The 109,959-nt window shown below is 68.6% G+C and carries 114 protein-coding genes and 1 tRNA gene (1 of these 115 cut by a window edge); 64 read left to right on the top strand and 51 right to left on the bottom strand.

Going from position 1 to position 109,959, the window contains the following annotated elements; genetic code table 11:
* The 7 genes from ACFSVL_RS02540 to ACFSVL_RS02510 all read right to left on the bottom strand — a co-directional run.
* On the bottom strand, positions 1-1,513 hold the 5' portion of the coding sequence (locus ACFSVL_RS02540) for a S1C family serine protease (protein ID WP_378300001.1). It extends 134 nt beyond the left edge of the window; only the first 1,513 of its 1,647 coding nucleotides appear in the window; its start codon is at positions 1,511-1,513; its stop codon lies off the left edge, out of view.
* A gap of 79 nt (positions 1,514-1,592) precedes the next feature.
* Positions 1,593-2,663, bottom strand: coding sequence for a galactose-1-phosphate uridylyltransferase (gene galT, locus ACFSVL_RS02535; RefSeq protein ID WP_378299999.1), 1,071 nt, complete (start codon positions 2,661-2,663; stop codon positions 1,593-1,595).
* Entirely contained in the window at positions 2,660-3,460 is an 801-nt protein-coding gene (locus ACFSVL_RS02530; RefSeq protein WP_106961260.1) for a DeoR/GlpR family DNA-binding transcription regulator, read from the bottom strand. Before ACFSVL_RS02530 ends, galT begins: the two co-directional genes overlap by 4 nt.
* A 120-nt stretch (positions 3,461-3,580) precedes the next feature.
* On the bottom strand, positions 3,581-5,020 hold the full coding sequence (locus tag ACFSVL_RS02525) for a sensor histidine kinase (protein ID WP_378299997.1): 1,440 nt from the start codon (positions 5,018-5,020) through the stop codon (positions 3,581-3,583).
* The gene (locus tag ACFSVL_RS02520) at positions 5,017-5,709 is read right to left on the bottom strand and encodes a response regulator transcription factor (protein ID WP_344280848.1); all 693 of its coding nucleotides are present in this window, start codon (positions 5,707-5,709) and stop codon (positions 5,017-5,019) included. The genes ACFSVL_RS02525 and ACFSVL_RS02520 overlap by 4 nt, the downstream gene beginning before the upstream one ends.
* Before the next feature lie 128 nt (positions 5,710-5,837).
* Positions 5,838-6,458, bottom strand: a complete 621-nt coding sequence (locus ACFSVL_RS02515; RefSeq protein WP_378299994.1) for a trimeric intracellular cation channel family protein — start codon at positions 6,456-6,458, stop codon at positions 5,838-5,840.
* Positions 6,459-6,467: 9 nt separating this feature from the next.
* Positions 6,468-7,121 carry a response regulator gene (locus ACFSVL_RS02510; protein ID WP_378299992.1) on the bottom strand — a complete coding sequence of 218 codons (654 nt, stop codon included), beginning with the start codon at positions 7,119-7,121 and terminating at the stop codon, positions 6,468-6,470.
* Positions 7,122-7,446: 325 nt separating this feature from the next.
* Here ACFSVL_RS02510 and ACFSVL_RS02505 point away from each other — a divergent pair, with 325 nt between their 5' ends.
* On the top strand, positions 7,447-8,055 hold the full coding sequence (locus ACFSVL_RS02505; protein ID WP_378299990.1) for a hypothetical protein: 609 nt from the start codon (positions 7,447-7,449) through the stop codon (positions 8,053-8,055).
* A gap of 61 nt (positions 8,056-8,116) precedes the next feature.
* Here ACFSVL_RS02505 and ACFSVL_RS02500 read toward each other — a convergent pair whose 3' ends face one another.
* Complete coding sequence (locus ACFSVL_RS02500; RefSeq protein ID WP_378299988.1) at positions 8,117-9,250, bottom strand: glycosyltransferase; 1,134 nt, start codon at positions 9,248-9,250, stop codon at positions 8,117-8,119.
* Positions 9,251-9,481: 231 nt separating this feature from the next.
* Here ACFSVL_RS02500 and ACFSVL_RS02495 point away from each other — a divergent pair, with 231 nt between their 5' ends.
* Positions 9,482-9,619, top strand: coding sequence for a MerR family transcriptional regulator (locus ACFSVL_RS02495; protein WP_378299986.1), 138 nt, complete (start codon positions 9,482-9,484; stop codon positions 9,617-9,619).
* Positions 9,555-10,109, top strand: a complete 555-nt coding sequence (locus ACFSVL_RS02490) for a hypothetical protein (RefSeq protein WP_378299984.1) — start codon at positions 9,555-9,557, stop codon at positions 10,107-10,109. Before ACFSVL_RS02495 ends, ACFSVL_RS02490 begins: the two co-directional genes overlap by 65 nt.
* Here ACFSVL_RS02490 and ACFSVL_RS02485 read toward each other — a convergent pair.
* Positions 10,052-10,660: a TetR/AcrR family transcriptional regulator gene (locus ACFSVL_RS02485; RefSeq protein WP_378299982.1), complete on the bottom strand. Its 609-nt coding sequence runs from the start codon at positions 10,658-10,660 to the stop codon at positions 10,052-10,054. The genes ACFSVL_RS02490 and ACFSVL_RS02485 overlap by 58 nt on opposite strands.
* A gap of 68 nt (positions 10,661-10,728) precedes the next feature.
* On the opposite strand from ACFSVL_RS02485, the gene ACFSVL_RS02480 reads away from it, so the two are divergent.
* Both ACFSVL_RS02480 and ACFSVL_RS02475 read left to right on the top strand, forming a co-directional pair.
* Positions 10,729-11,646: an alpha/beta hydrolase gene (locus ACFSVL_RS02480; protein ID WP_378299980.1), complete on the top strand. Its 918-nt coding sequence runs from the start codon at positions 10,729-10,731 to the stop codon at positions 11,644-11,646.
* A 62-nt stretch (positions 11,647-11,708) separates the two neighbouring features.
* Positions 11,709-11,930: a hypothetical protein gene (locus ACFSVL_RS02475; RefSeq protein WP_378299978.1), complete on the top strand. Its 222-nt coding sequence runs from the start codon at positions 11,709-11,711 to the stop codon at positions 11,928-11,930.
* A gap of 91 nt (positions 11,931-12,021) precedes the next feature.
* Here the strand turns inward: ACFSVL_RS02475 and ACFSVL_RS02470 are convergent, their stop codons facing one another.
* On the bottom strand, positions 12,022-12,702 hold the full coding sequence (locus ACFSVL_RS02470) for a GntR family transcriptional regulator (RefSeq protein ID WP_378299976.1): 681 nt from the start codon (positions 12,700-12,702) through the stop codon (positions 12,022-12,024).
* A 109-nt stretch (positions 12,703-12,811) separates the two neighbouring features.
* Between ACFSVL_RS02470 and ACFSVL_RS02465 the strand changes: the two genes are divergently transcribed.
* From ACFSVL_RS02465 to ACFSVL_RS02430, 8 genes are all read left to right on the top strand, one after another.
* Positions 12,812-13,660 (top strand): fumarylacetoacetate hydrolase family protein, encoded by an 849-nt coding sequence (locus tag ACFSVL_RS02465; protein ID WP_378299974.1) that lies wholly within the window; start codon positions 12,812-12,814, stop codon positions 13,658-13,660.
* 13 nt (positions 13,661-13,673) lie between these two features.
* On the top strand, positions 13,674-14,597 hold the full coding sequence (locus ACFSVL_RS02460) for a VOC family protein (protein WP_378299972.1): 924 nt from the start codon (positions 13,674-13,676) through the stop codon (positions 14,595-14,597).
* 31 nt (positions 14,598-14,628) lie between these two features.
* Entirely contained in the window at positions 14,629-15,582 is a 954-nt protein-coding gene (locus tag ACFSVL_RS02455) for an amidohydrolase family protein (RefSeq protein WP_378299970.1), read from the top strand.
* A gap of 5 nt (positions 15,583-15,587) precedes the next feature.
* Positions 15,588-16,793 carry an MFS transporter gene (locus ACFSVL_RS02450; RefSeq protein ID WP_378300383.1) on the top strand — a complete coding sequence of 402 codons (1,206 nt, stop codon included), beginning with the start codon at positions 15,588-15,590 and terminating at the stop codon, positions 16,791-16,793.
* Between the two features lie 15 nt (positions 16,794-16,808).
* Entirely contained in the window at positions 16,809-18,272 is a 1,464-nt protein-coding gene (locus ACFSVL_RS02445; RefSeq protein WP_378299968.1) for a bifunctional 3-(3-hydroxy-phenyl)propionate/3-hydroxycinnamic acid hydroxylase, read from the top strand.
* Complete coding sequence (locus ACFSVL_RS02440; RefSeq protein ID WP_378299966.1) at positions 18,269-19,087, top strand: SMP-30/gluconolactonase/LRE family protein; 819 nt, start codon at positions 18,269-18,271, stop codon at positions 19,085-19,087. The genes ACFSVL_RS02445 and ACFSVL_RS02440 overlap by 4 nt, the downstream gene beginning before the upstream one ends.
* A complete protein-coding gene (locus tag ACFSVL_RS02435; protein ID WP_378299964.1) occupies positions 19,084-21,081 on the top strand; it encodes an acetoacetate--CoA ligase in 1,998 nt (665 codons plus the stop codon). The genes ACFSVL_RS02440 and ACFSVL_RS02435 overlap by 4 nt, the downstream gene beginning before the upstream one ends.
* Before the next feature lie 199 nt (positions 21,082-21,280).
* Positions 21,281-21,910 carry a TetR/AcrR family transcriptional regulator gene (locus ACFSVL_RS02430; RefSeq protein ID WP_378299962.1) on the top strand — a complete coding sequence of 210 codons (630 nt, stop codon included), beginning with the start codon at positions 21,281-21,283 and terminating at the stop codon, positions 21,908-21,910.
* On the opposite strand, the gene ACFSVL_RS02425 is transcribed toward ACFSVL_RS02430, so the two are convergent.
* On the bottom strand, positions 21,831-22,454 hold the full coding sequence (locus tag ACFSVL_RS02425) for a TetR/AcrR family transcriptional regulator (RefSeq protein WP_378299960.1): 624 nt from the start codon (positions 22,452-22,454) through the stop codon (positions 21,831-21,833). The genes ACFSVL_RS02430 and ACFSVL_RS02425 overlap by 80 nt on opposite strands.
* Before the next feature lie 81 nt (positions 22,455-22,535).
* Here ACFSVL_RS02425 and ACFSVL_RS02420 point away from each other — a divergent pair, with 81 nt between their 5' ends.
* Positions 22,536-23,618, top strand: a complete 1,083-nt coding sequence (locus tag ACFSVL_RS02420) for an FAD-dependent oxidoreductase (RefSeq protein ID WP_378299958.1) — start codon at positions 22,536-22,538, stop codon at positions 23,616-23,618.
* A complete protein-coding gene (locus ACFSVL_RS02415) occupies positions 23,615-24,244 on the top strand; it encodes a DUF3159 domain-containing protein (protein WP_378299956.1) in 630 nt (209 codons plus the stop codon). The genes ACFSVL_RS02420 and ACFSVL_RS02415 overlap by 4 nt, the downstream gene beginning before the upstream one ends.
* 258 nt (positions 24,245-24,502) lie before the next feature.
* On the opposite strand, the gene ACFSVL_RS02410 is transcribed toward ACFSVL_RS02415, so the two are convergent.
* Complete coding sequence (locus tag ACFSVL_RS02410; RefSeq protein WP_378299955.1) at positions 24,503-24,889, bottom strand: hypothetical protein; 387 nt, start codon at positions 24,887-24,889, stop codon at positions 24,503-24,505.
* A 113-nt stretch (positions 24,890-25,002) separates the two neighbouring features.
* Between ACFSVL_RS02410 and ACFSVL_RS02405 the strand changes: the two genes are divergently transcribed.
* Positions 25,003-25,314 carry a hypothetical protein gene (locus tag ACFSVL_RS02405; protein ID WP_378299953.1) on the top strand — a complete coding sequence of 104 codons (312 nt, stop codon included), beginning with the start codon at positions 25,003-25,005 and terminating at the stop codon, positions 25,312-25,314.
* Between the two features lies 1 nt (position 25,315).
* Positions 25,316-25,555: a hypothetical protein gene (locus tag ACFSVL_RS02400; protein ID WP_378299951.1), complete on the top strand. Its 240-nt coding sequence runs from the start codon at positions 25,316-25,318 to the stop codon at positions 25,553-25,555.
* A gap of 265 nt (positions 25,556-25,820) precedes the next feature.
* Here the strand turns inward: ACFSVL_RS02400 and ACFSVL_RS02395 are convergent.
* A tRNA-Arg gene (locus ACFSVL_RS02395) sits at positions 25,821-25,893 on the bottom strand.
* 16 nt (positions 25,894-25,909) lie between these two features.
* Positions 25,910-26,542 carry a TetR/AcrR family transcriptional regulator gene (locus tag ACFSVL_RS02390; RefSeq protein WP_378299949.1) on the bottom strand — a complete coding sequence of 211 codons (633 nt, stop codon included), beginning with the start codon at positions 26,540-26,542 and terminating at the stop codon, positions 25,910-25,912.
* A gap of 23 nt (positions 26,543-26,565) precedes the next feature.
* On the opposite strand from ACFSVL_RS02390, the gene wzt reads away from it, so the two are divergent.
* Positions 26,566-27,384 (top strand): galactan export ABC transporter ATP-binding subunit Wzt/RfbE, encoded by an 819-nt coding sequence (gene wzt, locus ACFSVL_RS02385; protein WP_449224360.1) that lies wholly within the window; start codon positions 26,566-26,568, stop codon positions 27,382-27,384.
* On the opposite strand, the gene ACFSVL_RS02380 is transcribed toward wzt, so the two are convergent.
* Both ACFSVL_RS02380 and ACFSVL_RS02375 read right to left on the bottom strand, forming a co-directional pair.
* Positions 27,356-28,210 carry an SDR family oxidoreductase gene (locus ACFSVL_RS02380; protein ID WP_378299946.1) on the bottom strand — a complete coding sequence of 285 codons (855 nt, stop codon included), beginning with the start codon at positions 28,208-28,210 and terminating at the stop codon, positions 27,356-27,358. The genes wzt and ACFSVL_RS02380 overlap by 29 nt on opposite strands.
* Positions 28,211-28,250: 40 nt before the next feature.
* Positions 28,251-28,763, bottom strand: coding sequence for a pyridoxamine 5'-phosphate oxidase family protein (locus ACFSVL_RS02375; protein WP_378299945.1), 513 nt, complete (start codon positions 28,761-28,763; stop codon positions 28,251-28,253).
* Positions 28,764-29,090: 327 nt separating this feature from the next.
* Between ACFSVL_RS02375 and ACFSVL_RS02370 the strand changes: the two genes are divergently transcribed.
* The 3 genes from ACFSVL_RS02370 to ftsW all read left to right on the top strand — a co-directional run bounded on the left by ACFSVL_RS02370 (position 29,091) and on the right by ftsW (position 32,521).
* The gene (locus ACFSVL_RS02370; protein WP_378299943.1) at positions 29,091-29,855 is read left to right on the top strand and encodes a divalent metal cation transporter; all 765 of its coding nucleotides are present in this window, start codon (positions 29,091-29,093) and stop codon (positions 29,853-29,855) included.
* Positions 29,852-31,093, top strand: a complete 1,242-nt coding sequence (locus ACFSVL_RS02365) for an LCP family protein (protein ID WP_378299941.1) — start codon at positions 29,852-29,854, stop codon at positions 31,091-31,093. The genes ACFSVL_RS02370 and ACFSVL_RS02365 overlap by 4 nt, the downstream gene beginning before the upstream one ends.
* Positions 31,094-31,204: 111 nt before the next feature.
* Positions 31,205-32,521, top strand: a complete 1,317-nt coding sequence (gene ftsW, locus ACFSVL_RS02360; RefSeq protein ID WP_378299940.1) for a putative lipid II flippase FtsW — start codon at positions 31,205-31,207, stop codon at positions 32,519-32,521.
* 93 nt (positions 32,522-32,614) lie between these two features.
* On the opposite strand, the gene ACFSVL_RS02355 is transcribed toward ftsW, so the two are convergent.
* Entirely contained in the window at positions 32,615-33,769 is a 1,155-nt protein-coding gene (locus tag ACFSVL_RS02355; RefSeq protein WP_378299938.1) for an AAA family ATPase, read from the bottom strand.
* Positions 33,763-34,725, bottom strand: a complete 963-nt coding sequence (locus tag ACFSVL_RS02350) for an RNA polymerase subunit sigma-70 (RefSeq protein WP_378299936.1) — start codon at positions 34,723-34,725, stop codon at positions 33,763-33,765. The genes ACFSVL_RS02355 and ACFSVL_RS02350 overlap by 7 nt, the downstream gene beginning before the upstream one ends.
* A 67-nt stretch (positions 34,726-34,792) precedes the next feature.
* On the opposite strand from ACFSVL_RS02350, the gene ACFSVL_RS02345 reads away from it, so the two are divergent.
* A complete protein-coding gene (locus ACFSVL_RS02345; RefSeq protein WP_378299934.1) occupies positions 34,793-35,353 on the top strand; it encodes a TIGR03086 family metal-binding protein in 561 nt (186 codons plus the stop codon).
* Here ACFSVL_RS02345 and ACFSVL_RS02340 read toward each other — a convergent pair.
* Together ACFSVL_RS02340 and ACFSVL_RS02335 are read right to left on the bottom strand one after the other, a co-directional pair.
* On the bottom strand, positions 35,350-36,333 hold the full coding sequence (locus tag ACFSVL_RS02340) for a methyltransferase (RefSeq protein WP_449224359.1): 984 nt from the start codon (positions 36,331-36,333) through the stop codon (positions 35,350-35,352). The genes ACFSVL_RS02345 and ACFSVL_RS02340 overlap by 4 nt on opposite strands.
* Positions 36,326-37,198, bottom strand: a complete 873-nt coding sequence (locus tag ACFSVL_RS02335) for an NAD(P)H-binding protein (RefSeq protein WP_378299932.1) — start codon at positions 37,196-37,198, stop codon at positions 36,326-36,328. Before ACFSVL_RS02335 ends, ACFSVL_RS02340 begins: the two co-directional genes overlap by 8 nt.
* A gap of 80 nt (positions 37,199-37,278) precedes the next feature.
* On the opposite strand from ACFSVL_RS02335, the gene ACFSVL_RS02330 reads away from it, so the two are divergent.
* Positions 37,279-38,163 (top strand): AraC family transcriptional regulator, encoded by an 885-nt coding sequence (locus ACFSVL_RS02330; RefSeq protein ID WP_378299930.1) that lies wholly within the window; start codon positions 37,279-37,281, stop codon positions 38,161-38,163.
* On the opposite strand, the gene ACFSVL_RS02325 is transcribed toward ACFSVL_RS02330, so the two are convergent.
* On the bottom strand, positions 38,145-38,645 hold the full coding sequence (locus tag ACFSVL_RS02325) for a cupin domain-containing protein (RefSeq protein ID WP_378299928.1): 501 nt from the start codon (positions 38,643-38,645) through the stop codon (positions 38,145-38,147). The two genes, ACFSVL_RS02330 and ACFSVL_RS02325, sit on opposite strands and share 19 nt — an antisense overlap.
* A gap of 126 nt (positions 38,646-38,771) precedes the next feature.
* Here ACFSVL_RS02325 and ACFSVL_RS02320 point away from each other — a divergent pair, with 126 nt between their 5' ends.
* Together ACFSVL_RS02320 and ACFSVL_RS02315 are read left to right on the top strand one after the other, a co-directional pair.
* Entirely contained in the window at positions 38,772-39,410 is a 639-nt protein-coding gene (locus ACFSVL_RS02320) for a TetR/AcrR family transcriptional regulator (RefSeq protein WP_378299926.1), read from the top strand.
* A 55-nt stretch (positions 39,411-39,465) separates the two neighbouring features.
* Positions 39,466-40,140, top strand: a complete 675-nt coding sequence (locus ACFSVL_RS02315) for a TetR/AcrR family transcriptional regulator (protein ID WP_378299924.1) — start codon at positions 39,466-39,468, stop codon at positions 40,138-40,140.
* Here ACFSVL_RS02315 and ACFSVL_RS02310 read toward each other — a convergent pair whose 3' ends face one another.
* Both ACFSVL_RS02310 and ACFSVL_RS02305 read right to left on the bottom strand, forming a co-directional pair.
* A complete protein-coding gene (locus tag ACFSVL_RS02310) occupies positions 40,141-41,454 on the bottom strand; it encodes an MFS transporter (RefSeq protein WP_378299922.1) in 1,314 nt (437 codons plus the stop codon).
* Between the two features lie 32 nt (positions 41,455-41,486).
* Complete coding sequence (locus ACFSVL_RS02305) at positions 41,487-42,491, bottom strand: hypothetical protein (RefSeq protein ID WP_378299921.1); 1,005 nt, start codon at positions 42,489-42,491, stop codon at positions 41,487-41,489.
* A 98-nt stretch (positions 42,492-42,589) separates the two neighbouring features.
* Here ACFSVL_RS02305 and ACFSVL_RS02300 point away from each other — a divergent pair, with 98 nt between their 5' ends.
* The 3 genes from ACFSVL_RS02300 to ACFSVL_RS02290 all read left to right on the top strand — a co-directional run bounded on the left by ACFSVL_RS02300 (position 42,590) and on the right by ACFSVL_RS02290 (position 44,963).
* A complete protein-coding gene (locus tag ACFSVL_RS02300; RefSeq protein WP_378299919.1) occupies positions 42,590-43,192 on the top strand; it encodes a TetR/AcrR family transcriptional regulator in 603 nt (200 codons plus the stop codon).
* A gap of 106 nt (positions 43,193-43,298) precedes the next feature.
* Positions 43,299-44,477 (top strand): cytochrome P450, encoded by a 1,179-nt coding sequence (locus ACFSVL_RS02295; RefSeq protein ID WP_378299917.1) that lies wholly within the window; start codon positions 43,299-43,301, stop codon positions 44,475-44,477.
* Positions 44,478-44,579: 102 nt separating this feature from the next.
* The gene (locus tag ACFSVL_RS02290; RefSeq protein ID WP_378300379.1) at positions 44,580-44,963 is read left to right on the top strand and encodes a hypothetical protein; all 384 of its coding nucleotides are present in this window, start codon (positions 44,580-44,582) and stop codon (positions 44,961-44,963) included.
* 4 nt (positions 44,964-44,967) lie between these two features.
* Here the strand turns inward: ACFSVL_RS02290 and ACFSVL_RS02285 are convergent, their stop codons facing one another.
* Together ACFSVL_RS02285 and ACFSVL_RS02280 are read right to left on the bottom strand one after the other, a co-directional pair.
* The gene (locus tag ACFSVL_RS02285) at positions 44,968-45,924 is read right to left on the bottom strand and encodes an MBL fold metallo-hydrolase (protein ID WP_378299915.1); all 957 of its coding nucleotides are present in this window, start codon (positions 45,922-45,924) and stop codon (positions 44,968-44,970) included.
* Positions 45,925-45,927: 3 nt separating this feature from the next.
* On the bottom strand, positions 45,928-46,923 hold the full coding sequence (locus tag ACFSVL_RS02280) for a fumarylacetoacetate hydrolase family protein (protein WP_378299913.1): 996 nt from the start codon (positions 46,921-46,923) through the stop codon (positions 45,928-45,930).
* A gap of 133 nt (positions 46,924-47,056) precedes the next feature.
* On the opposite strand from ACFSVL_RS02280, the gene ACFSVL_RS02275 reads away from it, so the two are divergent.
* Complete coding sequence (locus ACFSVL_RS02275) at positions 47,057-47,656, top strand: TetR/AcrR family transcriptional regulator (RefSeq protein WP_378299911.1); 600 nt, start codon at positions 47,057-47,059, stop codon at positions 47,654-47,656.
* Positions 47,657-47,918: 262 nt separating this feature from the next.
* On the opposite strand, the gene ACFSVL_RS02270 is transcribed toward ACFSVL_RS02275, so the two are convergent.
* From ACFSVL_RS02270 to ACFSVL_RS02245, 6 genes are read right to left on the bottom strand one after another with little or no spacing between them, the layout of a single operon-like run.
* Positions 47,919-48,794: a hypothetical protein gene (locus ACFSVL_RS02270; protein WP_378299909.1), complete on the bottom strand. Its 876-nt coding sequence runs from the start codon at positions 48,792-48,794 to the stop codon at positions 47,919-47,921.
* 2 nt (positions 48,795-48,796) lie between these two features.
* A complete protein-coding gene (locus ACFSVL_RS02265) occupies positions 48,797-50,278 on the bottom strand; it encodes a CoA transferase (RefSeq protein ID WP_378299908.1) in 1,482 nt (493 codons plus the stop codon).
* Positions 50,275-51,132 carry a 3-hydroxyacyl-CoA dehydrogenase NAD-binding domain-containing protein gene (locus tag ACFSVL_RS02260; protein ID WP_378299906.1) on the bottom strand — a complete coding sequence of 286 codons (858 nt, stop codon included), beginning with the start codon at positions 51,130-51,132 and terminating at the stop codon, positions 50,275-50,277. Before ACFSVL_RS02260 ends, ACFSVL_RS02265 begins: the two co-directional genes overlap by 4 nt.
* A 14-nt stretch (positions 51,133-51,146) precedes the next feature.
* Entirely contained in the window at positions 51,147-52,310 is a 1,164-nt protein-coding gene (locus ACFSVL_RS02255; protein ID WP_378299904.1) for an acyl-CoA dehydrogenase family protein, read from the bottom strand.
* Between the two features lie 13 nt (positions 52,311-52,323).
* Positions 52,324-53,496 carry an acyl-CoA dehydrogenase family protein gene (locus ACFSVL_RS02250; RefSeq protein WP_378299902.1) on the bottom strand — a complete coding sequence of 391 codons (1,173 nt, stop codon included), beginning with the start codon at positions 53,494-53,496 and terminating at the stop codon, positions 52,324-52,326.
* Between the two features lie 3 nt (positions 53,497-53,499).
* Positions 53,500-54,666: a CaiB/BaiF CoA transferase family protein gene (locus ACFSVL_RS02245; RefSeq protein WP_378299901.1), complete on the bottom strand. Its 1,167-nt coding sequence runs from the start codon at positions 54,664-54,666 to the stop codon at positions 53,500-53,502.
* Positions 54,667-54,796: 130 nt separating this feature from the next.
* On the opposite strand from ACFSVL_RS02245, the gene ACFSVL_RS02240 reads away from it, so the two are divergent.
* From ACFSVL_RS02240 to ACFSVL_RS02190, 11 genes are all read left to right on the top strand, one after another.
* Complete coding sequence (locus tag ACFSVL_RS02240; RefSeq protein WP_378299899.1) at positions 54,797-55,663, top strand: LysR family transcriptional regulator; 867 nt, start codon at positions 54,797-54,799, stop codon at positions 55,661-55,663.
* A gap of 54 nt (positions 55,664-55,717) precedes the next feature.
* Entirely contained in the window at positions 55,718-56,944 is a 1,227-nt protein-coding gene (locus tag ACFSVL_RS02235; RefSeq protein WP_378299898.1) for a TIGR02679 family protein, read from the top strand.
* Between the two features lie 372 nt (positions 56,945-57,316).
* Positions 57,317-58,855, top strand: a complete 1,539-nt coding sequence (locus ACFSVL_RS02230; RefSeq protein WP_378299896.1) for a TIGR02677 family protein — start codon at positions 57,317-57,319, stop codon at positions 58,853-58,855.
* On the top strand, positions 58,852-60,093 hold the full coding sequence (locus tag ACFSVL_RS02225) for a TIGR02678 family protein (RefSeq protein ID WP_378299895.1): 1,242 nt from the start codon (positions 58,852-58,854) through the stop codon (positions 60,091-60,093). The genes ACFSVL_RS02230 and ACFSVL_RS02225 overlap by 4 nt, the downstream gene beginning before the upstream one ends.
* Complete coding sequence (locus tag ACFSVL_RS02220) at positions 60,090-64,142, top strand: TIGR02680 family protein (protein ID WP_378299893.1); 4,053 nt, start codon at positions 60,090-60,092, stop codon at positions 64,140-64,142. The genes ACFSVL_RS02225 and ACFSVL_RS02220 overlap by 4 nt, the downstream gene beginning before the upstream one ends.
* Before the next feature lie 603 nt (positions 64,143-64,745).
* A complete protein-coding gene (locus ACFSVL_RS02215; protein ID WP_378299891.1) occupies positions 64,746-66,146 on the top strand; it encodes a fatty acid desaturase in 1,401 nt (466 codons plus the stop codon).
* Positions 66,146-66,337, top strand: a complete 192-nt coding sequence (locus tag ACFSVL_RS02210; RefSeq protein ID WP_378299890.1) for a ferredoxin — start codon at positions 66,146-66,148, stop codon at positions 66,335-66,337. Before ACFSVL_RS02215 ends, ACFSVL_RS02210 begins: the two co-directional genes overlap by 1 nt.
* Positions 66,334-67,536: an NAD(P)/FAD-dependent oxidoreductase gene (locus ACFSVL_RS02205; RefSeq protein WP_378299888.1), complete on the top strand. Its 1,203-nt coding sequence runs from the start codon at positions 66,334-66,336 to the stop codon at positions 67,534-67,536. The genes ACFSVL_RS02210 and ACFSVL_RS02205 overlap by 4 nt, the downstream gene beginning before the upstream one ends.
* A 1-nt stretch (position 67,537) precedes the next feature.
* Positions 67,538-68,161 carry a TetR/AcrR family transcriptional regulator gene (locus tag ACFSVL_RS02200; RefSeq protein WP_378299886.1) on the top strand — a complete coding sequence of 208 codons (624 nt, stop codon included), beginning with the start codon at positions 67,538-67,540 and terminating at the stop codon, positions 68,159-68,161.
* Positions 68,162-68,203: 42 nt separating this feature from the next.
* The gene (locus ACFSVL_RS02195; RefSeq protein WP_378299884.1) at positions 68,204-68,932 is read left to right on the top strand and encodes an SAM-dependent methyltransferase; all 729 of its coding nucleotides are present in this window, start codon (positions 68,204-68,206) and stop codon (positions 68,930-68,932) included.
* A 59-nt stretch (positions 68,933-68,991) separates the two neighbouring features.
* Positions 68,992-69,387 (top strand): VOC family protein, encoded by a 396-nt coding sequence (locus ACFSVL_RS02190; RefSeq protein ID WP_378299882.1) that lies wholly within the window; start codon positions 68,992-68,994, stop codon positions 69,385-69,387.
* A gap of 382 nt (positions 69,388-69,769) precedes the next feature.
* On the opposite strand, the gene ACFSVL_RS02185 is transcribed toward ACFSVL_RS02190, so the two are convergent.
* The gene (locus ACFSVL_RS02185) at positions 69,770-70,486 is read right to left on the bottom strand and encodes a CDP-alcohol phosphatidyltransferase family protein (RefSeq protein ID WP_378299880.1); all 717 of its coding nucleotides are present in this window, start codon (positions 70,484-70,486) and stop codon (positions 69,770-69,772) included.
* Between the two features lie 33 nt (positions 70,487-70,519).
* On the opposite strand from ACFSVL_RS02185, the gene ACFSVL_RS02180 reads away from it, so the two are divergent.
* From ACFSVL_RS02180 to ACFSVL_RS02170, 3 genes are read left to right on the top strand one after another with little or no spacing between them, the layout of a single operon-like run.
* The gene (locus tag ACFSVL_RS02180) at positions 70,520-71,494 is read left to right on the top strand and encodes a zinc-dependent alcohol dehydrogenase (RefSeq protein ID WP_378299879.1); all 975 of its coding nucleotides are present in this window, start codon (positions 70,520-70,522) and stop codon (positions 71,492-71,494) included.
* Positions 71,495-71,506: 12 nt separating this feature from the next.
* A complete protein-coding gene (locus ACFSVL_RS02175; RefSeq protein WP_378299877.1) occupies positions 71,507-71,905 on the top strand; it encodes a 6-pyruvoyl trahydropterin synthase family protein in 399 nt (132 codons plus the stop codon).
* Complete coding sequence (locus ACFSVL_RS02170; protein WP_378299875.1) at positions 71,902-72,639, top strand: class I SAM-dependent methyltransferase; 738 nt, start codon at positions 71,902-71,904, stop codon at positions 72,637-72,639. The genes ACFSVL_RS02175 and ACFSVL_RS02170 overlap by 4 nt, the downstream gene beginning before the upstream one ends.
* Here the strand turns inward: ACFSVL_RS02170 and ACFSVL_RS02165 are convergent.
* The 5 genes from ACFSVL_RS02165 to ACFSVL_RS02145 all read right to left on the bottom strand — a co-directional run bounded on the left by ACFSVL_RS02165 (position 72,622) and on the right by ACFSVL_RS02145 (position 76,709).
* On the bottom strand, positions 72,622-73,587 hold the full coding sequence (locus tag ACFSVL_RS02165; protein WP_378299873.1) for a DNA polymerase domain-containing protein: 966 nt from the start codon (positions 73,585-73,587) through the stop codon (positions 72,622-72,624). The genes ACFSVL_RS02170 and ACFSVL_RS02165 overlap by 18 nt on opposite strands.
* Before the next feature lie 39 nt (positions 73,588-73,626).
* Positions 73,627-74,406 carry an oxygenase MpaB family protein gene (locus ACFSVL_RS02160; protein WP_378299871.1) on the bottom strand — a complete coding sequence of 260 codons (780 nt, stop codon included), beginning with the start codon at positions 74,404-74,406 and terminating at the stop codon, positions 73,627-73,629.
* Positions 74,407-74,448: 42 nt separating this feature from the next.
* Positions 74,449-75,354, bottom strand: a complete 906-nt coding sequence (locus ACFSVL_RS02155) for a cytochrome P450 (protein ID WP_378299869.1) — start codon at positions 75,352-75,354, stop codon at positions 74,449-74,451.
* Between the two features lie 214 nt (positions 75,355-75,568).
* On the bottom strand, positions 75,569-75,646 hold the full coding sequence (locus ACFSVL_RS02150; protein WP_369333442.1) for a tryptorubin family RiPP precursor: 78 nt from the start codon (positions 75,644-75,646) through the stop codon (positions 75,569-75,571).
* A gap of 187 nt (positions 75,647-75,833) precedes the next feature.
* Positions 75,834-76,709 (bottom strand): LysR family transcriptional regulator, encoded by an 876-nt coding sequence (locus ACFSVL_RS02145; RefSeq protein ID WP_378299867.1) that lies wholly within the window; start codon positions 76,707-76,709, stop codon positions 75,834-75,836.
* A gap of 70 nt (positions 76,710-76,779) precedes the next feature.
* Between ACFSVL_RS02145 and ACFSVL_RS02140 the strand changes: the two genes are divergently transcribed.
* Positions 76,780-77,922 (top strand): FAD-binding oxidoreductase, encoded by a 1,143-nt coding sequence (locus ACFSVL_RS02140; RefSeq protein WP_378299865.1) that lies wholly within the window; start codon positions 76,780-76,782, stop codon positions 77,920-77,922.
* 1 nt (position 77,923) lies between these two features.
* Here the strand turns inward: ACFSVL_RS02140 and ACFSVL_RS02135 are convergent, their stop codons facing one another.
* A complete protein-coding gene (locus tag ACFSVL_RS02135) occupies positions 77,924-78,328 on the bottom strand; it encodes a nitroreductase family deazaflavin-dependent oxidoreductase (RefSeq protein WP_378299863.1) in 405 nt (134 codons plus the stop codon).
* Between the two features lie 88 nt (positions 78,329-78,416).
* Between ACFSVL_RS02135 and ACFSVL_RS02130 the strand changes: the two genes are divergently transcribed.
* The gene (locus ACFSVL_RS02130; protein ID WP_378299861.1) at positions 78,417-78,866 is read left to right on the top strand and encodes a MarR family winged helix-turn-helix transcriptional regulator; all 450 of its coding nucleotides are present in this window, start codon (positions 78,417-78,419) and stop codon (positions 78,864-78,866) included.
* A 32-nt stretch (positions 78,867-78,898) separates the two neighbouring features.
* On the opposite strand, the gene ACFSVL_RS02125 is transcribed toward ACFSVL_RS02130, so the two are convergent.
* The gene (locus ACFSVL_RS02125; RefSeq protein WP_378299859.1) at positions 78,899-79,570 is read right to left on the bottom strand and encodes a GNAT family N-acetyltransferase; all 672 of its coding nucleotides are present in this window, start codon (positions 79,568-79,570) and stop codon (positions 78,899-78,901) included.
* Positions 79,571-79,644: 74 nt separating this feature from the next.
* On the opposite strand from ACFSVL_RS02125, the gene ACFSVL_RS02120 reads away from it, so the two are divergent.
* Positions 79,645-80,493 (top strand): PaaX family transcriptional regulator, encoded by an 849-nt coding sequence (locus tag ACFSVL_RS02120; RefSeq protein ID WP_378299857.1) that lies wholly within the window; start codon positions 79,645-79,647, stop codon positions 80,491-80,493.
* Here the strand turns inward: ACFSVL_RS02120 and ACFSVL_RS02115 are convergent.
* Positions 80,483-80,875, bottom strand: coding sequence for a RidA family protein (locus tag ACFSVL_RS02115; protein ID WP_378299855.1), 393 nt, complete (start codon positions 80,873-80,875; stop codon positions 80,483-80,485). The two genes, ACFSVL_RS02120 and ACFSVL_RS02115, sit on opposite strands and share 11 nt — an antisense overlap.
* A 67-nt stretch (positions 80,876-80,942) precedes the next feature.
* Between ACFSVL_RS02115 and ACFSVL_RS02110 the strand changes: the two genes are divergently transcribed.
* Entirely contained in the window at positions 80,943-83,291 is a 2,349-nt protein-coding gene (locus tag ACFSVL_RS02110; protein ID WP_378299853.1) for a bifunctional salicylyl-CoA 5-hydroxylase/oxidoreductase, read from the top strand.
* Positions 83,291-84,436, top strand: coding sequence for an acyl-CoA dehydrogenase family protein (locus ACFSVL_RS02105; RefSeq protein WP_378299851.1), 1,146 nt, complete (start codon positions 83,291-83,293; stop codon positions 84,434-84,436). The genes ACFSVL_RS02110 and ACFSVL_RS02105 overlap by 1 nt, the downstream gene beginning before the upstream one ends.
* Positions 84,437-84,527: 91 nt before the next feature.
* Here the strand turns inward: ACFSVL_RS02105 and ACFSVL_RS02100 are convergent, their stop codons facing one another.
* Positions 84,528-85,256, bottom strand: coding sequence for a DUF2306 domain-containing protein (locus tag ACFSVL_RS02100; protein WP_378299849.1), 729 nt, complete (start codon positions 85,254-85,256; stop codon positions 84,528-84,530).
* 269 nt (positions 85,257-85,525) lie between these two features.
* Between ACFSVL_RS02100 and ACFSVL_RS02095 the strand changes: the two genes are divergently transcribed.
* Complete coding sequence (locus tag ACFSVL_RS02095) at positions 85,526-86,743, top strand: family 16 glycosylhydrolase (protein WP_378299847.1); 1,218 nt, start codon at positions 85,526-85,528, stop codon at positions 86,741-86,743.
* Positions 86,744-87,031: 288 nt separating this feature from the next.
* Here the strand turns inward: ACFSVL_RS02095 and ACFSVL_RS02090 are convergent, their stop codons facing one another.
* Positions 87,032-87,709: a GntR family transcriptional regulator gene (locus tag ACFSVL_RS02090; protein ID WP_378300378.1), complete on the bottom strand. Its 678-nt coding sequence runs from the start codon at positions 87,707-87,709 to the stop codon at positions 87,032-87,034.
* A 147-nt stretch (positions 87,710-87,856) separates the two neighbouring features.
* Here ACFSVL_RS02090 and ACFSVL_RS02085 point away from each other — a divergent pair, with 147 nt between their 5' ends.
* Genes ACFSVL_RS02085 through ACFSVL_RS02065 form a run of 5 tightly spaced genes read left to right on the top strand, consistent with a single transcriptional unit; the run spans position 87,857 to position 92,162 of the window.
* Positions 87,857-89,122 carry an MFS transporter gene (locus tag ACFSVL_RS02085; protein ID WP_378299845.1) on the top strand — a complete coding sequence of 422 codons (1,266 nt, stop codon included), beginning with the start codon at positions 87,857-87,859 and terminating at the stop codon, positions 89,120-89,122.
* Positions 89,119-89,943 (top strand): putative hydro-lyase, encoded by an 825-nt coding sequence (locus ACFSVL_RS02080; protein ID WP_378299843.1) that lies wholly within the window; start codon positions 89,119-89,121, stop codon positions 89,941-89,943. The genes ACFSVL_RS02085 and ACFSVL_RS02080 overlap by 4 nt, the downstream gene beginning before the upstream one ends.
* Before the next feature lies 1 nt (position 89,944).
* Positions 89,945-90,694, top strand: coding sequence for a LamB/YcsF family protein (locus tag ACFSVL_RS02075; RefSeq protein WP_378299841.1), 750 nt, complete (start codon positions 89,945-89,947; stop codon positions 90,692-90,694).
* Positions 90,691-91,296, top strand: coding sequence for a 5-oxoprolinase subunit B family protein (locus ACFSVL_RS02070; RefSeq protein ID WP_378299839.1), 606 nt, complete (start codon positions 90,691-90,693; stop codon positions 91,294-91,296). Before ACFSVL_RS02075 ends, ACFSVL_RS02070 begins: the two co-directional genes overlap by 4 nt.
* The gene (locus ACFSVL_RS02065) at positions 91,293-92,162 is read left to right on the top strand and encodes a 5-oxoprolinase subunit C family protein (protein ID WP_378299837.1); all 870 of its coding nucleotides are present in this window, start codon (positions 91,293-91,295) and stop codon (positions 92,160-92,162) included. The genes ACFSVL_RS02070 and ACFSVL_RS02065 overlap by 4 nt, the downstream gene beginning before the upstream one ends.
* On the opposite strand, the gene ACFSVL_RS02060 is transcribed toward ACFSVL_RS02065, so the two are convergent.
* From ACFSVL_RS02060 to ACFSVL_RS02035, 6 genes are all read right to left on the bottom strand, one after another.
* Positions 92,137-92,763: an alpha-ketoglutarate-dependent dioxygenase AlkB family protein gene (locus ACFSVL_RS02060; protein WP_449224362.1), complete on the bottom strand. Its 627-nt coding sequence runs from the start codon at positions 92,761-92,763 to the stop codon at positions 92,137-92,139. The genes ACFSVL_RS02065 and ACFSVL_RS02060 overlap by 26 nt on opposite strands.
* 173 nt (positions 92,764-92,936) lie before the next feature.
* On the bottom strand, positions 92,937-93,992 hold the full coding sequence (locus ACFSVL_RS02055; RefSeq protein WP_378299833.1) for an alcohol dehydrogenase catalytic domain-containing protein: 1,056 nt from the start codon (positions 93,990-93,992) through the stop codon (positions 92,937-92,939).
* Between the two features lie 255 nt (positions 93,993-94,247).
* Complete coding sequence (locus ACFSVL_RS02050; protein ID WP_378299831.1) at positions 94,248-94,598, bottom strand: transcriptional regulator; 351 nt, start codon at positions 94,596-94,598, stop codon at positions 94,248-94,250.
* Positions 94,599-94,670: 72 nt separating this feature from the next.
* Positions 94,671-95,489 (bottom strand): LLM class flavin-dependent oxidoreductase, encoded by an 819-nt coding sequence (locus tag ACFSVL_RS02045; protein WP_378299830.1) that lies wholly within the window; start codon positions 95,487-95,489, stop codon positions 94,671-94,673.
* A gap of 81 nt (positions 95,490-95,570) precedes the next feature.
* Positions 95,571-96,254, bottom strand: a complete 684-nt coding sequence (locus tag ACFSVL_RS02040) for a metal-dependent transcriptional regulator (RefSeq protein WP_378299828.1) — start codon at positions 96,252-96,254, stop codon at positions 95,571-95,573.
* 352 nt (positions 96,255-96,606) lie between these two features.
* Positions 96,607-97,047 carry a GNAT family N-acetyltransferase gene (locus ACFSVL_RS02035; protein ID WP_378299826.1) on the bottom strand — a complete coding sequence of 147 codons (441 nt, stop codon included), beginning with the start codon at positions 97,045-97,047 and terminating at the stop codon, positions 96,607-96,609.
* A gap of 59 nt (positions 97,048-97,106) precedes the next feature.
* Between ACFSVL_RS02035 and ACFSVL_RS02030 the strand changes: the two genes are divergently transcribed.
* Positions 97,107-97,421 (top strand): hypothetical protein, encoded by a 315-nt coding sequence (locus ACFSVL_RS02030; RefSeq protein ID WP_378299825.1) that lies wholly within the window; start codon positions 97,107-97,109, stop codon positions 97,419-97,421.
* A gap of 253 nt (positions 97,422-97,674) precedes the next feature.
* Here the strand turns inward: ACFSVL_RS02030 and ACFSVL_RS02025 are convergent, their stop codons facing one another.
* On the bottom strand, positions 97,675-99,252 hold the full coding sequence (locus ACFSVL_RS02025; RefSeq protein WP_378299823.1) for an amidohydrolase: 1,578 nt from the start codon (positions 99,250-99,252) through the stop codon (positions 97,675-97,677).
* 46 nt (positions 99,253-99,298) lie between these two features.
* Here ACFSVL_RS02025 and ACFSVL_RS02020 point away from each other — a divergent pair, with 46 nt between their 5' ends.
* The 5 genes from ACFSVL_RS02020 (at position 99,299) to ACFSVL_RS02000 (ending at position 103,403) form a co-directional block, all read left to right on the top strand.
* Positions 99,299-100,042, top strand: a complete 744-nt coding sequence (locus ACFSVL_RS02020) for an enoyl-CoA hydratase/isomerase family protein (RefSeq protein WP_378299821.1) — start codon at positions 99,299-99,301, stop codon at positions 100,040-100,042.
* Entirely contained in the window at positions 100,039-101,574 is a 1,536-nt protein-coding gene (locus ACFSVL_RS02015) for an ATP-dependent acyl-CoA ligase (protein ID WP_378299819.1), read from the top strand. Before ACFSVL_RS02020 ends, ACFSVL_RS02015 begins: the two co-directional genes overlap by 4 nt.
* Positions 101,571-102,218 carry a TetR/AcrR family transcriptional regulator gene (locus tag ACFSVL_RS02010; RefSeq protein ID WP_378299817.1) on the top strand — a complete coding sequence of 216 codons (648 nt, stop codon included), beginning with the start codon at positions 101,571-101,573 and terminating at the stop codon, positions 102,216-102,218. Before ACFSVL_RS02015 ends, ACFSVL_RS02010 begins: the two co-directional genes overlap by 4 nt.
* A gap of 46 nt (positions 102,219-102,264) precedes the next feature.
* Entirely contained in the window at positions 102,265-102,585 is a 321-nt protein-coding gene (locus ACFSVL_RS02005) for a hypothetical protein (RefSeq protein ID WP_378299815.1), read from the top strand.
* Between the two features lie 128 nt (positions 102,586-102,713).
* On the top strand, positions 102,714-103,403 hold the full coding sequence (locus ACFSVL_RS02000) for a 4'-phosphopantetheinyl transferase family protein (RefSeq protein ID WP_378299813.1): 690 nt from the start codon (positions 102,714-102,716) through the stop codon (positions 103,401-103,403).
* 48 nt (positions 103,404-103,451) lie between these two features.
* Here the strand turns inward: ACFSVL_RS02000 and ACFSVL_RS01995 are convergent, their stop codons facing one another.
* Positions 103,452-104,618 carry an isochorismate synthase gene (locus ACFSVL_RS01995; protein ID WP_378299811.1) on the bottom strand — a complete coding sequence of 389 codons (1,167 nt, stop codon included), beginning with the start codon at positions 104,616-104,618 and terminating at the stop codon, positions 103,452-103,454.
* A 94-nt stretch (positions 104,619-104,712) separates the two neighbouring features.
* Positions 104,713-105,024, bottom strand: coding sequence for an integration host factor, actinobacterial type (gene mihF, locus ACFSVL_RS01990; protein WP_020664542.1), 312 nt, complete (start codon positions 105,022-105,024; stop codon positions 104,713-104,715).
* Between the two features lie 460 nt (positions 105,025-105,484).
* Between mihF and ACFSVL_RS01985 the strand changes: the two genes are divergently transcribed.
* The 4 genes from ACFSVL_RS01985 to ACFSVL_RS01970 all read left to right on the top strand — a co-directional run.
* Positions 105,485-107,113, top strand: a complete 1,629-nt coding sequence (locus ACFSVL_RS01985; RefSeq protein ID WP_378299809.1) for a long-chain fatty acid--CoA ligase — start codon at positions 105,485-105,487, stop codon at positions 107,111-107,113.
* 99 nt (positions 107,114-107,212) lie between these two features.
* Complete coding sequence (locus ACFSVL_RS01980; protein WP_378299807.1) at positions 107,213-108,517, top strand: ABC transporter substrate-binding protein; 1,305 nt, start codon at positions 107,213-107,215, stop codon at positions 108,515-108,517.
* Complete coding sequence (locus ACFSVL_RS01975) at positions 108,514-109,425, top strand: carbohydrate ABC transporter permease (RefSeq protein WP_378299805.1); 912 nt, start codon at positions 108,514-108,516, stop codon at positions 109,423-109,425. The genes ACFSVL_RS01980 and ACFSVL_RS01975 overlap by 4 nt, the downstream gene beginning before the upstream one ends.
* On the top strand, positions 109,422-109,959 hold a 538-nt coding region (locus ACFSVL_RS01970), incomplete at its 3' end, for a carbohydrate ABC transporter permease (RefSeq protein WP_378299803.1). The genes ACFSVL_RS01975 and ACFSVL_RS01970, both read left to right, overlap by 4 nt.

The following is a 109,959-nucleotide window of genomic DNA, read 5'->3' as shown; positions in this document are numbered from 1 at the left end:
GGTCGTCGATCTTGGTCACCACGTCGCCGGACTTCAGGCCGGCCTTCTCCGCCGGGCTGCCCGGCGTGATGTCGCCGAGCTGGGCACCGCCCTGGGGCGCGTCGGTGACCTTCGCGCCGATGAACGTCTGCGTCGCGTGCCCGGTCTTGATGATGTCCTGCGCGGTGCGGCGCGCCTGGTCGATCGGGATGGCGAACCCGATGCCGACGTTGCCGCCCTCGGACCCGCTGCCCTGGCCGCGTCCCGAGTTCGGGCTGTAGATGGCCGAGTTGATGCCGATGACCTGGCCGCTCATGTTCGACAGCGGACCGCCCGAGTTGCCGGGGTTGATCGCCGCGTCGGTCTGGATCGCGTCCATCACCGTGGTCTGGTCGGTCTCGTCGCCGCCCGCCTGCACCGGGCGGTGCAGCGAGCTGACGATGCCCGAGGTGACCGTGCCGGTCAGCTCGTACGGCGAGCCGATGGCCACCACCTGCTGGCCGACCCGCAGGTCGTCGGACCGGCCCAGCTCGACCGGCGTGAGGTTGCTGACGCCGGACACCTTGACCACGGCGATGTCCGTGGTCGGGTCCCGGCCGACGACCTTCGCCGCGGCCTTCTTGCCGTCCTGGAACACGGCCTGGATCTGGCCGCCGTTCGCGGCGACCTGGACGACGTGGTTGTTCGTGAGGATGTAGCCGTCGCTGCTGAGCACGAAGCCGGAGCCCTCGCCCGCCGCGGTACGGCCGGAGACCTGCAGCTCGACCACGCTCGGCGAGAGCTTCTGCGCCACCGATTCGACCGAGCCGGCGGGCGCGTTGCCGGTCTGCTGCGCGGGTTTCGGCGCGTCGAGCGCGCTCACCGACGAACCGGACCCGCCGGTGAGGTACCCGACGGTTCCGCCCGCCACGCCGCCGATCACGAGCGAGATGGCGGCGACGCTCGCGAGGAGCTTGCCCGCCGTGCCCTTCTTCTCGCGCTGCGCGGGAACGCTGTACACCGAGGTTCCCGGTGCGCCGTAAGGATTGGCCGGGGCTCCGGCGGGCGGAGTCTGCGTCCCGCCGGGGTACTGGCTGCCGTACGGCTGGCCCGCAGTGGGCTGCTGAGCGCCCGGGATCGGGCCGCTCTGGGGAGCACCAGCCGCGCCTTGGGCTGACCACGGATTCGGCGCGCCACCAGCCGGAGCAGCGCCGTACGGCGTCTCGCCGGACGGGGCAGCCCCGTAGGCACCGTACTGACCCGCAGGCGCTCCGTACGCGCCGGAAGCGTCGCCGCTCGGCGCACCGGAGCCGGGCATCCCCGCCGAGCCCTCAGCGGCCGAACCGTACGCGGCGGTCGCGCCAGTCGCGTTCGAAGCCGGCTGACCCGCGTCGCCGCCCGCCGAGGCCGGCGTGGGCTGGTTCGCGGGCTGAGCCGGTTGCGCCGGTTGAGCCGGGGGCTGCTGCCAGGCCGCCTGGCCTTCGGCGCCCGGCTGGGCACCCGGGTCCTGGCGACCCGCCGCGGAGTCGGGCACGTGGGGGTCGTTCTCGGTCATGTCCTCACCTAAGCGGCTGGGCCTGAGAGGTTCCTGAGTCGAACCTGTGTTTCGTAGATGAGTATGCCGCGAGTTCCGGTCAGCCTGCCGAACGAAGCCGCTCCGCGATCTGTTCCGGCGTGGCGTCGTTGATCCAGACCGCCATGCCCGACTCGGAGCCGGCCAGGTACTTCAGCTTGTCCTTGGCCCGCAGCACCGAGAACAGTTCCAGGTGCAGCCACGACAGCTCCCGGTCCCGCCGCACCGGAGCCTGGTGCCAGCCCGCGATGTAGGGCAGCGGCCGGTCGTACAGCGCGTCGCACCGGCGGAGCACGTCCAGGTACACGCGGGAAAAGTCGTCGCGCTCGGCGTCGGTGAGCGACGGGAGATCCGGCGTCTGCCGGTGCGGAACGATCTGGATGTGCACCGGCCAGCGCGCGGCCGGCGGCACGAAAGCCGTCCAGTGCTCGCCGGTGGCGATCACGCGCTCGCCGGATTTCTGTTCCGCCGCCAGGACGTCGCCGAGCACCGAACCGCCGTGTTCGCGCGCGACCGCCAGCATCCGCTCGGTTTTCGGCGTGACGAACGGGTAGCCGTAGATCTGGCCGTGCGGATGCGAGAGCGTGACGCCGATTTCCTCGCCGCGGTTCTCGAACGGGAAGACCTGTTCCACGCCAGGCGTCTGCGCGAGCGCGGCGGTGCGGTCGGCCCAGGCGTCCACCACGAGCCGCACCTGTTCCGGCGTCAGCCGGGAAAACGCGCCGTCGTGGTCGCTGGTGAAGCACACGACCTCGCAGCGTCCCAAGCCCGGCGCGGTCGGCACCAGACCCAATCCGTCCACAGTGGACGGTTCGCCGGTGGCCTGCTGCGAGAACGACGGGAACCGGTTCTCGAACACGACGACGTCGTAGTCGGCTTCGGGAATCTCGCTCGGCTTACCCGGACGGGTCGGGCAGAGCGGGCAGAGGTCTGCGGGCGGCTTGTACGTGCGGGTCTGGCGGTGCGCCGCCATCGCGACCCATTCGCCGGTCAGCGGGTCGCGGCGGATCTCCGAGGCCGCCGCGACCGGCGGCAGGTCCCGGGTGTCCTCGGCGAGCCGTTCGCAGTCGTCGGAGTGGTCGAAATAGATGATCTCCCGGCCGTCGGCCAGGTGCCGCACAGTGCGTTTCACGCTTCTTCTGCCTCGAGGTTCTCCGCCGTTTCGGCGATCATGAGTTCTCCGACCCGTTCCGCGAGGTCTTCCCGCGCACGGTCGTCCAGTCCGTCGTCGGTCACCACGACCTGCGCTTCTTCCAGGTCCGCGATCGTGGAAATGCCGACCGTGCCCCACTTCGTGTGGTCGGCGAGCACCACCAGCCGCCGTCCGGCCTCCACCAGCGCGCGGTCCGTTTCGCTTTCGGTGAGGTTCGGGGTGGTGAACCCGGGCCCCACCGCCATCCCGTGCACGCCGAGGAACACCAGGTCGAGGTGCAGCGTGCGCAGGCTCTGCACGGCGACCGGGCCGACCAGCGCGTCCGACGGGGTCCGCACCCCGCCGGTCAGGACCACCGTGCGGTCCGGCTGGCCCGCGTTGCGCAGCACGTCGGCGACCTGGATCGAGTTGGTGACGATGGTGAGGCCTTCGACGCCGTCGAGCGCGTGCGCGAGCGTCCAGGTGGTGGTGCCCGCGGAGAGGCCGATCGCGGTGCCCGGTTTGACGAGGGTGGCCGCCAGTTCGGCGATCGCTTCCTTCTGCGCGCGCTGCCGCACCGACTTCGCCTCAAAGCCCGGCTCGTCGGTGCTCTTGCCGACCAGCGACGTCGCGCCGCCGTAGACCTTCTCCACCAGGCCCCGGCCCGCGAGCACGTCGAGGTCACGGCGGACCGTCATGTCGGAAACGCCGAGCCTCGCGACGAGGTCACTGACCCGGACCGCACCGGTCCGGCGTGCTTCCTCGAGGATCACCGCCTGTCGCTGCCGCGCGAGCACCGCCACTCCCCAAGCACACCCATCAACTACACAAAATCCTACACGATTCAACATCAGGTGTGCGCGACGTGCAGATCGAGCGTCCCCCTGCCGGGCGACGGCCAAGCGTGGCAGATCGGATCAGGCGACCGGCGCCCCCGGTAGCCGGACGGTGAGCAGGGCACCGCCCTCGGGTGCCCGGTTGGCGTAAACCGTGCCACCGTGCCGTTCCGCGGCGTGCTGCACGATCGCCAGCCCGAGGCCGGATCCGGGCAGGGTGCGCGCCTCCGACGAGCGGTAGAAACGGTCGAACACCTTGGGCAAGTCTTCCTCGGCGATGCCCGGTCCGGAGTCCGCGACCTCCACCACCGCGGTGCCGTCGCCGAGCGGACGCAGCGTGACCCGCACCCGCGAACCCTGCGGCGAGAACTTCACCGCATTGTCCAGCAGGTTCAGCACCGCCCGCTCGAGCGAACTGTTGTCGCCGGTGAGCACCCACGGCTGCAGAGCGACCTCGAACTCGATCTCGCCCGCCCGCCGGCGCGCCCGGTCCAGCGCGCGCTCGACCACGTCCATCAGGTCGACGCGTTCGGCCTGCTCGCGCGGTTCGTCCTGGCGCGCCAGCTCCACGAGGTCGCCGATGAGCTGGGTGAGTTCGTCGAGCTGGCCGCGGATGTCGGCCTCGATGTCGGCGCGGTCCTCGTCCGGCAGCGACGGCGCGCCCGGACGGCTCGCCGACAGCAGGAGTTCCAGGTTGGTGCGCATGGAGGTGAGCGGCGTGCGCAGCTCGTGCCCGGCGTCGGCGACCAGCTGCCGCTGCCGTTCCTGCGAGTCCGCGACCGTGCCGAGCATGATGTTGAAGCTGTGCGTGAGCCGGGCGAGTTCGTCGTCGCCGCTCACCGGGATCGGACGCAGGTCACCGGTCGCGGCCACCCGCTCGGCGGCCGACGTCAAGCGGTCGACCGGGCGCAACCCGGCGCGCGCGACCGCCGTGCCCGCGCCCGCGGCCACCACGATTCCGGCACCGCCGACCAGGAACAGCACCACGGCCAGCTGGTTCAGCGCACGCATCGTCGGCGCCATCGACTGCGCCAGCACGATCGCCTGCCCGTGTCCGAGCGGCAGAGCCACCACGCGCATGCCGGTGGCCGCGTCGGTGCGCAGCGACTGGGACAGCAGTCCGGTCGCGACCCGCATCTCAGCCGGGCCCACCGGCGGCCGGGTGCCCGGCTGCGGGTAGATCAGGTCGCCGGTGACGCCGTTGAGCTGGCCGATCTGCAGGTCGGCGCTGGCCAGCAACGCACCCGGCACCTCGCGCAGCTGGTCAGTCGGCACCTGCGGCGACCGCACCGCGGCCTGCGCACGGGCGACCAGATTGTCGTCGAGCTGGGTGAGGAGGTTGCTGCGCACCACCAGGTACGCGCACAGCGAGACGAGTGCCACCGCACCCGCCACGCACGCGGCGGCGAGCAGCGTGACGCGGCCGCGCAGGGAAAACCGGCGGGTGCTCCACCGGGTGCCCCGCGGATCGGGGACCTCCCCCGCCGGCGCGGCCTGCTCGCCCGCCGGGTGATCGGTCACGGCGGGGTCTCGCGCAGGACGTACCCCACTCCACGCACCGTGTGGATCAGCCTCGGTTCGCTGTCCGCCTCCGTCTTGCGGCGCAAATAACCGACGTAGACCTCCAGCGCGTTGCCCGACGTCGGGAAGTCGTAACCCCATACTTCCTCCAGGATCCTTCCGCGGGTCAGCACGTGCTTGGGGTACGAGAGGAACAGCTCGAGCAGCGCGAACTCGGTGCGGGTGAGACTGATCTCGCGACCGCCGCGGCGGACCTCGCGAGTGCCCGGGTCCAGCGTGAGGTCGGCGAACGACAGCACCTCCGAAGTCTCGCCCTGCTGACCGTCCGGCGCGGCGCGGCGCAGCAGCGCGCGCAGCCGGGCGAGCAGTTCCTCCAGTGCGAACGGCTTGGGCAGGTAATCGTCGGCGCCGGCGTCGAGGCCGGAGACCCGGTCGGAGACGGTGTCGCGTGCGGTCAGCACGAGAATCGGCAGGTCATCGCCGGTGCTGCGGAGCCGGCGAGCCACTTCGAGCCCGTCGAGGCGCGGCATCATGACGTCGAGAACCATCGCGTCCGGACGGTTGGCGAGGATCGTCTCCAATGCCTGCGCACCATCGCTCGCCAGCTCCACGGTGTAGCCGTTGAACTCCAAAGACCGCCTGAGCGATTCACGGACGGCACGGTCGTCGTCCACTACGAGGATGCGCATGCCGTCAGTCTTACGCAGAGTGCTGAGACCCGCCTAAGAACACACGCAGAACACACAAAGAGCATCGCGGACGACTGCGGGCAGGCTGCATATTCACACTGGCCGCGGCGGGATCGCGGACGCGGAAATCACAGCGAACGCTCTTCGGGCGGCCGGGCAACCGGAGCGTTCCAGTGTCGCCAGAGCGTAAGCACCCGGATCGCGACCACGACCACGGCGGAGACGGTCGTGACCAGCCCGGCCGGGAGGCTCAGCGCATGTCCCGCCCAGACACAGACCGCGCCGGTCAGCGCGGCCATCGCGTAGATCTCCTTGCGCAGCACGAGCGGAATCTCCCGCAGCAGCAGGTCGCGGACCGCGCCGCCGCCGATGCCGCTGGTCATGCCGATCAGGCAGGCGGCGTACCCGGTCGCGCCCGCGTTGAGCGCCACCGTCGTCCCGGAGGTGGCGAACACGCCGAGCCCGACCGCGTCCGCGAGCAGCACCGCGTGCCGCAACCGGGCGACCTGCGGGTGAAAGGCGAACACCACCAGCGCCGCCGCCGCGCACACGGCCAGGTACGACCAGTTGCGCAGGGACGTCGGCGGGTGAATGCCGAGCAGCACGTCGCGCATGACCCCGCCGCCGAGCGCCGTGGTCAGGCCGACCACGACGACGCCGAACACGTCCAGCCGCGCCCGGACCGCGGCCAGCGCCCCGGACGCCGCGAACGCCACCAGCCCGAGGAACTCGAGCGCGGTCAGCAGCATGTGCTGGTTCTACTGGTCGAGGAGCCCGCCGCGGTAGGCCAGGAGCGCGGCCTGCACCCGGTTGGCCGCGCCGATCTTCGACAGCACGGCCGAGACGTATCCCTTCACCGTCGCCTCCGACAGGTGCAGCCGCCCGCCGATCTCGGCGTTCGACAGGCCCTGGCCGATCAGCGCGACGACCTCGCGTTCGCGTTCGGACAGCGAGGCCAGGAGTTTGCGCGCCGGCTGCGCGGCCCGCTGCTCGTCGCGGTGGCTCTGAACCATCCGCACGGCCACGCCCGGATCGAGGACGGCACCGCCTTTGGCCAGGTCACGCACGGCGCGCAACAGTGCCGCCGGGTCGATGTCCTTCAGCAGGAAGCCGTTGGCGCCGAGCCGCAGCGCGAGGCTGACGTACTCGTCGATGTCAAAGGTGGTGAGCATGGCGACGGTGGGCGGATCGGGCAGCGCGAGAATGGCCCGAAGTGCGCGAATGCCGTCGTCGGGGGCGCGCATCTTGATGTCGAGCAGCGCGACGTCCGGGTGATAACGACGGGCGACCTCGACCGCCGATCTGCCGTCGCTTGCCTCGCCCACGATCTCGATGTCCGCGGCCCCGGACATCATGGCGCGCAGCCCCGACCGAACTAGTTCCTCGTCGTCGGCGAACATGAGCTTGATCAACGAAGCCCTCCGGCAGACCGTGGGTTGGAGGCGGCTCCCCGCACCCGTTACGGAAGATTACCTACTGTTGTTCACGGTTTCGAAACCAGACACGACCAGGTGACTCGACTGGTCCACCGGAGCGGCCGAGAACAGGACCCAACCCGGTTGCAGGTCACCCACTTGAGTGAGTTCATGAGGTGGGTCTCACCGGGTTGCGTAACCGATCCAGACGGCCGGGGTCCGCTGTCCGGGTGTTCACCGAACTTCTCGGACGGAGTACCGCGATCACGAAAATCGGAAGGCTCTAGAGTCTGCGCGGTAACTGCCCTGGGGAGGAGCAGCCGTGACCGATACCGACGAGCAGCCGGCCAAGAAGGACGACCAGCCGAAGAAGAGCGGCTGGAGCGAAGGCCACAAGTGGATCGCTGCCATCGCCGCGCTGATCACCGCTGTGGCCGGGATCTTCATCGGACGATCGAGTGCACCGGAACCGAAAGCTGCACCGCCAGTGACGGTGACCCAGCCGCCGGGGACCGCGCCGCCGGCGGGCACGGTCACCGTGACCGCAACAGTCCCGGCTGCGGAGACGAACTCAGCCGCACCGGTGAACGGCGGTGCCGGGGTGTACTCGTCCGAGGAGATCGAGTGGGGAAGTTTCAACCTCGACTTCCGGACGCCGACCTACTTGGCGGACAAGTACATCTCGCCGGGCTACAGCAACAACCTCGTGGCAATGGGCGACGCGGCCAAGCTCGCGGCATGGCAGACAGACTCGATTCCGGGCAAGGCCGAGTGCGCTTCGGCAGTCGCCGAGCGCGGCGACAACCGCACGGGAGCCTTGGTCAAGGGAAACATCGTCTGCGGCAAAACCGCCGAGAACCGGATCTTCCGCATCGAGGTGCTCGGCGTCAGCGAGCGTGTGACGAGCAAAGTCGTGGTCTGGGATAAGTAGGAACGGAGCCCACGAGGCCGGTCCGGCCACATCTTCGCCAACCCGGAGTCGAAGTAGGGGGCTATCCGGCGGTGATTTCCGCGATCACCTCAGCCGGCGACGGCAGCACCGCGATCTCGGCGGCGATCGCCCGCGCCCGCTGGCGGTATCGCTCGCCTTGGAGGATCTCCGAGACCGCACCCGAGATCTCAGCTGCCGTGTGCGCGGCGAGCGAAGCACCCGAAGCGGCGGCGCGGTCGGCGTTGATGGGCTGGTCCGCGCCCTGCGGCCACACGACCATCGGGAGTCCGTGCGCCAGCGCGCCCACGATCGTGCCGATTCCTCCGGCGCTGACGACCAAATCGGCTTTCGCGAGCAGCTGGTCCAGCGGCACGAAGGGCACGTACCGCACCTGAGCCGAGTCGGCTGGCAACTCCTCGGGGACAGCGTCCGCATCGGAGAGCCGCAACGCTGAGCCGAGCGTCGCGATCACGTTGGCTCCAGTGCTGGCCACCGCCGCGACGGTTGCGGAGAGTGTCGCTGGAGCGGAGAAAATCGTGCCGAGGGTGACCAGAACGGTCGGCTTGTCGAAGGCGGGGAGATCCACCGACACTTCCTTCGGCCGCCGGTGCGCCTGCGGCCGGACGGCGCGTACCGGGAGGTCCGACGACCAGTCCGGGTCCTGCAGTGGCGGCGGACACGGGTCGAGGTAGCTGGACGCCGGGACCCGGCGCAGCTTCAGTCGCTCGTAGCGGATGTCCGCGGCGCGGTTGATTTCCTCGGCGATCACCGAGGGAAGTGCCGGGCCGATTCCTGCCTGGTGCCAAGCGATCCCGAGGCGCGCGGCGACGAGCGGGCCGATCGCGTCGAACGGTTCGGCCAGTACGACGTCCGGAGACCAGGCGGCAGCTTGCGCGATGCTGTCGTCAAGACCGAGGTCGACGCGGGCACCGCCGAAGATCTCGCCGATGACCGGCGGGGTCGGATGAAAGACGTCGGCTCCGGTGCGGTGGGCCGCTTCCGCCGAGAATTCTCCGGGCAGTGCGCCTGCTTCGAGGTACGCGACCTCCGGCGGGAGTTCTTCGCGGACGGTATCCCGGAATCCGCCGCTCGACAGCAGCCCGACGGCGTGGCCGGCGTCCACCGCGGCTTGCATGAGCGGGACCAGCGGCAGGATGTGGCCGAAGGCGGGAGTCGCGCTGAACAACAGTTTCATAGGAAATCCTCGGCGGGTTGCAGCGGTCGGCGCGGGGTGGCACCAGCAATACCAGCGCCAGCAACGGAGTGCCGATTGTGGCGACCGGCCGCTGCGGCGCGCTCGCGATGACCTGGGTCACAGCCGACACGGCTCCGGGTTGACCGTGCCGCAACGGCATAGTTTCGACTGGAGTCCGTCCGGCCGCGCACGCGCGAGATCGCCGAGCTGGCCGGCACCAGTCTGCGCGCGGTGCGGCACTATCACGAGGTCGGCCTGCTCGCCGAGCCGGAACGCCTCGCCAACGGGTACAAGCAGTACGGCGTTGTCCACCTGGTCCGGCTGCTACGCATCAAACGCCTTGTCGGCCTGGGGTTTTCCCTCACATAGATCGCCGACCCCGGCAAGCGACGACCATCCTGCGGAAGCCCTGCGCACCCTCGACGCCGAACTCGCCACGGCAGCCGGCCGCCCGATGACCGAGGCGGACCGTTCGTTCGTCACCGTCATGAGCCGCGTGCTCGGCCCCAAGGGCATGACCGTCTACGCCGACTTCGTGCAGAACCCGACCGCCGACCCAGCCGGCGAGGACTTCGAAACCCTGCCGCCGGACGCTGACGAAACGACCCGCGCCGACGTGGCCGAGCGCATGTTTCCATACCTGCACTCGATGTACCGGGAGCATCCGGGATTGACCACGCTTGGCGAGGACGCGCCGCGCGGCAAGAAGTACGCCCGCGAGACCCGGCGCAGTTGGACGTGTTGCGGCGGCTCAGCGAGACGATCCGCAGTGCCTCTCCTGAGCCGAGTTGACGGTGCCGATCAGTGCGCCACACCGTCGCGCAGCGCGGTGAACAGTCGTTCGAGACGAGCGCGGTGATCCTTCGCCACCGCCTTGTCCGACTCACCCTCGACGCGGCGGCGGGCGGTTTCCACCAGCACCGCGCTGTAGCCAGCAATGAAGAACGCCGCGAGCAACACCCCGTCCCCATCGAAGTCCGGGTCTTGGGATAGCTCGTCGGCCAGCGTGGTCTGCAGTTCGGCACCGATGGCTCGCGCACGGGCGATCAGCGCGGGTGACCCGGCGATCGTCCGGAAGAACGGTACCGAACGGACGCTGAGCCCGGAGAGTGGCGCGCGCTCGTCGAAGACACGAAAAGCCATGTCCTGCAAGGAAGTCAGGACATCGACGTCCGGCGCGCGGTCACGGACGGCGGCGCGCAGCAGGTCGGTGGCATCGGCAGCTCGGTCGAGGAAGAGGTCTTCCTTGCGCGCGAAGTGATTGAAGACCGTCACGCTGGAGACGCCAGCTTCGCGCGCGACCTCGGCGACCGTGACGGCTTCGTATCCGCGCTCCAGGAACAGCCGGTTCGCCACCTCCAGGATCCGGGCGCGGGTCTGCGGGCCTCCTCTTTCGCTGGTTCGGGGCATCGGATCCCACTTCCTTGTGTGACTAAATTTAGTTGGTTAAGATAGTAGCAGCCGAGGGGAGTCCAGACATGAGCGAGCACCCGTTTCCCGCACCGTCCACCGTCAGTGAGCAGGCGCGGGCCTGGCTGGCCTTCGACGTCGGCGAGCTGGCGTATCCAGCCGCCGACGACACCGGCGGCTGGCTCGCGATGGCTGCCCAGGCGAACCAGTCGACGGCCCGGCGGTTCCCGATTGCCGATCTGCCGGTGACCGTCGAAGAGTTCGAGGCCGATGCGGCCGTCGGGTACGCCGCAAAGCCGCACGGGGCGGACGACGGGGCGGTCTTTCTGTGGATGCATCCGGGCGGCCTCCTAGTCGGCGGCGGCGAGGCGTGCCGGGCGACGACTGCCCGGACCGCGTTGTCGACGGGCATGCTCGTGTGGGGTGTGGACTATCGACTGCCGCCCCTGCATCCGTATCCGGCCGCGTTGGACGATGCGATGTCGGTGTACCGGCGTGCGCTGCGGGAGCGCGATCCGTCGCAGGTGTACGTCGGCGGTGACTCTGCGGGCGGGAACATCGCTGCCGCGCTTCTGTTGCGCGCCAAGGATGCCGGGCTGCCGATGCCCGCCGCACTGGTGCTCAACACTCCGCAGATCGACCTGACCGAATCTGGCGACACCTTCCAGACTCTCAACGGCGTCGACAACGTCCTCCGCAGTTTGGCTCCGACGAACGCCCTTTACGCGGCCGGTGCCGACCTGCAGGATCCTTACCTGTCCCCGATTTTCGGTGATGTTTCCGGCTTTCCGCCCACCTTCCTCAAGAGCGGCACCCGTGATTTGTTCCTGTCCAACACGGTTCGGATGCATCGGAAGCTGCGCGCCGCGGGCGTAGCGGCGGAGTTGCATGTGTTCGAGGCGATGCCGCATGGCGGGTTCGGCGGCGATACCCCGGAGGACTTGGACGCGGCCGCGGAACAGCGGCGCTTTCTCGCCCAGCACTGAGAAAACCGTTTGCCCTCGGGCGGTTCTGCTCGCTATTGCTAGGGCGAGCAGACGGAGAGGCAATGACGGACGAACGGAAGACCTTCGAGATCAGGGTCGGCGTTTACGCGACCGAGAATCAGGCGCGGGAGCTGGTCGAGCAGATCAAACTGCTGCTCTGCCCCGAACCCGAGCACGCCTCGCCCTGCCCGGTTCCGTGGGCGATCGGCCTGCTGTCCGACGACATCAGCTATCCAGACCTCGAACAGCAGTATCTGATCGAACGCGGGCTCGGCGCCGAGTAAACCGCGGCGATGCCGTCCGGTTATCGCCGGATAGCGAACCAGTCTTGGACGCCGGTCGCGCGGGGCGGCGAAACTTGAGGCATGGTCACAGTCACTCGCCACCCTCCCCATTCTGGTACCCGTCCAGCAGCAGTTTCGTAGTCAGCTCAATGTGCTCGCGGAGCGCTTCGACGGTTCCGGGGACGTCGCGTTCGATGGCGCGGTCGCAGATCAGCCGGTGCTCCGCGGCGACATCCCGGTGGCTGTCTTCGGCCGACGCGCGGGCCCAGCACCGGTAGACCTCGGCCGACTCGCGCAGTTGGGTCGCGACCGCGCGCAGGTGCTGATTGGGGCAGCCCTCCAGTAAGACCTGATGGAAGCGGGCGTGCGCGGTCAGCCAGCGCTCGTTGATCACATCCGATTCGTCGGCGAACGCGGTCCGGGCGAGGTTGTGGTGCGCCGCGAGCAGGTCGGACTCCCACTCGATGGTGCCGTGCGCCACGGATTCGCTGACCACGTGCGTCTCGACGACGACGCGCGCCTCGGTGAGGTCGCGCAAAGTGTCCGGGGTGACGTCGACGACCCGGAAGCCTTGCTGGGGCGCGAAAGTGGCGAGCCCCTGGCCCACGAGGCGGGGAAGCGCCTCGCGCAAGACGCCGCTGCTCGCGTCGTAGTCGCCCTTGAGCGCTTCGACCCGCAGCCGTGATCCGGGCGCGTGCCGGCCGTTGAGGATGTCAGCGCGAAGACGCAGGTAGACGTCCTCGACGCGGGTCGTGCTGCGAGCGCCAGTCATGTCGAAGATCGTACCCGATCGCGCGTTCCCGAAGAAATATCGAGATTTATTTGACTTGTCGAGATTCGCCGGTGTTCACTGGCCGGGACGCAGCGGAAGGACGCGGAGCATGAAAACGACGACACGGGCGGGCCGGATGTGCCTGGTGCTCGGTGACAACATGGTCGGCGAAAAGGTGGTCGACGTCGAAGGGGCGAGCGGCGGGCGGTTCCCGGCTGATCCGCTCGCGGTTTTCGAGCGCTGGACCGAGTTCGAGGAGTGGGGGCGAACGGCGGTCGACGGGCCGTCCGCGCCCGAGGGGCGGGCGGGGAGCCCGTCGCCAGCGCCGCGGCAGGTCTTCGCGATCGGATTGAACTACCGTGAGCACGCGCGGGAAGCGGGGCTCGACCTGCCGGAATCGCCCGCCACCTTCACCAAGTTCGGCACCTCTCTCACCGGCCCGGACACCCGGCTGAGGCTGCCGAGCGAGTTTGTCGACTGGGAAGCGGAACTGGTGGTCGTGATCGGCCGCCGGGCCGAGAAGACGGCGGCCGAGGACGCCTGGCTCCACGTGGCGGGATTGACCGTGGGGCAGGACTTTTCCGAACGGGTCGTGCAGGCGGCCGGGCCGGTTCCGCAGTTCTCGCTCGGCAAGTCGTTCCCCGGGTTCGCGCCGACCGGGCCGGTGCTGGTGACCGCCGACGAGTTCGCCGACCCGGACGATCTCGCGATCGAGTGCCTCGTCAACGGGGAGAGCGTGCAGAAGGCGCGCACCTCGTCCCTGGTGTTCCCGGTCGGCGAACTAATCGCCCGGCTGTCGGCGGTGTGCCCGCTGCTGCCCGGCGACCTGATCTTCACCGGTACGCCCTCCGGCGTCGGGCATTCGCGGTCGCCACGGCGATACCTGCGGCCCGCCGACGAAGTGATCACCCGGATCGAGGGTATCGGACAGCTACGGCAGATCTGCGTCGCCGGATGAAAGGGGTACTTCCATGGCACTGCACAGGCTTAAGTCGCTGACCGTCGGTGTGCCGGACGTCGCGGGCACCGCTGGCTACTACGCCGACTTCGGGCTCACGCAGCTTGCGCCGGGCCGCTTCGCCACGGTCGAGGGCGGGGAGCAGTTCGTCCTCAAACAGTCGCCGGTCCGCCGGTTGTTGAGCATGACCGTCGCGGTCGACGACGAGGACGACCTCGGCCGGATCGCCGCGAACCTGGACCGGCTGGGCATTCCGGTGCACCGCGGCGCGGAGACCCTGCGGTCCAGGGAACCAGTCGCGGACATCGCGGTCGAAGCGGTCGTCACGCCGCGGCTGGTGCGCACGCCGGTACCGGCGACGCCCTACAACGGCCCTGGCCGCCTCGACCGCGCCGGCACCCGGGCGCCCGTGCTGTCCCGGACCAGCCCGGTGCGGCCGCTCACGCTCGGGCACGCCGTGATCGGGACGCTCGACCAGGCAGCGACCCAGAGGTTTTTCACCGACGGGATCGGGTTCAAGATCAGCGACGTCGTCCCCGGCCGGGCCGCGTTCCTGCGGTGCTCGACCGATCATCACAACCTGCTCGTACAGCAGGCTCCGCTCAATTTCCTGCACCACACCTCGTGGCAGGTGTCCGATGTGGACGATGTCGGCCGGGGAGCGATGCGCATGCTCGACGGGCATCCGGAACGCCACGTCTGGGGGCTGGGCCGCCACCACATCGGGTCGAATTTCTTCTGGTACCTCAAGGATCCCGCCGGGAACTTCGCCGAGTACTACTCCGACATGGACGCCATCGTCGACGACCAGCTCTGGACGCCGCGGTCGTTCGAAGGCCTCCAATCGCTCTACGAATGGGGACCGCCGCCTCCGCCCTCGTTCATCAACCCGGAGGACCTGGCGGCGCACATGACCGGTGCACACGCGGAAGCCTGACGGAAAGGCAATCACCTTGCGGTTAATCGCCATGGAGGAGGCCTTCGCGCTTCCCGAACTGCAGGCCGGATGCCCAGTGCCCAAGACCGAAACCGCCGCGCGGTGGGTCGAGGACTGGGGAAAGCGGCTGTGCGACTACACGACCTACCGGCTGCCGGAAATGGACGAGCACGGCATTGCGGTCCAGGTGCTTTCCCTTACCGCGCCCGGTATCCAGGGCCTCGCCGACGCGGGCCAGGCGGTGACCGACGCCCGGATCGCCAACGACCGCTTGGCCGAGGTGATCGCCACGCACCCGAATCGGTTCCTCGGTCTGGCCGCGTTGCCGCTCCAGGACCCGGAGGCCGCGGTAGCGGAACTACACCGCGCCGTCGGCACACTCGGGCTCAGCGGGGCGCTGGTCAACGACCACACCAACGGCGCCTACCTCGACGATCCGCGCTACGAACCGGTGTGGTCGGCGCTCGCGGAACTGAAGGTGCCGCTGTATCTGCATCCGGGCGCTCCCCCGGCGGAACCGTGGCGGGTGCTCGATGGCCGCCCCGAACTGCGTGGTCCATTGTGGAGCTGGGCGGCCGAGACGAGCGGGCACGCTCTCCGGCTGGTATTCGGCGGCGTCTTCGATCGGCATCCCGGTGCCACCGTCATCCTGGGCCATCTCGGCGAGTTCTTGCCGTTTCAGCTGGCTCGGCTTGATTCACGCTACGCCCGGCAGGAACACCAGCCGCTCAAGCGGAAGCCGTCGGAATACTTCGGCGAAAATATTCTGGTCACCACCAGCGGCGTTTGTTCCCCGGCCGCTCTCGCCGGTGCGGTACTGGCCATCGGCGCCGACGCGATCATGTTCGCCGTCGACTATCCGTTCGAAGACACCGCCGAGGCCGTCCGGTTTCTCGAACAGGCACCGATCAGCGACCGCGACCGGGCGAAGATCGGCCACGGCAACGCCGAACGAGTGCTGCGGCTGTCGAAGGAAAACCCGTGAGGTCGATGCCGTGGCGAGCCATCGCGATCGGGTTGGCCGTCATGACGCTGGAAGGGTACGACCTCGTCGCTTTCGGCGCGACGACACCATTGCTGCTCCGGTACCAGCCGTGGCATCTTTCGCTGACCGAAGTGGGCACGTTGGGCAGCCTCACCCCGGTAGGCATGCTTTTCGGCGCGCTGCTGGTCGGACCGATCACTGACCGATACGGACGACGCCGAACCACTCTGCTCAGCCTCGCGGTCGTCTCGCTGGGCATGTTCGCTTGCGCGGTCGCGCCCAACCCGGAACTGTTCGGAGCCAGCAGGCTTGTCGTCGGACTGGGCGTAGGAGCGGTCTACCCAGCGATGGGGCCGCTGATTTTCGAGCTCGCGCCGCCGAAACGGAAGAACCTCAGCTCCGCGATCGTCCAATGTGGAGTGACTGTCGGCGGCTCGCTGGCTGCCGTCGTGGCCGCGGTTTTCCTGCACGGCGACGGCTTCCGGCTGGAATATCTCGTCGGCGGAGCCTTCGGACTGGTGCTGGTGCCGATGACTTACCGCTGGCTGCCCGAATCACCGGAATACCAGCGAGAGCCGACGGGTGCCCGCGGTTTGCGTGTCGTGCTGCGGCCGCCGTATACCGGAACAACGGTGCTGTTCTGCGCCATGGTGATCTGTTCGTTCTTGCTCATTTTCGGGATCAACACCTGGTTGCCGCAGTTGATGCAGGTCGCGCGCTATCCGCTGGATTCCTCGCTGATGTTTCTCACGTTGCTCAACGTCGGCGCTACTGCCGGCGGCCTCGCGATCGCGGTGCTCGCCGACCGGGTGGGGTCGAAAGTACCCATTATCGTGTGTTTCGTCGTCGCAGCGGGTGCGATGGCTGCCTTGAGCATCCGGTCGCCGTTGGTCGTGCTCTCCGTGATCGTCCTGATCGGCGGCGCGGGCGCGTTCGGCGTGCAGGGATTGATCAATGTATACCTCGCGCGCACCTATCCGGCGCAGGCCAGGGCCAGCGCGATCGGGGTCGCGCTGGGAATCGGCCGGATCGGCGCGATCGCCGGCCCGGTGCTTGGCGGCTGGGTCCTCGCCGCCGGGTTCGCTCCACAGTGGAATTTTCTTCTCTTCGCGGTACCGGCACTGTTCGGGGCGATCCTCGCCGTCGCCGTCGGCGGATTGCGCCGGGCCGCGGAAACACCCATGTCGCAGCCGGTCGAAGAACCGGCTTGAGCAGAGGGAACGGTTATGGACACTTACGACGTCGCGGTCGTGGGATGCGGTCCGGTCGGATTGGCTCTCGCGCGGTTGCTCAGCGCGAAAGGGCTTCGGGTCGCTGCCATCGATCCGAACCGGATCGTCTGCCATCATCCGCGAGCAACCCATCTCGACGACGAATCGATGCGCACGCTCCAAACCCTGGGCGCGGCCGATCTCGAACAGCGGTTCCTGCGCCAGACTGGCTGGACGCTGCGGCTGCCGGACGGAACCCCGTTTCTCGAATTCGCGCACGCCCGGGAAGAATCCGGCCAAGGCTGGCGTACGGATTACCAGTTCCACCAGCCGGATTTCGAGTCCCAGCTGCGCGGCCTGCTCGCCAGCGACCCGAACGTCGACCTGTGGTTCGGCTGGTCGGTCACCGCGATCGTCCAGGACGCGGAGGCGGTCCGCCTCACCCTCACCGACCGGAATCAGGTCAAGACGCTGAAAGCGGCTTACACCGTGGGTTCCGACGGGGCGAATTCGTTCGTCCGGCAGCTGATGGGCGCCGAAGTCGAAGACCTGGAGGGCACCCAGCGTTCGCTCATCGTCGATGTCCATCCGTTCCGGCATCCTCCGGCGCTTCCGGCGGAGTCCGGATTCATTCTGTGCGAGGGACAGCGCCCGATCACCTACGTACCGATCTTTCCTCCGATGCTGCGGTTCGAATTCATGCTCCTCGACGAGGACGACGCCGCCGAACTGGAACGCCCGCAGGCGGTGTACGACGCGCTCAGCCGCTGGATCGAACCGGGCAGCTACCGCATCATGCGAGCCGACACCTACGAATGGCACGCGCGGCTCGTGCACGGCTGGCGTTCGGGACGGCTGCTCCTCGCCGGCGACGCCGCGCACGAGATGCCGCCGATGCTCGGCCAGGGCATGTGTTCCGGCCTCCGCGACGCGGCGAACCTCGCATGGAAACTCGCCGCCGTCGTCAAGGGAACCAGCTCCGACAGCCTCCTCGACACCTACGAAAGCGAGCGCGCCCCGCACGTTCGCCCGTATATCGCCGAATCCGCCCGGCAGGCCAACCTCATCGAGTCCTTCGGCATCGGCGAGACGCACCCGGAACTGTCGGAACCCCAGACACTCGAACCATTCCGACCTCCGCTCGGCCCCGGCCTGACCGAGGAACCCGGCGACGCCGTCGGCAAGCTCAGCCCCCAACCCCGGGCCGCCGATGGCACGCGGCTTGACGACGTGACCGGATACAACTTCGTCGTCGTAGGAAAACACGTGGTGTCAGCGGAAACCGCGGAGCTGTGGCAACGGCTGGAGGTCGCCGTGGTGACGGACGCGGGCCCAGCGGTCGACGATTGGCTGGCCGCGAACTCGGCCACTGCGGCGATCATCCGCCCGGACCGCTACGCGTTCGCCCTGGCCGCCGATGCGGCGGACCTCGAGACGGCGACGAAGGAACTCGCACAGCGCATGGAGGTGCGCGCATGAAGCCCTATCGCAGCGGGATGGTCTGGGGCGAGGGGCCGCGCTGGCACGAACGCGCGCTGTGGCTGTCTGATACGCAAGGCAGTCGACTGTGGACGGACCAGGACGGAAGCTGGACTGCCACCAAGCTGGACTCGCCTTCCAACGGTCTGTGGTTCTTGCCCGACGGCAGGCTCGTCGCGGCCATGATGCACGAGAACCGCATTGGCGTCTGGACTGGTAAACAGTTCGTCACCCATGCCGATCTCAATGCCGTGGCCACCGGTCCACTCGGCGACCTCGTCGGTGACGCACAGGGCAATCTGTACGTCGACGACGTCGGTTTCGCCGCCGGTGAAGCACCTCGGCCCGGCCGGCTGCTGCGAGTCGCTATCAATGGTTCAGTCACCGTCGCCGGCGAGAACCTCAGCTTTCCCAACGGTCTCGCCTTTATCGACGACGGTCGCACCCTGATCATCGCCGAGACCGCGGCTCAACGGCTGACGGCCTTCACCGTCGGCGCGGACGGCACGCTGACCGACCGGCGTCTTTACGCCGACCTCGCCGATCTGGTCGGGCCCGACGCTCGTCCCGACGGAATCTGGGCAGTACCAGAAGGAATCTGGGTGGCGACCACTACCGGACACGCGGTCGTCCTGATCCGGGACAACACCGTGCGCACCAAGATCGACACCGGTGATGAGTTCCCCATCGCGTGCTGCTCCGCCGACGGGAACCGGCTGTTCGTCACCCTCGCCGACACTGGCGGGCGACCGCTGTTCGAAGCCCTCGCGGCCAAGGCGGTGCAGACGACGGTCGTGGAATGGGAGGGCGAATGACCGGCCGGATTCCCGCGGAAGAAGCGCGGATCACCGATTTCGCCCGGTATGCCTCGGCCCGTACCGGACGCGAGCTGGCCGGCGAGTACCGGACGCTGTGGGAATGGTCGGTGGAGGATCTCGACGGTTTCTGGTCGGCCGTGTGGGACTACTTTGGACTGCCCATGCGCCCGGAAGGACAACCCGCGCTGGCGACCGAGGCGATGCCGGGCAGCGTCTGGTTCCCCGGGAGCACGCTGAACTACGCGGCCGAGGTGTTCCGTGGCCGGGACGATGCCGCCACCGCGGTGGTCGCCGTGACCGAGGAGGCCGATCCGGTCGAGCTGAGCTGGGGCGAGTTGCGCCGTCAGGTCGGCTCCGTCGCGGCGGCCCTGACCGACCTCGGGGTGTCGGCCGGCGACCGGGTGGTGGGGTACCTGCCCAATTCAGCTGAGGCCATCGTGGCGTTCCTGGCCACCGCGAGTCTCGGTGCGATCTGGGCTGGATGCGGCCTGGACTACGTCGGGTCGGCAGCGCTGGCGCGATTCGCGCAGCTTGAGCCGGCGGTGCTGATCACCGCCACGCAGTCCCAGCACGGTGGCCGCGTCGTCGAGCGCGGTGCCGATGTGGCAGCCCTGCGCGCCGGACTGTCCACTTTGGTCGCTACAGTGGCGGTCGGCGACGCGAACTCAGCGCCCGGCGCGATCCCCTGGTCGTCAATCACTGGCGGCGACGACGCGCTGGCTCCAGTCTCAGTCCCTTTTGGACATCCGTTGTGGGTGCTGTTCTCCTCCGGAACCACTGGCCGTCCTAAAGGGATAGTGCACGACCACGGCGGCGTCGTCCTTGAGCAACTGAAGCATTCCGCCTTTCATCAGAACCTGCGGACCGGCGACCGGATTCTCTGGTACACCACGCCGAGTTGGATGTTGTGGAACTCCCTCGTCGGTGCCCTGTTGGTCGGAGCGACGGCGGTCTGCTACGACGGCAGTCCGACCTTCCGCCGCCCTGATGCGTTGTGGCAGTTGGCCGACCGCCTTCGGGTCACCACGCTGGGCACCAGTCCCGGCTACCTGGCGTCCTGCCGCAAAGCCGATGTCCGGCTGGGGGACCACGACCTGAGTGCGTTGGTGCGGCTCGGCGTCACCGGGTCGGCTTTTCCGGCTGACCTGCACCGCTGGGCCGAGCAAGAACTCGGGCCGCGCGTCCAGATCGTTTCCAGCAGCGGCGGGACGGACGTCGTCACCGCTTTCGCGAGCGCGGCACCGACGACGCCGGTGTGGCCGGGCGAGTTGTCGGTCCCGTGCCTCGGGGTCGCGCTCAATGCGGTGGACCAGGATGGAAAACCCGTCCGCGGGACAGTCGGGGAGCTGGTCGTGCGGCGTCCGATGCCGTCCATGCCAGTGCGATTCTGGAACGACCCCGGCGACCTCCGGTACCGGGCCGCGTATTTCGACACGTTCCCGGCGATGTGGCGACACGGCGATTGGACGACCATCACCGACCGCGGCTCGGTGATCATCCACGGCCGTTCGGACGCGACGCTGAACCGGCACGGCGTGCGGATGGGAAGCGGCGATATTTACGGGCCGGTCGAGGAGCTTCCGGAGGTTCAGGAGGCCTTGGTCGTAGGTGTCGAGGAGGGCTCCGGTGGGTATTGGATGCCGTTGTTCGTCACTATGGCCGACGGGGTTGCCCTCGATGACGCGTTGCGGCAACGGATCCGGGCGGCAATTCGCCGAGGCGCGTCGGCGCGGCATGTTCCGGACGAGATCATCGCGGTGCCGGGAATTCCGCATACTCGCACGGGGAAGAAGCTGGAGGTCCCGGTGAAGCGGCTGTTGCTCGGGGATGATCCGGATGCCGTGGTCGATCCGGGCAGCGTTGACCGACCGGACTTGCTTAGCTGGTACCGGCAGTTCGGCTTGGCCCGAAAGGGACTGGGGTGCGATGCGCCCAGATCTTCCGCAAAGCCCCCTCCGGATACGGAACCGTCAACCGCGCCCGCTGATTGACCGGCGACGCACACCCGCCCGGGGTCGCCGCCGAAACGGGAAATGGTGCGCTGCACCCATTCCCGCCCGCCAGCGGCCCGTCACAGCCCCCTCGGCCGTCCGGACCGCTGGCGGCATCGTTCCGATCATTCTCGCGCCCCCGACGGTTTCAAGTCAAGTGTATTATGTCCACTGTATTGAAACGAGCGAAAGGGCTGGCGTGCCGAAGAAGGTCGACCACCGCGAGCGCCGGGAAGAGATCGCCCGCGCGCTGTGGCGGGTGGTGGAGCAGCAGGGCTGGAACCGGGCGACAATGCGCGAGGTCGCCCGCGAGGCGGGGGCCTCCCTCGGGCAGGTGCAGCACTACTTTTCGACCCGGACGGCGATGCTCACGTTCGCGATGGAGTTCGCCGCTGAGCACACTTCGCACCGGGTCGCCGAGGGCCTCGCCGGCGTCGCACACCCTCGGGACGTGCTGCGCGTGACGCTCGCCGAGATGCTGCCGCTGCGCCCCGACTCCCGCGCGACGAGCCGGATGAACGCCGCGTACGTCCTCGAAGCCCTGCACGACCCGGAGTTGCACACACGACTGCGCGACGAACTACGCGAGAAGCGTGCGATCGTCGAGCACCTGATCCGGCAAGCCATCGCCGACGGGCACATTCCCGCGGACCGCGACCCAGCGGTCGAGACGAACCTCGTCCTCTCGCTGACCGGGCTGACGACGCTGCTTGAGCTGGACGTGATTGAGCCCAGTGCCGCGCTCGCGGCTATCGATCAGCATCTGGACCGGCTGTTTGTCCGGCCGCCCCGATCAGGCAGTGCTGCACGAGCGGACCGAACCGGCTGACCAGCTCGTCGACCGGCGAAGACGCGATCGGCTCGATCCGCACGACGTACCGCGCCACGGTGAGCCCCAGCAATTGGACGTTGACCATGCCCGCCCGGTCCGCGGCGTCCGGAGTGTCGAGGAGCTTCGCCAATCGCTGGGTGATTTCGCGGTCGACGTACTCGCGAATGAGAGTGTCGGATTGGTCCTCGGCCGGGGCCGACCGGGTGAACATCGCGAGCGGGGTTCGGCCGGAGGCGTCCAGGTTCTCCAGGAGTGTCCGGACGATGCGCTCGCCGAGGCCGTCGAGCCCGCCGGCGAAAACCGCGTCGATGGCCGGCGGGAGCTGCGCGGACATCTCGATCGCGGCGGCGAAAAGACGCTGCTTGTTGCCGAAGAAGTAGAACACCATCGCGGGATCGACGCCCGCCTCGGCCGCGACCGCGCGCACCGTCGTGCCGCCGTAGCCGTGCTCCCGGAACAGCGCGCGGGCTGCGTCCAGGATTCGCTGTTTGCTCTCCGCCCCGGTTCGCCAGCGTCCGGGGCGCGCACTCTGTTCTGCCATGACGCCGGTGAGTCTAGCCGAGCTTTCTTCATCGTTGGTGGAGTTTCGCACGGAGTCGCGCTAGCCTGAACTTCATCAGCGATGAAGAAACAGGGGGCCGGGATGAAAGTGATCGTGATCGGCGCAGGTCTGGGCGGGCTGACGCTCGCGCAAGGGCTGCGCCAGGCGGGGATCGACGTCGCCGTGTACGAGCGAGACGGCGCAATGGGGCGCGCGCAAGGCGTCAGCTTGCATGTCGACGACCGAGGCGCTTCCGCGTTGCGCGGATGCCTGCCGTCGGCACACGCCGCGATGATCGACGCCACGATGGGCGGGCTACGCACGCAGACGCTTTCAGTGTCCGAAGTGGACGGATCGCTCGCCGTTGTCGACGGCCAGCCATCTGCCGCACGACCCGGACGGCAGACCCATCGTCCCTTGCTGCGGGCGGTATTGCTGACCGACTTGGAGGACGCGGTCCACTTTGGAGCGGAGTTCACGCGGTTCGAGCGACAAGCGGACGGCACGGTCAAGGTGTGGTGCGCCGACGACCGCACGGACACGGCGGACGTCCTGGTCGGCGCGGACGGGATCGGCTCGGCGGTCCGCCGTCAGTACCTGCCGCAGGCGCGCGTGGTCGATTCGGGGCAGCGCATGCTCATGGGTGCCACTCCGTTGCGGTCTGCGGCCGGATTGCCCGACCTGATCGGCCACAACCCCGCCGTCGCACGGGTGCGCGACAAGACAATGGTGCTGGGCGCGCTGCGGTTCACCTCGCCGCCAGCCGTGGCGCGGCAACGGTTGCTGCCCGCCTTGAGCCACAGTGTGGTCGCCTCGGTCGAGGACTATCTGATGTGGGCTTTGCCGACCACGCAGGAACCACCGGACTTGCCGCCCGTCTTGCGCCGGGTCGTCGATGACGCGTGGCCGGAAATGACGTCCACGCTGCGCATCGGGACGATCCCGCCAGTACCTGCCTGGCCCGCCAGCCCAGTGACGGTCCTCGGCGACGCGATCCACCTGGCACGCGGTTTCGGCGGCAACCTCGCGATGCAGGACGCACACCGCCTCCGCGACGCACTAATCGAGGCGGACCGCGGCCGGGTCGATCTGATCGAGGCGATCAACGCCTACGAAGACACGATGCGCGCCTCCGCACCGGTGCCGGTCAAGGCGAGCGCATGAGCTTCTCCCTCCTGACCGAGAAGTCGTTGTCGTTGTTCGCCGCGATGGGCGGCTGGCGCACGGTCGCCGAAGGGGTCGCTTCGCGGGTGCTGTTCCTGATCACCTACTTGGCGACCGGTCAGGTATCGACCTCCGCGCTGGTAGCAGTCGGCGGCGTGGTGGTTTTCGCCGCGATCCGGGTCTTCACCGACCGGAAGTACTGGCAGCCGGCGATCGGGCTGGCCATCGTGGGAGTTTCGGCTTTGCTGGCCGGGAGCACCGGAAACGCGGTCGACTTCTACCTGCCGGCCGTGCTCACCCAAGCAGTCGGGGGCGCGGTGTTCCTGCTGTCGATCCTGGTGCGATTGCCGGTGCTCGGACTAGTGCTGGGCGCGGCCCGCGGCGAACGCTTCAGCTGGCGGCGGGACCCGGCACAGCGTCGGCGTTACCAACTGTGTACGGCGATCTTCTTGGCGAAGTACGTCCTAGCCACGGCGGCGTTGCTGCCGTTGTACCTGACCGCGCAGGTGACCCCGCTCGGCATCGCCGCGACTTTGCTGGGCGGCGCGCCCGCGATGGGCGTGTGCGGCTATCTGTGCTGGCGGGTTCTGCGCACCCAAGGAGCGCCAGTTCGCCGAATCGCTTAAGCAACTACTTCCCAAAGATGCGACCGCAGCGACGAACAGCAGACAGGACAGATTTCACCCGGCGATTCGTGATCAGGAACCAGCCGAACGGCGGCCAGGCGTGCGCTCGCCACAGCAACGCTGACTACAGCAGAGCTATGGCAACAGGTGAAGCGATCAGCCAACAGCGACATATCGAACGAGCGGCACCGCGACCACGCCCAGCAACGGCTTAGCGTAGCGAGTCGCGTTGCGCGCAACTTCCAAGACTGGCCAACCTCACCTGATCGACCGCAAGGGTTTGCCCGTCTCCGTCACGACCCAGAAATCCCACCCATTCCGATTCGGGTTAATGCCGGGCTTGTATGCCTCGACCACCGCGATGGCAGCACTGCTGGGCCGGTTGAACGACTTGCCAACCAGCACACCTGTGGTGATGTCAATGCGCATAGTGTCGCGGTCGTATACCCCTTCAACGCGTTGGCCCGCGTAGATGACGTGAACATCCACGTTGCCGTCGAGCCGCGGCCCGCCACTTGCCTGCCGGCTTGCCCTGGCGAACTCCTCGAGGAGACGTTTGACGACATCGCCCTCCGTTGTCCTCCAGGCAGCCGCGAGCAACTCGATCCGCTCATGCACGGCGTCGGCCACGATGATGGAACCCATGAATCCTACCTTCAGTAGAAATAGCACTATTTGACAGCAAAGTATCCTACCAGCATACTAGCTGCACCGCCTGCGACCGGCAGGGGTCGCAACGAACACTCGGAGGTGCAGCCGTGGAGACACCCGCGCACGCGATTCGGCACCCCACCAACCGAATCGACCTGCTCGCGCTGGCTGTCGCACATGGGCGGCCGGTACGGCTACACGCCCTGCGGACTACCGCGAGCTGGCACCTCGAACTGCATCGAGTTCACGTGCCAGCGAAAAACCTGCGCGCAAGCGAACGCCTGGCGCATGTTCTAGGCGAAGTCGTCGGCCCGCAGGGTCGTGCCGTCAGCGCGGCGCGAGCAGCCGACAGCCTTCGTTCGAGCCTCGTTGCCGGCTCCAGCAAGGAGTTCCAAATACCTGGCGAGGTGGACGACTGAGATGGGAGTCGTGCTCCTTGGACTGGCCGGCAGCAGTGCCGTGACGGCGATCGCGTGGATGGTGGTGCGCCTCGCCGATGCCCGCACGTTGAAGCAGATGATGTTCAAGTCGATCGAGGACTGCCCTCCGGCGAAGCGCCCGGCCACCATCGAGGCGGTTAGTCAACTGGCCAGCCAAATGTCACGTGAACGCCCTTTGACAGGGACGGGACACATCTCCGGCAGACGACACGCAAAATAGCCGCTCCGCAGTGGTTCAAGTCAGACCTGCCGAAACCTCCCCGACCAGCGCGCTGAACCCGTTCGACTTGTCTCCGAGCAACTGACGAAGGCCGGACCTGACGCAGTTCCCGGCAAAGAGCCCAGATTGAGAGTGTCAGCGTGATCGAGAACAACACACCGCAGCCAGTGTCACGACCACGGCCCCGAGAGCCGCGCATCACAGTCGAAGGACTGCGCCGTGGGCCGCCACAGGACCGGACATCGACGCGGACCTCGTCGTGATGTGCCCCCGGCAGGATTCGAACCTGCGACACCGGCTTTAGGAGAGCCGTGCTCTATCCCCTGAGCTACGAGGGCCTTAACGCGCTGCAGCCTACATCCTAGCGGTGACCCGGGCCGGGTCTGCGGCTGGTGAAGTCAGGTACGCCAGTGCCATCTCCGCCGCCTCCTCGGCCCAGCTCGGCCACGACTGGTCATCCGGCCAGAAGCGGCAGGTCGCGGCTCGGTGGATGCAGGCTCCGATGATCGTCCGGGCCGCCATTTCGAGACCGGCGGGCTCGGTCAGGTACGGCGCGGCGGCTTCCCGGAGTGCGGCCTGGATCTCGGACAGCGCGGACAGGCCGCGGTCTCGGCCGTCGGAGCGTTGGGCGTCCAACAGCTCAGGGAAGATCCGGTCGTGCTCGGCGAAGGTACGCGCGAGGGCGGCTACGAAGGCGGTGAACGTCGAGCGGAGGCCGGGGGACGCCGAGGTGAGGGCATCTCGGACGCTGGTTTCCAGCTGGGTCAGCAGCTGATCCTTGACCGCGTACAGCAGCTGCTCCTTGCCATCGAAGCGGCGGTAGATCGTGCCCACCGACATCCCCGCCCGCGCGGCGACCTCGGCGACGGTGAACGAGTCCAGGCCTTGCTCTGCCAGCACCTGTTCGGCGGCGGTCAGCACCTTCTGCAGCGAAGCCCGGCTGCGCGCTTGTTGCGGCGGGCGGAAGCCCTCGCTGTTCTGACTCACCTGGCGCACGTTACCCGACCCAGATGCGAATGGTAATTTTGGTTCGCATTCAGGGAGGGGCCATGGTCAGCATCGAGGTACGCGGTGCCTACGTCGACTTTCCGATCTTCGACGCCAAGGCGCGGTCGCTGAAGAAGCGGGTGCTCGGGAAGGTCGGTGGGAGGATCGGCACGGGGGCGAGGGTGCCGGTGATCGAGGCGTTGCGGGACGTGTCGTTCCGGCTTGACGAGGGCGCGCGGGTCGGGCTCGTGGGGCACAACGGGGCCGGCAAGTCCACTTTGCTGCGGTTGCTGTCCGGGATTTACGAGCCGACCCGGGGCTTCCGGCGGGTGACGGGGCGGGTCGCGCCGGTGTTCGATCTTGGGGTTGGGCTGGATCCAGAGGTGTCGGGACGGGAGAACATCCTGATCCAGGGTCTGTTTCTCGGGATGAGCCGCAGGCAGATGGCGAAGCGGGTCGAGGAGATCGCGGAGTTCACCGAGCTTGGCGACTATCTGCAGCTGCCCTTGCGCACATATTCGGCCGGCATGCGGGTGCGGCTCGCGCTCGGGGTGGTGACGACGATCGATCCGGAGATCCTGTTGCTCGACGAGGGGCTCGGCGCGGTCGACGCGGCGTTTCTGGCCAAGGCGCGCGATCGGCTCAAGGATCTCGTGCAGCGGTCTGGGATTCTGGTGTTCGCGAATCACTCCGACGAACTGCTCGCGGAGTTTTGCGATACCGCGCTGTGGATGGATGAGGGGCAAGTAAAGCAGCAGGGGGCATTGTCCGAAATCCTTGCTGCGTATAGCGGGAAGCCGGCGACGACGAGCCTTACTCGAAACGCTGCCGGTGCGCCGTAGCGAACTCGCGGAGGCTCCGTGGCCGTTGGCCGGTGACGTCTTCGACGGTGGAAGTCACGGTTTCCGCGCCGCCGTCCAGGTATACGTTGCACACCTCGACCAGTGCCTTGGCGTGGAACGACGACATACCAGCCTCGGCCAGCGAGGAAAGGGCTTGCTCGTTGGACATTCCCCGGTACGCGATCGGACGGCCGAGTACCTCGGACAGCACCGTCGCGGCCTCTTCGTACGTCAGGGCTTCCGGGCCGGAAAGGGCGTACGCCTTGCTCTCGTGACCGTCTTCAGTCAGTGCGCGGAACGCCACGCGGGCGATGTCTTCGGCGTCCACAAACGCGATCCGGGCGCGGATCAGCGGGCTGGCGAAGAAATTCCCGGACCGGATCGTTTCGGCCCAGTTTCCGGAGAAGGCTTGCAGGTAGAAGTTCGCTCGCAGGAAAGTCCAGGACAGCGGCGACGTTTCCAGCATTCGTTCGACCGGGCGGTGCAGCCGGGCGATCGGCGTGAGTTCCTCGTCCGCCCGCCAGAGGGATTGCTTGACCACGTGCGAGACCCCGGCCGACACCGCGGCTTCGACCACATTGGACTCATTGCCGGTCTGGCCCGGGCTCATCGCGCCCAGCAGGAACACCTTCGACACCCCGGCCAGCGCCGGTTGCACGGTGGCCGGATCGGACATTTCGACGGTGACCGCGTCGATGCCGTCCGCGGCGGCTTTCCTTGTCTTCTCCAGGGAATGGTAGGCGGCGCGGAACGGCACCCCGGCCGCGCGCAGCTGGGTGACCAGCGCCGAACCCACATTGCCGCTCGCACCCGTCACCAGGATCATGCGCCCCACCTTCGTATGTAAGACGAGGCAGTCTAGTGGATCAGCCGTTCGCCTGGGCTGATTCCGCTTGAGCCCGGCGCCGCACCAGCTCCTCGACCGCCGACGGCAGCGTGGTGTCGAAGTCGATCAGTTTCGCCCAGGTCGGGGTGACGACGATGCGGACCATGCCCTCGGCGTAGAGGGAGCGGATTTCCGCCTCCCATTCGACCCGCTGCTCGGGCGTGATCTCGTAGGAACCGTTCATTTCGAGGAACTCGTCCGGAATCCCGTCGACGTAGTCCAGTTCGGCACGGCCGCGGATGAGCAGGATCTTCGGCGGGTGCACCTCGGTGTCGATGGTGAGCGCGACCATCGGATTCGCCCGCAGCGCCGCCAGTTTCGCCGAGTTCTTGGTGGTGCACAGGACCACCTCGGCGCCGTTCCAGCTGAACGAGATCGGGATGCTGCGCGGCGTGCCGTCCTTCGCGACGTAGGCCAGCCGGGTCAGGTCGCGGGCGAGCAGTTCTTGGCTGAGCGGGCGGTTCAGGACTTCGGCGATCCGCTGCGGTTCCATCTCGGTCTCCTTCGCGTGGTGCGGTCAGGTGCTGCGGGGACGGAGCGCGGACGGCGTTCTCGACATTCTCCCGACGGTGAGCTGAGTCACACTGATAATTAAAACACTTGTACAACCGCTTGACAGTTATCCGACGGGTGGCGTTGAGTGCCCCTTGATGCCTGGAAACGCGGGGAGGTGCGGGCGATGCGCGATACGAGCCCAGGGCGAAGTACGCCTCCCGGCCCCGGATCGTCCCTGCTTTCCGGCATCTCCGGCTGATCCTGGAAAAACGGGCGTCGCGGGTGCCTCGATCGGCTCAGCCCAGGGTCGAGAGGAGTGTTCGGCATGACCACCGACACCGTCGTCCGCATCGACCGGCGCACCACCGCGGTCCTCGACGAGGAGCACGTCGGCGACATTCGCGGTGTACTCGGCACCATCGAAGCGGGCGATTCCGCGCCGCGGACCGGTCTCAGCGCCAAGTTCAAGACTCTGCTCGCGATCGTCGGGCCGGGGTTAATCGTGCTCTCGGTGCTCGACCTGCTCCTGCTCAACGCGTTGACCCTGGTCACCGAGTTCATCGGCATCACGATGGCGACGCGCTGCCTCGGCCTGCCGACGGTGCCGTCAGTCGCGCTGGCCGCGGCCGTCATCATCGGAGCCGCGTTCACCGGCAGCTTCCGGCGGTTCGAGCGGATCGCGATTTTCTTCTGCCTCGGGTCGCTGACGCTGATCCCGGTGTACGTGTTCGCGCATCCGGCGGGCATGCTCGGCGGCCCGGTGCCGACCATGCCCGCGGGGCCGGGTGGGATGGCGGAGCTGATGTTGCTGGTCCTCGCGATCGTCGGGGCGTTCGCTGCATCGTGGGGCGTGGCGTGCGAAGGGGTTCTACGCGGGTCTCGTCGCGCTGTCGGCCGCCAGTGGTGGCCGCGTCCTCACGGCTGGGTACGCGCTGCGCGCGTATCTGCTCCTGGCGATGGCACTCGCCATCGTGAAGCTCATCCAACTGGCGTTAGGTTAACTCTGCGTGAGATTGCTTCTCAGCGTGCACACAGGGAGTGTGCACAACAGTGGGAAACCATGACGCCCCGGCACCGGAAGGTTCGATGACCTACCCCCACGACAGACGTGCCGCCGCGTCCCGGGCCGCGGCGGCACGCGCCGTCGCCGCCCGCGCCGCGGCCCGGCGGCGACAGATCATCGGCCGGCTCGCGCTGGCCATCGCGGCCGGCTTGACGCTCTCGCTGACCGGCTACGGCTGGGCGGCTTACCAGGGCGTCGTGTCCGGGCTGCAAGTGTCCGACGTGCTCGACGGGGAGTCGACCTCCAGCGGCGGCGACACCAACATCCTCATCATGGGTCTCGATTCCCGGCTCGACGAAAACGGCAATCCGCTGCCGAAGGACATCTACAACGCACTGCACGCCGGGGATCAGCAGGACGGCGGCTACAACGCCAATGTGCTGATGCTGCTGCACGTCCCCGGCAACGGCGGCAAGGCGACGTCGATCTCGATTCCGCGCGACGATTACGTTCCGCTGGCGGGCTGTCCGGACAACGTGTGCAAGGGCAAGATCAAGCAGGCCTACGGGCTGGCTTTCGACGAAAAGGCCAAACAGCTCGTTTCGCAGCACGTCACCAAAGCCCAGCGCGAGCAGCAGGCGCGGGACGCGGGCCGCCGGGCGGAAATCGACACCGTGCGGAAATTCCTCGGCGATGTCCCGATCGACCATTTCGTCGAGGTCACCCTGGTGGCGTTTCTGGAAATCGCACAGGTCGTCCAGCCGATCACGGTGTGCCTCAACGAGGACACTCAGGACAGTTACTCGGGGGCGAACTTCCACGCCGGCCAACAGGAGATTTCCGCCGAGCAGGCTGTCGCGTTCGTCCGGCAGCGCCGGGACTACGTGCACCCGGGGCTCAACTTCACCGACCTCGACCGCGAACGCAGGCAGCAGGCGTTCATCTCTTCGCTGGCCTATCAGCTCAAACAGGGCGGGGCCTTCACGGATCCGGCGAAGCTCCAGGGGATTCTGGACGTCGCGAAACAGAACACCGCGGTCGACAGTTCACTGGACCTGCTCGCGCTCGCGAAACAGGCAACCAGCCTGACCGGCGGAAACGTCCGTTTCGTGACTCTTCCCATCGACCATTTCGGCAAGAGCACATCCGGCGAAGACGTCAACTTTGTCAATACCGCGCAAATCCAGTCGACCGTCGCGCAACTGCTCAGCGACGCCCCGATGCCGAGCCCAGCCGCCTACGTGACACCGATCTCGCACGGAACCAGCAACACGCCCTCCGATCCGCCGGTTTTGAGCGGAGGCGGAATCCCTTGTGTGAAATAACTTCAGCGGACGGCCCGCGCGCCTCAAAGTCCTATCCGGACGGATAAGGCACAATCGGCCCGGCGCGTTCTTTTCCCGCGCCGAACAATTCGGCGGACGGCGGGTGCGCGAGTGGGTACGACACGGAACAGACGAAGCCGGGTTCCGGTCGCGATCGTCGGCTGGCTGTCGCGGCCGCTGGCGTCGTTCCACCTCGTGCTCGCGCTGTGCGGTCTGCTCACCCTGCTCGGCGTGATCATGGTGCTGTCGGCGTCGTCGGCACAGCCGGGCGGGGTGTACAGCACCTTCCAGAAGCACGTCATTTTCGTCCTCATCGGCCTGGTCGCACTGTGGGCCGGGCTGCGGATTCCGTTGCGCCGGATCAGATCCCTCTCGCCGATGCTGATGCTCGTCACGCTGGCACTGCTCGCGCTGGTGCTCAGCCCGCTCGGCGCGAAGGTCAACGGCGCGCAGCGGTGGTTCGCACTCGGTCCGCTGACGCTGCAGCCGGTCGAGGTCGCGAAGGTCGCGTTGACGTTGTGGGGCGCGCACATTCTCGTGGTGAAGGCCCGGCTGCTGCACCATTGGCGACATCTGCTGGTGCCGTTGGTGCCGGTAGCGCTGCTGATGTTCGCGCTCGTGATGGCGCAGCCGAACCTCAGCGGGACGATCTCGCTCGGCATCGTGCTGCTGTCGCTGCTGTGGTTCTCCGGCGCGCCGGGGCGGCTTTTCGGCGCGCTGCTGGCCGGCGGCGTGGCCGGGTTCGTGGTGCTCGCACTGGTCGCGGACTACCGGCTCGCGCGCGTGTTGTCGTTCCTCTCCCCCGACGCGGACACCTCCGGCGCCGGGTATCAGGCGGTGCAGGCGCAGTACGCGCTCGCCGAGGGCGGGTTGTTCGGCGTCGGGCTCGGACAGGGCGCGTCGAAGTGGAAGTACCTGCCGAACGTGCAGAACGACTTCATTTTCGCGCTGATCGGCGAGGAACTCGGGTTCCTGGGCTGCGCGGTCGTGCTGCTGCTGTTCGGCGGGCTCGCGCTGGTGGGCCTGCGGATCGCGACGCGCAACCTCGACCCGTGGATCCGCATCGTCGCCGCGACGATCACCGTGCTGCTGGTGGCGCAGGCGGCGGTCAACATCGGGTACGTGGTGAACGCGCTGCCGGTCACCGGCGTGACGCTGCCGCTGGTGTCGTACGGCGGGACGTCGTTGATCGTGACGATGTTCCTGTTCGGCGTGCTCGCCAGCTGCGCCCGGCACGAACCGGCGGCGGTGGCAGACCTGAATCATCTTGGCCCGGGCAAGATCGGCCGGATTCTGCGGCTGCCGGTGCCGGAGCCGTATCGACCGGTGCGGACGCCGGGGAAAACCGCTCGGGCGCGGCGGCCGGAGCCGGCACCCAAACGCCGGAGGACGCCACAGCTGGCGGAGGGACAGCGCACGAAACGCTAGAAGTCCGTGAGGGGAACCCTCATAGACGCTGATTCCCTCAGGGTGGCCCTCACGGACTTCCGCAACGCCCATCGGGGTCGTCGGCAGGCGGTTTCACCGCTTCGGCCAATGCCACGAAGGCTGGTCGAGCCGCCCCTGCCCGGCCACCACCGTCGCGCCGAATTCCTTTTCCAGTTCCAGTACCGAGGCGTCCTCCAGGAACCGCACCAGCAGCTGCGAATGCGAGACCACCAGCAGTTGCGTCGTCTTCGCCGCGGCGGTGATCAGCGCGGCCAGCGCCGGCAGGAGGTCTGGGTGCAGGCTCGTTTCCGGCTCGTTCAGGACCAGCAGCTCAGGCGGCCGCGGGCTGAGCAGGGCAGCGGCCCACAGCAGGTAGCGCAGGGTGCCGTCGGAGAGTTCGGCTGCGCTCAGCGGGCGGAGCAGGCCGTGCTGGTGGAAACGGAGGTCGAAGCGGCCGTCGGTGGTGACTACCTCGACCGATGAGCCGGGGAAGGCGTCGTCGATCGCGGTGGCTAGGGCGGCGGCGTCGGTGGATTCCTGGATGGTGCGCAGGGCCGCGGCCAGGTCGCTGCCGTCGTGGTCGAGGGCCCACGTGCGGGTGCCGATGCGGCTTTGCCGCGCGGGAGCGTCGGCGTCGGTGCGGAAGTGGTCGTAGAACCGCCACGCGCGGACTCGGACGCGCACGATCAGCAGTTCCGGGCACAGGCGCGGGTCGGCGAACTCGCTCAGCATGCTGTCGGTCAGGGCGATCGAGTGGCCGCTCTCGGCCCAGCGGCCGGACTCGTCTCGGATGCGGACTCTCGTGCCGGAGCGGTCGGCCAGGAGTGCGGAAGGGCGCAGGACCGGGCCGTGCCAGACGCATTCACGTTTGTATTCGGGGTCGAGGTTGAAGGCGGTTTCTGCGGGGACCGGCAGGCCGAAGTCCAGTGCGTAGCCGAATTCGTCGCCGGCGTAGCCGAGTCGCAGGCCGACTGCTTTGGTCCGCTGCAACGGCTGCACCGGAGTCCGGCCCTCGCGGACAGACCGGCTGATGGTCTCCGGACCGGCCCACAGCGTTGACGGCAGGCCTCCTTCCCCGGCGAGGGCGGCGACCGCGCCGTTGCGGCCGGCGTCGGCGAGCAGCCGCAGCGCGCGGTACAGGCTGGACTTGCCGGTGCCGTTCGCCCCGACGATCACGGTGAGCTGCGACAACGGCAGCACCAGGTCGCGCAGCGAGCGATAGTTCTGAATCGCCAGGGTGGTCAGCATGGCACCTCCGAAGGCAGGTCGAAGCGGGGGAACAGCTCGGGGGCGAGGAACCAGGTGACGGTGCGGATCCGGTCGCCCCACGGTGCCAGGACGAGGATTCCGGCGGGATGGGCGGTGGTTCCGCCGGGTTCGGTGAGGTAGCAGGCGAAGGCGGGGTGGGTGTTGGCGCGCGTCGGCAGCAGGCGGAACCGACGGGTGCCGCGCCATTCGCCGAACCTGGTGAGGAACTCGGCGACGGCTTCCCGGCCGACGTATTCGTGTGGTGCGGGCGGCATGGCGAGCCAGCCGTCGTCGGTCAGGAGCGCGACCACGCCTTCGACGTCTCCCGCGCTGAACGCGTCCGCGAAACGCTGCGCGATCTCTCGTTCCCGCGGTGCTGGCGGAGCGGGTTCGACGGTCTGGCGCACCTGGGCTCGGGCGCGTTGCAGAGCGCCTTTGACCGCGGTGGCGCTGGTGTCCAGCAGGTCGGCGACCTCGGCGGTGGAGTAGTCGAGGACGTCCCGGAGCACGAGGACAGCGGCTTGACGCGGCGGGAGTTTCTGCAGCGCCGCGACGAACGCCAGCTCAAAGGTCTCCTTGGCGCCGTAGTGGGCGGCGGGGTCTGGCGCGGGCTGCAGCCAGGTCACCTCGGTGCGGCGGGTGGGCTCGGTCGGGGTGAACGGCGGCGACGGTTCGGCGGGAATGCGACGGCCGGCGTCGCGGAGAGCGTTGAGGCAGCGGTTGGTGGCGATGCGGTACAGCCAGGCGCGCACCGAGGCGCGGCCGGCGTAACCGTCCAGGCCGCACCAGGCGGCGAGGAGCGTCTCTTGCAGCAGGTCTTCGGCGTCGGTGAGGGAGCCGAGGATGCGGTAACAGTGCACCTGCAGCTCGTGCCGGTAGGGGTCGACCAGCTCGCGGAAGGCGTGCTCGTCTCCGGCGCGAGCACGGTCGAGGATGTCCTGGGCCACCTTTCGCATCCTGCCACCGTTCCGTTTCCGGGGCGGGCGGTGTCTCTACCGGTGACCCCCTGAGAAAGGCGAAACGATGAACCCTGTCGACGATCTGGCCGCTGTCCTCGAATCCACCGGCGAGCTGGTCGCTGGCGTGTCGCGTTGGGACGCGCCGACGCCGTGCCCGGAGTGGACTGTCCGCGAGCTGGTGAACCACCTGGTCCTCGGGCATCGGCTGTTCACCGGAGCGCTGCGCGGCGAGGCGGGTGGCTCGCTGGACCCGCGTGCTGCCGACGTGCTCGGCGACGATCCGGTCGCCGCTTATCGGGAGGCGGTTGCCGGGCTGCTCGCGGCGTTCCGGCAGCCGGGGGCGTTGGAGCGGGTGGTCGAGGTCCCAGCCGGGACGGTTCCGGGGATCGTCGCGGTGCACCTGCGGATCGTCGAGGAACTCGTGCACGGCTGGGACCTCGCCCGTGCGACTGGACAGGAACCGAAGTTCGAGGATTCCTTAGTGGAGCGGGAAATCGCGTTCAGCACGGCGAAACTTGGTGATCTGCCGCCGGAGCGGAGCCCGTTCGCGCCGCCGGTGCCGGTCGCCGAGAGTGCGCCGCCGTTGGACCGGCTGGTCGCGTTGCTCGGACGGTCGTCGAGTTAACCGACCCGGAATTCCAGCAGACCGCGCTGGTCGGTCAACGGTCCCGCCGATTCCAGCTTCAGGCCCGCGGACTCGGCCAGGGTGCGAAATTCCTCCACCCGTCGCTCGCGGCCTCCGAAATGGACCAGCATGACCATGTCCATTTCGGTGCGCGCGCGAATACCGCTGACCGCTTCGATGGCAAGAATCCGCCCGGACGCGCCCGCCGCCTCCGCACACCGTTCCAGGATGCGGCGGGCGTTCTCGTCGTCCCAGTTGTGCAGGATGTCTACCAGGACATAGGCATCCGCCCCGGCGGGGAGCGGGTCGAAGAAGCTGCCGCCGTGCACCGTGACCCGGTCCAGTCCGCGTGCGGCGAAGGCGGCGCGGGCTTCGGTCGCGGTTGGTTCGAGATCGATCAGATGCGCGCGCAATTTCGGATTGGCTTCGAGAATCGCGGCGAGCAAGTCTCCCCGGCCGCCGCCGACGTCGACCACCGTGTCGAAAGCGGACCAGTCGATTCCGGTGACCACCTGCGGGATCTCCGTGCGGAAGCGAGTGCTCATCTGCTGGTCGAAGGACTGGCGCAAATGCGGTTGTTCGGAAAGGTCCGCCCAGAAATCCTTGCCGTATCGGCGGGAGTAGGCGGCTTCGCCAGTCCGGATACTGTGCGCCAGTTCGACGAAGGCGAGTTCGGCGCGACCGGCGGCGCGGTCCAGGTGCAGGAGGTTGGCGACGCCGTTTTCGTTGTCCGCACAGAGATTCGCGCCGTAGGCGGTGGTCAGATAGCCGTCGTCGGTGCGTTCGACCACGCCGAGGGCGGTCAGGTGGCCGAGCAGGACGTCGAGCGCGATCGGTGAGAGGTCCAGTTCAGCGGCGACGTCGTCGACGGTGCCGGGGGCGCGCAGCCGGTCGGGCAGGCCCAGCGTGACCGCGACTCGCAAGGCCATCGGGGTCGCCAGGCTGGCGGCGCGGAGGAGGTGGTTCACGTCATCACTCACGTGACTCCACTTTGCCAGCCTGGTCAACGGTTTTTCCTGGCCAGATGGCGGTCTCGGCGAATTCGGCGAAGCTGCGGGGCGGACGGCCGAGCGCGCGGTGGACACCGTCGGAAACGTGTGCGTCGCGGCCTTCGCGGAGCGGTTCGAGGACGTCGGCGAAGATCTCGGCTTCCGCGTGCGGCAGGCCTTGGTTGACCAATTCCGCAATGTAGTCCTTAGTAGACAGTGGAACGTAGCGGATCTCGCGGCCGGTTACTGCGGAAATCGTGGCGACCGCCTCGGCCAGCGAGACGGCGAGCGGGCCGGAGAGTTCGTAGGTCTGACCCGTGTGGCCGTCTTCAGTCAGCGCGGCGACGACCACCGAGGCGATATCTGCGGCATCCACAAAGGTCGCCGCGCCGTCGCCGGCGGGCAGGCGTAGCTCACCAGCGGCGATGGCGTCGGCGAAGAATCCTTCGCTGAAGTTTTGCGCGAACCAGCCGGGGCGGCTGATCGTCCACTCCAGACCGCTTTCCCGCACGGCCGCCTCGCTGTCCGCGATCCCGTCGCGCATTCCGGTGCGGTCGCGGACGTAGTCCGGGTCGTCGATGCCGCGTCCGGAGGCCAGCACTATCCGCCGCACGCCGTGCTTCTTGGCCTGCTCGACGAAAGGGCGCACGAGATTGGTGCCGTCGAGTTGCACGACGTATGCCGCGCGGACGCCCTCCAGCGCGGCGTCCCAGGTGCTGGCGTCGGTCCAGTCGAAGGGATGCTCGCCGGATCGTGCGGCCGCGCGGACAGGATGCCCGGCGGCGCGCAGCCGGGCGACGACACGGCGGCCGGACTTGCCGGTCGCGCCGGTGACCAGGATCGGGGGTTCAGCCATGCGCCCAGTCAACTGCCGGACCGCCGGCCGGGCCATGGTTGAAAAGCTCGCCTCGATGTCTCTGCGGATAGGCTGGCCGGGTGGACGCGGTAGCGGAATTGCTCGCGGACGTCCGGGCGCGCGGCGCGGTCTTCCGGCAGACGAACCTGCCGTCGCCGTGGGCATTGCGGGTCGCGACCGGGACGCTGACCCTGGCCCGGATGCTGCGTGGAGAAGCGTGGATCGTGCCCGACGGTCTCGCGCCAGTCCAGATCGGCGCGAACGACGTCGCGATCGTCCGCGGCGACGTGCCGTACGTGGTGGCCGACGACCCAGCCGCAATACCAACGCGCACCATCACGGACGCCGACTACTGTCCGCCGCCCACCGACGGTCGCACCTGCGGAAACCCGGCCGAGAACGCCGCCGTACTGCTGAGCGGAGCGTTCGAAAGCCGAGAACAGCCCAGCGGCCGGTTGCTGCGGGCGCTGCCCGAGGTACTGGTCGTACCGGCCGGCAGCCCGCACCTGCCGGCCGAAACGTTCGCCGACGAAGTCGGGAAAGACCAGCCAGGACAACAGCAGATCCTTGACCGGATGCTGGACTTGATGCTGGTTTCCGCACTGCGCACCTGGTTCGACACCGCCCCGGTACCGACCGACCCCGTGGTGAGCGCCGCCCTGAACCGCATCCACGACGATCCTGCCCACGCCTGGACAGTCGCGGAACTGGCGGCCGAGGCAGGTGTGTCACGGGCAGCGCTCACCCGTCGGTTCGCCACGCAGGTCGGCGAACCGCCGATGTCCTACCTGGCCGGCTGGCGCATCTCACTGGCCGCGGAACTGCTCCGCACCACTGAGTACACAGTGGACACCATTGCGCGAAAAGTAGGCTACGCCAACGCTTTCGCGCTCAGCGTAGCCTTCAAACGCCGACGCGGCACCCGGCCGAGCGAGCACCGCGCCAGTCACAGAAGCTCGGTCTGATACTGAGCCGCGAGCGCCTGTGCCCGCTGGCCCCGCTCGGCCTTCTCCGCGTCGGTCAGCCGCGGCGGCGTCGAATCGATGCTCGGCACCGGATCCGCGACCTGCCGGAAGAATTCCTCCTGCCCGGCCGGGGTGCACATGCAGTACATCCGGGCGGGCCGGTCGGAGATGTTGCGGAAGAAGTGCGGCGCGTTGGCCGGGATGTTCACCGTTTCGCCAGCGTGCACGCTCGTTTCCTCGCCGCGGAAGGTGAACCGCAGCTCGCCTTCGAGCAGGGTGAACATCTCCTCGAAGTCGTGCCGGTGCGGTGGCGGGCCGCCGCCGGGCGGGATCCGCATGTCGAGGAGGCAGTAGCGGCCGTCGGTCTGGTCGCCGGACACCAGGATCGTGTAGACGTCGCCGGCCAGCGCGAGGTGCGCCCCGTCGTCCGGGCGGGCGACGGTGAGCCGGCGGCGCGGATCGTCCGGGGGAAGAGAGGTCATCCGATTCTCCCTGCGAGGCAACGAAATCCGAACGCGGACACCGTGGCAGAAATCCGGAACATTTCGTCCGCTTATTCAGAATAGCCTAGTCTGGCGGACAGTGTCCAGGCACCGCGAGGAGAACCGATGTCCCGTCCGCGCAAGGTCCGCAAGGACGCGGAGGCCAACCGCGAACGTCTGCTCGCCGCGGCCGCCGCGGCGATGCTCCGCGAGGGCAGGCACGTCCCGCTGGCCACGATCGCGGCCGAGGCCAGCCTCGGCATCGGCACGCTCTACCGCAGCTACCCCGACCGCGACGCGTTGCTGCAGGCGCTGGAACACCGCGCGTACGGCCTGCTCAACAGCCTCCTCGACCAGATCGAGGCCAGCGACGACGGCACCGGCCTCGACGCGGTCGCCCGCTATCTCGAAGGCACCGTGGAGATCGCCGACCAGCTGGTGCTGCCGCTGCACGGCGCTCCCCCGCTCGTCACCCCCGAGGCCGTGACGGCCCGAAAGTCGATTTACCGACGGCTCGAGTTCTTCCTCGCGACCGGCCGCGCGGACGGCAGCATCCGCGGCCCGGTCAACGCCACCGACCTCATCGCGTTCAGCACCCTGCTGACGCAGCCGAAGGCGTCCGTCCTCGACTGGGCCCACCTGGCGAGACGGCAGATCGGGCACTTTCTCAACGGGATCGCGACCGCGGGACCGGTGGAAGTGCCTGGTCCGGCCGTCGAGCGCGGCGACGTCGAGGCGGCCTTCGAGGCGCGGGCGAACAGTTAGAAGGTCTTCCGAACGATCGGCCATGTTACCGTCGGGCGTCGTCAAGGAGGTGGGGATGCCCGCAGCAGGCACCCGCAAGCCGATGCGCGAACGGTTCCGCGAGCAGGTCCGCGAGGAGGTCAAAGCCGCCGCGCTCGACCAGCTCGCGGCCGGCGGCGCGCAAGCGATCTCCATCAACGCGATCGCCAAACAGCTCGGGGTGTCCGGACCGGCGCTGTACCGCTACTTCTCCAGCCGGGACGAGCTGCTGACCGTCCTCGTCATCGACGCGTACAACGACCTCCACGAAGCCATGGCGCACGCCCTCGACACCGAAGCGCCCGACGCGGAAGCCCGGATCCGGCTGCTGGCCGCCGCGTACCGGGCCTGGGCACAGGAAGAACCGCATCGGTACGAATTGCTGTTCAAGGCCCCGTTCCCGGGGTACGACGCACACGCCGAACCGCTCGCCGACGCGGCCCGGTCGCTGATGGGCGTGGTGCTGGGAGTGCTGCACCACGTCGCTTCCGGCACCACGGAAAAGCCGTCCGCGTACCAGAACGACGAGGTGCTCGAAGCCCGGTCCGCGAACACCGAGAACCACCAGCTGGCGGTCGCGTTGTGGTCGCGGCTGCACGGCTTTGTCAGCCTGGAAATCGGCGGCGGCTTCACCGCGATGGGCCTCGACGCCGACGCGCTGTTCGAGACCGAAGTACAGGTCCTGACCGACCGGGTACGCCGCGCCTCGTAGTCACCGGCGGGACGCGCGCGGCTTCGCCCCCAGCGCCACCGCCAGCACGGCTCCCGCCACCATGCACGCGCCGACCACCCACAGGCCGGTCCGCTGCGTGCCGGTCAGATCGCGCAGCCAGCCCGTCACATACGGCGCGACGAACCCGCTCAGGTTGCCCAGCGCGTTGATCAACGCGATCCCGGCCGCCGCCGCGGTGCCGGACAGGAAGTTCGACGGCAGCGCCCAGAACGTCGGCAGCGCCGCGCACACGCCCACCGCGCAGATGGTCACGGCAGTCATGGTGGCGTAAGGGTTTCCGAGATACAGCGCGACCGGGATCGCCGCGCCGCCGACGAGCATCGGCAGCGCGACGTGCCACGTCCGTTCCCCGGTCCGGTCGCCGTGGCGCGCCCACGGGATCATCACCAGCGCCCCCGCGACGTACGGGATCGCGTTCACCAAACCCGCCTGCAGCACGGTCAGCTTCGTGCCGAACTCCTCGCCGAACCCGGCGATGATCGTCGGCAGGAAGAAGCCCAGCGCGTACAGGCCGTAGACGACCGCGAAGTACACGAACGCCAGCCCGAGGATCCGCGGATGCGTGAGCGCTTTCCGCAGCGGCCAGTGGTGTTCGGCTTCGGTGGCGCGGCGTTCCGCGTCGAGTTCGCTGGTGAGCCAGTCGCGTTCCTCCGCCGACAGCCACTTCGCGGTTTCCGGCCGGTCGCTCAGGAAGAACCACGTGACGACCGCCAGCAGGATCGCCGGAACACCCTCCACCAGGAACATGAACCGCCAGCCGGACAGCCCGAAAACGCCGTGCCCGCCGGTGATCAGCAGGCTGGAGACGGTCGAGCCGATCGCGCTCGACACCGGCACCGCGCACATGAACAGCGCGACCGCCTTCGCCCGCTGCGCCGCCGGGAACCAGTACGTCAGATACAGGATGATGCCGGGGAAGAACCCCGCCTCGGCGACGCCGAGCAGGAACCGCAGCACCACCAGCGTCGCGGTGTTCGGCACGAAGGCCATCGCGACGGCCACCGCGCCCCAGGTGATCATGATCCGCGCGATCCAGCGGCGCGCGCCGAAGCGGTGCAGCGCGAGATTGCTCGGCACCTCGAGGATCAGGTAGCCGATGAAGAAGATCCCGGACGCGAGCCCGAAGGCGGTCGCGGTGAGGCCGAGTTCTTTGTTCATCCCGTTCGGGCCGGCGAACCCGATGTTGACCCGGTCCAGGTAGTTGACGAAGTACAGCAGCATCAGCAGCGGCATGATCCGCGCCGCCGCCTTGGCCATGACCCGGTTGCCCAGCGCGCTCGTCTTCGTCGACATGTCCGGATCTCACCCGCCCGGACCCCGCCGCGTCAAGACTTCGCGTAATGCTCGGCGACCGCGGTGAACGCTTCCTTCGGTTCCCAGTTCAGGCCCGGGTACGCCGTGCCCGAGCGGCCCTCCAGCATCCTCACCAGCCCGAAGCTCGCGAGGTCAAGCTCGCCGGGGTAGTTGTAGAGCGCGAACAGGAACACGAACGCGCTGTCCACGCCTTCCGCATCGAAGATCTCCAGCAGCTCGCGCAAGTACGTTGCCTGCCCAGCTTCGTCCCGCTCGTACTCGCCGTCGAGGCGGAGCGGATCGCCGGTTTCCTTGTCGTACTCGACGATTTCCATGCTTCGCGGCGCGACGTCGCCGGAGCCGCGCCAGGTCGCCGTGCCGAAGCCGGTGATCGCGACCGGTTTCCCTTGCGCCACCAGTGTTCGCACGCCCTCCTGGAAGATGTCGGCGACCTCGGCGGAGCGGATGAGTTCCACTGTCACGAAGTCGAACCGGCTCCAGTCCACCTGCTCGAACTGGATGCACGCGTAGGTGACCTTGCCGTGGAACCGTTCCCGCACGACCTTCACGGCTGCGTCGAGGAACGGGTCCAGCCGCTTGCCCACCGCGGCCAGCCGCTCGGCGCGGCCCTCGGGTTCGGCGAGCAGCAGGCCGACTCGTTCGGCGGTGTCCTTGCCGGGCAGGAAGCCGGGGTTCATCACGCTCAACTCGACGCCGGTCACGAACACGACGTTCGCCCCGGTGGCGCGCAGCCGTTCCGCACGGGTGGCGCAGTCGGCGAAGAGGGCGAGGATCTCGTCGTGGGTCAGGTCGAGCGGATACGGCGAGAACCAGACCTCCAGGCCCAGTTCGGCCGCCCACCGCGAGGCCTGCTCCAGCCGCTCCGGATCGCCGCCGACGACGTGTACCGCGGTGCAGTGCAGGTCGTCCCGAATGATCGCCAGTTCGCGCTTCACCACCTCCGGGTCGAAGCTCTCCCGCGATGACCGTCCATTTCGGACGAACCCGGTCTCGTACGTCATTCCCTTGCCACGCATGACGGTTTCCTCTCGTTCGGGGACGCCGCCCACCTTACGCATAAAACTTGCGTGCACGCAAGTTTGCGTATGCGCAGGAAGGCTGCGAGACTGACCGTGTGACCGGATTGCGCGAACGGAAGAAGCAGGCCACCCGCGTCGCGCTGCGCGAGGCAGCACTGCGGCTGGCGATCGAACACGGGCCGGCGAACGTGCGCGTCGACGACATCGCCGAAGCGGCCGGCGTCTCGCCGAGGACCTACAACAACTACTTCTCCAGCCGCGAGGAGGCGATCGTCGCGGCGGTCACCGCGGACCGCGAAAGCCGGATCGCCGCCGCCGTCGCCGCGCGCACCCCGGACACCCGGCTAGCCGAGGCGATCCTTGACGCGATCGCGGAGCAGTACACGGATCCCGGGGAGCAGAGCCGCGACGCACTGCTGCTGATCACCACGAATCCCGGGCTGCGCACGGCTTTCCTCGACGCACCGGCCGCGCTGGAAGATCCGCTGCGGGAAGCGATCGCGAACCGAGTCGGGGACCCGCAGACCGCGCGTGTCCTGGCCGCGTCCGTCGCGGCGGCAGTCCGGGTCGCGTTGGAGGAGTGGACGCAACCGGCGGGCAACGGGCTGGTCGTGGTGTCCGGTTCACTGCCGGACCTGCTGCGGCGGACGCTCGAACCGCTCGTTCCCGCCCTCGACGCAGCGGAAGTCGCGCACTAGGCCGGGTCAGTGATTCACCAGCCGGACCCCTTTCAGCTCCGACATTCTCTTCACAATTTTGTGAAACCTGTGTACCTTCTGAACTACTAGAGGGGAAGGAGCGACGATGACCCGTCAGGCAGGACTCCCGCTCGAAAGGGGCGCGTGTCCGTTCGATCCGGCGCCGGGCCAGCGCACGGAGAAGCCCGTCGTGCCGATGACGTATCCGGACGGCACCGAGGGCTGGCTTGTCACCGGGTACCAGGAGGTGCGGGCGGTTCTCGCGGACAAGCGGATGTCCGCGCGGTCGGAGCTGGCGAGGGTCCCGATCGACCTCGGCCCGATGCCGCCGCGGAAGCCGGCTGACCCGGGGGTGTTCAGCGGGATGGACGACCCGGACCACCACCGCTACCGCAAACTGCTGACCGGTGCGTTCACCGTGCACCGGATGCGCAGGCTGGAGGACCGGGTCGCCGAGATCGTCGATCACCATCTCGACGCGATGGCCGCCGAGGGCGGTCCGGTCGACCTGGTGGAAGCGTTTGCGCGGCCGGTGCCGTCGCTGGTGATCTGCGAACTGCTCGGCGCGCCGTGGGAACGGCGCGGCGAGTTCGGCCGCGATGCCGCCATCATGTTCGCCAAGGACTCCGCGATGGACGACCGGATCGACGCGGGCCAGCGCGTCGTCGCGTTCATCGCCGGGCAGATCGAGGAGAAACGGGCGAACCCGAGCGACGATCTGCTGTCCGACCTGGTCCGCGGCGGCGAGCTGACCGACGAGGAACTGGCCAACATCGGCATGACGCTGCTGGTCGCCGGATTCGAGACGACCCGCAACATGATCGCGCTCGGCACGCTGGCGCTGCTGGAGAACCCGGAGCAGCTGGCGAAGTTCAAGGCCGACCCGGACCTCACCGCGGGCACGGTCGAGGAGCTGATGCGGTACCTCAGCGTGATCCACATCGGCCCGATCCGCACCGCGCTGGAGGACCTCGAACTCGGCGGGGTGCAGATCAAGGCGGGCGACGCGATCGTCATGTCGCTGCCGGTCGCGAACCGGGATCCGGAGAAGTTCCCGAACCCGGACGAGCTGGACGTCACGCGCAAGGCGGCCGGGCAGCTCGGCTTCGGCCACGGGGTGCACCAGTGCCTCGGGCAGCAGCTGGCGAGGGTCGAGATGCGGATCGCGCTGTTCCGGCTGTTCGCGCGGTTCCCGGACCTGCGGCTCGCGGTGCCGTTCGCCGAGGTGGACCTGCCGGACGACGCGTCGATCCACGGTCCGGTGCGGCTGCCGGTCACCTGGTAGCCGGAGTAGCCTGGCAGCGGCGGATCGAACACCGGAATCGAGGTTTTCCGCGCTGTGCAGGCTAATGCTCTGATCGGTGCCTTCACCTTCGTGTGGTTCGGGATGGTGCTCGCCATCTCGTTCCTGGAAGCCCCGCTGAAGTTCCGCGCGCCGGGGGTCACCATCCCGATCGGCCTCGGCATCGGACGGCTGGTGTTCCGGGCCTTGAACATCGCCGAGATTCTGCTGGCGGCTGGAGTGGTGGTCACCGTGGTCGTCGGGCAGCCGGCGACCGCGGTGACGGTGCTGGCGGCGGTGGCCGCGGTGGTGCTGATCGGACAGCTGGGGGCGGTCCGTCCGGCGTTGAACCGGCGGACGGACCGCGTCCTCGCCGCCCCGGAAGGCACCGAGCTGCCCCGGTCGCGCGCACATTTCGTTTACATCGCAACGGAAACCGTGAAGCTACTGGTACTGCTGGCGCTCGGGATCCTGACCGTGGCCGGCTAGTGGCTCACGCGAAGCCTTCCAATTCGGCGATCCGGCGGAACACCTCCCGGGTGTCCACGCGCTCCATCTCCGGGTCGAGTTCGTAGTAGACGGCGAGCACGTTCTGTGCGAGGCGGCCCCGTTCGTCCAGGTCCGCGAACCGGCCGAGCGAGATGTCCCGCATCGCTTCCTCCGAGGTCATTCCCCGGCGGTGCCGGTCGGCGGCCTCGGCTTGCACGAACTCCAGGTATTCGCGCACCGCGCGGATGCCGTCCGCGTCGGTGACCGGGCCGTGGCCGGGGACGACGAACTCGGCGTCCATCGCCAGCATCGCGTCACAGGCGGCGATCCAGTTCGACACCGGGCCTGCCCACGTGATCGGGGTGCCGCCGATGAACAGCAGGTCGCCGGCGTACAGCACGCCCTCGTCTGGGACCAGCACGACGCTGTCGCCTTCGGTATGCGCGGGGCCGAGGCAGCGCACCTCCACCGCGACGCCGCCGATGTCGAGCTTCTCCTGTTCGGCGAATGTGCGGGTCGCGGGCGTCGCGGTGATGGAGTCGAAGTCGAACGGGCTCAGGATGTGCTGGGCGAAGCGACCTAGCGGACCTTCCTGATGCAGCACGCCGCGCATGAGGTCGGGGCCGTTGGTGCGCATCTCTTCCGCGGTGGCTTCGGAGGCGATGATGGAAGCGTCGGCGACCAGCTCGTTGCCGAACCAGTGGTCTCCGTTCGCGTGCGTGTTCACGACCGTCTTGATTGGACTGTCTACTGTGGTCTCTTGAAGGCCGGTCAGCATTTCCCGGGTCATCGGCACGTCGAAGAGCGTGTCGACCAAGAGGGATTGCCGGTGCCCGGCGATCAGCCCGGCATTGCTCCAGCCCCAGGTTCCGTCCGGGACCAGCCAGGTCGAGCAGTGTTCGGTGAGCCGGTGATGTCCCTTGGTGTAGGGAACATCTTTGGGCGTGCGCGGAAAACTCACCACTTACCTCCTAGGAATGTGCACCTCGGGTGCACCCTGATACGAAGCCAATCCCGCACCGTCCGGCGCGATCTGCCGCTGCCCCACTGGGTTTCGCAGCACCCCGACCCCGGCCGCGGCGAGTTCCACCACATCGCCTGGCTGGATCCAGCGGTCCAGTTCCAGCCCGCAACCGCCGCCGACGGTGCCGAGCGCGAAAAACTCCCCCGGATACACGGTTTCGTCCAGCGTCGCCCACGCGAGCACCTCGGCGAACGAGAACTGCCGGTCCTTTGTGGACCCGGAAGCCCACGTTTCGCCGTTGACCGTGGCCGACATCTGCACTGCCCATTCGTCGACCTCGTCCATGGTCAGCACGCACGGCCCCATGGCGGTGCAGAAGCTTTTCCCTTTGGACGGCCCGATGGTCATGCTCATCTCGAACATCTGGATGTCGCGGGCGCTGACGTCGTTGAAAATCGTGACGCCGGCGATACGTCCGGCAGCCTCGGCCGGGGTCAGGTTCTTGCCGCCGCCGGAGGTGAAGAAGCCGAGTTCGAGCTCGAAGTCGAGTTGCGCGGTGTACGACGGCCACAGCAACGGCTCGTCCGGTCCGACGACCGTCTCGACGTTGCCCTGGTAGCAGATCGGCATCGCCGCGAAGGCAGGCGGAACCTCGAGGCCGGAGCCCATGGCGTGCTGGTTGTAGGTGAGGTAGTCGCGAATCCGGCGCGGCCTCGGCACCGGCGCGAGCAACCGGACCTCGTCACGCGGAAGCACTGCCGGATGACCGCCGTCGACCAACTCATCGCCCCGGTCGGCCGCGTCATCAGCCAGCAGAAGCGCCTGCTCAGCCAGGCCACGCGCCTGCGCACCGCCCTCGAAGAACGCGACCATCTCGGTCGGCGGGGCAGCCCCTCGATTCTCCGCCCGCAAAACCCGAGCCGGATCCACCACCGCATCACCGTGCAGCACCCCGAGCCGGGCCGTCCCCGCGGATTCATAGGTGACCAGACGCATCGCCGCCTCCTTGTACTGGAGTCTTACTTTGGACTTGAGTCCAACAAGAAGGTAAGCTATGCCCACGAAGGCGCGAACGTCAAGGGGCCCCTTTCGGCGGGCGCCGGAAGGAAATGATGGTTGACTGCGAGTCATGACGGCAGAAGCGACGGGCGATCGGCGGACCAGGCAACGGCACGAACGCCGGGACCGGCTGTTCCAGGCGGCCGTGGAGCTGTTCGTGGAACGCGGCTACGACAACACCACGATGGAGGACATCGCCGAACGCGCCGACACCGCGCGCGCCACCGTGTTCAACCACTTCCAGCGCAAGACCGCGTTCCTGGACGAGTGGAGCCTGCGCCGCCGGGAACGCGCGATGACCGCGGTGCGCGCCGAGCGCCTGGAGGACCGGCCGCTGCGCGACATCCTCAGCCGGTACCTGATCGAACTGGCGCGCAACAGCCTCGACTCGAGGGCCGAAACAATCGCCTGCATGGGCGCGGCGATCCACTCCACCAACGTGTTCGGCAATCCGGAACTGGCACGTCAGTTCGGCGGATTCGTCGCCAGGGCACAGGAGACGGGGGAAATCCGGGGGGACATCGATCCGGCACAGGCGGGGCTGCTGCTGGCCACGGCGTATTTCGGAACGCTCAGCTCATGGATCGAGAGCGAGGCGGCACCGTTTGATCTGCAGGAGCATTTGCTGCAGATGCTGGAGATGATTTTGCGCGGTATCGCGGTGAGTTAGGTGCTCGTGAGTGGCGATTCCGGTTAGAACCCAATGCTGCATAGCTTAAGCCGGTGCTGACGGTGCCGGGGGCAGGTTTGCGGTCCGTGAGGGGAACCCTGGGGGAATCTGATTCCCTCAGGGTTCCCCTCACGGACCTGAAGATACGGTCAGACCGGCATCAATCGGGTTTTTCGGTGCAGTTTGCGTCCATTGTGGACGAAAGCGGGCCGAGGCGACGCGGCTTAGGTTCCCGGCATTGGGTTGGAACCGGCATAGGCACTCACGACACCCCGGCCACCCCAGACAACAACTCGCCCATATCGACCACCACCCGCGATTCCCCGCCGTCCAGCGGTACCGCGGTAATCCGGCCGCCCAGGTCGGACACGTAAGCGACCGTGTCGTCCACCGCCAGGCCGATCGCCTCGGTGAATCCGCTCGCCAGGATCTCCGGCTCGGCGCCCTTCTCCCCCGGGGCGGGGATCGGCGCGCGGTTCAGGGTGTTGCCCTTCGGGGCCGCGCCGCGGTCGGTCCAGTACAGGTATCCGCCGTGGATCTCCAGGTCGATCGGTTCCGGCAGGTGATCCCACAGGGTCTCGATGTCGGACCGGTCGCGCGCCGTTTCGCCCGGCGGGATCTCCAGCCCGGCACGGAAAATCCGGCCGATGCCGCCCTTCGCGGGGCCCTTTTGTGTCCAGTAAAGATGCGTCGCATCCACCGTGACGCCGACGCATTCCTGCGTCCCGCTGTCATCAGGCTCGTTCACGATCAGATCCGTGAGCCCGCTTCCGTCCGGACGCACCCGGCTGATCCGATAGCCTTCACGGTCGCCCCAATAGAGAGAACCGTTGTAGGCCAGCTGTTTCCCAGTGGTCAAAGCTCCATTCGGGACAACATCGCGCGCATTGGTGCCGTCAAAGGACACCGCGTGCAAACCACCGTTGCGGGCCGAGTAGTCGAGACCAGCCTCACCCGGCACCGACGGGTCGCGCGAGGGCATGCCCATGGTGGTCCAGTAAACCGTGCCGTCGGCGACGACTACGCCATCCGGCGAGACACCAGCGTCTTTGTACAGCGGGGTAACCTGCCCGTCGGGAAGCCCGACGCGGTAAATCGTCCCGGTGCGAATGCCCAGCACCACTAGCTCGCTGAACATTGTCACCTCCACTCTGGACGGTGCGATCCCCGTGGGATCAACGGATTCGTGTAATAGCCCGGCGTCTCCGACATCCGGATCTGCTCGGTGACGCCGCGATAGCGGCCGAGCGGGGTGTCCGCAGTGAACGTCTCGGGATCGAAGTACTCGTGTCCGGGCGCGACCCCGGCGACCTCGGCGGCGTACGACTTGTCGAAGATTCCCAGGCTCAGCAACCACAATGCGACGCGCGTCAGCGAAACCTGCACCCGGTACGAACCGCCCCATTCGGCGCGGAGCATGAGGGCACGCAGGATTCCCAGCTGCAGGAACCAGGACGTGATGTAGTCGTTCACCACCGGCACCGCGGGCAGCGACGGAACTCCGCCCTCGCCTTCCAGCAGCATGACGCCGGACAGGCAGCCCGCCGTCTGGTCGAAGCCGACGCGACCGGACCACGGGCCGGTGCTGCCGTTGAGGGTTACTTCGGCGTGGATGATGCCGGGCCGGATTTCGGCGGCGGTTTCCGCGTCAAGGCCGTGCCGCGCGAGGTATCCCGGACGGCGGTTGGCGTAGAAGACGTCCGCGCCGGTCAGCAGCCAGTGCATCCGCTCCTGGTCGGCCGGGCGACGGAAGTCTAGCCGGGTGGAGCGAACGCCCACATTGGACGTCGCGTACAGCAGCGGCAGTTCGTATTCGCCCGGATCCCACACGTTCAGCACGTCCGCGCCATGCAACGCCAGCGCCCGGCCGCAGCCGGCACCCGCGATGATGTGCGCCCGGCCGAGTGCGCGGATTCCTTCGAGCGGCGTGGAAGGGTTGCGGTGCAACGGTTCCGGCGGGCTATCGCCGATCCGCTCGACAATCACCGGCGGCATCGTCGACAGCACCGACTGGTACTGCTCGCTCGCCATCAGCTCTTCAGTCGTGCGTACCACCGGCATGATGACGCCCGCGGCTTCGGCAGCGTCCTCCAACTCGAAGGAGTTCCACTGCGAGATCGCTTGCTGCACCACGGCATCCCGTTCCGGAACGCCGAGTAGTGCGGCAGCGTCGTTACGCAGCTTCGGATAGGGGCTGATCGGGTGCACCCAGCGGCCGTCCGCGGTGGCGTAGAACCGATCCGTGCCGAACGCTGGGTCGACGCGCGCCGGATCTCCTTGCGGGTAACCGTCGAGCAGTTCCCATTTCTTGTCGTAGAACGGGCACAGCCGGTGCGGCGCGGTGCGCAGGTCCATCGAAATGTCCTGGCCGCGCCCGCCGCGCAGCTGCCAGATCTTCGCCACCGCAACGGATTTCGCGGCCAGCGCGATGGACGTCGCGCCGGCCAGACGCAGTGCGCCGGGCAAGACCGGGTCGGCTCCGGTGAATTCGATCCGGCCGCCGGCGTCGGATTCCTGCAACCCGACCGAGCCGAGAAGATCGGCCAGCGGTTGATGCAAATCGTATTCGTCGGTGGTGGCTGGTTTGGCGAGCGCGGCTTCGAGCTTTTCGGTGAGAGTCATTCCTTCTCCAGCGCGTCCAGCAGCGCGCGGGTACGGCTGTCTCGCGCTTCTACCCGCGCCGAGTAGGTGTCCGCGGTGCCGTAGGTCTGTTCGACCTCGTCGATCACCGTTTCGAGATGCTCCCGGTCCGGGCGGCCGATCTCGAATTTCATCTGCGAGCCGACGTGCGTAACGAGGTGCCGGATCCCGTCCGGGCCGCCGCCGAGGTGCATGCTTTCGAACGGCCCGATGGTCGCCCAGCGCGGCCCGAGCGACGCCTTGACCAGCTCGTCCAGGTCGCTCGCGGAAATCACGCCCTGCTGCACGAGGTACATCGCCTGGTCGTTGAAGACCTTCTGCAGCCGGTTCCCGACGAACCCGGGAACTTCCTTCTTCAGGGTGATCGGCTTCTTGCCCAGCCCGCGGTAGACCTCGACGGCCTTCGCCACAGTCTCCGAAGAGGTCGAAGCTCCGGGCACCACCTCGACCAGCGGCATCAGCTCGGGCGGGTTGAACGGGTGCCCGATGACGATCCGCGCCGCCGCCGCGTTGCCCTCGGCGATCACCGAGGGCAACAGCGACGAGGAGGAGGACGCCAGTACTACGTCGTCGCGCGTGGCGGCGGCGAGCGTCGCGAACATTTCCCGCTTCAGCTCGATCCGCTCCGGGCCCGACTCCTGGACGAAGTCGGCCCCTTCAGCGGCTTCCGCGAGGTCCGCGACGGCCGTGGCGGGCAGTCCGGCGAGGTCCCGGGCGACGATTTCGCCCAGGTCAGGACGCGGGTCGCTGACCCGGACCGTCCAGCCCGCCTCGGCGAACAGCCGAGCCCACGACACTCCGATGACCCCAGCGCCGACGATCGCGACGACCGGCATGGCGCACTCCTTTCTCAGGCGGTGACCGCGTCCGCGTTGTTGAGCAGCGCGCTCGGCGGCGTCAGCAACGCGTCCGACGCTAGCGCGCGGCGACGGGCCGCGCTCACTCCGCCGTAACTCTCCGTAATGGCGATAAGGCGCGCCGCGTGGTGCGCGACCTCCGATTCGTAAGTCATTCCGATCCCGCCGTGCAGCTGGACGATCTCCTCAGCGGTCGCCGTCGCCGCGTCGCAGACGAACACGAACGCGTCGTCGGCCACGGTATCGAGGTCCACTGTGGACGCACCGTTGTCGTACGCCTCGACCGTCGCGGTAGCCCACAGCGCCAGCGAACGAGCCAGCTCGACCTTCGCGTACAGGTCGGCAGCACGGTGCACGAGCGCCTGGAACGCCGACAGCGGAACCCCGAACTGCTTGCGGGTCTTGAGGTATTCGACGGTCATCGCGAGCCCGGTCTCCATCAGGCCGATCGCCTCGCCGGTCACCGCGACCCGCGCCCGCGAGAACGCGCGACGCAGCCCAGCCGGCGCGTCGGAGTCCGCGGTGCCGAGCAGAACCGCTGGCGTACCAGCGAACTCGACCTGCGACGTGTGGCCCCAGTCCGCCGCGCGACCGTCCACCCGGGTAATGCCCGCCGCGGTCGCCTCGACCAGGTACACCCCGGTCCGGCCGTTCTCGCCGACCGCGGTGACCAGGAATTTGTCGGCCTGATCGGCATTGCGCACCGGAGACTTCACCCCGGTCAGCGCGGAACCGGCCGCCGACACCGACGGCGCGACGCCCCACGGACGTCCCGGCTCGGCGTGCGCGACCGCGATTGTGGTGCTCCCGGCAGCGAGCACCGGCAGCAGCTCCTTGACCTGGTCGTCGGTGCCCAGCTCCGCGATGATCCACGACGGCAGGAACACACCGTCGAGCAGCGGTTCGGCCGCCGCGTGCTTGCCCATCGCCTCCAGCGTCGCGTAGACCTCGACCGGGCCGGCGTCGGCGCCGTCGTGGTCGGCGGAGATCGGGAGACCGGCGAGACCCAGCTCGCCGAGGGTGCTCCAGACCTGATCGTTCCAGCCGAGTTCGCTGCTCGTCGCGGCCGCGCGGCCGCCTGCCGGGTAACCGCGGCCGACCGCCGTGTCGACGGTCTCGAACAGCAGCTTCTGGTCTTCGTTGAATTCGAGGTTCATGAGTCGCCGTCCCTTACAGACCGAGGATCGTCTTCGCGATGACGCCGCGCTGGATTTCGTTGGAGCCGCCGAAAATCGACAGCTTCCGCTGGTTCAGGTACTGCGCCGCGGCCACCATCGCGGCCTCGTCGGCTCGCACCGGGGAATCGGTGTCCAGCAGCATTCCGTCCGAACCGGACGCGCGCATACGCAGCTTCGTGAGTGCCTGCAGCGCCTGCGTGCCTTCCATCTTGAGCAGCGACGACACCGGGCTCGGCTGGCCGTTTTCCGAAGCGGCGGTGACCCGCATCTGGGTCGCCTCAAGCGCGAGCAGCGTGGTCTTCGCGGTGTGCATGGCCGCGCGGAACTCGGCGTCGTCAGCGAGCGGACCGTCCTCAGTGGGCAGTTCGGCGGCCGCGGCGGCGAGATCGGCGAAGATCCGCTGACCGGTGCCGACCTGCGCGATGCCGTTGCGCTCGTTGCCGAGCAGGAACTTCGCGTACGTCCAGCCCTTGTTCTCCTCGCCGACGAGGTTTTCCGCCGGAATCACCACGTTGTCGAAGAAGAACTCGTTGACCTCGGCGGACCCGTCGACCAGCTTGATCGGACGGCGCTCGATGCCCGGCGTGTTCAGGTCGAGCAGCAGGAAGGACAGGCCCTGCTGCTTGCGCGGCGCGTCCGGATTGGTCCGCGCGAGCACGAACATCCAGTCGCCGTACTGGCCGAGCGTGGTCCAGGTCTTCTGTCCATTAAGGACGTAGTGGTCACCGTCGCGGCGAGCGGTGGTGCGCAGCCCGGCGAGGTCCGAACCGGCCTCCGGCTCGGAGAAGCCCTGCGACCACCAGATGTCGAGATTCGCGGTGGCGGGCAGGAACTTCTTTTTCTGTTCCTCGCTGCCGAATTCGGCGATGATCGGGCCGACCATGCTCGCGTTGAAGGCGAGCGGCTGCGGCACGCCGTTGCGCTGCAGTTCGGACGCGTAAATGTGGGATTGCGTCGGAGTCCAGTCCTTGCCGCCCCATTCGACCGGCCAGTGCGGCACCGCGAGACCGTGCTCGTTGAGAATCCGCTGGCTCGTGACGATGTCGTCCCGCGTGATCAAGCCGAGTGCGCTGCGCTTGCGGATTTCCTCTGGAATCGCGCCGAGGAACACCTCCCGCAATCCGTCGCGGAACGCGAGGTCCTCTTTAGACAGTTCGAGATCCATCGATCAAACCCCTTCAGTGGTGCGTACGGCCCCGACGACTTCGGCGGTGCTCGCTCCGGCGCGTTCGGCGTGCCTGCGGAACCCGGCCGGGGTCCGCGAGAAATGCAGCGGGCTCTCCACGACGCGAATCGTGCCCTCGGTCGGGTGTTCCCGCTCGGTGATCAGCCCGACTTCCTGAACGTACGGGTCGGCCGGCAGGTCGGCGATGTCGACGACGACCGCGTACGGAACGTCGTGGGCGGTCAGGTACTCCTCCCACTCCGCAGTGGTGCGGCTGGCGGAGTTGGCCAGTACCTTCTCCACCCCCGCGGTGAAAATCTCCCGGTCGATCACCGGGGAGTCCCAGGCCGGATCGGCCGCGGCGTCTTCGAGCCCGGCGCCGATCAGCAGCGTCCGCACGGCGTCGTTCGTGTAGGGCACCGCGGCGATCGCGCCGCCGTCGGCCGTGCGCATGGCCGCGTGCGTGTCGCTGAGCGAAAGCGGGTTGCCGACGTCGCCGGCGGCCGGGACGAAGACGTCGCCAGCCAGGTGTTCGACGAGGTTGACCGCGATCATCGCGTCGGCCATCGCCAGTTCGACCTGCTGGCCCTTGCCGGTGCGCTGCTGGTCGAAGAGCGCCGCGAGCACGCCGTTGAGCAGGTAGAGCGCGGCGGTCTTGTCGGCGATGAAGGTCGGGACGAACTGGAGCGTGCCGCCCGCCCGGTCCTGCAGGCTGACCAGGCCGGACGTGGCCTGGATGACCTCGTCGTAGGCGGGCCGGTTGGCGCGCGACGAGCCGGGCGCGAAGCCCTGCGCGTGGGCGTAGACGAGGCGCGGGAAACGTTCGCGCAGCTGCTCGTAGCCGAGGCCGAGCCGGTCGAGGGCGGCGGCGCGCATGTTGGTGACGAGGACGTCGGCGTCGGCGAGCAGGGCGAAGAGGTCTTCGCGGCCGGCGGGGTCCTTGAGGTCGATTTCGATACTGCGCTTGTTCTGGTTGACCTGCATGTACAGCGGGGCCATCCCGGGCGTGCGGCCGGTGTTGGCCGGCGAGTGCCGGGCGACGTCGCGCAGCGGTTCGACCCGGATCACGTCGGCGCCGAAGTCGCCGAGGATCTGCGTGGCGTACGGGCCCATCACCGCGGACGACAGGTCGAGCACCTTCACCCCGGAAAGCGGTCCGGTGGCATCCATCTTCGCGGTCCTCCCGTTGACGATCTTTGGCTTCACCACTGACGCTAAGCGCTTGCTCACCGGAAGGGAATGACCGAGTGCATCAGATCGGTATGACCACGCTGATAACACCGTGGGTACGCTGCTCCTCGTGGAGATTCACCACCTGCGGTACTTCCTCGCGGTCGCGCGCGAGCTGAACTTCACCCGCGCCGCGCGGTCGCTGAACATGTCGGTGCCGCCGCTCAGCCAGCGCATCCGCGACCTCGAACGCGAGCTGGGCGAACCGCTCTTCGACCGCTCCACCCACCACACCCGGCTGTCCGAAGCGGGTGAGGCACTGCTACCGCTCGCCGAATCGGTCGTTTCGGGCTTCGACGCGATCCCCGACCGGATGCGCACCCGCGACCAGCGCGCCGACGTCCGCCTCGCCATCCCCGACGTGCTCAACCCCGCACACCGCCGCCAGCTCAGCGAGTCGATCCGGGCGCTGGACGGCTCCTACCGGTTCACCCTGCGGCAGATGCCGTCGCTCGGCATGGAATCGGCGCTGCTCAGCAACTCGCTCGACCTCGCTGTGTCCCACCTGGGCACTTCGGACGACCGGCTGTCCACGATCGTCCTTTACCGCGAACCGCTCGGCGCGGTGGTGGACGCGTCCCGGTTCCCCGGCCGGACCTCGCTCACCCTGGCCGACCTGCGCGGATTCCAGTACCTGCAGGGCCCGCGACACTGGGACCTCGGTTCCCGGCGCGCCGAGCAGCTCGCCGCCCGGGGCGTGCTGGTCGATCCGGAAGCCCAGTTCTCCGACGTCAGCGGGCTGTTGATCTTCCTGCGCAGCACCAAGAGCTTCACTCTCGTGCCGATCGAATCCGCGACCGTGCTGGCACTGGATCCGAACGAATGCGCGGTGCTGCCGATCGACGATCTCGTCGCCACACTGACCACGTTCCTGCTCCGGCGCACCGCCGACACGCGGCTGGACCCGGTGGTCGAGGTGCTGCGGCACGCGTCGTGAGTGGCGATCACGGTTCTAACCGGGATTGCCACTCACGACACCTACACTCCCGTGGTGACCCCCATCGAGCGGCTTCCCGCGGCGCTGGCTCCGGTGTGGCAAGCGGTGCACGCCCGGCTCTCGTCCGGGCTTCCGGTCAGCCGCGTCCGGGTCGGCCCGCTCGATTCCGAGCAGCAGACAGCCGTCGCCGATCTGCTCGGCTTGGCACAGTTTCCCGGCCAGTACCCGAGCATCGCCTTGGCCCGGCTGGACGAGGCCCTTCGCGAGGTCGCGGGCGTCGGGGCGCGCGAAGTCGTCACGCGGCTGGTCGGCCCGATCGGCAACCGCGCGGAGGATCGCCGGAAGACCGCGGAAGCACGCGCCAGCCTGTGGGAATGGCTGGACGGCCATCCCGTGATCACCGCGCAACCAGCGTTGCGGTCGTGGACGTCGGGCATCCGCCGGGCCGGCTTGATCGACAGTTCGATCGAGCGCACCCGGCTCGAACTCGAACGGGCGCTGCGCGTGCTGTCCGAACTGCCCGCCGCGGGGATGCCACTGCCGGTGTTCGCCGATTCCGTACTCGACGCGACTCACGCGCTGGACGACGGCACCCGCACCGCGAATCTCGTCCTCAAAGCGCTGAGCGCGATCTACGACGTGCCATTGCCAGCGGACGCGCCCGAACGTCGTGCGCTGTGGGAACGAGCAGGCATCGCTGACGACGAGTTGTCGTCAACCGTGCTCGCGGCCGGGCTCCGGCTCCCTGGCGACCACGTCGTCGGGCGGGTCCTCGATGCCTGCCGCGACGCGGGAACAGCCGCGGTCTTGACGTTGCAGCAGCTCCGTCGCACCAGCCTGGCGACCGCGCCGAGCACGGTCTGGGTGTTCGAGAATCCCAGCGTGCTAGCCCTCGCACTGGCCCGCTTCGGCACTTCCTGCCCGCCGCTGGTCTGCACGTCCGGCTGGCCGAGCAGTGCCGGCGTCGCGTTGCTGAAGCAGCTAGCGCAAATCGGAACAACCCTGTACTACCACGGCGATTTCGACGGCGACGGACTGCGCATCGCTGCGAATGTCGTTGCCCGAACGGGTGCGAAGCCCTGGCGGATGACGAGCGCCGACTACCTCGCCGCGGTCGCCGACGGTCCCGCGCCCGGAAGGGTGACCCCGGTTCCCTGGGACCCGGAACTGGCGATCCACCTGGCGGAGCAAGGAAAAACCGTGCCGGAGGAGCGTGTCGCCGACCGCCTTTTCGACGAGATCATCGAGCGACTGGCCTCCCCGTCGAGGTTTGCCCAGTAGCGAGTGCAGTGTCGACGACGGGCGTGCGTGGCTCCGTCGGCCGTCGGGCCTGGTAGCCGACCCGAGGGCATCTAAGTCCCATGCCAGGGACGTAATGCGGCGCTGCGGGTGCCGTTGAGGCTCGTCTTGTCCAGGCCGGACGGGCTGACCAGGGCCCGTGCCGCTCTTGGCGAGCTGGGCGCGAGGTTTGGTCTTCTGCGAGGGGAACCCTGAGGGAATCAGAGTCCCTCAGGGTTCCCCTCACGGACCTCTGCAGGCGCGGGACCGGCGCATACAACGCCGCCGAGAAACCTCATCGAGGCCAACGCGGCCGAACGGCTGAAGTGTCGGTGCCCTCCCGTACCGTTGCCGGTGACGACCGCGGGAGGACGCATGGACCCGATCCGTGTCCCGCCTGAGATGTTCCGCTTCACCAGCGGAGACCTGGCCGGGCTGTACGTGTCGGTGCTGCACGCTTTCGGAGAGGCGAACGAGCGTCTGGAGACTTCCCTCGGGCTGGACGACGTCCGGGCGCGCCTGCGTTCGGTCGGCTGGCTCGACGCGCTCGAAGACGAGGAACTCCGGCGGGCGCTGGAGCAGCTGCACGCGTGGCATCTCGTCGACATCGTCCAGAACCATTCGGAGAACTACCGGTCAGCCGCCGAGTACGAGCGGCGCAACCTGCAGTATTCCCTGACCAGGCAGGGCGAAGCCGCGTTCGCCGGCGTCGTGCACGCGATGGGCATGCTCGCCTCGGCCGGAGCGCTGCAGACCGCCGTCCTCGACGCGATCGCCGACCGGCTCGCCGACCTGGCGCGCGAACTGGACGCCGGTTCGGATCGCCGGGTGTTCACCGCTCTGACCGAACTGGAAAGCCATCTCGAAGCGTTGCGCGCGAACACCAAGCAGTTCAATGGCGAGCTGCAGCGGCTGCTGCGTTCGGAAGGAGCCACCCTCGCCACCTTCCACGAGGTCAAAGCGTCCACAGTGGCCTACCTCGAGGAGTTCCTGACCGACTTGGACCAGCGGAAACACACCATCAGCGTCCGGATCCAGCAGGTGGAAGACCGCGGGGTCGGGCTGTTGCACCAGCGCGCGCTGGTCGGCGCGGACCTCCCCCGGCTCGCCGGAGCCGATCCCGGTCCGGAGTGGCTGGCCCACCGCCGGGCTCGCTGGGACGGACTGCGGGCCTGGTTCCTGCCGTCGGACGGAGCAACGCCACGGGCCGAACAGCTGCATGTCGTCGCCCGGCGCGCGATCATCACGCTGCTGCAAGTCCTCGACCGGATCACCGAGTCCCGGCGGCGAGCCAGCAGCGCGGCGGCCGATTTCCGCGAGCTGGCCAGGTGGTTCGCCGTCGTCCCCGCTCAGGGCGACCTGCACCGGTTGTGGTCGACGGTCTTCGGGCTCAGCTCGGCGCGGCACGCCCATCTCGCCCATCCCGATCCCGAGCTGATCAGCTCGAGCACGTCGTGGGAGGAAGCTCCGCCGGTCGAGGTCTCCCCCTTGCTCCGCACCTCCGGGAAGACCGAACGGTTCAGCCGCACCGGCAAGGTCCGCGACGTCACCGCGATCAAGGCGGCGAGGGCGGAGCAGGCCCGCGCCGAGCGAGCCGAGCTGGAAGCCGCCTGGGACCTGCTCGACACCGGCGGGCCGATCCGGCTCTCCGCCTTCGGCAGGCTCGACCACGCGGTGTTCGAAAGGCTGCTCGATCTGCTCGGCCGGGCCCTCGGCACCGCGCCAGGCCGAGGCGGGGTCCGGCAGAGCACGACTTCCGACGGCCGGATCGAGATCCTGCTCCTTCCGCCAGCCGACGGAGCCGTAGCGAGGCTCTCGACTCCGCGCGGGCTCTTCCACGGACCCGACTACGAGATCGAGATCCGCACCGGCGGCGTCAGCAGGGCCCGCAGGGCGAGCGGAGGCGCGTCATGAGCCAGCTGGCGAATCAGCTGGCCGCGGCCGAGCGCGAGGAGGTCGCGCTCGGAATCCGCCAGCTCCTCGCCACCCCGCTGATCACCGAACGCGGCAAGCCGGACGCGTTCGACTTGATCCGGCGGCGCGGCGAACCAATCCGCCAATGGTTCGACTACTACTGCGGATGGGCCCTGACGATCGAGCCGAGGCTCGGTTACGCCCGGCTGGCCAAGGTGCGGGTGGCCGACGATCCGAGCCGGCCGCTGCGCCGGCTCCGTTCCGGAAAAGCTCCGTTCGACCGGCGACGTTACGTGCTGCTGTGCGTCACCGCGGCGGAGCTGCTCGCGACGCCGGTGACCACCATCGGGCTGCTCGCGAAACGAGTGGTTCAAGCCACCGCCGCCGACGAAGCGATCCCGGCCCTGGACACCGCCAGCCGCGAAGAACGGCGGGCCTTGGTCGATGTCCTCCGGCTGTTGGAGCACTACGGCATCCTCGACGCGGTCGACGGCTCGACCGAAGCGTTCGTCGAATCGACCGACGCCAAGGTGCTGTACCAAATCGACGGCACGCTGTTGCTGCGCTTGCTGTCCGCACCGATCGGACCTTCTCGGCTCGCGGTGCCGCTTGACGAAGTCGCGCTTCGCTTCGAGGAACTCCTCGCCGCGGTGTCCCGCGAACGACGTTACGGCGTGTCCAGCACGCACAGCGACCGTCCCGGACAATCGGAGGTACAGCGCAATCTTTGGCTCCGGCACTCAGTTTTCCGTCGGCTGGTCGACGATCCCGTGCTCTACTTCGAAGACCTCAGCAATGCCGAACGCGCGTATCTCGCCTCGCCGACCGGACGGCAACTGCTTCGCCGAGCGGCCGAACAGGGCGGATTCGTCTTGGAAGAGCGGGCGGAGGGCATGCTGCTGGTGGACGTCGAGAGCGTCGCGACGGATTCCCGGTTCCCCGACGACGCGGGCAACGCGAAAGTCGCAGCGCTCCTCTTGCTCGAAACGCTCACCGGTCCGGTCACGGTCGAGCAGCTGCGCGTCCAAGCGGCCGAGCTGCTCAGCCGTTTCCCTCGATGGGCCGAGGGATATCGCGGTCCAGACGGTGCCGCCCGGCTGGCCTCCGACGCGATCGACGTACTGATGTCATTCGGGCTGGCCCAGGTGTCTTCCGGCATCGTCCGGCCGCTTCCCGCCGCAGCGCGCTATACCGTTCGCGAAGCCCGGACCGCCGACTCCGAAGGAGCGTCAGGATGACCGTCACTGAACTCCCCCGGCATGCCGAGGACTCGTTCTCGCGCCAGACGGACCGCTGGCAACCGGCTCGCGCCGGAATCCTGAATATCTGGCGGTATTACGACGAGGTCTTCGAATTCCACCACGGCAGGCTCCTGCTCCGGGGCCCGAACGGCAGCGGGAAGTCGAAGGCACTCGAACTGCTGCTTCCGTTCCTCTTCGACGCGAGCCTCCGCGCGAACAGGCTGTCCACGTTCGGCACCGGCGAGCGCACGATGCACTGGAACCTCATGGGCGAAGGCACGACCGGGGTGACCCGGGTCGGCTACGTCTGGTTGGAGTTCCGTTTCCCGGGCACCCCGGAGAAGTGGTTCACCTGCGGCGCACGGCTTCAGGCGAGTTCCCGCACCTCGACCGTGCACCCGGACTATTTCACCACCACCCAGCGGATCGGGGATCCCGGCGGCATCAGCCTGGTCAACGACTCTGGTCAGCCGCTGACCCGGCAGGTGCTCGAACAACGGCTCGGCACCGAAGGCACGCTCCACGGGAACGCGACCGACTACCGGGCCGAAGTCCGCACCACGCTGTTTCCTGGACTGAGCGAACAGCGGTTCGACGCGTTGATCCTCGCCTTGCTCCAGCTCCGCATGCCGAAGCTGTCGCAACGGCTGGACCCGGGCATGCTGTCCGATCTGCTTTCCAAGGCACTCCCGCCGTTGGGCCAGCAGGAGATCGCCGATCTCGCCGAGGGCTTCGAAAGGCTGGACAAGCACCACGAGCGGCTGAAGGGGCTGGAGGAGCTGGTCGAATCGACCCGCACGCTGGCCGCCCGGCAGCGGACCTACGCCCAGCGGGTGCTGCGCGCCGGCGCGGGCGCGCTGACCTCAGCCACCAGCGAGATGGAGAAGCGGGCCTCGACGGCGCACGAGTCGGCGGACCGATACGAAACCGCGACGCGGGAAAAGGAAGCCGCCGGGCAGCAGATCGAAGAACTGAGCAAGCAGATCCGCACCTCGTCCGCCCGCAAGACCGGGTTGATCGAGAGCGAGGCGTACCAGCGCGGTGCGGAGCTGGAACTCCTTCGCAGGCGGACCGGCGACGCCAAGTCCCGGGCGGAGCGGTTGACGGCCGAGTCCAGCCGGAAAAAGAAAGCGGCGGAGGAAGACGAGCGCGCCAGGAGCAGTGCGGAGCAAGACGTCCAGCGCCGGACAGAGCACATACGGAACCTGGACGGCGAAACCCGGCAAGCCGCCGCGCGCGCCGGAATGGCCAGCGCGCACGGTGAGATCGCGGCGCAGCTGGACGGCGACAACCCGGCAGCGGCCCGGCCGTTGCTGCGCGCCGCCGTGCAAAGCCGGGAGGAGCAGCTGAGGGCAGTCGACGACGCGCTGGACGGCCATGAGCGCGCCGTCGAGCGCCGAGGGCAAGCGGAGGAGGAGCTGGAACAAGCCAGGTCGGCATTCTCCACGGCGAAAGAAGAATTGGACCTTGCCGCGGAGCAGCAGACAGCCGCGTTGGAACAACTGCGCACCGATGTGCACGCGTGGGCAAGCGCCTGCCGCGAACTGGCGTTTCCCGAGTCTGACCTGCTGCTGGACCTCCTCGAATCAGAACGGGCGTTGAACGCCGAGGTCGAGAACGCGGTCAACACCGCATTGGAGGACATCACCCGGCAGGAGGCTTCCCGCGAAGCGCGGGTGGCCGAACTGCGGCAGCGCCGGGACGACTGCGGTGCCGAGATCGCCCGGCTCCAGTCCGAAAAGGACCTTCCCCCGCTCGCGCCGCCGACCCGCACCGCTGATCGGACGCGGATGGCCGGTGCACCGTTGTGGCGGCTTGTCGACTTCTCCGCCGCCAGTCCGGAGAACGACCGCGCCGGAATCGAAGCCGCGCTCGAAGGCGCGGGACTGCTGGACGCGTGGGTCGGTTCGCGCGGAGAGGTGCAAGGCCACGACGTCTTCGCCGACCCGGACGCCTTGCCCCCGGCGGCCGGACGTTCGCTCGCCGACGTCCTTTCCCCCGAGCCCGACAGCGAGGTCCCGGTACCCGCGGTGCGCAAGCTGCTCGCTTCCGTGGGTTTCGACGACGTGCTGCCCGCAGCAGGCCCCGCGGCGATCGGAGCGGACGGATCGTGGCGGCTCGGCAACCTCACCGGCAGCTGGCACAAGGAACGTCCGGCCTACATCGGCGCGGCTGCCCGCCGACGCGCTCGCGAGCTGCGGATCGAGGAACTGCGAAACGAAATCCTCTTGCTGGGCACGGAAATAGCCGAGGTCGAGGCGGAACTGTCCGCACTCTCCCTACGCCGGCGAACCGTGCGCGACGAGCGGGCAAGCCTGCCTCCGCACACGGCTCTCAACGCCGCCGCCAGGCACCTCGACCGAGCGGAAATCGGACTCGCCGCGGCCGATCAGCTCGTGCGCGAGCGCATCGACCGGGTAGGCAATCGAGAACGCGAGGTCGCGGCAGCCCTGCGAACGTTGACCGCCCTGGCCGCTGAACACGGGATGCCAGCAGAGCGCGCCGCGCTGGCGAATCTGGTTTCGGCCACCCGCGCGTTCCACACCGCGTGCGAGAACTGGCTGGAAAGCCACGACGACCTGCGCTCAGCGCGGCAAGTGCTCGGCTCCCTCGCGACGCAGGCGGACCGATCCGCTGGCGATGCCCGTCAGCGAGCAGAAGAAGCGGCGGAGGCCGAGGAGGAATATCTGGAACTAGCGGCAACCCTCGAAGCGGTAGACAGCACTGCCGGCGTCGAGTATCGCGAGGTCGCGGCCAAGATCGAAGAGCTTCGCGTGCACCTCGACGAACTTGAAACCTCGCGGAAGTCCACGCAAAACCGGCACACTGAGTTGGCGATCGAGGTCGGGGAATGGCGCAACCGCCGGGAGACGGACGCGGCCGAGCACGAGAAAGCGGTGGCCGACCGCGACGCGGCAGCGCTCCGCTTCCGCAGGCTGGCGTCCGGGGTGTTCCCCGCCGACAGCGGCCTCAACGACCTCGAGCGATTCGAAACCGTCCTCGGCACTAGCGACGGCGTCCGCGCCGCATTGGATGCCGCACGGCTGGTTACCGCTGCCTGGCCGAGTGTTCCGCACTCCCCGAGCAACATCGGCGACGCGCTGCACCGGCTGTCCGAGTCCATGCACGCGTGCCGCGACGTTCTCCATGCCCGCGCCGACCTCGACCTCGAAGCAGACGAGGACGTCCAGATTTTCACCGCCGTGGTGGACGGGATCCGGGTCGGAGCCGCCGAACTGCTGAGAATCCTGTCCGAGGAGGCAGGCGAAAGCCGCCGCGAGATCACCGAACGGGAACGAGAACTCTTCGACCAGACCCTGACCGGCGACACGCGACGGCACCTCGCCGCACGGATCCGCCAGGCGAACGAACTGGTCGAGAACATGAACAACCGGCTGGAGCAGGTACGGACCGCGTCGAAGGTCGCGGTCCGGCTGGTCTGGCAGGTCGCCACCGACCTTCCGCCCGGCACGAAAGCGGCCCGCGACCTCCTGCTGAAGGATCCGGTCCGGCTGACCGCCGCCGATCGCGAATCCCTGCACCAGTTCTTCCGCGACCGGATCGAGGAGGCCAAGGCCGACGACACCGCCACCGGCTGGGAGCAGCAACTGGCCAAGGTTTTCGACTACACCGCGTGGCACCGGTTCGTGGTGAAGGTCGACCGGGCCAACGGCGAGGGCTGGCAGCTGCTGACCCGGAAACTGCACGGCGCGCTGTCCGGCGGGGAGAAGGCCATCGCGCTTCACCTGCCGCTCTTCGCCGCCGTCGCCGCGCACTACCAGGCCGTGCCCGCGGCGCCGCGGATCATCCTTCTCGACGAGGTCTTCGTCGGCGTCGACACGACGAACCGCGGCCAGGTGTTCGCCCTCCTGTCCGCCTTGGACCTGGACCTCATGCTCACGTCCGACCACGAATGGTGCGTATACGAGGAACTCAGCGGGATCGGGATCCACCAGCTCATCACCGGCACCGACGGTGACGACGCGGTCACCACCGCCCGCTTCACCTGGGACGGGCACCGGCTTCTGTCGGTGGACACGGAGTAACCGCGGCTCGCTGACCGCTTCTTCAAGTCCCAGCCGGGTGGCCTCAGTCTGCCGACCGCCCATAAAGGACACCCAGGCCAGCGAAATGCCCGATTAATGCCGGAATGCACATTTCGTCAAGTCCGTGAGGGGCACCCTGGGGGAATCTGATCCCCCCAGGGTGCCCCTCACGGTCGACACACCCAACTCCCGCCACCCGCGACGGCCCCGCGCAAAACCAACCCGGTCCGCCAGTCGCTTCCGCCTGGGCGGATACGCCTCAGCAGCACCTATAACGCCGCTTTAAACCCCCGGCGTGGACTCCGAGCCCCTCCAAGACCGCACCCGGGCGCGGCATCGGACCCCCGACCTGGGTGTCCACTCGGTCGCGAGTGGACCCACCCAGGTCGAAGGCGCCGTCGCGGCTCGCGCCGGGCCCGGCCGAACGGAATCGTCGTCCGCGAGGGCCACCTTCACGGACGCTGAGTCCCTCAGGGTTCCCCTCACGGACCGCTCGACCTGCGGATCCACCCGATCGGGGCAACTTTACATTTCAACACCTCTTGTCAATCTCGGTGTACATGTCTTACCTTCGTGTAAAGCCAGCCAACGGAGGAGGGCGCGATGAGCGAGATGACCGGCACGGTGCCGCTGGGGTCGACCGAACGCTGGACCGACAAGAAGCGGTACCTGTGGCTGATCGGGCTGGTCGTGCCGTCGCTCGCGTTCCTCGCGATCGGCCTGCACGCCGCGACCGGCTGGGGCGTCTGGTTCTGGATCGGGCCGATCGTGATCCTCGCGATCGTGCCGGCGATCGACCTGGTCGCCGGACTCGACCGGAGCAATCCGCCGGACGACGTGATCGAGCGGCTCGAACAGGACCGCTACTACCGGTGGATCACCTACCTGTTCCTGCCGATCCAGTACGTCGGGTTCGTCTTCGCGTTCTGGCTCATCGCCCGCGGCGAACTGTCCGTTGTGGACAAGGTCGGCCTGGCGATCTCGATCGGCTGCATCGGCGGGATCGGCATCAACACCGCGCACGAACTGGGCCACAAGAAGGAAAGCCACGAGCGGTGGCTGTCGAAAATCGCGCTGGCGCAAAGCTTCTACGGGCATTTCTACATCGAGCACAACCGCGGCCACCACGTGCGCGTCGCGACCCCGGAGGACCCGGCGTCGAGCCGCGTCGGCGAAAGCTTCTACCGGTTCTGGCCGCGCACCGTGTTCGGTTCGCTGAAATCCGCGTGGGGACTGGAGCGCAAGCGCTACGCCCGCCGCGACAAGCATCCGTTCCGGATCGGCAACGACGTGCTCAACGCGTGGCTGATGTCGGCGGTGCTGTGGGTGGCGATGGTGGCGTGGCTCGGCGTCGGGATCCTGCCGTACCTGGTGATCCAGGCGGTGATCGGGTTCTCGCTGCTGGAAGTCGTGAACTACATGGAGCACTACGGGATGCGGCGGCAGAAGGTCGGCCCGCCGGAGCGGCGTCGCTACGAGCGCGTGGATCCCAGCCACAGCTGGAATTCCAACAACATCGCCACCAACGTCCTGCTGTATCACCTGCAGCGGCACAGCGACCACCACGCCAACCCGACCCGCCGCTACCAGACCCTGCGCGACTTCGCCGAATCTCCGGTGCTGCCGACCGGGTACGCCGGGATGATCGTGCTCGCGCTGTTCCCGCCGCTGTGGCGCCGGGTGATGGACCAGCGGGTGCTCAACCACTTCGAGGGCGACATCAGCCGCGCGAACATCCAGCCGTCGAAGCGGGAGAAAGTCCTTGCCCGGTATGGCTCTTCCGCCACGGAAACGGTGGCCGTGCTGGACGATGTGCGCGGCGACGCCAGCGAAGGCGGCATGTGCCCCGGCTGCGGATACGTCTACGACGAGCAGTGCGGCGACCCGCGCGAAGGCTTCCCGGCCGGTACGCCGTGGTCGTCCATTCCGGACAGTTGGTGCTGTCCTGACTGCGGGGTAAGGGAAAAGGTCGACTTCGTCGCTCCCGGAAGGATGAGTGTGTGATGCGGATCGAAGCGGATTTGAACAAGTGTGACGGCCTGGGCATGTGCGAAGCGATGGCCCCGGACTTCTTCGAGGTGGGCGACGAGGGCACGGTCGTCGTGCTCGACGGGGACCCCGGCGAAGAGCACCGGACCGACCTCGCCGCGGCCGTCGACGCCTGCCCGGTGCTCGCGTTGCGGCTCGTGTCATGACGCTCGCGGTGGTCGGCGCGTCGCTGGCGGGACTGCGCGCGGTCGAATCGGCACGGCGGACCGGATACGACGGCCGGATCGTGCTGATCGGCGCGGAGGATCGGCTTCCCTACGACCGGCCGCCGCTGTCGAAGGCTTTCCTCGCCCCCGACGGACCCGTTGCGGTGGAACCGTTTCTCAGCGAGGACGACCTGCGCGGCCTCGGCGTCGAACTCCAGCTGGGTACTCCCGCGACCGGCCTCGACCCGATCGCGCGCGAGATCCACACCGCCGACGCGACCGTCCCCTACGACACCGCGGTCATCGCCACCGGAGCCACCGCACGAGTTCTCCCCGGCACCGCGGAGATCTCCGGCATTCACTCCTTGCGCACCGCCGACGACGCGGTAGCCATTCGGTCCGCTTTGGACAGTGGTGCTAGGACAGTCGTCATCGGAGCCGGTTTCATCGGCTCGGAAGTGGCCTCAGCCGCCCGTAAACGCGGCCTACCAGTGTCCGTTGTGGAAACCCTGGAAACGCCTTTGGTACGCGCGATCGGCCCTGAAGTCGGCGAGGTCTGCGCGGATCTGCATCGCGCGGCAGGCACCGACCTCCTGCTGGGCACCAGGGTCACCGGCTTTACTGAGGAAAAGGGCGCGGTGACCGGCGTCCAGCTGTCCACCGGCGAGGTCCTGCCCGCCGACCTGGTCGTCGCCGGGATCGGCGCGGTCCCGGCCACCGGCTGGCTGCGTGACAGCGGACTCCTGCTGCACGAACGCGACGGCGGCGTCATCTGCGACGGCACCCTCGCTGCGGCACACGGCGTCTACGCGGCGGGCGACGTCGCACACGTGGCGAACGCGCTCTTCGACGGCGAACTGATGCGGCTGGAGCACTGGACGAACGCGGCCGAGCAGGGTGCGGCCGCGGCTCGGCACGCGCTGGACCCCGCGAGCGCGCGGATGTTCAGCGCCGTGCCGTACTTCTGGTCCGATTGGTACTCGCACCGCATCCAATTCGTCGGGACCCCACGCGCGGACGAGGTCGTCGTCGCGGTCCCGGCCGAACACGGCTTCACCGCGCTGTACCGCCGCGGCGACCGGCTCGTCGGCGCATTCACCGTCGACCGGCCGCGCGACATCATGAAGTACCGCAAGCGGATCGCCGCGCGAGCGCCGTGGTCCGAGGCAGTCGCCTTCGCACTCGAAACGGCCGCATAGAATGACCGCCATGAGCGTGCTTCCGGTGCCCACTGGCGGCCAGTACCGGCAGCCCATCATCACCGCCGCCATCGAACTCACCGCGAAGTCCGGCTGGTCAGCGGTCACCATGGCGCGGCTGGCCGAACTGGTCGGGGTGAGCAGGCAGACCGTCTACAACGAGATCGGCTCGAAAACCGCCCTCGCCGAGGCGATGATCTCGCACGAACTGCGCCGGTTCCTCGCCGTCGTGAGCACCGCGTTCGACCGCCACCCGGCCGACCTGGTCGAAGCGATCTACGACGCCGTCCGCGAGGTGCTCGAACTGGCCGACGACAACATCCTGCTGCGCGCCATCGCCTCCGCGACCCACGGCACGGACAACGAATTCCTGCCCCTGCTGACCACCCGCGCCGGCACCCTGCTGACCGAAGCGAAAGCCGTCCTGCGCGGCCGGGTCCGCAGCTACGCACCACCACTCGACGACGGCCAGCTCACCGTGGTCATGGACCTCGTGGTGCGCACGGTGCTGAGCCACGTGATGCAGCCGTCGGGTACCCCCGCCGAGACTGCCGACGGTCTCGCCTGGGTCGCCACGCGGGTGCTCGGGACCGCCCCGTCGGGGTCGATGCGCACCCGCTCGTAATCGGGATGCGCGGCCGAGGCACCGCGTGTCAGCCTGCCGCACGTGAACCGTGAACGACTCTCCGCACTCGCCCACACCCGGCATCCCATCGCGTCCCCGATCAGCGACGACGAGGTCCAGCGCCTGCTCGACCGCAGCATCCCGCGCGAGGACGCCGCTGTTCTAGACCTCGGCTGCGGCGGTGCCGAATGGCTCATCCGCGCCCTCGCCGCGTACCCGAAACTCCGTGCCGTCGGCGTCGACACTTCGGAATTCGCTCTCTCCCGCGCCCGCGCCGCGGCGACCGAACGAGGCGTCGCCGACCGCCTGACCCTCCACCAGCAGCCCGCGACCGAATTCCCCGCCGCGAGCGAGTTCGACACTGTCCTGTGCATCGGCGCCACCCACGCCTTCGGCGGCCTGCCGGACACCCTCGCCGCTCTCCGCGCCCACGTCCGCCCCGGCGGCCGGGCGCTGATCGGCGATGCCTACTGGGAATCCGCGCCGACGCCCGCCGCGCTCGAGATCTTCGGCGACCTGCCCGACCTGCCGGAACTCCTCGACCAGGTGATCTCCGCCGGCTGGACGCCGACCCACGGCCACACCAGCACCAGGGGCGAACTGAACGCCTACGAATGGTCGTGGACCGGCAGCGTCGCCGAATGGGCCGTTGACCACCCGGAAGACCCCGACCAGGCCGAAGCCCTCGCCGCCGCGGCCACCCACCGGGACGAGTGGCTCCGGGATTACCGGAACTCGTTCGGCTTCGCGTGCGTCGTGCTGCGCGCTTGACAAAACTTCTTGTCAATGCGACGTTCGACGGGACCCCAACCCCGAGAAAGGGCGACCCGATGACCGACCTCGTCCCGTTCCTGATGTTCCAGAAGCGCGACGCCGCCGAGGCGATGGCCTTCTACACGTCGCTGTTTCCGGGCGACTCCGTGCTGTCCGAGGAGCGCTACGGCGCCGACGGCCCCGGTCCGGAAGGGACGATCGTGATGGCCGAGTTCACCGTCGCCGGGCAGCGCGTGCGGTGCAGCGACAGCTTCGTCCAGCACGCCTTCGACTTCACCCCGTCGACCTCGCTGTTCGTCACTGTCGAGTCGACCGACGAACTCAAGCGGCTCTACGAGGCGCTCGGCGAAGGCGGCGGAACGCTGATGCCGCTGGACGACTACGGCTTCGGCCCGTTCGCCTGGGTGAACGACCGATGGGGCGTGTCGTGGCAGCTGAGTGCGAAGGGCTGAGGCAACAGGATCCGCGTACGGTTTCTTTTTGCGATTGCTAATCGCGACGGATCCGCAGCTAGAGAGCAATTCCCGACGCTATTGGCTTAGTGACAGATACGCGAAGAGGAATGCGGACCCGTTATCCACGGACGGGTTAAGCACGGGTATTCCGGCACCGCTATGGTGGGCATTGGGAGGTTGGCGATCAGCCTGAGGGGGGCCGATACCGCATCCCTGAGCCAGCCGCTTGACCTGCAGTAGTCCGCCTAGCCGGCGCGACGAGGGACAAGCGGCTGGCTCTTTTTCACGCACTGCGAAATCAAGAGCCACGACAGTGCGAGAAGCACGCTTTCCGAAGCCGGAACCCGGGCCCGAGAGAATGCCGGCGGGAATTCCGGCCCTAGGCGGCACGGTTCCGGTACAGCCACCAGACGTCGCGGCCGAAGGACCAGCTCAGCGTCGCCACCGCGAGGCCCGCCAGGACCGCCGGGGCGAACCCGGCCGCCGCGGCCGTCAGGGCGATTCCCTGCAGAGCCGCCACCGCCTTCCGGGCCCAGCTCGGGCGCAGCGGTGCCCGGAGCCAGGGCCAGAGGCGCGCCGCGGCCACGAAGGCGTACCGCATCAGGCCGATCGCCAGTACCCACGGGCCGACGGACGTCGAGACCAGGACGCTTAGCACCAGGATCAGGAAGGCGTCCGCTTCCATGTCGAACCGGGCGCCGAGCGCGGAGGCGGTTCCGGTGCGGCGCGCGACGTAGCCGTCTAGTGCGTCCAGGGCCAGTGCGACCGCCGCGATGGGGACGATCAGGGTCAGCGGCGGGTGCCCGCCCAGGCGGTCGGCGACCAGCGCGGTGACGCTGCCGATGAGCGCCGCGCGGGCGAGCGTCACCTGGTCGGCCGGGCCCAGCCGGTAGACCCGGATCCGCCACGCGCCCTGGGTGAGCAGGACCAGCAGCCCGAGCAGGTAGGCCACGCCGACCGCCCAGCCGGCGAGGCCGAGGCCGGTCGTCACGGTCAGCAGGGTCAGCAGCGCGAGTTGCGCCAGCAGCGCGGGGGCCTGCTGGACGACGGTTGAACCCAGCTCGGCCGGAGTTCGTGTACAGGTGGTGACAGCCATCTCTCCTCGATCCGGCAGCAACGGAGGACAACCTTGACACGGGCGGCGCGGGCCTTCTGGTTCACTTCGGCGGAGGGCGGGGAGATCCGATCGGCCGAGCTGGCTGCTCCGCGGGCCGACGAAGTACTGGTCCGAACGCGATTTTCCGCGTTGAGCCGGGGCACCGAAAGTCTTGTGCTGCGCGGCGGAGTGCCGGCGAGCCAGCACGACATCATGCGCGCGCCGTATCAGGAGGGCGACTTTCCGTGGCCGGTCAAGTACGGCTACCTGAACGTCGGCGAAGTCCTTTCCGGACCGGCGGAGCTGACTGGCCGCACGGTGTTCTGCCTCTACCCGCATCAGACCGAGTACGTCGTGCCCGCGTCGGCGGTCACCGTGGTGCCGGACGACGTCCCGGCAGCGCGGGCGGTGCTCGCCGGGACCGTCGAGACCGCGGTGAACGCGCTCTGGGACGCGGCACCGCTGGTCGGCGATCGGATCGCGGTGGTCGGGGCGGGCATGGTCGGCTGCAGTGTCGCGCGGCTGCTGTCCCGGTTTCCCGGCGTGGAGGTCCAGCTCGTCGACCCCGATCCGGCCCGCGCGGAGGTCGCGGAGGCGTTCGGCATCCGTTACGCCACCCCGGAAACCGCGCATGGCGACCTCGACCTCGTGGTGCACGCCAGCGCGACCGACGCCGGGCTCGCGCGCTCGCTGGAACTGCTCGGTCGCGAGGGAACGGTGGTCGAGCTGAGCTGGTACGGCGACCGTCAGGTGTGTGTGCCGCTCGGGGAGAACTTCCATTCGCGACGGCTCACCGTGCGCGGCAGCCAGGTCGGTACCGTGTCCCCAGCCCGCGCGGCGCGGCGCGGTTACGGCGATCGGATGGCGCTGGCGTTGCGTTTGCTGGCCGACCCGGCGTTCGACGCGCTGATCACCGGCGAGTCCGCGTTCGCCGAGCTGCCGGACGTCGCGGCGCGGCTGGCGGACGGAACTTTGCGCGGACTGGCGCACCGGATCACCTACCCGTAAAGGAGAAACGCGTTGTTCAGTGTCACCGTGCGCGATCACATCATGGTCGCCCACAGTTTCCGCGGCGAGGTTTTCGGCCCGGCGCAACGCTTGCACGGCGCGACGTTCGTGGTCGACGCGACGTTCCGGCGGTCCGAATTGGACTCGGACAACATCGTCGTCGACATCGGGCTCGCCACCCAGCAGCTCGGTGCGGCGCTCGCCGACCTGAACTACCGGAACCTGGACGACGAACCTGATTTCGCGGGCATCAACACCTCGACCGAATACCTCGCCAAGGTGATCGCCGACCGGCTCGCGGACCGTGTCCACGCCGGAGAACTCGGCGAGAACGCGCGTGGCCTGGCGCAGCTTTCCGTGACCCTGCACGAATCCCACGCCGCCTCAGCCGGATACGAGCGCTCCCTGTGACCACAGTGGACTCTTCCGGTTACGAACCGGAATGGCTGCGGCTCCGGGAGGCAGCCGACACGGCCGCCCGCGCCGCTGACCTGGTCGCCTTGCTTCCCGACAGACCGGCGGTCATCCGCGACCTCGGTTGCGGCACCGGAGCGATGGGACGCTGGCTGAGCGGCCGTCTTCCGAAACCGCAACGGTGGATCCTGCACGATCAGGACCCGCGACTGCTGGAGATCGCCGCGCGCAGCCTCCCGCCAGGGATCGGCGTCGAAACGGAACAGGCCGACGTGACCCGCCTGAACTTCGACAAAACGTCCTTAGTCACTGCTTCCGCACTGCTGGATCTTCTTACCAAGAAAGAGATCCAACGGTTAGTAAAGTCCTGTGTGGACGCGCAAACTCCAGCGCTCTTTACCTTGTCCGTAACAGGGTCGGCCGAAATCAGGCCGCTGGACGCTGGCGACGAAGCACTCAACGCCGCCTTCAACGACCACCAACGCCGGGACGGAAAGCTAGGCCCCGAAGCCGTCGCCTTCGCCGCGGCGGAGTTCACCCGGCACGGTTGGACCGTCCACACCAGACCGTCACCGTGGCAGCTAGGCCCCGAACACGAAGACCTCATCGCCACCTGGTACCGCGGTTTCGTTGCCGCGGCCCGGGAACAGCAGCCGGATCTGACCGTTCCCGACGACCGTCAGATCACCGCCGTCACCGTGCGCCACCAGGATCTACTCGCTCTCCCCTGACTCCCGGCGCGCCCGGGCCCGGCGTTTGCCCTCGTGCATCGCCGCGACCCGGGCGACCGGGATCGTGTGCCCCTCGGCCACCAGCTCCGCCGGAAGATCCTGCGGCTCGGGCAATTCCTCCGCCCACGGATCCGCATCGCCCAGCAGCGCCACCGCGGTCTTCAGCGTGAAGTCGGACGGTTTGACGTCGTCCGCGTCCGCCCAGCGAACCGGGAACGACACCGGCGCGCCCGGCCGGATCCGCGGGCTGTACACCGCCGCGACCGTCGCCCCGCCCGCCCGGGTCGAATCGAGAAACACCTTGCCGTGCCGGTCGTCCCGGATGAACGCCGTGGTCGCCAGCTCCGGATCGATCCGCTCCGCCCGCGCGCCGACCGCCCGGGTCGCCGCCGCGACATCCTCAAAGGACTGACCGGCGACCAGCGGCACGAACACGTGCACCCCTTTGGACCCGCTGGTCTTCAACGCGCCAGCGAGCCCGACGTCGGCCAGCGCCTGCCGCACCAGCCGAGCCGCCGCCACCGCGACGCGGAAATCCGCGCCCTCCGGCGGATCGAGGTCCATGATCAGATCGGTCTGCCCGACCGGTTCGACCCGGGTCAGCGCGGGATGCAGTTCGACCGCGCGCTGATTGCCGAACCACAGCAGCGTCCGGCGGTCGTTGCACAGACCGTAGGTGACTGTCCGTTGTGAACTCTCCGCCCACAGTTTCGCCCGCGGCACCCATTCCGGCGTGTACTTCGGCAGGTTTTTCTGCATGAACGCGTCCTGCCCGCGCAGCACCCGCATCACCGACAGCGGACGGTCGCGCAGCACCGGCAGCAACCGATCCGCGACGGCGTCCAGGTAATCGACGAGGTCGCGTTTCGTCACCCCGGCGTCGACGAACAGCTCCTGGTCGAGGTTGGTCAGAGAGACCCCTTCGCGCACCTCATCCGCTTTGCCCATACGCCAACCCTTGCCGACCACCGCATCCCGGTCAACCACTTAGACGAGCGGTTTCCCTTTACGCAGCCGCCGCCGGAAGTCCGCGAGGCAGGCGTCGTAGGGGAAACGACGCACCCGCAACGGAAGCCGTTCGACCATTCGGCCGATTCCGCGCATCAGCCGATCGAACCGGCGCTGGTCGGCGGCCGACCACTCCAGCCGCATCTGCTCGCGGAACACCTCCGGCAGAAACCCGGTCGTCACGAAGCGATGGAACCGTCCGAAGAGGACCGAGAACGGCCGCGGCAGGAATTCCAGATTCGCGATGGCGGTGAGGTACTCCCGCATCCGGTCGTCGATGTCGACCTGCGCCAGCCCCTTGTCCCAATACGAAGCGAAGTCGGCGGGCCAGTCTTCCGGACGCACCTGCAACGTCGTGCCCAGCACCGCCGCCTCGGCGTACCACGATTCCGGGGCCGGGCGGCCGAGAAAGGCGCGATGCACGTCCTCGACGCCGTGGCACAGGCAGGCCGCGACCCACAGCTGCAGCTCCCGGTCGAAAGCGCGATACCGCACCGGACTCGCGTCGGTCGAGACCACCTGAGCGTGCACCGAATTCACCGCCCGCCGATACGCCGCCCGGTCAGCGTCAGTCCCCAGCACAGCCACGGCGAGATAGGTGACGGTCGTCCGCGTGCGTTTCAGCGGATGCTTGAAGAGGTTCCCCGAATCGACCCGGCTTTCCATGACGCCGTAGCCGACCGCCGGCCGGCCCAGCTGCATGATCACGTTCGCGCCGCCCGCGAGCAGGCTGACGCCGAGCATGCCGTCCTGGAGCATCCGTCCAGGGGAACGCTTCCGTTGACACCTTGTCAAGAGCCGTCAAGCACGCACGACCCGCACGTCCGACACCTCCAGCAGGCCGTCCAGGTGCACCTTGCCCCGCCGCTGCGCCGGATCGACCACCAGCCCGTCGCGCCGGGCCAGGTCGAGAACGCGCGTCGCGAGCGGCAGCACCAGGTGCCGTCCCCAGCAACGCTCGTCGCTGTGCCCGAACGGGAGGTAGCCGGGGTGGTTGTCCGGGTCCAGCGCGGCCCAGCGGTCCGGCCGGAACTCGTCGGGCGCGTCCCACAGTTCGGGGTCGCGGTGGCTGAGCAGCGGCAGCAGCAGGACGTCGTCCGCCGGGCCGATCCGGGCGTCCACCTCGGGGAATTCCGGCGAACGCACGCGCAGGATGTTCCACGACGGCGGCAGGAGGCGCAGCGCCTCGTTGAGCACGTACTCGGCCGGCACGTCCTCGTCCAGCGGCGAACCAAGCCACAAGGCGTTCGTGACCAGCGCGGCGACGGTGAAGCAGATCGGCCCGGCCACGCGGCGGTAGAGGTACATCGCGAAACGGCGCTGCTCGAAGGTGTCGGCCTCCAGCACCATCCGCGCCAGCGACGACAAGGCGACCTCGGGCGCGGGCCGTCCCCAGAGCGCGGCTCCGGCGGCGACCGCCGACCAGGTGATCTTCGGCGTCAGCTCTAGCCTGCGGTCGACGAGGATCCGGAATCGCCGCTGTTCGCGGCCGAACACCAGGTCCCGCAGGTAGTTGTGCGGTACAGCGGGCCACTCTCCGGTGAGGTCCGGTTCGCCGAGCGGCTTCTTGAGCGCGGCCCGCACGTCCGCACCGACCGCTCGCATCAGCGCCGCCGATTCCGGCCGCGTGACGACCCGGCCGAGCACCGGCTTGAACGTCGGCCGTTCCTCGGCGTTCGCCGGACGGCTGCGCAGCACCTCGTCCATCAAGCCGGCCCCGGCTACGCCGACCGTGTCCGATTCCAGCCGGAATAAGGATTTCCCCCGATAACGGTCAAACAGTTCCTGAAGACGCGGCGCGAATACCACTTGGCGCACTTTGTTCCGTTCAGCGGGAATAGTCACCGGGCAGCTCCTCTGCGACACGGGGCGGCCGGCCCCGGACATTCCGGGACCGGCCGATCCTCTTCGGGCGAGACCGTCAGATCCAGCCGTACCAGGCGTAAGACTTCAGGCTCTTGCCCGGAAGGGCCTTGCGCACGAGTCGAACAAGCTTCACGGAAATTCCTCCGTATTCTCGAACACTCCAACCGCACTCGCGGCCGTCGCCGACAGTACGACGAATTCCCGGAATGCGCCGCAAGAAGACCTGAACGGCCTACTCCGGCCGAACTTTTCAGTAATTCCGGCCAGAATTCATTTGCGAGCACGGGTCGGCGTCGGTACTCTTCCGCCGCCCGCAGTACTCAGAGCACCGACCGGGCGAACTCGATGAGCACGCGGGCGGCGGGCCCGGCCGGACCGTCGGACCGCCACGCCAGCGCCAGCTGCCCGCGCAACTCCGGCCGCAGCCGCAAGGTGTGCAGCTCCTTGGCGTAGTAGCGCGCCAGCGATTCCGGGACCAGCGCCACGCCGAGACCGCGCATCGCGAGCTTGGCCAGCACGTTCGGGTCGCTCGCCTCGATAGCCACCCGCGAATGCAGCCCGGCCGCGGCGAGTCCGCGATCCAGCACGCCGCGCATGCCGGTGCCCTTCGGCAGGCAGATCAGCGACCGTTCGGCCAGCTCGGCCAGGGTGATCGAGGCGCGGTCGGCGAACTCGTCGCGCAGCGCGGTGACGGCGACCAGTTCCTCGTCGAGCACGACCTGCGTGGTGAGCCCGGCGGGCGCGCCGTCGGCAAGGCCGATCACCGCGACGTCCAGCCGTCCTTCGCGCAGCGCGGTGACCATCAGGTCGGAATTCGCTTCGCTGAGCGTGATTTCCACGCCGGGGTAGCGCTCCGCGAACTCGGCCAGGAAGTCCGGCAGCGCCACCGGTCCGGCGGAGGTCACCATCCCCATCGCCACCTGGCCGCGCACCAGCCCTTCGTGCTCCGCGACCGTTTCGCGCACCGCAGCGACCGCCGCGAGCGCGGCCCGGGCGTGCGGCAACGCGGCCTCGCCGACGCCGGTAAGCCGTACCGTGCGGCCGGACCGGTCGAACAACGGCTGCCCCAGCTCGCGTTCCAGCCGCCGGATCTGCGCGCTGACCCCGGGCTGGGCGACATGCATCCGAGCCGCCGCACGGGTGAAGTTGGCTTCCTCCGCGACCGCGACGAAGTATTCGAGCTGGTGCAGTTCCATAAGCACTGATTCTAGCTTCCGGAACTAGTATCTCTTGGACTTATCGCTGCTGAGCGAGCAGGCTGAAGTCATGCAGACGTTCACCCCTGATCAGGCCGGCTACCGCGAAGAGATCGCCGGATTCCAGACCGGCATCAGCTCCACTCCGAAGCTGGTCGTCGCCGCCACCAGCGCGGACGACGTCGCCGCCGCGGTCCGGCTCGCCGCCGAACGCGACCTGCCGGTCTCCGTGCAGGCCACCGGCCACGGACTCCGCGCGCCGGCCGAGGGCGTGCTGATCTCGACGCGCCGGATGACCGGCGTGACCGTCGACCCGGACCGCGGAGTGGCGCGCGTCGAAGCCGGGACGACCTGGGGCAGCGTCATCACCGCCGCCGCGGAGCACGGGCTCGCGCCGCTGAGCGGTTCGGCACCGGGAGTCGGCGTGGTCGGCTACACCCTCGGCGGCGGTTTCGGCCTGCTCGGCCGGCACTTCGGCCTGGCCTCAGACCGCGTCCGCTCCGCCGAGATCGTCCGGCCCGACGGCACGCGCACGACCGGCCCGCTCGACGCCGGGATCGTGACCGCGCTGGAGTTCGCGCTGGTGCCGGTGACCACGCTGTACGGCGGCGGGCTGTACTTCGACGCCGCCAAGATCCCGGACGTCCTGCGCACCTGGCGCGACTGGACTGCCGACCTGCCCGACACCGTCGGCACCTCGGTGGCGATGCTGCCCTACCCAGACCTGCCGATGGTGCCGGAACCGTTGCGGGGCAAGCACATCGCGCACATCCGCGTGGCCTACCTCGGCACCGATGGCGACCAACTCGTCGCACCGCTGCGCGCGCTCGGCCCGCTGCAGGACACGCTCACCACGATGCCGTACACCGACTCCGGCCAGATCGCCGCCGAACCGCCCATCCCGCACGCGTACCTCGGCGACAACCGCGTGCTGCCGACGCTGCCGGACGACGTGCTGAGCACCGTGCTCGACCTCGCCGGCCCGGCCGCGCCGGTGCCGACCGTGCTGATCATCGACCTGCTCGGCGGCGCTTACCAGCACTCGTCGGCACCGGATTTCACCGCGGACTCGCGCTACACCGTGCGCGCGCTGTCGCTGGTCGAGCCGGACGCGGCGACCATTCAGGCCGCGCACGCCAAGCTGTTCGCTCCGCTGGACCCGATGTCGACCGGGCGGTTGCGGAGCTTCGTGTACGGACAGCCGCTGGGCTGAGTCAGCGTTCGAGAACGAAGACCGGGATCACGCGCTCGGTCTTCTTCTCGTAGTCCGCGAAGCCCTCCGCGTGCGCGACCATTCCGGCGTACAAGCGGTCGCGCTCGGCGCGGTCGGTGACGAGCTTCGCCGTCGCCGGGAACTTGTCGGTGCCGATCTCGACCGTGACCGACGGGTTCGCGACGAGGTTGTGGTACCAGTCCGGGTTGGTGTCCGCGCCGCCCTTGGACGCGACGATCACGATGCGGTCGCCGTCGGTGGTGTACACCAGCGGGCTCACCCGCTCTTTGCCGCTCTTCGCGCCGGTGTGCGTGACCAGCACCATGTTCTTGCCCTCGAACATGCCGCCGACCTTGCCCGCGTTCGCGCGGAACTCGTCGATGATGCCCTGATTCCAGTCCGACATCGGAGAACTCCCCTGCTTTGATGATGTAACAGCAAACCTAGGATCGCGCGAATCCGGCTGTCAACACACGCGCAGGTACTGTCGCGGCATGGCCACCGAATCCGGCCCGACCGTCGAGGACGGGGTCCGCGAACTGCTGCTTCTCATGCCCCGCCTCGTCGGGCGCGCGAAGCGGACGCCGCCGCCTCCGGAACTCGACGACGTCACGCTCGCGCCGCGGCATCTGTCGCTGCTGGCGTACCTGTTGTTCGACGGCCCGATGACGGTCAACGAACTCGCCGGACGGCTCGAAATCGCGCCCACGACAGCAAGTCTGATGATCGGCGACCTGTCCCGGCAAGGGGTGCTGGAACGCACCGAGGACCCGGCCGACCGGCGGCGCACCATCGTGAGCATCCACGCGGACAAGCGGCCCGCGGTGGACGCTTGGCTCGCCCGGGGGGCGAAGGCGTGGGAGGCGGCGCTGTCGCCGTTGAGCCCGGGTGAGCGGGCGATGGTGATCAGGACGTTGAAGGCTTTTGAGGAGTACGGCTCGTGAGTGTTTATCGCGGTTAGAACCGTGATTGCCACTCACGAGGCGGCTAGCCACTTCGCCTGCGGACCAGCGCATGCCCGGGGCCAAGCCGCGTCGTGCTGGTACCACCACGCCTCGCAGGCTCGCCCGTCCGGCAGCGTGTACCGCGGCGGCCCCGGTGCCCGGCGCAATCCGGCCGCCTCCAGCGAACGGCCGCTCGCGACGTTGCCGACCTCCGCGCCCGCGCGGACCCGGGAAAGTCCGAGATGCTCGTGCGCCAGCAGGAGACCGGCGGCGAACAGGTCGCGGCCGAATCCTTGCCCGCGATATTCCGGCGCGAGGTAGCCGCCGGTTTCCGGGCCGCCGTCCTCGCCCGCGTGCACGCTCACGAGTCCGGCGCAGCGGCCGGCCACGAGGTCGATCGCGACGACGTCCACCGAATGCGGGTCCGGCGTCGCCCAGTCCGGGCCGGTGCCGGGGAGCACGCGCAGCGCCTCGCCGCGCATCGGTTCGGCCACCACGGAGTCGGCCAGCCAGCCGAGCCAGCGCTGCGCCGCCGGGTCGCTGCCGCCCGCGACCGCCGCCGCGTACTCCCACGCGGTGGGGGTGCGGAAAAGGAACCGGCCGAACGCGAAGGCGTGTCCCCGGCGGTCGCAGGTGCGCTTCGCCATCAGCCGTCCGCGGCGGGTCAGCCGGCTCACCAGAGGTGCATTGCTCACAAACGCCATCGCGCCGGAAATGCTACCCCTCGCCGGTTACCGATCCGCCCAGAGACGGTCCGCCCGCACTGTATGGTGACCGGGTGACGGCCGTACCAGAAGCAGCCGATGCCGACGGCGGGCGCGCGGCCCAGCCCCGGCACCTCATCGTGTCCGTCTACGGCGTGCATCACCAGGCAGGCGGCGAGTGGCTTTCGGTCGCCTCGCTGATCGATCTGCTCGCCGCGGTCGGGGTCGACGAGCCCGCCGTACGGTCGTCGATTTCCCGGCTCAAACGGCGCGGGGTGCTCGAAGCGGTGCGCCGCGACGGAGCCGCCGGGTACGAATTGTCCGGTACCGCACTGGATTTGCTGCACGAGGGCGACGAACGCATCTTCCGCCGGGACCGCGCGAAGCTCGGCGACGGCTGGCTGCTCGCGGTGTTTTCGGTGCCGGAAGCCGAGCGGCACAAAAGGCACGTCTTGCGGACGCAGCTGTCGAGGCTCGGCTTCGGCACCGCGGCTTCCGGCGTCTGGATCGCGCCAGCGCATCTGTACGAGGTCACCGTCGGCACGCTGAACCGCCTCGGTCTCGCCGATTACGCCGACCTGTTCCGCGCCGAGCACCTCGCGTTCGGCGACCCGCGCGAGAAGGTGCGCGAGTGGTGGGACCTGGACCAGCTGGACGAGTTGTACACGGCGTTTCTCGAAGAGCACGAGCCAGCGCTGCGCCGGTGGCAACGCCGGCGCACGACGCCCGCCGACGAAGCGTTCGCCGACTACCTGCGCGTGCTCACCGGCTGGCGGCGGATGCCGTACCTCGACCCGTGCCTGCCCGCGGAATTGCTGCCCGAGGGCTGGTCCGGCATCCGGGCCGCGGAGGTGTTCTTCACACTGCACGACCGGCTCGAAGAAGCCGCGCGCAAGCACCTTCAGCAGGTGCTCAGCGGTTGACCACCGCGTAGCCCTGCACTTCCACCAGCGCCTCGACGTCCCACAGCCGGTTCACGCCGATGCCCGCCATCGCCGGGTAATCCGCGCCCACCAGCCGCTTCCAGACGCGGCCGATCTCGCGCGCGTGCGCCTTGTAGTCGTCCATGTCGACGATGTAGACGGTCAGGCTGCAGAGGTCCGCGGGTTCGCCGCCGGCCGCGCGCAACGCGGTGAGCAGGTTGCCGAGCGCGCGCTCGAACTGCTCCACGACACCGTCGCCGACGATCCGGTTGTCCGCGTCCAGCGCGGTCTGCCCGGCGAGGAAAACCAACTGGCCCTGCGCCGCCACCGCGTGCGAGAACCCCGACGGCTTGCCCAGCTCGGGGGGATTGATCCGCTCCATGCCGGCGAGCGTAACCCATCTATCGTCTTCTTGACGACCGTAGGACACACGACATACCCTGGGTCACGTGCGGATTTCAGTAGTCGGCGGCGGGCCTGCGGGCCTCTACTTCGCCGTGCTCGCGAAACAACTCGGCCCGGACCACGAGATCACGGTCTGGGAGCGCAACGCGCCGGACGACACGTTCGGCTTCGGCGTCGTCTTCTCCGACGAGACGCTCGGCGGCATCGAGCACGCCGACGCGGCCGTGCACGAGGCGATGAGCCGGGAGTTCGCGCGCTGGGACGACATCGACGTGCACTACCGCGACACGGTGTCCACTTCGGGCGGGCACGGGTTCGCCGCGATGAGCCGCAAACGGCTGCTCGCGATTCTGCAGCAGCGGTGCCGCGAAATGGGCATTGATGTCCGATTCCGCAGTATTGCGCCGGATCCGGCCGAGCTGGCTGCTTCGGCGGACCTCGTGGTCGCCGCGGACGGCGTGAATTCCGCCGTGCGCACGGCGTTCGCCGATTCGTTCCGGCCGGCCGTCGAGACCCGGCAGTGCCGCTACATCTGGCTCGGCACCGATCTCGTCTTCGACGCGTTCAAGTTCTACGTGCTCGAAACGCCGCACGGCATCATGCAGGTCCACGGCTATCCGTACGGCCGCGACGGCAGCACGTTCATCCTGGAGATGCACGAAGACGTGTGGCAGCGGGCATTCGGCCCGATCGCCGCCACCGGGCTCGGCCCCGGCGAAAGCGACGAGAAGTCGATCGAGCTGATCCGTGAACTGTGCGGCGACATTTTCGACGGCCATCAGTTGCTGGCCAACAACTCCAAATGGGCCACCTTCGGCACGGTCCGCTGCGAAAGCTGGGTCCACGACAATGTCGTGCTGCTCGGCGACGCCGCACACACCGCGCATTTCTCCATCGGTTCCGGCACCAAGTTGGCGATGGAGGACGCACTCGCGCTCGCCGCGTGCCTGCACGAGCAGCCGAGTGTCCCGGAAGCCCTTGCGGCGTACGAAGAAGAGCGACGCCCGGTGGTCGCGTCCACGCAACGCGCGGCGCAGGCGAGCCTGGAGTGGTTCGAGAATCTGGCGCAGTACACACATCAGGAACCGGAGCAGTTCGCGTTCAACCTGCTTACCCGCAGCCGTCGCGTCACTTACGACAACCTGAAGCTGCGCGACCGGGAATTCGCCGCCTCGCTGGATCAGTGGTTCGCCGATTCGCTCGGCACTTCCGTCGCACCACCGATGTTCCAGCCGGTGCGGATCGGCTCGCTGGAATTGCCGAACCGGATCGTCGTGTCGCCGATGGACATGTACTCCGCGGTTGACGGCGTACCCGGCGAATTCCACCTGGTACACCTGGGAAGCAAGGCACTCGGCGGGGCCGGGATGGTCATGACCGAGATGATCTGCGTGTCCGCCGAGGGCCGGATCACGCCGGGGTGTCCCGGGCTTTACACCGCCGAACAGGAATCCGCGTGGCAGCGGATTGTCGAGTTCGTGCACCGCGAAACCCCGGCGAAGATCGGCTTGCAGCTGGGACATTCCGGTCGCAAGGGCTCCACGAAGCTGATGTGGGAAGGCATTGACGACCCGCTGCCGGAAGGCAACTGGGAAGTCTGCGCGCCGTCCGCGCTGCCGTACTCGCCGAACAACCAGACGCCGCGCGAGCTGTCCGTCGCCGAACTGGCCGAGATCCGGGACCAGTTCGTCGCGGCCGCGGAAGCCGCCGCACGCGCCGGTTTCGACCTGCTGGAACTGCACTGCGCACACGGCTATCTGCTGTCGTCGTTCCTGTCCCCGCTCACCAACCAGCGCACCGATTCCTATGGCGGCTCCCCGGAAAACCGGCTGCGCTTCCCGCTGGAGGTCTTCGACGCCGTCCGCGCCGCGTGGCCTGCCGACCGTCCGCTGACCGTCCGGATCTCGGCCACTGACTGGTTCGAGGGCGGCAACGACGCCGACGAAGCCGTGGCCATCGCGCAGGCGTTCGCCGAACACGGCGCGGCCGCGATCGACGTGTCGACCGGCCAGGTGGTGAGCGAGGAGCAGCCGAAGTTCGGCCGCAGCTACCAAACTCCGTACGCAGACCGGATCCGCAACGAGGTCGGCCGCCGCTACGGCACCGCGGTGATCGCCGTAGGCGCGATTTCCTCCTACGACGACGTGAACTCGCTCATCCTCGCCGGACGAGCCGACCTGTGCGCGCTCGGCCGCACCCATCTGTTCAATCCACAATGGACTCTGCACGCGGCCGCCGCGCAGGAGTATCCGATGGCCTGGCCCAAACAGTGGGCTGCGGGCAAACGTCCGCCGCAGACCGGCCGCACCGACGGCCCGGAGCCGCGACTGGACCTGGTCCGCACCGGCGGCCACCAAACCGCCCATGCCCGCTGGCGACCGGAGGAAGCCTGATGAACGCCTTCGCTTTCACCCCGGAACAGACCGCCTACGCTGCCTCGGTACGCAAGATCGCCGCCGAACAGCTGGCCCCGCTGGCCGCCGCCGGTGCCGAAGGATCGGTAAACCGCCCGCTGTTGAAGGCAATGGGCTCGCATGGCTTGCTGGCCCGGTTGTTCCCCGGTGTCGAAAGTGGACAACCAACCCGGCAAGCTGCCGCGACCGACTTGTGCCTGTTGCGAGAAGCTCTCGCCACCCAAAGCACCGAAGCCGAAACCGCGTTGGCCTTGCAGGGCCTGGGCAGCTATCCCGTGCTTCAGTCCGGTTTGGACGAACAAGTCCAGCGCTGGCTCCCCGCCGTCGCCGCCGGGGACGCGGTCGCCGCGTTCGCCCTGACCGAACCGGACGCCGGATCCGACGCCGCCGCCCTGCAACTCGCCGCCGAACCAGACGGCGACGGCTGGCGGCTCACCGGCACGAAAATGTGGATCTCGAACGCCCCCGAAGCCGATTTCTACACGGTCTTCGCCCGCACCACCCCCGACGCCGGTTCACGAGGGGTCAGCGCCTTCGTTGTCCCCGGCGACCGCGCGGGCATCAGCGGCGAGCACTTGGACCTGGTGAGCCCGCACCCGATCGGCACCGTCGTCTTCGACGGCGTGCAAGTAAAGCGCGACGAACTGCTCGGCGAAGAGAACCGCGGTTTCGCAGTGGCAATGCGGACCTTGGACCTGTTCCGCCCGAGCGTCGGCGCGTTCGCCGTCGGCATGGCGCAAGCCGCGCTCGACGCGACCGTGGAGTACACCGCTGCGCGGGAAGCGTTCGGCGGCCCGTTGGTGAACCAGCAGACGGTCGCGCACACGCTGGCCGAGATGGCGACGCGGACCGAAGCTGGCCGCCTGCTCGTATACGCCGCAGCCGCGGCGTACGACGCGGGCGAGGAGAACTTGGCCGGCCGAGCGGCGATGGCGAAATTGTTCGCGACCGAGGCCGCGCAATACGTGGTGGATCAAGCGGTGCAATTGCATGGCGCGCGAGCGCTGCGGCGAGGGCATTTGCTGGAGCATCTCTATCGGGAGGTCCGCGCGCCGCGCATCTACGAAGGCGCGTCGGAGATCCAGCGGACGATCATCGCGCGTTCGTTGCGGCGGCGCGGATGAGCCGGCGTTCGGTGTACCCCTCGCACCGAACGCGTCCGCGCCGCCTGCTGGTGTTCTAACAAGCAGGCGGCGCGCGGGACAAACTATTCAGTCAGGGCTTAACGCTCCGCTTGGGTTTCCGGTCCAGCCACAGCTGCGCCGCGATCAGCGCGACCGTCCAGCTCACCCAGGCCCCGAGCGCCGCGATCGACTGGCCGAGCGCGATCTCGCTGCCGCCGAACGTGGTAGCGACCTGCGGTTCCAGGAAGATCGCCGCGACCGGGCCGATGAGCCGGTTCAGGATGATCGACATCGTCAGCGCGAAACTGCGGATCATCCAGCGGCGGTGATCGCCGAACCGGCGTTCGCGGACGGCTCGGTAGCCGGCCCAGGTGCAGCCAAGCCACAGCACCGCGAGCAGGACGTCGCTGGCACGGGTCACTGGGCCGTACGGGGTCGCCGCGCCGATCGTCAAGGCCATCAGGCCGGACGGAAGCACGCCCGCGAAGACGTACGCGCGGCCGGAGTAGCGGTGCAGGACTGGATACTTCCGGCGGATCCACGGCCAGATCTGCAGCAGCGCGGTCAGCATCGCGATGGAGCCGAATACGACGTGGCCCACCAGGAAGAGGTAGTGCGCGGGGAAGGTCGACGGAACCCTGGATTGAGCTGGGTCGAAAGCCAGGTACGGGGGTAGCGCATAAGCCAGGAAGGCGACCACCACCAATCCCAGCGGGCCTACCCACGGCCGCCGCCACCAGTGCTTTCCCGGCTCGACCCGTACCGTTCGCTCCGCCGCGGGCGGCACCCGCGTTGGTCGAAGATCCGTCCCCGCCGTCATGTCGGCCTCTCTCCGTTGTCGGTTCTCGGCTCCTTCGAACGTAGGACGGGCGGCTTTGGATCACCATGGTGCCGACTGGCGTCGCGGTGGTGGGGACAGCCTTACCCTCGCCTAGGTGACCCCCGAACGGTCCGTGCGGGGGAGCCGCCCTCGGCCCATTGCCGCAGAGGTTTAGACCAGGCATAATCCCCTTACTTTGTTGCCCGCCACAACAAAGCACTCCTGTTCAGCCTCGCCGGATCGCTCCCCGAAAACCGAGGTGACAACGCATGTCCAGGTTTCTCAGACGTTTCCCCACTGCTCTTGCCGCCGCCGCGCTGCTAGCGCTCGGCCTGCAGACCGCCCCCGCCGTGCTCGCCCCTCCCACCGCGAGCGCCGCCGAAAGCTTCACCGACGATTTCAACGGCCCAGCCGGCGCCGCCGCCGACGCATCGAAATGGAACTACGAAACCGGCGACAACAGCGGCAACAACCACGAGCGCCAGTGGTACACCGCGGGCGCGGCCAACGGCGCGCTCGACGGCCAGGGCCACCTCGTGATCACCGCCAAGCGCGAGAATTCCGGCCATACCTGCTGGTACGGCACCTGTCAGTACACCTCCGCCCGGCTCAACACCGCCGGGAAGTTCAGCCAGGCCTACGGGCACGTCGAGACCCGGATGAAGATCCCGCGCGGGCAGGGCATGTGGCCCGCGTTCTGGATGCTCGGCGGCGGAAGCTGGCCCAATGACGGCGAAATCGACATCATGGAGAACATCGGCCGCGAGCCCAACACGGTGCACGGCACCATTCACGGGCCCGGTTACTCCGGAGCGGGCGGAATCGGCGCGGCCTACAACGGACCCGTCTTCGCCGACGGTTTCCATACCTACGCGGTCGATTGGTCGCCGAACAAGATTGTCTGGTCGGTCGACGGCAACGCTTATCAGACTCGCACCCCGGCCGATCTGAACGGCAACCGCTGGGTGTTCGATCATCCCTTCTACCTGATCCTGAACCTCGCCGTCGGAGGGGACTGGCCGGGGGATCCGGACGGAAACACGCAGTTCCCGCAGCAGCTGGTCGTCGACTACGTGCACGTGAACACGAGCGGCGACGGCGGAACCGGCGGCCGGATCATCGGCATCGGCGGCAAATGCGTGGACGTGCCGTGGGCCAATCCGGCGAACTTCACCCAGCTGCAGATTACCGACTGCAACGGAAACGCCGCGCAGAACTGGACTGTCGGCGGCGACGGGACCATTCGCGCGCTCGGCAAGTGCATGGACGTCAAGTATTCCGGCACCGCCGACGGCACCCCGGTCCAGATCTACGACTGCAACAACAGCAACGCGCAGCAGTGGGTCGTGACCGCGGCGCACGACATCGTCAACCCGCACGCGAACAAATGCCTCGACGCCGCGGGGGTCAGTTCGCAGAACGGCACGAAACTGCAGCTGTGGACCTGCACCGGCAACGTCAACCAGAAGTGGTCGGTGAACCAGTAGCCGTCCACAGTGGACGAAGCGAGACGGCGGGCCGTGACCTCCCCCCGGTGACCACGGCCCGCCGCGGACACCGCGCGGGCCGGGCGGGAACCAAGGTCGACCGCCCGGCCATGGGCCGCCGTCCGCGCGTCGGCTGGGGGTCCCGACGCCCGGGGCGGCACTCTCACGCGGCCCACTGCCGAAGGTAGCCAGACCGCGCACGCCGTGGAGCTTTCCGGGCGGCAGCAGGGGCCAAACGGCCACTCTCACTGCCTTCCTGGGCAAACCGGCCGGTTTCGACTCAACGTGTCAGCGGGTCGCGGCGAGCTCCGCGTAGGCCTCGACCAGCTGTGCTTCCGCGTCGTCGAGATACACCGCGAGCATCTCCGCCGTACGGATCCCGTCGCCAGTTTCGAGCACGTCCAGGATTTCGTGGTTCCGCGGCAGGTACCGCTCGTGAAAGCGGCGTGGGTCGGCCATCACGTGGAACACCAGCCGCAGCTCCGCGGCGAGCGCCTGCATCAGTTCGACGATGCGCTCGCTGCCGGTGAGCGCCGCCAGCTCCGCGTGAAAACGGATGTTCGCGGTACCCAGGTCCTGCCACTTCGCATGCTTCGCCGCACGGTCCCCGTCCTCGACGGTGCTGGCGATCTTCGCGTACGCAGCCGGCTTCTCGGTCACTTCGCGGACCGCCGCGCACTCGATGATCTTGCGGACCCGGTAGATGTCGCGCACGTCTTCGACGCTCGGCACCCGCACGAAGACCCCTCGGTTCAGCTCGTGCACCAGCAGCCGTTCGTGGGTCAGCAAGCGGAAGGCCTCACGGAGCGTGTTGCGCGAGACCCCGAGCGCGTTGCCGATGTCCTGCTCCGAAAGCCGTACCCCAGGCAGGAAGTACCCCTCGGAAACACGCGTGCGCAGCACGCCGGCGACCCGCTCCGCGGTGCTCGTCCGGCCGAGCAGGCCGCGATCCGCTTCCAGGCCCATGGGCTCTCCGTCGGTGACCACGTCGCCCAGAGTAGCCAGCGGACGGTGAACAATAAAATGAGGGACTTGTGGAATTGTTGAACGATCCGTACGGTAGCGGCCATGTGACTCGTGCCACCATGAGTTCGTCCCCTTGTGAGGTGCCCTATGAACGTCAACGTCGCCGACGGCACCGCGAACGCGGCCCGCCCGTTCGGCTGGTATCGCTCGCTCGGCCACAAGGGCCGCCGCGCCTTCCTCGGCGCGTTCGGCGGCTACGGCCTCGATTCGTTCGACTACCAGACCCTCCCCTTCGGCCTGGCCGCGATCACCGCCTACTTCGGCATCACGTCCGGCGAAGCAGGCCTGCTCAGCACCGTCACGCTGGTCGTTTCCGCGATCGGCGGCGTCGGCGCCGGCGTGCTCGCCGACCGCATCGGCCGCGTCCGCACGCTGCAGCTGACCATCGCGATGTACACGATCTTCACCGTGCTCTGCGGCTTCGCGCCCAACTTCGAAACGCTGCTGATCTTCCGCGGTCTGCAGGGGCTTGGGTTCGGCGGCGAATGGGCGGTCGGGGCCGCGCTGGTCGCGGAGTACTGCTCGGCCAAGTACCGCGGCCGCACGGTGGCGTTCGTGCAGAGCGCGTGGGCGGTCGGCTGGGGCCTGCTGGTGATCGTCTACACGGTGCTGTTCAGCGTCCTCGACCAGGACATCGCGTGGCGCGTGCTGTTCTGGGTCGGCGTGCTCCCGGCGCTGCTCGTGCTGTGGGTGCGGCGCAGTGTCGAGGACGCGCCCGAAGCAGCCGCGCGACGGGTATCAGCGAAGGTCAAGGGCTCGCTCGCCGGGATTTTCCGGATGAACCTGTTGCGCACCACGGTGTTCGCCGCGCTGCTCGCGACCGGCGTCCAGGGCGGCTACTACACGCTGTTCACCTGGATGCCGAAGTACCTGCAGAGCAGCCGCGGCCTGTCCGTGGTCAACACCGGCGGCTACTTCGCGCTGCTGATCCCCGGCGCGTTCATCGGCTACGTCTGCGGCGGCTACCTCACCGACCTGCTCGGCCGGAAGAAGACGTTCCTGCTGTTCTCGGTCGTTTCCGCGCTGCTGATCGTGCTGTTCGTGCAGTTGCCCTACGGCGCGAACGGGCTGATGCTGCTGATCAGTTTCCCGCTCGGCTTCTCGACTTCGGCGATCTTCAGCGGCTTCGGCGCGTACCTCGCCGAGCTGTACCCGACCGAGCTGCGCGCCACCGGGCAGGGCTTCACCTACAACTTCGGCCGCGCGGTCGGTGCCGCTTTCCCCGCCGTGGTGGGCTTTCTCGGCGCGGGCGGCGCGATTGTGCTCGGTGCGGTTGGGTACGCGATCGCTGCGGTAGCGCTGCTCGGCCTGCCGGAAACGCGGGGCAAGGAGCTGGTGGAGGTGGCGACATGAGCGCGAAGCCTCGTGAGTGGCAATCCCGGTTAGAACCGGCATCAGCACTCACGACCTCCCCCGCCCAGGCCCGCGCCCTCTTCCGAGCTGGCCTGGAAGTCCCGACCACCGGCTGGTCCGCCGGCTACGCGCAGGCCAACCTGATCGCGGTCCCGGCGGACTGGGCCGAAGACGTCCGCGAATTCTGCGCACGCAACCCACAGCCGTGCCCGGTGCTCGACGTCAGCGAACCTGGCGACCCGACCACCCGTCTCGCGCCCGGCGCGGACCTGCGCACCGACCTGCCGCTCTACCGGGTCTGGCACAACGGTGCGCTGACCAGCGAAATCACCGACGCCACCGGGGTGTGGCGCAGCGACATGGTCGCGTTCTCGATCGGCTGCAGCTTCAGCTTCGAGACGCTGCTGAGCGCCGCGGGCATCCCGCTGCGGCACGTGGAGCAGGGCCGGAACGTCTCGATGTACGTGACGAACCGGCAGTGCGAACCGGCCGGACGGCTGAGCGGGCCGATGGTGGTGTCGATGCGGCACATTCCGGAAAACCAGGTCGAGGACGCGATGCGCATCACCGCCGCGATGCCCGCGGTGCACGGCGCTCCGGTTCACGTCGGCGACCCGGCCGAGCTGGGCATCGCCGACCTCGGCCGACCGGATTTCGGCGATCCGGTCGACGCCGCGCCCGGCGACGTGCCGGTGTTCTGGGCGTGCGGCGTCACCCCGCAGGCGGCGCTGATGGCGTCCCGGCCGCCGTTCGCCATCACGCACGCCCCCGGGTACATGTTCTTGACCGACCGGCCCGATCGCGACTACCAGGTGGGATGACATGGACCTCAACAGCGACCTCGGAGAAGGCTTCGGTGCCTGGACGATGGGCGACGACGAAGCCATGCTCGACATCGTGACCAGCGCGAACATCGCGTGCGGCTTCCACGCCGGCGACGCGAGCGTGATGCGCCGGGTGTGCGAAAGCGCGGCGGAACGCGGCGTCACTATCGGCGCGCACGTCGGCTACCGCGACCTGGCCGGCTTCGGCCGGCGCGCGCTCGACATCGCGCCGGAAGACCTCGCAGACGAAGTGCTGTACCAAATCGGCGCTCTCGACGGCTTCGCGCGCGCAGCGCACAGCTGCGTGCGTTACGTGAAGGCGCACGGCGCGCTGTACAACACCGCGGCTGTCGATCCGGATCAGGCGGCTGCGCTTGTCGAAGGCGTACGGCGCTATCACACGGATCTGGCACTGCTGTGTCCTCCGGATTCCGAAATGCTGCGCGCGGCTCAGGCAGCGGGCGTGCCTGCGTACGCGGAAGCGTTCGCCGATCGCGCGTACACGCCTGAAGGACGACTGGTGTCGCGAAAGCTGCCAGGCGCGGTGCTGCACGACGCTGACGAAGTCGCCGCGCGGGCGCTCACCATGGCGTCCACCGGTGAGGTGGTCGACGTTGACGGCGGCAAGCTCTCCCTGTGGGCGGATTCCCTTTGCGTACACGGAGATACGCCCGGTGCCGTCGAGCTGGCCCGGCGGATTCGCGAGCTGCTCACTGAATCCGGTGTGGTGCTGAGGCCGTTCGTGTGAGCACTGTGTTGCGCTACGGCCGTTCCGCATTGCTGGTGGAAGTCGACGACGTACTCGGGTTTCAGGCGGCCTGCGAAGCCGCTCAGCCCGAGGGCGTCGTCGAACTCGTCCCCGCCGCACGCACTCTGCTGGTCCGTTTCGACCCTGCCCGCACCGATGCCGACGCGTTGACCCGCTCCTTGACTTCGCTGTCCACAGTGGACGTCTCCGCGCGGGAAGCGGCCACAGTCACCCTGCCGGTTCGCTACGACGGCTCTGACCTGGCAGACGTCGCCGAGGCCACCGGGCTGTCGGTTTCCGAAGTCGTACAACGACATTCAGCCGCCACCTACGTCGCGGCGTTCTGCGGTTTCGCCCCCGGTTTCGCCTACTTGACCGGCCTCGACCCAGCGTTGCACCTGCCGCGCCGCCGCACGCCGCGCACGCGCGTGCCCGCTGGTGCGGTGGCGATCGCCGGCGAGTACAGCGCGATCTATCCGCATCCCTCGCCCGGCGGCTGGCATCTGCTCGGGCACAGCGATGCGCAGGTGTGGAACGTCGACCGCGAGCAGCCGAACCTGCTGGTCCCCGGCACCCGAGTGCGGTTCGAGGCGATTCGGTGACCGGCAAGATCGAGATCCTCGCGCCCGGCCCGTTCGCGACCGTGCAAGACCTTGGCCGGCCCGGGTACGCGGCGGTCGGCGTCGGCCGGTCCGGCGCGGCCGACCGGGGTTCGCTGAAGCTGGCGAACCGGCTCGTCGGCAACCCCGAAACGCACGCGGCGCTGGAAGTCACCCTCGGCGGCCTGCGGTTACGGGTCTCCGAGCACACCGTCGTCGCCGTCACCGGCGCTCAGCTGCCGATCCGCGCTGGCGGCCGGGCCGCCGCCGTCGGTGCGCCGATCGTCCTGCGCCCCGGCGACGAACTCGAACTCGGCGTCGCCTCGCTCGGCCTGCGCAGCTATCTCGCGGTGCGCGGCGGGCTCGACGTGCCACCGGTGCTCGGTGCCCGCGCCACCGACACGCTGGGCAAACTCGGCCCGCCGGTACTCGCGGCCGGAATGTCGCTGCCGATCGGGTCAGTCGTGCGGCACGATCCGTACGTCGACCTCGCCCCGTTGCCCCGGCTGGCCGCGGAACCCGTGCTGCGCCTGGAACCCGGACCGCGGCTGGACTGGTTCACCCCGTCCGCACTGTCCACTTTGCTCAGTGGCACCTACACCGTGACGAACGACCTCGACCGCGTCGGCGTCCGTTTCGACGGACCGGCGCTGACCCGCGCCCGGCTAGGCGAACTGGCCCCGGAAGCCGCCGTGCCCGGCGCGCTCCAGGTACCGCCGTCGGGGGTGCCGATCCTGTTCCTCGCCGACCATCCGGTCACCGGCGGCTACCCCGTCGCCGCCGTCGTGGACGAGGCCGACCTCGACGTCGCCGCCCAGCTCAGGCCCGGTCAGCGGGTCCGGTTCACAGGCCCGACACCCGCAGCGTGAGGTTGAGCCGCCCGGTCAGGCCGAGATCCGGATCCGCCGTGCCCGGCAGGGTTTTCGGCACCCCGTGGAACGCCAGCCGCGCCGGGCCGCCGAACACGAACAGGTCGCCCGAGCGCAGCTCGACATCGGTGTACGGCCGGTTGCGGCTCTCGGTGTTGCCGAAGCGGAACACGCACGTGTCGCCGAGGCTCAACGAGACCACCGGCTCCGTCGATCGCTCGTCTTTATCCTGGTGCATGCCCATTTTCGCGGTGGCGTCGTAGTAGTTCACGAGCGCGACGTCGGGCTGGTAATCGTCGGCGGGCCGATCGTAGGCGTCGGCGAGCGCGCGGCGGCCGAGGTCGGCCAGCCAGTCCGGGAACGGCTCCACCGGCGAACCGTCCTCGCGCAGCCGGTCGTAGCGGTAAGGCAGCCACTGCCAGCCGAGGCAGACCGTGCGCACCGACATCACCCCGCCGTTCGGCAACCGCGTCGAGCGGTAACCACGCCAGCCGCGACAGGCTGTGACAAGGTCGCGCTGTTCTTGCGCGGTAAGCCAATCCGGGACATGCACCGCACCCGGGGAAATCTCCTGACGCGGACGCGGCAGCAGCTCCATCACGCCGCGCCGGGGCCGGTAGCCGCAGGAGTCACCCGGATGGGCGCTCCTGCGGCGGGTTCCCCTCGCCACTTGCCGCCAAGCTTCGGAGAATCGCACACCACCGCGGTGCCCACCAGGCCTCCTTCAGCTACAACTCGGACTCGCCACCCACGGTATTCGACAGTCACCAGTCGTCACCCGAACTCGACCACGGTCACCCCGGCCCGGGCAGGCACCGGTGCACTCATCGCAGCGAGCGCGGCTGGCACTCCGTCCAGCCCGATCCGCGTGCCGATCAACCCGGCCAGATCGATCCCGGACCGCTCCACCACCCCGAGCAGCTCGGGGTACTCATACGCCTGCAGCCCATGAATCCCGACAATCTCCAGCTCACCGCCAACCACCCGATGCATCGGAATCGGCGGCACCCCCTGGCTGGGCGGCATCAACCCGGCCTGAACGTGCCGTCCGCGCTTGCGCAGACTGCCCACCGAAGCCGCACAGGTGGCCGGAGAGCCGAGACAGTCCAGCGACACGTGCGTACCCCCTTCAGTGCGCTCACGGACGTACGCAGCCAATGCTTCCGGCCCGTCGAACGCACTCGCGTCCACGCTCACCATCGCGCCAGAACGCTCCGCCAACGCGCGCGCCTGCGGCGAGACGTCAACCGCCACCACCTTCGCGCCCGCAGCGGCGGCCAACAGGACCGCGGAGATGCCTACGCCGCCACAGCCGTACACCGACACCCACTGCCCCGCGCGTACGCCGCCCTGACGCAACACTGCACGGAAAGCCGTCCCGAAGCGGCAACCGAGCGCAGCAGCCTCCGCCGAAGACATCGAGTCCGGCAACGCGACCAGGTTCGTCTGCGCGTGCTCAATCGCGACCAGTTCGGCGAACGAGCCCCAGTGCGTCGCGCCTGGCTGGAACTCGTCGTCGCAGATCTGCTGGTCGCCCTTGGCACACTGCGTGCAGACGCCGCACGCACACACGAACGGGACGGTCACCCGATCGCCTTCTGCCCAGCCCTTGACACCCTCGCCGACCGAGACGATCCGCCCGGCGAGTTCATGCCCGGCCACGTGCGGCAACCGGACTGCCTCGTCGTGTCCCTGCCAGGTATGCCAGTCGCTGCGGCACACGCCAGTCGCTTCGACGGCGATGACGACCCCGCCGTCCGGGGTCACCGGATCCGGTACTTCCCGCACTTCGGGGAGCACGCCGAACTCTTCGATCACGACCGCACGCATGGGTTCGATCGTAGAAGCCGCGGATTTCCGCTCACCCGGGCCCGCACGCCCCAATGTGGCATTGGGTGCATCTCACGCACCCAATGCCACATTCGTTGCGTCACACGCACCCAATGCCACATTGGGGCGCTCCCGGGGCAGCGAGCCGCAGCGGCCGGGCAGAGCGGGAGAGGTGGCTGGGAGAACGCGGCGGGCGACAGCGCGTAGGCGTCGGGATGCGCCGGCGCACTCGCCGCCCGCCGCGGCCGGGCGCGCTCAGGGAAGCGGCTGGCCCGGCTGGTGGAACTGGCCGCGCGGACGCGGCGGTCCGAGCAGCCTGCGCAGCGACCCGTCCGGGACGCCGAGGATCTGCTCGAGATTTCGCAATGCCCGCAAGGATTCCGGGCGCTCCGGACGGCAGCGGCCGGATTGCCAGTGGCTCAGGGTCGCGAGGCTGACCGTCGTTCCTCTGCCCCGCAGCCGGTATCTGATCCGTTCGAGGCCAAGCCCGCGGGCCCGGATGGCCGCGCGCAGCGCTTCGGCGAACGGGCCGGTTTCGAGCAATTGCCCGAGATCCCGCCCCGTTGCCCTCCCCCGGTCGATCGTCGGTGTTCGCTGACCGGTCATCGCACACGCTCCGAACCACGTCTCTGGGAAACCTCGGAGCGTAGGCCGGATAACGCATGATCGGAAGAGCTGTCACCCTTGTGCGGACAGTGCGCTGGCGATCGCGGCAAACGGTTCCGCGTAGCCGGAATTGACCGTGACACAGGAAATCCCCCACCGCTCGCGCCAGCGGAGAAGCATTTCCCCAGCGGCGTCGGGGTTTTCCGGCAGCACGGTCACGGCTTTCTCCTCGACCAGCTGCGGTACGTCGACTCCGGTGTAGCGCGCCAGCTGTGGCGAGGACTTGTCCCCGATCGCGGTAAGGTTGACCGCCAATTCGACGTCCCGGTCTCCCGCGAACGAGCGAAAAGTGTCCACAATGGAGTCAGCCTGTTCCTCGGTGGTGCGCGGCCCCCAGGAAAACGTCACGACGTCGGCGGTGCGCGCGGCGAGCGCGAGCATTTTGGGCCCGGAAGCCGCGAGCAATAGCCGCGGCCGGTCGGGGCGCTGCGAAAGCAGCTCGATCGTGTCCGCCAACCGGGCGATGCGTTCACCCGGAGAAGGGAACTCGCGCCCGAGTGTCGCGGCGTGTTTCCCGGCACCGGGATGGCCGACGCCGAGCCCCAGCAGGAAGCGACCGCCCGTCGCCTGATGCAGTGAATCCGCCTGCCACGCCAGGTTCCGGGGATCGCGGAACGGATCGGCCAGCACGAAGGTGCCGACGGTCAGCTTGCTCGTGACCGCCGCGGCGGCCGGGACGAGCGTCAACGGGTCAAGCCCGCCGACCGGATCGGTGGCGAACATCGTGTCGAGCCCAAGTTCCTCGATCCGGCGAGCCTGCGCGGTCCAGGCGCCCAGATCCGGCGCGAACCCGGAGACGATGCCGAAGCGGAACGGCTTGGTAGTGGTCATAGCGACTATCGTCGGCGCGCGACCAGCCCGGCACATCCGTCCGGCGACGACACTCGCGCGTACGTCCCGAGGCGCAGCCGCTCAGCGCAGAGTGACCGACAACGCCTGCGCGATCTCCTTGCCGATAGCGTGCGTAGCCGCGTCCGGCGGCTGCCCGACCTTCACCACCATCGGCCCGCCGAACGGCTGCCGCTCGACCACCTCGATCCGCTCCCCCAGCCCGATCGCGTGCTCGGTCAGATAACGCAGCAGATCCGGATCGGTGTCCCACACCCGCACGATCTCGCCGACCGCACCCGGCGGCAGGTCGTCGAGAATGCGCATCGGCAGCTCCTCGACGCTGCCGTCCGGAGCCGGAATCGGATCGCCGTGCGGATCGCGCACGGGATTGCCGAGCTTGGCCGCGATCCGGTCGACGAGCCGATCGGAGACGGCGTGCTCCAGCGCGTCGGCCTCGGCGTGGACCTCGTCCCAGGTGTAGCCGAGTTCGGAGACCAGGTACGTCTCGATCAGCCGGTGCCTGCGCAGCACCGACCGCGCGAGCTGACGCCCCTCGCCGGTCAGCTCGATGCCGCGGTAGGGCACGTGCGCGACCAGGCCGAGCTGCGAAAGCTTCGTAACCATGCCCGACGCCGACGAAGGACTCACCTCCAGCCGCCCGGCCAGCGACGCGTTGGTGACCGCCTCGCCCCGTTCGACCAGTCCGTAAATCACGCGCACGTAGTCCTCGACCGACGACGACTTCCGGACGGAACCATCTCCCATACCGCCTACGATACGGGGCCCGGTCAGCCACGGTTGCCCGGTCAGGGGCACTGGAGCTGTGCTGGCCAGGGATGCCGCAGCCACCCAGCCGGGGTCGCCCGGTCATCGCCGCCAGCAGCAATCCCAGCCAGGCCGCGACTCCTGGCAAACCTCGCCGCAGCCAACTCACCCGCAGTCTCGCCGCCGCAATCGCGCCAGCCCCCAGCCAGACTCGCCGCGACCGCCCAGCCACGACCACCAGCAGCAGCCATGCCCGCCGCGGCCCTCGCAAATCTCGCCGCAACCGGCCAATCCCACCCCAGCGACCACCGCCGCGGTCGCGCCAGCCCCCGTCAACCTCGCCGCAGCCCAGTCACGGCCGCCACCGATACCGGACCCAGCCCGGCACCGGCTCCGCACCGAGCTGTGCGTAGAACGCCTCCGCCTTGGCGTTGCCCGCCTGCATGTCCCACTCGACGCGCCCCGTCGTCCGGGCGCGCAGTGCGTCCAGCAGTTCCCTGCCGAGTCCGTGCCTGCGGTGTTCCGGGCGGATGAACAGGTCGTCGAGCCAGATCCCCGGGCGGCCCTCCCACGTGGAGAAATTCCAGCTGCAGAAGGCGAACCCGGCGACGACGTCCGGACGTCCCGGCGGCGTGCACATCAGCACCCACGCCTTCGGCTCCGGGCCGAACAAGTGGCCGCTCATCTCGGCGCGGTCGAGTTTCAGGTCGTGTTTGTCCTCGTAGACCGCATGTTCCTCGATGAGGGCGCAGATCTCTTCGACGTCCTCGAAGACGGCGTCACGGACGGGCATCGGGCGCCCCTTTCTGGTTCGGGCCGGTTTTTGTCGGTGGTCGCGGTTACGGTTTGGACATGACAGCAGAGCGGTTCGAAGACCTGGTCGACGAGCTGCAGCACTGCCCGGGCGTCACGCCGCCGAGGACCGGACGCGGTTTCGGCTCGCACGCGCTCAAAGTGCACGGCCGGATCTTCGCGATGTTCGTCCGCGGCCGCCTCGTGGTGAAGCTGCCGGAGGCCCGCGTGGACGACCTGGTGGACAGCGGCCGCGGGGTGCGGTTCGACGCGAACAAGGGCATCCCGATGAAGGAGTGGTTTTCGATGGACCCGGAGGCTCCGCTGGAGTGGAGCGCGCTGGCGAGGGAGGCGATGACGTTTGTAGCCAAGTGAAACGACAACTGAATAGGCGGGCACACCGGCAGGCGAGGAGCCAGCGGACCGGCGGACGAGGCGGCGCGCGAGGAAGCCAACACTCCGACGGGTGAGGCGGCACGCGAGGCAGCCAGTGGACCAACAGGTGAGCTGGCGGGCGCGGCAGCCAGCGGACCGACGCGCGAGACGGCGCGCAAGGCTGCCAGCACGCCAACAGATGAGCGAGCCAAGCGGCAAGACAGCGCCGACGGCACCCTCATCAAGGCCCTCATCACGAGGCCTCGTAAAGAAGCTCGCCGCCCACCGCCGTGCCAAGCACTCGCGCATCCTCCACAGTGGACAGTGGATCCGCGGACAGCACCACGAAATCCGCGAGCTTCCCCGGTTCCAGCGTGCCGAGGTAGCTCTCCGCGAAGGTCGCGTAGGCGGAGCCGTACGTGTAGGCGCGCAGGGCTTCGGCGGGAGTCAGCGCCTCCTCCACCGCGAACGGTTCGCCGGTGGCGGTGCGGCGGTGGACCATGTCGGCGAGGCCCAGCAGCGGGGCGCCGTCGACGACGGGACGGTCCGAGCTGGCTGGCAGCACGCAGCCGGCGTCGAGGACGCTGCGGAGGCGGTAGCACCACGGCACCCGCGATTCGCCGAGTGCCGCGCGCATGCCGTCGCCCAGTTCGTTCACGAACCGGCCCTGCGGGGACGCGATCAGGCCCAGTGCGGCCAAGCGGGTCAGCTCCGCGGGCGGCAGGACGGCGCAGTGCTCGATGCGGTGCCGGTGGTCGGCGCGCGGGTTGGCGGCGAGGGCGGCTTCGTAGGCGTCCAGAACGACAGTGACGGCTCGGTCGCCGATGGCGTGCGTCGCGATTTGCCAGCCGGCGTCGTGGGCCTGGCGGATGGTGCGGGTCAGCTCGTCCTCGGGGACCTGGAAGTAGCCGCGGTTGTCCGGTTCGCCGTCGAACGGCTCGTGCATCGCGCAGGTGCGGCCGATCAGCGAGCCGTCGGCGAAGAGCTTCATCGGGCCGACGCGCAGCCACTCGTCGCCTAGGCCGGTGCGCAGGCCGAGGTCCAGGCCGAAGCCGGCACCGTCGGGCAGGTCGTGCAGCACGCTCGCGGCGACCATCACCGTGCTGCGCACCCGGAGCACGCCGCGTTCGCGGGCCAGCTGGTACGCGGCCAGTTCGGCGGGGGTCTCGCCGACCAGGCCGCCGCCGATTCCGGCTTCCTGGACGCTCGTGATGCCCTCGGACAGGTACTGCTGGCTCGCCCGGTCGAGCCCGCGGACCACGGATTCGAGCGGCGTCGGGTACGTCAGCGGACGCAGCAGCAACTGTGCCTGCTCGCGCAGCAGCCCGGTCGGCGAGCCGTCGGCGGAGCGGACCACGTCGCCGCCGACGGGGACGTTCGCGAGGTCCAGCCGGTCGAGTACCGCGGAGTTGACCAGCGTCATGTGGCCGGACGTGTGCTTGAGCCGCACGAGCATGCCGGGCGCGGCGCGGTCCAGGCCGTGCCGGTCCGGGTGCTCGCCGCCGGCGAGTTTGTTCTGGTCGTAGCCGCTGCCGACGACCCAGCTCCCGGCGGGCAGCTCGGCCGCGCGGCGCGCCACCGCGGCGTACACCTCGTCGACGCTGCGGCAGTCGCTGAGCGGCACGTCGTCCAGGCCCATGCCGAACCAGGCCATGTGGTTGTGCGCGTCGTGGAACCCGGGCGCGACGAACCCGCCGCCGAGGTCCACCCGCCGTCGGGCGGACAGCTCGCGCGCGTCGTCGCCCAGCGCCACGATCCGGCCGTGCAGCACCGCCAGCGCGGTGTCGCCGGTGACCAGCCTGGCGTTCTCGTACACCGCGTCAACCTGCATGCCTCCGACACTATCGATCGATCGATCGAACGTCTAGGCTCACCCCATGAGCACCGTTGACCTGGCCGTCGAGGGCGGCATCGCGCAGATCCGGCTGAACCGGCCCGAGCGGCTCAACGCCGTCGCGCCCGTGCTGGTGGACGACTTCCTGACCGCACTCGAAGCCGTCACACACAGTGACGCCCACGTCGTGCTGCTCTCCGGCAACGGCCGCGCCTTCTGCGCCGGGCACGACCTGAAGGAGCCCACCCCCGAGGGTGACTCCCGAGCGAGGCTAGAGCGGCTCCAGGACGTCACGCGCCGGCTGCGTGCGCTGCGTCAGCCGGTGATCGCCGCCGTGCACGGGTACGCGATCGGCGCGGGCGCGGAGTTCGCGCTGGGCTGCGACCTGGTGCTGGCCGCCGAGGACGCGGTGTTCGCGTTCCCCGAGGTGTCGCTGGGCCTGAGCGTCACTGGCGCCGCGTCCCGGCTGCTGCCGCTGCTGGTCGGGCCGGTCAAGGCCAAGGAGCTGCTGCTGCTCGGCGACCGGTTCGACGGCCGTCGCGCGCACGACATCGGCCTCGTCAACGCCGCGGTCCCGGCGGACGAGCTGATGCCGCTCGCGCTCGGCTGGGCGGAGAAGATCGCGCATCACCCGCCGGAGGCCGCCACGATGGCGAAGCGGGCGCTGGACGCGGGGATCGACCACGCCTTCGATTCGGCGTTGGAACTCGAGGTCACCCACGCCTTGATCACCGAGCATTCGGCCGCCGTCCGCGAGTCCACCGAGGCGTTCCGGAGCCGGGCGTGACGCCGCTGCAGAACGTCGACACCCTGGTCGCGCTGGTCACGCGCGCCGCGCAGCTCTGGCCGGAGCGCACCGCGTGGATCTTCGACAGCACCGGCGCCCGGTTCACCTTCGCCGACGTCGACGACCGCAGCGGACGCCTGGCGAAAGCGCTCCAAGACCAAGGCGTCCAAACGGGCGACCGCGTCGCGGTGATGCTGCGCAATGAGCCGGAATTCCCGCTTCTCTGGCTCGCGCTCGCCAAACTCGGCGCGGTGCTGGTCCCGGTGAACATCAACTACCGCGAATTCGACGGCGCGCACGTTCTGCGCCACTCCGGCGCGCGGCTCGCGGTAGCCGCCGAAGAGTTCGTGGAACTGCTGGAGAAAATCGCGCCGGAAACGTCCGTGGAACGCGTCCTCACCCCGGACGCACTGCAGTCGGAAACGCGCTGCGAACCGGGAACGGTGGTAGCCGAACAACCGGTGAACATTCAGTACACCTCCGGCACCACCGGCGCGCCGAAGGGCTGTGTGCTGCCGCACCGGTACTGGACCACGCTCGCGATCGGCCTCGCCACCGGCTTCCCCGCCGTCAGTGAGGACGACATTCTGCTTACCGCACAACCGTTCCACTACATCGATCCACAGTGGAACGTCGCGCTCGCGCTGGCCGCCGGAGCGACGCTCGTCGTACTGGACCGCTTCCACCCTTCCACGTTCTGGGCGAAGGTCCGCGAGTACGAGGTCACCTGGTTCTACTGCCTCGGCCTGATGCCGACGCTGCTGCTTCGCCAGCCGCCGCATCCGGACGACCGGAACCACCGCGTCCGCGCCATCAGCGCGTCGGCGATCCCGCCTGACCTGCACGCTCAGCTGGAACAACGCTGGGGCGTGCCGTGGCACGAGGCGTTCGGGATGACCGAGACCGGCGGGGACATCCGGGTTTCCGAGGCCGACCACGACGCCGCGGTGGGCACCGGCTGCATCGGACGGCCCACGCGCGACCGCGAGGTGATGATCGCCGGTGAGGACGGGAAACCGTTGCCACGCGGGGAAACCGGCGAACTGCTGATCCGCGGGATCGGCCTGATGCACGGCTATCACGAGGATCCCGAAGCGACCGCACGCGCGTTCGCCGGCGGCTGGTTCCACACCGGCGACCTCGCGCGGATGGACGCCGAGGGCCGCGTCTACTACCTCGGCCGCACCAAGGACATGATCCGCCGCAGCGGCGAGAACATCTCCGCCGACGAAGTGGAGCGCGCACTGCTGCAGCACCCATCGGTGCAGCTCGCGGCCGTGCTCGCGGTGCCGGATGAGCTGCGCGGCGAAGAGGTGAAGGCGTACCTCGTGTGCGGCGAGAACCGGCCGTCCCCCGAAGAACTGGCGGAGTTCTGCGCACAGCAACTCGCGTACTTCAAGGTGCCGAGGTTCTGGACGTTCGCCGACGATCTGCCGCGCACGCCGTCGGAACGCGTCGCGAAGGGCGAGCTGCGCAAAGCCGCCGACCTCCGCGCGGGCTCCTGGGACCGCAGCACCGGGGAGTGGCTGTGAGCAGCGGGGAGCGGGTGCGGGCGGCCGCCGTGAAACTGTTCGCCACCAAGGGTTTTCACGGCACAGGCATTCGGGATCTGGCACAGGAGGCCGAGCTTTCTTCGGCGACGCTCTACCACTACATGGGCACCAAAGAAGATCTCCTTGTCGAGATCATGACGACCTCGCTGCACCGCCTGATCGACGCCGTCGCGAAGGCCACCGCGGGCAGCGACGATCCGGTGGTCCGGCTGCGCACACTGGTCGCGCTGCACGTCCTCGCGCACGCCGCGCAGCCAGGGGAAACCCGCGTGGTGGACAACGAAGTCGACGCGCTTTCGGCTCCAGCGCGTACCCGAGTCGTCGCGCTGCGGGACGAATACGAGCAGTTTTGGGCGCGGGCGATCGAAGACGGCGTCGCGGCGAACGTGTTCCACACCGCACAACCGGCCGTGACGCGGCTCGCTTTGCTGGAAATGTGCAGCGGCGTGGCCAGGTGGTATTCGCCGAAGGGCCCGCTGAAGCTCGAAGGCCTGGCCACGCACTACGCGGAACTGGGGCTGCGGATGCTCGGACATCCGGTCGCGGTGCGTGCCGATGATCTCCGGCACTGCCTCGCGGTGGTCGCCCAAGTGTGGGACTTGCCTGTCCAAGAGGGCTTTTAGCGCCATACGCCTTGCTCAGACGGCGAACGTGGGGGACGCTCGAAGGGTGACTGAGCAAACGATCCAACTCGAACTGGACGACTCGGGTCTCTCGCCTGGCCTGCCCGCACCCGCAAACCCGCGCGATCAGGTCCAGGACGTCCCGTATCGGCCAGTCGAGTTTCGCGACGACGATCTGCCCAGCGCCCTGGAACGCTGCGCGGTGTGGCTGCGCCAAGCCCAGGAGTGGCTCGGAGAACCGCTCGACGTCCTCGCGATTCACCTAGACTACGACGAGCGACAGGGTTCGCCCTACTACGACGTGAAAGTGCTGTGCAATGAGGAGGACCTAGCCGGGGTCCCGATCGCGATGCGCAACAACAAGTAGCACTCGTCATCCACGCGGCGAAGGCCCTCTCGGACTCCGAGGGGGCCTTCGCCGCGTTTTGGGATAGGGGCATGACAAACCGCGCCGCGCCCCGGCAAGATCGGAGGCAGACGAGGGAGGGTATGCCGGTGACCGAAATCGTGGTGCGCTGGTCCGAGCCGCTGCCGGCGGAGGACCGCTACCTGAAGCTGCTGGACGACCTGGAGCGCGGCCGCTACGACGCGTACCGGCTCGAAATCGACCAGCGCCGCTTCCTGACCGGCCGGGTGCTCGCGAAGACGCTTGTCGCCGAACGGCTCGGCGGCGCGGCGGAGTCCGTGCGCTTCGACGCGACCTGCGACGACTGCGGCAAACCGCACGGCCGCCCGCGCGTGCCCGGCGCGGACCTCGTGCTGTCGATCTCGCATTCGGGCAATCTGATCGGTCTCGCGGTCACTGACGGGGTGCCAGTAGGCCTCGACGTCGAAACCTCGAACCGCAACGCGGACGCCTCGCTCGTGGACTACGCGCTGAGCCCGGCCGAGCGGGAGGCCGTCGCGGGCCTGTCGGACGAGGAGCGTTCGGCGGCGTTCTTCGTGTACTGGACGCGCAAGGAAGCGGTGATGAAGGCCACCGGCAAGGGCCTGAAAATCCCGCTGCAGAGCATCACGTTCTCCCGCTACGACGCCCCGGCCGAGCTGCTGGCCTCCGGCGACGAAGCGCTCGACCCGGCCCGGACCCGGCTCGCGGACCTGAAGGCGGCCGACGGGCACCGGGCGGCGGTGGCGGCGTTGACCACGGACAGCCTGAGCGTCACCGAGGAGCGCTGGGTCTCGTGAAGCTCGTGAGTGGCAATCCCGGTTCTAACCGTGATTGCCACTCACGACTCACGAGGCGCTGTCGTCGAGCCCCATCGCGCCGAGCAGGGTGCGGAACTTCGCGATCGTCTCGCGGTACTCGGTGTCCGGATCCGACGCGGGCACGATGCCGCCGCCCGCGTACAGCCGCATCGACTTCTCGGCCACCTCGGCGCACCGGATCGCGACGGCCCACTCGCCGTCGCCCGCGGCGTCGACCCAGCCGACCGCGCCCGCGTAGTAGCCGCGGTCGAACGGCTCCAGCTCCTGCACCAGGTCGCGCGCGGCGACGGTCGGGGTGCCGCAGACGGCCGGGGTCGGGTGCATCGCGGCGGCGAGGTCGAGCGCGGTCACTGAGCGGTCCGCCAGCTCGCCGGTGATGGACGTGCGCAGATGCCAGATCGCGGGCGTCGAGACCAGCTCGGGGCCGGCGGGCACGTCGAGCTTCCGGCAGAACGGCCGCAGCGCGTCGATGACATAGTCGATGACCAGGTCGTGCTCCTCGCGGTCCTTCGCGGACGCGAGGAGGGCTTCGCCGTTGGCCCGGTCGGTCTCCGGGTCGGCCGAACGCGGCATCGACCCGGCGTGCGGGGTCGTGAACACGGAGTCGCCCGCCCGGGAAAGCAGCAGCTCAGGCGTGGCTCCGACTAGGGTGCGGCGGCCAGGCAGTTCGGCGGCGTAGGTGAAGTGGCGCGGGTTGCCGCGCGCGAGGTTGCGCACGATCCCCTCGACCGGGATCGGTGCGTCGAATTCCAGCTCCAGCGCACGGGCCAGCACGGCTTTGCGCAGGTCGCGGTCGTGGAGGGCGGCGACGGCCGCGCGCACGTTCTCGCGGTGGCCGTCGGCGGAGGGAAGCCGCCGGGTGGCCGCTGGAGCGGGCAGGTCGGCGGCGGGAGGCGCGGCCGGGGTCTCAGCCTCGGCCTGGGCGCGATGGACCGTCCGGGGCAGCACGAGGTGCCCCGGCGAGGAAGCGCCGGGTCCGGTGTCGAACGGCAGCACGCCGACGGCGAGCGGCACGCCGGATCGCTCCAGCTCAGCGGCTGCCGAGCGGGCCAGCCGGCGCGGGTCGGCGTCGGTGACGGTGCCGAGCGCGCCCTGCGCGAGCAGGGCTCGCCGGGCGGTCGCGAACAAGAAGTCGCCACGCTGGTAGCGGACGGTGGTCTCGGCCGGGGTCGCCGGCGCGGTACTGGTCGTCACTCCACCAGCGTCTCAGGATCCGGGAGCGCCGCGGGGAAAGTGTTGCCGGAAGAACATCTTCGCGAACACCTTCCCCGCGGCCGCCGGATCGGCGTTACTTGAGCGCGTCGATCAGCGCTTCGCGCTGCCGTTCGCCCAGGCCAGCGGCCCGGCGGTCGGGGTCGATCCCCGCCTGCTCGAGCAGCGCGGCGACCTTGACCGCACCGAGGCCGGGCACCGCCTTGAGAAGCTGCGTGACCTTCGTCTTGCCGACGGTCTTGTTCTCCTTGGCCCGCTTGAGCACCGACTCGATGCTCTCTTTGCCGGACTTGATCGAAGCGAGCAGCTCCGAACGCGCCTTACGAGCCTCTGCCGCCTTGGCGAGGGCCTCGGCGCGCTGCTCCGGAGTCAACGTGGGCAGAGCCAACGTAATGTCCTTTCCTCTCAGGTCTCCGCTTTCGCGGCCGACGGTCTCAGCCGATGCTTGCAGCTGCAAGCGCTGGCCAGCCGTCACTTACCACGGCCCCAGTAAACGCCACGTGCCCGCGGTACGCGCAACCGACACGCACTTATCACCCGTCGACGGGCACGGCGGACCTGCGCGAGGGGACCCCTCGCGACCTGTGAAAACGGTCCCGAAGGGCTCATTTCCACCCCATTACCTCACCCGAACGGGAGTGTATTTCCGCACAGTTAACACAACGCATTTTCTTGTCCCGCAACAGAAAGCGCGAAAGAAGTGGATCATGAACGGCCGGGGCGGCCACCCGATGGCGGGACACCGGAGCCAAGCCGTGACCGAACTTGTTCGTGCCCGATCCGGCGGATGCGCATTAGAGTCGGGCGCACCCCAGTTCACCGGCGAACGAGCACCACGGGAGTCACCCATGTTGAGCACGATGCAGGACGGACAGCTGTCGCTCGCGAAGCTGCTGCGCCACGGCACGAAGGTGCACGCGAAGAGCGAAGTCGTCACCTGGACCGGTTCAGAAGCCCGCCGGGAGACGTACGCGGAACTCGGCAAGCACGCCGCCCGGCTGGCGAACGCGCTGCGCGGTCTCGGCGTCACCGGCGACCAGCGGGTCGGCACGTTCATGTGGAACAACGCCGAGCACCTCGCGGCCTATCTCGCGGTGCCCGCCATGGGCGCGGTACTGCACACCCTGAACATCCGGCTGTTCCCCGAGCAGCTGGTTTTCGTGGCGAACCACGCGGAAGACCACGTCATCATCGTCGACGGCACGCTCGTGCCGCTGCTGGCGAGCAACCTGCCGGGGATGAAGACGGTCAAGCACGTCGTCGTGGCCAACGGCGACGCGTCCGCGCTGACCGCGCCCGAGGGCATCACCGTGCACTCCTACGACGAGCTGCTGGCCGCGCAATCGGACGAGTTCGACTGGCCGGAGGTGGACGAGCGGGCCGCCGCCGCGATGTGTTACACCTCCGGCACCACGGGCGACCCGAAGGGCGTCGTCTACTCGCACCGGTCGATCTGGCTGCACTCGATGCAGGTCTGCATGTCCGACAGCATGCGGCTCGCCCAGGAGGACCTGGCGCTGGCGATCGTGCCGATGTTCCACGCGATGTCGTGGGGCCTGCCGTACGCGGCGATGATGGTCGGCTCCTCGCTGCTGATGCCGGACCGGTTCCTGCAGCCCGCCCCGATCGCGGCGCTGCTGGCCGCGGAGAAGCCGACCTTCGCCGCCGCGGTGCCCACGATCTGGCAGGGCCTGCTCGCGCACCTGGACGCGAACCCGCAGGACATCAGCCACATCCGCGAGGTGGTCGTCGGCGGGTCGGCCGCGCCGCCGTCGCTGATGCACGCCTTCGAGGAGCGCTACGACGTGCCGATCCTGCACGCGTGGGGCATGACCGAGACGTCGCCGCTCGGCAGCGTCGCGCGTCCGCCCGCCAGCGCGACCGGCGAGGAGCGCTGGGCCTACCGCTACACCCAGGGCCGGTTCCCCGCGTCCGTGGCGGCCCGGCTGATCGGCGACGACGGCGAGGAACTGCCGTGGGACAACGAGGCGGTCGGCGAGCTGGAGGTGTCCGGTCCGTGGATCGCCGGCGCGTACCACGGCGGCTCCGACATCGACCCGGAGAAGTTCCACGGCGGCTGGCTGCGCACCGGTGACGTCGGCAAGATCAGCCCGGACGGCTTCCTCACGCTGACCGACCGGGCCAAGGACGTGATCAAGTCCGGCGGCGAGTGGATCTCGTCGGTGGACCTGGAGAACGCGGTGATGGGCCATCCGGCGGTCGCCGAGGCGGCAGTCGTCGGCATCCCGGACGAGAAGTGGGACGAACGCCCGCTGGTCGCCGTCGTGGTGAAGGAGGGCCAGCAGACCACCGCCGAGGAGCTGCGCGAGTACCTGTCGGACAAGGTCGCGAAGTGGCAGCTGCCGGAGAACTGGACGTTTGTGGAGGAGGTGCCCAAGACGAGCGTCGGCAAGTTCGACAAGAAGCGGCTGCGCGCGTCCTACTCCGAGGGAAAGCTCGACATCTCACACCTCTGAGCGGTAAATCTCCGGCGAGTTGTCGGCCTGGGAAGGGCTTCGTAAGGGAATCTGTTGCACGCAAGGAGCCCTTCCCAGCACGTCGGAGGAGAACTGGGGATGCAGCAGCGGAGCAGGAGGTCGTTCCTGTCGTTGGCGGGAACGGCGGCGGTCGGCGCGGTCGCGGCGGCGTGCGGTTCGAACACCGGGCGTCCGGGAGACCCGCCGCCGTCCACCGCGATGTCGGCGGGAGCCCCGACCACGTCGCAGGCCCCGAAGGTCACGCTGCAGCAGTGGTACCACGCCTACGGCGAGGACGGCGTGCAGGAAGCCGTCAAGAACTACGCGGCCAGCTATCCGGGCGCGAAGGTCAACGTGGTGTGGAACCCGGGCGACTACGATTCGAAGATCGTCACCGCGCTGCAGAACAGCCCGCTGCCGGACGTCTTCGAGGCGCAGGTGAAGATCGACTGGGTCCGGCAGAACCAGGTGGTGTCGCTCGACGACATCGTCGGGCCGGTCAAAAACGACTTCAGCCCAGCCGTGCTGGCCGCGCAGACCGTGGAGGGCAAGGTCTACGGCATTCCGCAGGCCACCGACACGCAGGTGCTGGTCTACCGCAAGAGCATGCTGCAGGCCGCGGGCGTGCAGCCGCCGCAGACCGTCGACGAGCTGATCGACGCCGCGAGCAAGCTCTCGAAGGACGGCGTGAAGGGCCTGTTTGCGGGCAATGACGGCGGCGTCGGCACGCTCACCGGGCCGCTGCTGTGGTCGGCCGGGCTGGACTATCTGAAGAACAACAACCGCGAGGTCGGCTTCGACGATCCGCGCGCGGCGGCCGCCTTCAGCAAGCTGCACACGTTGAACGCCAACGGTTCGCTGCTGCTCGGCGCGCCCGCCGACTGGTCGGACCCGGGCGCGTTCGTCGACGGGCTCTGCGCGATGCAGTGGACCGGTCTGTGGAACATCCCGAAGATCCGCGACACGCTTAACGACGACTTCGGCGTCCTGCCGTTCCCCAAACTGGACGACAGCGGCAAGCCGTCGGTGCCGGTCGGCGCGTACGGCGCGATGGTCAACGCGAAGAGCGCGCATGTCAACGAGGCCAAGGCGTTCGTGAAGTGGCTGTGGGTCGACCAGACCGACGACCAGCTGCAGTTCGCCACCCGCTACGGCTTCCACGTGCCCGCACGGCAAAGCCTCATCGACAAGGCGGACACGCTGCGCACCGGCCCGGCGGCCGACGTGGTGAAGTTCGTCAAGGAGAACAGCCACCTCATCGGCGGTCCAGTGTGGACACAGACGGCGAACACCGCGTTGTCCGACGCGGTCGCGAAGATCGCCAAGGAGGGCGCGGACCCGGTGGCGCAGACGAAGGCCGCGGTCACCGTCGCGCAGTCCGAGCTGAAACGCCTGTTCGGATGAAGCTGTCCCGGAAAACCCGGGACACGCTGGCGTTCTGGGGGTTCGTGGGCCCGTTTCTGCTCGGCCTGGCGATCTTCGCCTACGTGCCGATCGGGTGGAGCCTGTACCTGTCGTTCTTCGACGCGCGCAACACGGTCACCCCCAGCGTCTTCGTGGGCCTCGACAACTACGCGCACATGCTCTCCGACGGCCCGTTCGTCGCGAGCCTGGGCACGTTCAGCGTCTTCGCGGTGTTCATCGTGCCGCTCACCTTCGTGCTGTCGCTGGCGTTGGCGGTCGGCGTGAACCAGCTGCGGTTCGCGAAGGCGTTCTTCCGTTCGGTGTTCTTCCTGCCGTTCGCGTGCTCGTACGTGGTGGCGTCGCTGATCTGGAAGACGTCGCTCTTCTCCGGTGTCCGGTACGGACTCGCGAACACCGTGCTCGGCGTCTTCGGCGTCGATCCGGTGGCGTGGACCGGCACCGTGCACCCGCCGCTGTACTGGGTGGTGCTGGTGACCGCCCGGCTGTGGCTGCAGCTGGGCTTCTACATGATCCTTTTCCTCGCCGCGCTGCAACGGATTCCGCAGCATCTGTACGAGGCGGCCTGGCTCGACGGCGCGAAGCCGGGTTGGCAGGTCTTCCGGCACATCACGCTGCCGCAGCTGCGCGCGACGTCGGTGGCCGTGCTGCTGCTGAACCTGATCAACGCCTACCAGGCGTTTGACGAGTTCTACAACATCATGGGCGATGCCAGGGGCTATCCGCCGTTCGCGCGGCCGCCGCTGGTGTACCTCTATTACACGTCGCTCGGCTCCGGCGGCCAGGACCTTGGCCGCGGCAGCGCGGGCGCGATCATCCTGGCGCTGCTGATCGCCGTCGTGACCCTCCTGCAGGGCAAGCTTTTCCGCTTCGATCGGAGCGCGACATGATCCGCGCGGTGTTTCGCTGGACGGCGCTCGCCGTGTCCGCGATCCTGTTCCTGCTGCCGTTCTATCTGTTGCTGCGCAACGGTCTCGCGTCCCGCGCGGAGATCACCGCGCCGGACTGGACGCTGTGGCCGAAGCAGATCCGCTGGGAGAACTTCACGAAGCTGTTCGACCAGCAGGACGTGCCGTTCGCGCGCAGCATCCTGAACTCGGTCATCGTCGCGGTCCTGCAAACCGTCGGCCTGCTGGTGGTGTGCTCGCTGGCAGGCTACGGGCTGGCGCGGGTGCCGTACCGCTACTCGAAGCCGGTGTTCTACGCGGTGCTGGCGACGCTGATGATCCCGACCTCGGTGACCTTCGTGCCGAGCTTCGTGGTGGTGTCGACGCTGGGCTGGCTCTCGGACTTCCGCGGCCTGGTGATCCCGGGCCTGTTCAGCGCGTTCAGCGTTTTCCTGTTCCGGCAGTACTTTCTGGACTTCCCGAAGGAGCTGGAGGACGCCGGCCGCGTCGACGGCCTGTCCCGCTGGGGCGTCTTCC

Origin of the sequence: Amycolatopsis silviterrae (genome assembly GCF_042684085.1) — a bacterium.
GTDB lineage: Bacteria > Actinomycetota > Actinomycetes > Mycobacteriales > Pseudonocardiaceae > Amycolatopsis > Amycolatopsis silviterrae.
The sequence above is the reverse complement of the archived record's forward strand: the minus strand, read 5'-3'. Positions and strand labels throughout refer to the sequence as shown.

What these genes read in the sequence shown, in the direction of transcription:
- ACFSVL_RS02520 (WP_344280848.1), bottom strand. Translation starts at nt 5,709, where the DNA reads ATGCGCATCCTCGTAGTGGACGACGACCGTGCCGTCCGTGAATCGCTC.
- ACFSVL_RS02515 (WP_378299994.1), bottom strand. Translation starts at nt 6,458, where the DNA reads ATGCTGCTGACCGCGCTCGAGTTCCTCGGGCTGGTGGCGTTCGCGGCG.
- ACFSVL_RS02500 (WP_378299988.1), bottom strand. Translation starts at nt 9,250, where the DNA reads ATGAAACTGTTGTTCAGCGCGACTCCCGCCTTCGGCCACATCCTGCCG.
- ACFSVL_RS02485 (WP_378299982.1), bottom strand. Translation starts at nt 10,660, where the DNA reads ATGCCCCGAACCAGCGAAAGAGGAGGCCCGCAGACCCGCGCCCGGATC.
- ACFSVL_RS02480 (WP_378299980.1), top strand. Translation starts at nt 10,729, where the DNA reads ATGAGCGAGCACCCGTTTCCCGCACCGTCCACCGTCAGTGAGCAGGCG.
- ACFSVL_RS02475 (WP_378299978.1), top strand. Translation starts at nt 11,709, where the DNA reads ATGACGGACGAACGGAAGACCTTCGAGATCAGGGTCGGCGTTTACGCG.
- ACFSVL_RS02470 (WP_378299976.1), bottom strand. Translation starts at nt 12,702, where the DNA reads ATGACTGGCGCTCGCAGCACGACCCGCGTCGAGGACGTCTACCTGCGT.
- ACFSVL_RS02465 (WP_378299974.1), top strand. Translation starts at nt 12,812, where the DNA reads ATGAAAACGACGACACGGGCGGGCCGGATGTGCCTGGTGCTCGGTGAC.
- ACFSVL_RS02460 (WP_378299972.1), top strand. Translation starts at nt 13,674, where the DNA reads ATGGCACTGCACAGGCTTAAGTCGCTGACCGTCGGTGTGCCGGACGTC.
- ACFSVL_RS02455 (WP_378299970.1), top strand. Translation starts at nt 14,629, where the DNA reads ATGGAGGAGGCCTTCGCGCTTCCCGAACTGCAGGCCGGATGCCCAGTG.
- ACFSVL_RS02450 (WP_378300383.1), top strand. Translation starts at nt 15,588, where the DNA reads ATGCCGTGGCGAGCCATCGCGATCGGGTTGGCCGTCATGACGCTGGAA.
- ACFSVL_RS02445 (WP_378299968.1), top strand. Translation starts at nt 16,809, where the DNA reads ATGGACACTTACGACGTCGCGGTCGTGGGATGCGGTCCGGTCGGATTG.
- ACFSVL_RS02440 (WP_378299966.1), top strand. Translation starts at nt 18,269, where the DNA reads ATGAAGCCCTATCGCAGCGGGATGGTCTGGGGCGAGGGGCCGCGCTGG.
- ACFSVL_RS02435 (WP_378299964.1), top strand. Translation starts at nt 19,084, where the DNA reads ATGACCGGCCGGATTCCCGCGGAAGAAGCGCGGATCACCGATTTCGCC.
- ACFSVL_RS02425 (WP_378299960.1), bottom strand. Translation starts at nt 22,454, where the DNA reads ATGGCAGAACAGAGTGCGCGCCCCGGACGCTGGCGAACCGGGGCGGAG.
- ACFSVL_RS02420 (WP_378299958.1), top strand. Translation starts at nt 22,536, where the DNA reads ATGAAGAAACAGGGGGCCGGGATGAAAGTGATCGTGATCGGCGCAGGT.
- ACFSVL_RS02415 (WP_378299956.1), top strand. Translation starts at nt 23,615, where the DNA reads ATGAGCTTCTCCCTCCTGACCGAGAAGTCGTTGTCGTTGTTCGCCGCG.
- ACFSVL_RS02410 (WP_378299955.1), bottom strand. Translation starts at nt 24,889, where the DNA reads ATGGGTTCCATCATCGTGGCCGACGCCGTGCATGAGCGGATCGAGTTG.
- ACFSVL_RS02400 (WP_378299951.1), top strand. Translation starts at nt 25,316, where the DNA reads ATGGGAGTCGTGCTCCTTGGACTGGCCGGCAGCAGTGCCGTGACGGCG.
- wzt (WP_449224360.1), top strand. Translation starts at nt 26,566, where the DNA reads ATGCGAATGGTAATTTTGGTTCGCATTCAGGGAGGGGCCATGGTCAGC.
- ACFSVL_RS02380 (WP_378299946.1), bottom strand. Translation starts at nt 28,210, where the DNA reads ATGATCCTGGTGACGGGTGCGAGCGGCAATGTGGGTTCGGCGCTGGTC.
- ACFSVL_RS02375 (WP_378299945.1), bottom strand. Translation starts at nt 28,763, where the DNA reads ATGGAACCGCAGCGGATCGCCGAAGTCCTGAACCGCCCGCTCAGCCAA.
- ACFSVL_RS02370 (WP_378299943.1), top strand. Translation starts at nt 29,091, where the DNA reads ATGACCACCGACACCGTCGTCCGCATCGACCGGCGCACCACCGCGGTC.
- ACFSVL_RS02365 (WP_378299941.1), top strand. Translation starts at nt 29,852, where the DNA reads ATGACCTACCCCCACGACAGACGTGCCGCCGCGTCCCGGGCCGCGGCG.
- ACFSVL_RS02355 (WP_378299938.1), bottom strand. Translation starts at nt 33,769, where the DNA reads ATGCTGACCACCCTGGCGATTCAGAACTATCGCTCGCTGCGCGACCTG.
- ACFSVL_RS02350 (WP_378299936.1), bottom strand. Translation starts at nt 34,725, where the DNA reads ATGCGAAAGGTGGCCCAGGACATCCTCGACCGTGCTCGCGCCGGAGAC.
- ACFSVL_RS02345 (WP_378299934.1), top strand. Translation starts at nt 34,793, where the DNA reads ATGAACCCTGTCGACGATCTGGCCGCTGTCCTCGAATCCACCGGCGAG.
- ACFSVL_RS02335 (WP_378299932.1), bottom strand. Translation starts at nt 37,198, where the DNA reads ATGGCTGAACCCCCGATCCTGGTCACCGGCGCGACCGGCAAGTCCGGC.
- ACFSVL_RS02325 (WP_378299928.1), bottom strand. Translation starts at nt 38,645, where the DNA reads ATGACCTCTCTTCCCCCGGACGATCCGCGCCGCCGGCTCACCGTCGCC.
- ACFSVL_RS02320 (WP_378299926.1), top strand. Translation starts at nt 38,772, where the DNA reads ATGTCCCGTCCGCGCAAGGTCCGCAAGGACGCGGAGGCCAACCGCGAA.
- ACFSVL_RS02315 (WP_378299924.1), top strand. Translation starts at nt 39,466, where the DNA reads ATGCCCGCAGCAGGCACCCGCAAGCCGATGCGCGAACGGTTCCGCGAG.
- ACFSVL_RS02310 (WP_378299922.1), bottom strand. Translation starts at nt 41,454, where the DNA reads ATGTCGACGAAGACGAGCGCGCTGGGCAACCGGGTCATGGCCAAGGCG.
- ACFSVL_RS02305 (WP_378299921.1), bottom strand. Translation starts at nt 42,491, where the DNA reads ATGCGTGGCAAGGGAATGACGTACGAGACCGGGTTCGTCCGAAATGGA.
- ACFSVL_RS02295 (WP_378299917.1), top strand. Translation starts at nt 43,299, where the DNA reads ATGACCCGTCAGGCAGGACTCCCGCTCGAAAGGGGCGCGTGTCCGTTC.
- ACFSVL_RS02290 (WP_378300379.1), top strand. Translation starts at nt 44,580, where the DNA reads ATGGTGCTCGCCATCTCGTTCCTGGAAGCCCCGCTGAAGTTCCGCGCG.
- ACFSVL_RS02280 (WP_378299913.1), bottom strand. Translation starts at nt 46,923, where the DNA reads ATGCGTCTGGTCACCTATGAATCCGCGGGGACGGCCCGGCTCGGGGTG.
- ACFSVL_RS02275 (WP_378299911.1), top strand. Translation starts at nt 47,057, where the DNA reads ATGACGGCAGAAGCGACGGGCGATCGGCGGACCAGGCAACGGCACGAA.
- ACFSVL_RS02270 (WP_378299909.1), bottom strand. Translation starts at nt 48,794, where the DNA reads ATGTTCAGCGAGCTAGTGGTGCTGGGCATTCGCACCGGGACGATTTAC.
- ACFSVL_RS02265 (WP_378299908.1), bottom strand. Translation starts at nt 50,278, where the DNA reads ATGACTCTCACCGAAAAGCTCGAAGCCGCGCTCGCCAAACCAGCCACC.
- ACFSVL_RS02260 (WP_378299906.1), bottom strand. Translation starts at nt 51,132, where the DNA reads ATGCCGGTCGTCGCGATCGTCGGCGCTGGGGTCATCGGAGTGTCGTGG.
- ACFSVL_RS02255 (WP_378299904.1), bottom strand. Translation starts at nt 52,310, where the DNA reads ATGAACCTCGAATTCAACGAAGACCAGAAGCTGCTGTTCGAGACCGTC.
- ACFSVL_RS02250 (WP_378299902.1), bottom strand. Translation starts at nt 53,496, where the DNA reads ATGGATCTCGAACTGTCTAAAGAGGACCTCGCGTTCCGCGACGGATTG.
- ACFSVL_RS02245 (WP_378299901.1), bottom strand. Translation starts at nt 54,666, where the DNA reads ATGGATGCCACCGGACCGCTTTCCGGGGTGAAGGTGCTCGACCTGTCG.
- ACFSVL_RS02230 (WP_378299896.1), top strand. Translation starts at nt 57,317, where the DNA reads ATGGACCCGATCCGTGTCCCGCCTGAGATGTTCCGCTTCACCAGCGGA.
- ACFSVL_RS02225 (WP_378299895.1), top strand. Translation starts at nt 58,852, where the DNA reads ATGAGCCAGCTGGCGAATCAGCTGGCCGCGGCCGAGCGCGAGGAGGTC.
- ACFSVL_RS02220 (WP_378299893.1), top strand. Translation starts at nt 60,090, where the DNA reads ATGACCGTCACTGAACTCCCCCGGCATGCCGAGGACTCGTTCTCGCGC.
- ACFSVL_RS02215 (WP_378299891.1), top strand. Translation starts at nt 64,746, where the DNA reads ATGAGCGAGATGACCGGCACGGTGCCGCTGGGGTCGACCGAACGCTGG.
- ACFSVL_RS02210 (WP_378299890.1), top strand. Translation starts at nt 66,146, where the DNA reads ATGCGGATCGAAGCGGATTTGAACAAGTGTGACGGCCTGGGCATGTGC.
- ACFSVL_RS02205 (WP_378299888.1), top strand. Translation starts at nt 66,334, where the DNA reads ATGACGCTCGCGGTGGTCGGCGCGTCGCTGGCGGGACTGCGCGCGGTC.
- ACFSVL_RS02200 (WP_378299886.1), top strand. Translation starts at nt 67,538, where the DNA reads ATGACCGCCATGAGCGTGCTTCCGGTGCCCACTGGCGGCCAGTACCGG.
- ACFSVL_RS02190 (WP_378299882.1), top strand. Translation starts at nt 68,992, where the DNA reads ATGACCGACCTCGTCCCGTTCCTGATGTTCCAGAAGCGCGACGCCGCC.
- ACFSVL_RS02185 (WP_378299880.1), bottom strand. Translation starts at nt 70,486, where the DNA reads ATGGCTGTCACCACCTGTACACGAACTCCGGCCGAGCTGGGTTCAACC.
- ACFSVL_RS02165 (WP_378299873.1), bottom strand. Translation starts at nt 73,587, where the DNA reads ATGGGCAAAGCGGATGAGGTGCGCGAAGGGGTCTCTCTGACCAACCTC.
- ACFSVL_RS02160 (WP_378299871.1), bottom strand. Translation starts at nt 74,406, where the DNA reads ATGCTCCAGGACGGCATGCTCGGCGTCAGCCTGCTCGCGGGCGGCGCG.
- ACFSVL_RS02155 (WP_378299869.1), bottom strand. Translation starts at nt 75,354, where the DNA reads ATGGACGAGGTGCTGCGCAGCCGTCCGGCGAACGCCGAGGAACGGCCG.
- ACFSVL_RS02145 (WP_378299867.1), bottom strand. Translation starts at nt 76,709, where the DNA reads ATGGAACTGCACCAGCTCGAATACTTCGTCGCGGTCGCGGAGGAAGCC.
- ACFSVL_RS02140 (WP_378299865.1), top strand. Translation starts at nt 76,780, where the DNA reads ATGCAGACGTTCACCCCTGATCAGGCCGGCTACCGCGAAGAGATCGCC.
- ACFSVL_RS02135 (WP_378299863.1), bottom strand. Translation starts at nt 78,328, where the DNA reads ATGTCGGACTGGAATCAGGGCATCATCGACGAGTTCCGCGCGAACGCG.
- ACFSVL_RS02130 (WP_378299861.1), top strand. Translation starts at nt 78,417, where the DNA reads ATGGCCACCGAATCCGGCCCGACCGTCGAGGACGGGGTCCGCGAACTG.
- ACFSVL_RS02125 (WP_378299859.1), bottom strand. Translation starts at nt 79,570, where the DNA reads ATGGCGTTTGTGAGCAATGCACCTCTGGTGAGCCGGCTGACCCGCCGC.
- ACFSVL_RS02115 (WP_378299855.1), bottom strand. Translation starts at nt 80,875, where the DNA reads ATGGAGCGGATCAATCCCCCCGAGCTGGGCAAGCCGTCGGGGTTCTCG.
- ACFSVL_RS02105 (WP_378299851.1), top strand. Translation starts at nt 83,291, where the DNA reads ATGAACGCCTTCGCTTTCACCCCGGAACAGACCGCCTACGCTGCCTCG.
- ACFSVL_RS02100 (WP_378299849.1), bottom strand. Translation starts at nt 85,256, where the DNA reads ATGACGGCGGGGACGGATCTTCGACCAACGCGGGTGCCGCCCGCGGCG.
- ACFSVL_RS02095 (WP_378299847.1), top strand. Translation starts at nt 85,526, where the DNA reads ATGTCCAGGTTTCTCAGACGTTTCCCCACTGCTCTTGCCGCCGCCGCG.
- ACFSVL_RS02090 (WP_378300378.1), bottom strand. Translation starts at nt 87,709, where the DNA reads ATGGGCCTGGAAGCGGATCGCGGCCTGCTCGGCCGGACGAGCACCGCG.
- ACFSVL_RS02085 (WP_378299845.1), top strand. Translation starts at nt 87,857, where the DNA reads ATGAACGTCAACGTCGCCGACGGCACCGCGAACGCGGCCCGCCCGTTC.
- ACFSVL_RS02080 (WP_378299843.1), top strand. Translation starts at nt 89,119, where the DNA reads ATGAGCGCGAAGCCTCGTGAGTGGCAATCCCGGTTAGAACCGGCATCA.
- ACFSVL_RS02075 (WP_378299841.1), top strand. Translation starts at nt 89,945, where the DNA reads ATGGACCTCAACAGCGACCTCGGAGAAGGCTTCGGTGCCTGGACGATG.
- ACFSVL_RS02055 (WP_378299833.1), bottom strand. Translation starts at nt 93,992, where the DNA reads ATGCGTGCGGTCGTGATCGAAGAGTTCGGCGTGCTCCCCGAAGTGCGG.
- ACFSVL_RS02050 (WP_378299831.1), bottom strand. Translation starts at nt 94,598, where the DNA reads ATGACCGGTCAGCGAACACCGACGATCGACCGGGGGAGGGCAACGGGG.
- ACFSVL_RS02045 (WP_378299830.1), bottom strand. Translation starts at nt 95,489, where the DNA reads ATGACCACTACCAAGCCGTTCCGCTTCGGCATCGTCTCCGGGTTCGCG.
- ACFSVL_RS02040 (WP_378299828.1), bottom strand. Translation starts at nt 96,254, where the DNA reads ATGGGAGATGGTTCCGTCCGGAAGTCGTCGTCGGTCGAGGACTACGTG.
- ACFSVL_RS02035 (WP_378299826.1), bottom strand. Translation starts at nt 97,047, where the DNA reads ATGCCCGTCCGTGACGCCGTCTTCGAGGACGTCGAAGAGATCTGCGCC.
- ACFSVL_RS02030 (WP_378299825.1), top strand. Translation starts at nt 97,107, where the DNA reads ATGACAGCAGAGCGGTTCGAAGACCTGGTCGACGAGCTGCAGCACTGC.
- ACFSVL_RS02025 (WP_378299823.1), bottom strand. Translation starts at nt 99,252, where the DNA reads ATGCAGGTTGACGCGGTGTACGAGAACGCCAGGCTGGTCACCGGCGAC.
- ACFSVL_RS02020 (WP_378299821.1), top strand. Translation starts at nt 99,299, where the DNA reads ATGAGCACCGTTGACCTGGCCGTCGAGGGCGGCATCGCGCAGATCCGG.
- ACFSVL_RS01985 (WP_378299809.1), top strand. Translation starts at nt 105,485, where the DNA reads ATGTTGAGCACGATGCAGGACGGACAGCTGTCGCTCGCGAAGCTGCTG.
- ACFSVL_RS01980 (WP_378299807.1), top strand. Translation starts at nt 107,213, where the DNA reads ATGCAGCAGCGGAGCAGGAGGTCGTTCCTGTCGTTGGCGGGAACGGCG.
- ACFSVL_RS01975 (WP_378299805.1), top strand. Translation starts at nt 108,514, where the DNA reads ATGAAGCTGTCCCGGAAAACCCGGGACACGCTGGCGTTCTGGGGGTTC.